The sequence below is a fragment of the Hyphobacterium vulgare genome (genome assembly GCF_042643335.1).
In the GTDB taxonomy this organism is placed as follows: Bacteria; Pseudomonadota; Alphaproteobacteria; order Caulobacterales; family Maricaulaceae; genus Hyphobacterium; species Hyphobacterium vulgare.
This window is the reverse complement of sequence record NZ_JBHRSV010000001.1, coordinates 442,046-550,210: the sequence shown is the minus strand read 5'-3', so window position 1 is coordinate 550,210 and position 108,165 is coordinate 442,046. Positions and strand designations below refer to the sequence as shown.

127 protein-coding genes and 3 tRNA genes (2 of these 130 only partly in view) are annotated in these 108,165 nt (G+C 64.3%); 83 read left to right on the top strand and 47 right to left on the bottom strand.

The window, feature by feature from the left end; genetic code table 11:
* The 3 genes from ACFOOR_RS02990 to ACFOOR_RS02980 all read left to right on the top strand — a co-directional run.
* Positions 1–648 carry the 3' portion of a hypothetical protein gene (locus ACFOOR_RS02990; RefSeq protein WP_343163946.1) on the top strand. 198 nt of this gene lie to the left of the window's left edge, so 648 of the gene's 846 nt are visible here — the last part of the coding sequence; its start codon lies beyond the left edge, outside the window; its stop codon occupies positions 646–648.
* Positions 649–859: 211 nt separating this feature from the next.
* A complete protein-coding gene (locus ACFOOR_RS02985) occupies positions 860–1,918 on the top strand; it encodes a hypothetical protein (protein WP_343163945.1) in 1,059 nt (352 codons plus the stop codon).
* 19 nt (positions 1,919–1,937) lie between these two features.
* Entirely contained in the window at positions 1,938–2,834 is an 897-nt protein-coding gene (locus ACFOOR_RS02980) for a hypothetical protein (protein WP_343163944.1), read from the top strand.
* Positions 2,835–2,848: 14 nt separating this feature from the next.
* On the opposite strand, the gene ACFOOR_RS02975 is transcribed toward ACFOOR_RS02980, so the two are convergent.
* A complete protein-coding gene (locus ACFOOR_RS02975) occupies positions 2,849–3,346 on the bottom strand; it encodes a helix-turn-helix transcriptional regulator (protein WP_343163943.1) in 498 nt (165 codons plus the stop codon).
* A 98-nt stretch (positions 3,347–3,444) separates the two neighbouring features.
* On the opposite strand from ACFOOR_RS02975, the gene ACFOOR_RS02970 reads away from it, so the two are divergent.
* The gene (locus ACFOOR_RS02970; RefSeq protein ID WP_343163942.1) at positions 3,445–4,155 is read left to right on the top strand and encodes a cytochrome b/b6 domain-containing protein; all 711 of its coding nucleotides are present in this window, start codon (positions 3,445–3,447) and stop codon (positions 4,153–4,155) included.
* A gap of 34 nt (positions 4,156–4,189) precedes the next feature.
* Here ACFOOR_RS02970 and uvrA read toward each other — a convergent pair whose 3' ends face one another.
* A complete protein-coding gene (gene uvrA, locus ACFOOR_RS02965) occupies positions 4,190–7,195 on the bottom strand; it encodes an excinuclease ABC subunit UvrA (RefSeq protein WP_343163941.1) in 3,006 nt (1,001 codons plus the stop codon).
* 128 nt (positions 7,196–7,323) lie between these two features.
* Here uvrA and ssb (ACFOOR_RS02960) point away from each other — a divergent pair, with 128 nt between their 5' ends.
* The 7 genes from ssb (ACFOOR_RS02960) to ACFOOR_RS02930 all read left to right on the top strand — a co-directional run bounded on the left by ssb (ACFOOR_RS02960) (position 7,324) and on the right by ACFOOR_RS02930 (position 14,533).
* Positions 7,324–7,818 carry a single-stranded DNA-binding protein gene (gene ssb, locus ACFOOR_RS02960; RefSeq protein WP_343163940.1) on the top strand — a complete coding sequence of 165 codons (495 nt, stop codon included), beginning with the start codon at positions 7,324–7,326 and terminating at the stop codon, positions 7,816–7,818.
* Positions 7,819–7,910: 92 nt separating this feature from the next.
* Complete coding sequence (locus ACFOOR_RS02955) at positions 7,911–8,600, top strand: hypothetical protein (protein ID WP_343163939.1); 690 nt, start codon at positions 7,911–7,913, stop codon at positions 8,598–8,600.
* 173 nt (positions 8,601–8,773) lie between these two features.
* Positions 8,774–11,569: a DNA gyrase subunit A gene (gene gyrA, locus ACFOOR_RS02950; protein ID WP_380213714.1), complete on the top strand. Its 2,796-nt coding sequence runs from the start codon at positions 8,774–8,776 to the stop codon at positions 11,567–11,569.
* A gap of 80 nt (positions 11,570–11,649) precedes the next feature.
* Positions 11,650–12,141 (top strand): pantetheine-phosphate adenylyltransferase, encoded by a 492-nt coding sequence (coaD, locus tag ACFOOR_RS02945; RefSeq protein ID WP_343163938.1) that lies wholly within the window; start codon positions 11,650–11,652, stop codon positions 12,139–12,141.
* A complete protein-coding gene (locus tag ACFOOR_RS02940) occupies positions 12,141–13,154 on the top strand; it encodes a peptidylprolyl isomerase (protein WP_343164145.1) in 1,014 nt (337 codons plus the stop codon). Before coaD ends, ACFOOR_RS02940 begins: the two co-directional genes overlap by 1 nt.
* Positions 13,155–13,161: 7 nt before the next feature.
* Positions 13,162–13,614 (top strand): peptidylprolyl isomerase, encoded by a 453-nt coding sequence (locus ACFOOR_RS02935; protein ID WP_343163937.1) that lies wholly within the window; start codon positions 13,162–13,164, stop codon positions 13,612–13,614.
* A 4-nt stretch (positions 13,615–13,618) separates the two neighbouring features.
* The gene (locus ACFOOR_RS02930; RefSeq protein ID WP_343163936.1) at positions 13,619–14,533 is read left to right on the top strand and encodes a DUF6624 domain-containing protein; all 915 of its coding nucleotides are present in this window, start codon (positions 13,619–13,621) and stop codon (positions 14,531–14,533) included.
* Here ACFOOR_RS02930 and ACFOOR_RS02925 read toward each other — a convergent pair whose 3' ends face one another.
* Complete coding sequence (locus ACFOOR_RS02925) at positions 14,534–15,550, bottom strand: endonuclease/exonuclease/phosphatase family protein (protein WP_343163935.1); 1,017 nt, start codon at positions 15,548–15,550, stop codon at positions 14,534–14,536. It abuts the gene before it with no gap.
* 94 nt (positions 15,551–15,644) lie between these two features.
* On the opposite strand from ACFOOR_RS02925, the gene queA reads away from it, so the two are divergent.
* On the top strand, positions 15,645–16,712 hold the full coding sequence (gene queA, locus ACFOOR_RS02920) for a tRNA preQ1(34) S-adenosylmethionine ribosyltransferase-isomerase QueA (RefSeq protein WP_343163934.1): 1,068 nt from the start codon (positions 15,645–15,647) through the stop codon (positions 16,710–16,712).
* 43 nt (positions 16,713–16,755) lie between these two features.
* Positions 16,756–17,880, top strand: a complete 1,125-nt coding sequence (gene tgt, locus ACFOOR_RS02915; RefSeq protein WP_343163933.1) for a tRNA guanosine(34) transglycosylase Tgt — start codon at positions 16,756–16,758, stop codon at positions 17,878–17,880.
* Between the two features lie 128 nt (positions 17,881–18,008).
* Here tgt and ACFOOR_RS02910 read toward each other — a convergent pair whose 3' ends face one another.
* On the bottom strand, positions 18,009–18,629 hold the full coding sequence (locus ACFOOR_RS02910) for a hypothetical protein (protein WP_343163932.1): 621 nt from the start codon (positions 18,627–18,629) through the stop codon (positions 18,009–18,011).
* Between the two features lie 111 nt (positions 18,630–18,740).
* Here ACFOOR_RS02910 and ACFOOR_RS02905 point away from each other — a divergent pair.
* Positions 18,741–18,816 (top strand) — tRNA-Lys (locus tag ACFOOR_RS02905).
* 151 nt (positions 18,817–18,967) lie between these two features.
* Here ACFOOR_RS02905 and ACFOOR_RS02900 read toward each other — a convergent pair.
* Positions 18,968–20,143, bottom strand: a complete 1,176-nt coding sequence (locus tag ACFOOR_RS02900) for a dipeptidase (RefSeq protein ID WP_343163931.1) — start codon at positions 20,141–20,143, stop codon at positions 18,968–18,970.
* 536 nt (positions 20,144–20,679) lie between these two features.
* Here ACFOOR_RS02900 and ACFOOR_RS02895 point away from each other — a divergent pair.
* The 6 genes from ACFOOR_RS02895 to astB all read left to right on the top strand — a co-directional run bounded on the left by ACFOOR_RS02895 (position 20,680) and on the right by astB (position 28,362).
* Entirely contained in the window at positions 20,680–21,783 is a 1,104-nt protein-coding gene (locus tag ACFOOR_RS02895; RefSeq protein WP_343163930.1) for an OmpA family protein, read from the top strand.
* A gap of 169 nt (positions 21,784–21,952) precedes the next feature.
* On the top strand, positions 21,953–23,245 hold the full coding sequence (locus ACFOOR_RS02890; protein WP_343163929.1) for a cystathionine gamma-synthase family protein: 1,293 nt from the start codon (positions 21,953–21,955) through the stop codon (positions 23,243–23,245).
* 35 nt (positions 23,246–23,280) lie between these two features.
* Positions 23,281–24,540, top strand: coding sequence for a hydrolase (locus ACFOOR_RS02885; RefSeq protein WP_343163928.1), 1,260 nt, complete (start codon positions 23,281–23,283; stop codon positions 24,538–24,540).
* An 11-nt stretch (positions 24,541–24,551) separates the two neighbouring features.
* Positions 24,552–25,568, top strand: a complete 1,017-nt coding sequence (locus ACFOOR_RS02880; protein WP_343163927.1) for an arginine N-succinyltransferase — start codon at positions 24,552–24,554, stop codon at positions 25,566–25,568.
* Between the two features lie 2 nt (positions 25,569–25,570).
* Positions 25,571–27,025: a succinylglutamate-semialdehyde dehydrogenase gene (gene astD / locus ACFOOR_RS02875; protein ID WP_343163926.1), complete on the top strand. Its 1,455-nt coding sequence runs from the start codon at positions 25,571–25,573 to the stop codon at positions 27,023–27,025.
* Positions 27,022–28,362 (top strand): N-succinylarginine dihydrolase, encoded by a 1,341-nt coding sequence (gene astB / locus ACFOOR_RS02870; protein WP_343163925.1) that lies wholly within the window; start codon positions 27,022–27,024, stop codon positions 28,360–28,362. Before astD ends, astB begins: the two co-directional genes overlap by 4 nt.
* Here astB and phhA read toward each other — a convergent pair.
* From phhA to ACFOOR_RS02855, 3 genes are all read right to left on the bottom strand, one after another.
* Entirely contained in the window at positions 28,359–29,240 is an 882-nt protein-coding gene (phhA, locus tag ACFOOR_RS02865; protein ID WP_343163924.1) for a phenylalanine 4-monooxygenase, read from the bottom strand. The two genes, astB and phhA, sit on opposite strands and share 4 nt — an antisense overlap.
* 127 nt (positions 29,241–29,367) lie before the next feature.
* A complete protein-coding gene (locus tag ACFOOR_RS02860; protein ID WP_343163923.1) occupies positions 29,368–30,375 on the bottom strand; it encodes a beta/gamma crystallin-related protein in 1,008 nt (335 codons plus the stop codon).
* A gap of 94 nt (positions 30,376–30,469) precedes the next feature.
* The gene (locus ACFOOR_RS02855) at positions 30,470–32,551 is read right to left on the bottom strand and encodes an AsmA family protein (RefSeq protein WP_343163922.1); all 2,082 of its coding nucleotides are present in this window, start codon (positions 32,549–32,551) and stop codon (positions 30,470–30,472) included.
* A 120-nt stretch (positions 32,552–32,671) separates the two neighbouring features.
* On the opposite strand from ACFOOR_RS02855, the gene ACFOOR_RS02850 reads away from it, so the two are divergent.
* The 3 genes from ACFOOR_RS02850 to ACFOOR_RS02840 all read left to right on the top strand — a co-directional run bounded on the left by ACFOOR_RS02850 (position 32,672) and on the right by ACFOOR_RS02840 (position 34,640).
* The gene (locus tag ACFOOR_RS02850; protein WP_343163921.1) at positions 32,672–33,451 is read left to right on the top strand and encodes a M48 family metallopeptidase; all 780 of its coding nucleotides are present in this window, start codon (positions 32,672–32,674) and stop codon (positions 33,449–33,451) included.
* A 97-nt stretch (positions 33,452–33,548) separates the two neighbouring features.
* Positions 33,549–33,625: transfer RNA gene (locus ACFOOR_RS02845), tRNA-His, on the top strand.
* Between the two features lie 106 nt (positions 33,626–33,731).
* Positions 33,732–34,640 carry a hypothetical protein gene (locus ACFOOR_RS02840; RefSeq protein WP_343163920.1) on the top strand — a complete coding sequence of 303 codons (909 nt, stop codon included), beginning with the start codon at positions 33,732–33,734 and terminating at the stop codon, positions 34,638–34,640.
* Here ACFOOR_RS02840 and ACFOOR_RS02835 read toward each other — a convergent pair.
* The 21 genes from ACFOOR_RS02835 to ACFOOR_RS02735 form a co-directional block, all read right to left on the bottom strand.
* On the bottom strand, positions 34,637–35,836 hold the full coding sequence (locus ACFOOR_RS02835) for a hypothetical protein (RefSeq protein ID WP_343163919.1): 1,200 nt from the start codon (positions 35,834–35,836) through the stop codon (positions 34,637–34,639). The two genes, ACFOOR_RS02840 and ACFOOR_RS02835, sit on opposite strands and share 4 nt — an antisense overlap.
* 5 nt (positions 35,837–35,841) lie before the next feature.
* Complete coding sequence (locus ACFOOR_RS02830) at positions 35,842–36,087, bottom strand: hypothetical protein (RefSeq protein ID WP_343163918.1); 246 nt, start codon at positions 36,085–36,087, stop codon at positions 35,842–35,844.
* On the bottom strand, positions 36,084–36,602 hold the full coding sequence (locus ACFOOR_RS02825; RefSeq protein WP_343163917.1) for a hypothetical protein: 519 nt from the start codon (positions 36,600–36,602) through the stop codon (positions 36,084–36,086). Before ACFOOR_RS02825 ends, ACFOOR_RS02830 begins: the two co-directional genes overlap by 4 nt.
* Positions 36,599–36,823 carry a hypothetical protein gene (locus tag ACFOOR_RS02820; RefSeq protein WP_343163916.1) on the bottom strand — a complete coding sequence of 75 codons (225 nt, stop codon included), beginning with the start codon at positions 36,821–36,823 and terminating at the stop codon, positions 36,599–36,601. The genes ACFOOR_RS02825 and ACFOOR_RS02820 overlap by 4 nt, the downstream gene beginning before the upstream one ends.
* Entirely contained in the window at positions 36,820–37,122 is a 303-nt protein-coding gene (locus tag ACFOOR_RS02815; protein ID WP_343163915.1) for a hypothetical protein, read from the bottom strand. Before ACFOOR_RS02815 ends, ACFOOR_RS02820 begins: the two co-directional genes overlap by 4 nt.
* Positions 37,119–38,873, bottom strand: coding sequence for a DNA cytosine methyltransferase (locus tag ACFOOR_RS02810; RefSeq protein ID WP_343163914.1), 1,755 nt, complete (start codon positions 38,871–38,873; stop codon positions 37,119–37,121). The genes ACFOOR_RS02815 and ACFOOR_RS02810 overlap by 4 nt, the downstream gene beginning before the upstream one ends.
* 181 nt (positions 38,874–39,054) lie before the next feature.
* Positions 39,055–39,396: a DUF4326 domain-containing protein gene (locus ACFOOR_RS02805; protein WP_343163913.1), complete on the bottom strand. Its 342-nt coding sequence runs from the start codon at positions 39,394–39,396 to the stop codon at positions 39,055–39,057.
* The gene (locus tag ACFOOR_RS02800) at positions 39,389–39,970 is read right to left on the bottom strand and encodes a J domain-containing protein (protein ID WP_343163912.1); all 582 of its coding nucleotides are present in this window, start codon (positions 39,968–39,970) and stop codon (positions 39,389–39,391) included. Before ACFOOR_RS02800 ends, ACFOOR_RS02805 begins: the two co-directional genes overlap by 8 nt.
* The gene (locus ACFOOR_RS02795; RefSeq protein WP_343163911.1) at positions 39,967–40,779 is read right to left on the bottom strand and encodes an N-6 DNA methylase; all 813 of its coding nucleotides are present in this window, start codon (positions 40,777–40,779) and stop codon (positions 39,967–39,969) included. Before ACFOOR_RS02795 ends, ACFOOR_RS02800 begins: the two co-directional genes overlap by 4 nt.
* Complete coding sequence (locus tag ACFOOR_RS02790; RefSeq protein WP_343163910.1) at positions 40,776–41,183, bottom strand: zinc-finger-containing protein; 408 nt, start codon at positions 41,181–41,183, stop codon at positions 40,776–40,778. Before ACFOOR_RS02790 ends, ACFOOR_RS02795 begins: the two co-directional genes overlap by 4 nt.
* A 229-nt stretch (positions 41,184–41,412) precedes the next feature.
* Positions 41,413–41,934: a hypothetical protein gene (locus ACFOOR_RS02785; RefSeq protein ID WP_343163909.1), complete on the bottom strand. Its 522-nt coding sequence runs from the start codon at positions 41,932–41,934 to the stop codon at positions 41,413–41,415.
* Positions 41,931–42,467 (bottom strand): HNH endonuclease, encoded by a 537-nt coding sequence (locus ACFOOR_RS02780; RefSeq protein WP_343163908.1) that lies wholly within the window; start codon positions 42,465–42,467, stop codon positions 41,931–41,933. The genes ACFOOR_RS02785 and ACFOOR_RS02780 overlap by 4 nt, the downstream gene beginning before the upstream one ends.
* Entirely contained in the window at positions 42,467–42,952 is a 486-nt protein-coding gene (ssb, locus tag ACFOOR_RS02775) for a single-stranded DNA-binding protein (RefSeq protein ID WP_343163907.1), read from the bottom strand. Before ssb (ACFOOR_RS02775) ends, ACFOOR_RS02780 begins: the two co-directional genes overlap by 1 nt.
* Positions 42,952–43,581: a lambda exonuclease family protein gene (locus tag ACFOOR_RS02770; RefSeq protein ID WP_343163906.1), complete on the bottom strand. Its 630-nt coding sequence runs from the start codon at positions 43,579–43,581 to the stop codon at positions 42,952–42,954. The genes ssb (ACFOOR_RS02775) and ACFOOR_RS02770 overlap by 1 nt, the downstream gene beginning before the upstream one ends.
* The gene (locus ACFOOR_RS02765) at positions 43,578–44,117 is read right to left on the bottom strand and encodes an NUMOD4 domain-containing protein (RefSeq protein WP_343163905.1); all 540 of its coding nucleotides are present in this window, start codon (positions 44,115–44,117) and stop codon (positions 43,578–43,580) included. Before ACFOOR_RS02765 ends, ACFOOR_RS02770 begins: the two co-directional genes overlap by 4 nt.
* The gene (locus ACFOOR_RS02760; RefSeq protein ID WP_343163904.1) at positions 44,114–44,935 is read right to left on the bottom strand and encodes an ERF family protein; all 822 of its coding nucleotides are present in this window, start codon (positions 44,933–44,935) and stop codon (positions 44,114–44,116) included. The genes ACFOOR_RS02765 and ACFOOR_RS02760 overlap by 4 nt, the downstream gene beginning before the upstream one ends.
* Positions 44,936–44,939: 4 nt before the next feature.
* The gene (locus tag ACFOOR_RS02755) at positions 44,940–45,104 is read right to left on the bottom strand and encodes a hypothetical protein (protein WP_343163903.1); all 165 of its coding nucleotides are present in this window, start codon (positions 45,102–45,104) and stop codon (positions 44,940–44,942) included.
* Entirely contained in the window at positions 45,101–45,256 is a 156-nt protein-coding gene (locus tag ACFOOR_RS02750; RefSeq protein WP_343163902.1) for a hypothetical protein, read from the bottom strand. The genes ACFOOR_RS02755 and ACFOOR_RS02750 overlap by 4 nt, the downstream gene beginning before the upstream one ends.
* Positions 45,253–45,639, bottom strand: coding sequence for a hypothetical protein (locus tag ACFOOR_RS02745; RefSeq protein ID WP_343163901.1), 387 nt, complete (start codon positions 45,637–45,639; stop codon positions 45,253–45,255). Before ACFOOR_RS02745 ends, ACFOOR_RS02750 begins: the two co-directional genes overlap by 4 nt.
* Positions 45,640–45,819: 180 nt before the next feature.
* A complete protein-coding gene (locus tag ACFOOR_RS02740; RefSeq protein ID WP_343163900.1) occupies positions 45,820–46,116 on the bottom strand; it encodes a hypothetical protein in 297 nt (98 codons plus the stop codon).
* A complete protein-coding gene (locus tag ACFOOR_RS02735; protein WP_343163899.1) occupies positions 46,117–46,485 on the bottom strand; it encodes a hypothetical protein in 369 nt (122 codons plus the stop codon). It abuts the gene before it with no gap.
* Between the two features lie 156 nt (positions 46,486–46,641).
* Here ACFOOR_RS02735 and ACFOOR_RS02730 point away from each other — a divergent pair, with 156 nt between their 5' ends.
* The gene (locus ACFOOR_RS02730) at positions 46,642–46,995 is read left to right on the top strand and encodes a thermonuclease family protein (protein ID WP_343163898.1); all 354 of its coding nucleotides are present in this window, start codon (positions 46,642–46,644) and stop codon (positions 46,993–46,995) included.
* On the opposite strand, the gene ACFOOR_RS02725 is transcribed toward ACFOOR_RS02730, so the two are convergent.
* Positions 46,986–48,248, bottom strand: coding sequence for a type VI secretion system-associated protein TagO (locus ACFOOR_RS02725; protein ID WP_343163897.1), 1,263 nt, complete (start codon positions 48,246–48,248; stop codon positions 46,986–46,988). The two genes, ACFOOR_RS02730 and ACFOOR_RS02725, sit on opposite strands and share 10 nt — an antisense overlap.
* 31 nt (positions 48,249–48,279) lie before the next feature.
* On the bottom strand, positions 48,280–49,071 hold the full coding sequence (locus tag ACFOOR_RS02720) for a LexA family transcriptional regulator (protein ID WP_343163896.1): 792 nt from the start codon (positions 49,069–49,071) through the stop codon (positions 48,280–48,282).
* Between the two features lie 23 nt (positions 49,072–49,094).
* Between ACFOOR_RS02720 and ACFOOR_RS02715 the strand changes: the two genes are divergently transcribed.
* Positions 49,095–49,334, top strand: coding sequence for a hypothetical protein (locus tag ACFOOR_RS02715; RefSeq protein ID WP_343163895.1), 240 nt, complete (start codon positions 49,095–49,097; stop codon positions 49,332–49,334).
* A gap of 116 nt (positions 49,335–49,450) precedes the next feature.
* On the opposite strand, the gene ACFOOR_RS02710 is transcribed toward ACFOOR_RS02715, so the two are convergent.
* Positions 49,451–49,615, bottom strand: coding sequence for a hypothetical protein (locus ACFOOR_RS02710; protein ID WP_343163894.1), 165 nt, complete (start codon positions 49,613–49,615; stop codon positions 49,451–49,453).
* A 26-nt stretch (positions 49,616–49,641) separates the two neighbouring features.
* Between ACFOOR_RS02710 and ACFOOR_RS02705 the strand changes: the two genes are divergently transcribed.
* The 13 genes from ACFOOR_RS02705 (at position 49,642) to ACFOOR_RS02645 (ending at position 57,596) form a co-directional block, all read left to right on the top strand.
* On the top strand, positions 49,642–50,184 hold the full coding sequence (locus ACFOOR_RS02705) for an HNH endonuclease (protein ID WP_343163893.1): 543 nt from the start codon (positions 49,642–49,644) through the stop codon (positions 50,182–50,184).
* 30 nt (positions 50,185–50,214) lie between these two features.
* Positions 50,215–50,703, top strand: a complete 489-nt coding sequence (locus ACFOOR_RS02700) for a hypothetical protein (RefSeq protein ID WP_343163892.1) — start codon at positions 50,215–50,217, stop codon at positions 50,701–50,703.
* A 56-nt stretch (positions 50,704–50,759) separates the two neighbouring features.
* Positions 50,760–51,149 (top strand): hypothetical protein, encoded by a 390-nt coding sequence (locus tag ACFOOR_RS02695; protein ID WP_343163891.1) that lies wholly within the window; start codon positions 50,760–50,762, stop codon positions 51,147–51,149.
* Positions 51,146–51,661: a hypothetical protein gene (locus ACFOOR_RS02690; RefSeq protein WP_343163890.1), complete on the top strand. Its 516-nt coding sequence runs from the start codon at positions 51,146–51,148 to the stop codon at positions 51,659–51,661. Before ACFOOR_RS02695 ends, ACFOOR_RS02690 begins: the two co-directional genes overlap by 4 nt.
* Positions 51,658–52,242: a GcrA family cell cycle regulator gene (locus tag ACFOOR_RS02685; RefSeq protein WP_343163889.1), complete on the top strand. Its 585-nt coding sequence runs from the start codon at positions 51,658–51,660 to the stop codon at positions 52,240–52,242. The genes ACFOOR_RS02690 and ACFOOR_RS02685 overlap by 4 nt, the downstream gene beginning before the upstream one ends.
* Complete coding sequence (locus ACFOOR_RS02680) at positions 52,239–52,862, top strand: hypothetical protein (protein ID WP_343163888.1); 624 nt, start codon at positions 52,239–52,241, stop codon at positions 52,860–52,862. Before ACFOOR_RS02685 ends, ACFOOR_RS02680 begins: the two co-directional genes overlap by 4 nt.
* Positions 52,859–53,230 (top strand): hypothetical protein, encoded by a 372-nt coding sequence (locus ACFOOR_RS02675; RefSeq protein ID WP_343163887.1) that lies wholly within the window; start codon positions 52,859–52,861, stop codon positions 53,228–53,230. Before ACFOOR_RS02680 ends, ACFOOR_RS02675 begins: the two co-directional genes overlap by 4 nt.
* The gene (locus tag ACFOOR_RS02670) at positions 53,227–53,436 is read left to right on the top strand and encodes a hypothetical protein (RefSeq protein WP_343163886.1); all 210 of its coding nucleotides are present in this window, start codon (positions 53,227–53,229) and stop codon (positions 53,434–53,436) included. The genes ACFOOR_RS02675 and ACFOOR_RS02670 overlap by 4 nt, the downstream gene beginning before the upstream one ends.
* On the top strand, positions 53,433–54,905 hold the full coding sequence (locus ACFOOR_RS02665) for a DnaB-like helicase C-terminal domain-containing protein (RefSeq protein WP_343163885.1): 1,473 nt from the start codon (positions 53,433–53,435) through the stop codon (positions 54,903–54,905). Before ACFOOR_RS02670 ends, ACFOOR_RS02665 begins: the two co-directional genes overlap by 4 nt.
* Positions 54,902–55,393, top strand: coding sequence for an HNH endonuclease (locus ACFOOR_RS02660; RefSeq protein WP_343163884.1), 492 nt, complete (start codon positions 54,902–54,904; stop codon positions 55,391–55,393). Before ACFOOR_RS02665 ends, ACFOOR_RS02660 begins: the two co-directional genes overlap by 4 nt.
* Positions 55,390–56,295 (top strand): YdaU family protein, encoded by a 906-nt coding sequence (locus tag ACFOOR_RS02655; protein WP_343163883.1) that lies wholly within the window; start codon positions 55,390–55,392, stop codon positions 56,293–56,295. Before ACFOOR_RS02660 ends, ACFOOR_RS02655 begins: the two co-directional genes overlap by 4 nt.
* Positions 56,292–56,855 (top strand): hypothetical protein, encoded by a 564-nt coding sequence (locus ACFOOR_RS02650; protein ID WP_343163882.1) that lies wholly within the window; start codon positions 56,292–56,294, stop codon positions 56,853–56,855. The genes ACFOOR_RS02655 and ACFOOR_RS02650 overlap by 4 nt, the downstream gene beginning before the upstream one ends.
* Positions 56,856–57,230: 375 nt before the next feature.
* The gene (locus tag ACFOOR_RS02645) at positions 57,231–57,596 is read left to right on the top strand and encodes a hypothetical protein (protein WP_343163881.1); all 366 of its coding nucleotides are present in this window, start codon (positions 57,231–57,233) and stop codon (positions 57,594–57,596) included.
* Positions 57,597–57,713: 117 nt separating this feature from the next.
* On the opposite strand, the gene ACFOOR_RS02640 is transcribed toward ACFOOR_RS02645, so the two are convergent.
* Entirely contained in the window at positions 57,714–58,166 is a 453-nt protein-coding gene (locus ACFOOR_RS02640) for a hypothetical protein (RefSeq protein ID WP_343163880.1), read from the bottom strand.
* Between the two features lie 72 nt (positions 58,167–58,238).
* Between ACFOOR_RS02640 and ACFOOR_RS02635 the strand changes: the two genes are divergently transcribed.
* On the top strand, positions 58,239–58,559 hold the full coding sequence (locus ACFOOR_RS02635; protein WP_343163879.1) for a hypothetical protein: 321 nt from the start codon (positions 58,239–58,241) through the stop codon (positions 58,557–58,559).
* A 12-nt stretch (positions 58,560–58,571) separates the two neighbouring features.
* Here the strand turns inward: ACFOOR_RS02635 and ACFOOR_RS02630 are convergent, their stop codons facing one another.
* Positions 58,572–58,772 carry a hypothetical protein gene (locus ACFOOR_RS02630; protein ID WP_343163878.1) on the bottom strand — a complete coding sequence of 67 codons (201 nt, stop codon included), beginning with the start codon at positions 58,770–58,772 and terminating at the stop codon, positions 58,572–58,574.
* On the opposite strand from ACFOOR_RS02630, the gene ACFOOR_RS02625 reads away from it, so the two are divergent.
* The 35 genes from ACFOOR_RS02625 to ACFOOR_RS02460 all read left to right on the top strand — a co-directional run bounded on the left by ACFOOR_RS02625 (position 58,771) and on the right by ACFOOR_RS02460 (position 89,016).
* A complete protein-coding gene (locus ACFOOR_RS02625) occupies positions 58,771–59,397 on the top strand; it encodes a GIY-YIG nuclease family protein (protein ID WP_343163877.1) in 627 nt (208 codons plus the stop codon). The two genes, ACFOOR_RS02630 and ACFOOR_RS02625, sit on opposite strands and share 2 nt — an antisense overlap.
* Positions 59,398–59,429: 32 nt before the next feature.
* Positions 59,430–59,900 carry a terminase small subunit gene (locus ACFOOR_RS02620; RefSeq protein ID WP_343163876.1) on the top strand — a complete coding sequence of 157 codons (471 nt, stop codon included), beginning with the start codon at positions 59,430–59,432 and terminating at the stop codon, positions 59,898–59,900.
* A gap of 130 nt (positions 59,901–60,030) precedes the next feature.
* The gene (locus tag ACFOOR_RS02615; RefSeq protein ID WP_343163875.1) at positions 60,031–61,428 is read left to right on the top strand and encodes a hypothetical protein; all 1,398 of its coding nucleotides are present in this window, start codon (positions 60,031–60,033) and stop codon (positions 61,426–61,428) included.
* Positions 61,429–61,444: 16 nt separating this feature from the next.
* The gene (locus ACFOOR_RS02610) at positions 61,445–62,890 is read left to right on the top strand and encodes a phage portal protein (protein ID WP_343163874.1); all 1,446 of its coding nucleotides are present in this window, start codon (positions 61,445–61,447) and stop codon (positions 62,888–62,890) included.
* Complete coding sequence (locus tag ACFOOR_RS02605) at positions 62,880–63,161, top strand: hypothetical protein (protein ID WP_343163873.1); 282 nt, start codon at positions 62,880–62,882, stop codon at positions 63,159–63,161. Before ACFOOR_RS02610 ends, ACFOOR_RS02605 begins: the two co-directional genes overlap by 11 nt.
* Positions 63,162–63,165: 4 nt before the next feature.
* Positions 63,166–63,846, top strand: a complete 681-nt coding sequence (locus ACFOOR_RS02600) for an HK97 family phage prohead protease (RefSeq protein WP_343163872.1) — start codon at positions 63,166–63,168, stop codon at positions 63,844–63,846.
* 32 nt (positions 63,847–63,878) lie between these two features.
* Positions 63,879–65,246: a phage major capsid protein gene (locus ACFOOR_RS02595; RefSeq protein ID WP_343163871.1), complete on the top strand. Its 1,368-nt coding sequence runs from the start codon at positions 63,879–63,881 to the stop codon at positions 65,244–65,246.
* A gap of 71 nt (positions 65,247–65,317) precedes the next feature.
* A complete protein-coding gene (locus tag ACFOOR_RS02590) occupies positions 65,318–65,752 on the top strand; it encodes a hypothetical protein (RefSeq protein ID WP_343163870.1) in 435 nt (144 codons plus the stop codon).
* Positions 65,753–65,815: 63 nt separating this feature from the next.
* Positions 65,816–66,232 (top strand): hypothetical protein, encoded by a 417-nt coding sequence (locus tag ACFOOR_RS02585; RefSeq protein ID WP_343163869.1) that lies wholly within the window; start codon positions 65,816–65,818, stop codon positions 66,230–66,232.
* Between the two features lie 127 nt (positions 66,233–66,359).
* The gene (locus ACFOOR_RS02580) at positions 66,360–66,953 is read left to right on the top strand and encodes a hypothetical protein (RefSeq protein ID WP_343163868.1); all 594 of its coding nucleotides are present in this window, start codon (positions 66,360–66,362) and stop codon (positions 66,951–66,953) included.
* 3 nt (positions 66,954–66,956) lie between these two features.
* On the top strand, positions 66,957–67,367 hold the full coding sequence (locus tag ACFOOR_RS02575) for a hypothetical protein (protein WP_343163867.1): 411 nt from the start codon (positions 66,957–66,959) through the stop codon (positions 67,365–67,367).
* Positions 67,367–67,888 (top strand): DnaT-like ssDNA-binding protein, encoded by a 522-nt coding sequence (locus ACFOOR_RS02570; protein ID WP_343163866.1) that lies wholly within the window; start codon positions 67,367–67,369, stop codon positions 67,886–67,888. Before ACFOOR_RS02575 ends, ACFOOR_RS02570 begins: the two co-directional genes overlap by 1 nt.
* 3 nt (positions 67,889–67,891) lie before the next feature.
* Positions 67,892–68,266: a hypothetical protein gene (locus ACFOOR_RS02565; protein ID WP_343163865.1), complete on the top strand. Its 375-nt coding sequence runs from the start codon at positions 67,892–67,894 to the stop codon at positions 68,264–68,266.
* An 11-nt stretch (positions 68,267–68,277) separates the two neighbouring features.
* Complete coding sequence (locus ACFOOR_RS02560) at positions 68,278–68,517, top strand: hypothetical protein (protein WP_343163864.1); 240 nt, start codon at positions 68,278–68,280, stop codon at positions 68,515–68,517.
* Positions 68,514–69,548, top strand: a complete 1,035-nt coding sequence (locus tag ACFOOR_RS02555) for a phage minor head protein (protein ID WP_343163863.1) — start codon at positions 68,514–68,516, stop codon at positions 69,546–69,548. Before ACFOOR_RS02560 ends, ACFOOR_RS02555 begins: the two co-directional genes overlap by 4 nt.
* The gene (locus ACFOOR_RS02550; RefSeq protein ID WP_343163862.1) at positions 69,541–69,993 is read left to right on the top strand and encodes a hypothetical protein; all 453 of its coding nucleotides are present in this window, start codon (positions 69,541–69,543) and stop codon (positions 69,991–69,993) included. The genes ACFOOR_RS02555 and ACFOOR_RS02550 overlap by 8 nt, the downstream gene beginning before the upstream one ends.
* Complete coding sequence (locus ACFOOR_RS02545) at positions 69,990–70,409, top strand: phage tail terminator-like protein (RefSeq protein ID WP_343163861.1); 420 nt, start codon at positions 69,990–69,992, stop codon at positions 70,407–70,409. The genes ACFOOR_RS02550 and ACFOOR_RS02545 overlap by 4 nt, the downstream gene beginning before the upstream one ends.
* Before the next feature lie 89 nt (positions 70,410–70,498).
* On the top strand, positions 70,499–70,978 hold the full coding sequence (locus ACFOOR_RS02540) for a hypothetical protein (protein ID WP_343163860.1): 480 nt from the start codon (positions 70,499–70,501) through the stop codon (positions 70,976–70,978).
* An 85-nt stretch (positions 70,979–71,063) separates the two neighbouring features.
* Positions 71,064–71,483, top strand: coding sequence for a hypothetical protein (locus tag ACFOOR_RS02535; RefSeq protein WP_343163859.1), 420 nt, complete (start codon positions 71,064–71,066; stop codon positions 71,481–71,483).
* Positions 71,390–71,833, top strand: coding sequence for a phage tail assembly chaperone (locus ACFOOR_RS15255; RefSeq protein WP_449272386.1), 444 nt, complete (start codon positions 71,390–71,392; stop codon positions 71,831–71,833). The genes ACFOOR_RS02535 and ACFOOR_RS15255 overlap by 94 nt, the downstream gene beginning before the upstream one ends.
* Positions 71,834–72,137: 304 nt before the next feature.
* Positions 72,138–72,455, top strand: a complete 318-nt coding sequence (locus ACFOOR_RS02530; protein ID WP_343163858.1) for a hypothetical protein — start codon at positions 72,138–72,140, stop codon at positions 72,453–72,455.
* A gap of 732 nt (positions 72,456–73,187) precedes the next feature.
* Positions 73,188–73,526 carry a hypothetical protein gene (locus tag ACFOOR_RS02525; protein WP_343163857.1) on the top strand — a complete coding sequence of 113 codons (339 nt, stop codon included), beginning with the start codon at positions 73,188–73,190 and terminating at the stop codon, positions 73,524–73,526.
* The gene (locus tag ACFOOR_RS02520) at positions 73,526–74,155 is read left to right on the top strand and encodes a hypothetical protein (protein ID WP_343163856.1); all 630 of its coding nucleotides are present in this window, start codon (positions 73,526–73,528) and stop codon (positions 74,153–74,155) included. The genes ACFOOR_RS02525 and ACFOOR_RS02520 overlap by 1 nt, the downstream gene beginning before the upstream one ends.
* Positions 74,152–74,631, top strand: coding sequence for a hypothetical protein (locus ACFOOR_RS02515; protein WP_343163855.1), 480 nt, complete (start codon positions 74,152–74,154; stop codon positions 74,629–74,631). The genes ACFOOR_RS02520 and ACFOOR_RS02515 overlap by 4 nt, the downstream gene beginning before the upstream one ends.
* A gap of 286 nt (positions 74,632–74,917) precedes the next feature.
* On the top strand, positions 74,918–78,322 hold the full coding sequence (locus tag ACFOOR_RS02510; protein WP_343163854.1) for a phage tail tape measure protein: 3,405 nt from the start codon (positions 74,918–74,920) through the stop codon (positions 78,320–78,322).
* 3 nt (positions 78,323–78,325) lie between these two features.
* On the top strand, positions 78,326–78,946 hold the full coding sequence (locus ACFOOR_RS02505; RefSeq protein WP_343163853.1) for a hypothetical protein: 621 nt from the start codon (positions 78,326–78,328) through the stop codon (positions 78,944–78,946).
* Positions 78,939–79,598, top strand: a complete 660-nt coding sequence (locus ACFOOR_RS02500) for a hypothetical protein (RefSeq protein WP_343163852.1) — start codon at positions 78,939–78,941, stop codon at positions 79,596–79,598. The genes ACFOOR_RS02505 and ACFOOR_RS02500 overlap by 8 nt, the downstream gene beginning before the upstream one ends.
* Complete coding sequence (locus ACFOOR_RS02495; RefSeq protein ID WP_343163851.1) at positions 79,598–80,032, top strand: DUF6950 family protein; 435 nt, start codon at positions 79,598–79,600, stop codon at positions 80,030–80,032. Before ACFOOR_RS02500 ends, ACFOOR_RS02495 begins: the two co-directional genes overlap by 1 nt.
* Entirely contained in the window at positions 80,025–84,701 is a 4,677-nt protein-coding gene (locus ACFOOR_RS02490) for a hypothetical protein (protein ID WP_343163850.1), read from the top strand. The genes ACFOOR_RS02495 and ACFOOR_RS02490 overlap by 8 nt, the downstream gene beginning before the upstream one ends.
* 15 nt (positions 84,702–84,716) lie before the next feature.
* Entirely contained in the window at positions 84,717–86,843 is a 2,127-nt protein-coding gene (locus ACFOOR_RS02485; RefSeq protein WP_343163849.1) for a hypothetical protein, read from the top strand.
* 20 nt (positions 86,844–86,863) lie between these two features.
* The gene (locus ACFOOR_RS02480; RefSeq protein ID WP_343163848.1) at positions 86,864–87,211 is read left to right on the top strand and encodes a hypothetical protein; all 348 of its coding nucleotides are present in this window, start codon (positions 86,864–86,866) and stop codon (positions 87,209–87,211) included.
* Positions 87,212–87,291: 80 nt separating this feature from the next.
* The gene (locus ACFOOR_RS02475) at positions 87,292–87,798 is read left to right on the top strand and encodes a hypothetical protein (protein ID WP_343163847.1); all 507 of its coding nucleotides are present in this window, start codon (positions 87,292–87,294) and stop codon (positions 87,796–87,798) included.
* Positions 87,795–88,070, top strand: a complete 276-nt coding sequence (locus tag ACFOOR_RS02470; protein ID WP_343163846.1) for a hypothetical protein — start codon at positions 87,795–87,797, stop codon at positions 88,068–88,070. Before ACFOOR_RS02475 ends, ACFOOR_RS02470 begins: the two co-directional genes overlap by 4 nt.
* The gene (locus ACFOOR_RS02465) at positions 88,070–88,630 is read left to right on the top strand and encodes a TIGR02594 family protein (protein WP_343163845.1); all 561 of its coding nucleotides are present in this window, start codon (positions 88,070–88,072) and stop codon (positions 88,628–88,630) included. The genes ACFOOR_RS02470 and ACFOOR_RS02465 overlap by 1 nt, the downstream gene beginning before the upstream one ends.
* A gap of 2 nt (positions 88,631–88,632) precedes the next feature.
* On the top strand, positions 88,633–89,016 hold the full coding sequence (locus ACFOOR_RS02460) for a hypothetical protein (RefSeq protein ID WP_343163844.1): 384 nt from the start codon (positions 88,633–88,635) through the stop codon (positions 89,014–89,016).
* A 253-nt stretch (positions 89,017–89,269) separates the two neighbouring features.
* On the opposite strand, the gene ACFOOR_RS02455 is transcribed toward ACFOOR_RS02460, so the two are convergent.
* Positions 89,270–89,470: a hypothetical protein gene (locus tag ACFOOR_RS02455; protein ID WP_343163843.1), complete on the bottom strand. Its 201-nt coding sequence runs from the start codon at positions 89,468–89,470 to the stop codon at positions 89,270–89,272.
* A gap of 457 nt (positions 89,471–89,927) precedes the next feature.
* Between ACFOOR_RS02455 and ACFOOR_RS02450 the strand changes: the two genes are divergently transcribed.
* Positions 89,928–90,641: a hypothetical protein gene (locus ACFOOR_RS02450; protein ID WP_343163842.1), complete on the top strand. Its 714-nt coding sequence runs from the start codon at positions 89,928–89,930 to the stop codon at positions 90,639–90,641.
* A 69-nt stretch (positions 90,642–90,710) separates the two neighbouring features.
* On the opposite strand, the gene ACFOOR_RS02445 is transcribed toward ACFOOR_RS02450, so the two are convergent.
* The 5 genes from ACFOOR_RS02445 to ACFOOR_RS02425 form a co-directional block, all read right to left on the bottom strand.
* The gene (locus ACFOOR_RS02445; protein ID WP_343164144.1) at positions 90,711–90,851 is read right to left on the bottom strand and encodes a type II toxin-antitoxin system HicB family antitoxin; all 141 of its coding nucleotides are present in this window, start codon (positions 90,849–90,851) and stop codon (positions 90,711–90,713) included.
* Positions 90,852–90,874: 23 nt separating this feature from the next.
* Complete coding sequence (locus ACFOOR_RS02440) at positions 90,875–91,162, bottom strand: hypothetical protein (RefSeq protein WP_343163841.1); 288 nt, start codon at positions 91,160–91,162, stop codon at positions 90,875–90,877.
* A 222-nt stretch (positions 91,163–91,384) separates the two neighbouring features.
* Positions 91,385–92,176 carry a hypothetical protein gene (locus ACFOOR_RS02435; RefSeq protein ID WP_343163840.1) on the bottom strand — a complete coding sequence of 264 codons (792 nt, stop codon included), beginning with the start codon at positions 92,174–92,176 and terminating at the stop codon, positions 91,385–91,387.
* Between the two features lie 190 nt (positions 92,177–92,366).
* Entirely contained in the window at positions 92,367–93,032 is a 666-nt protein-coding gene (locus ACFOOR_RS02430) for an SOS response-associated peptidase (protein ID WP_343163839.1), read from the bottom strand.
* A gap of 60 nt (positions 93,033–93,092) precedes the next feature.
* A complete protein-coding gene (locus tag ACFOOR_RS02425; RefSeq protein WP_343163838.1) occupies positions 93,093–93,491 on the bottom strand; it encodes a DUF6491 family protein in 399 nt (132 codons plus the stop codon).
* Between the two features lie 76 nt (positions 93,492–93,567).
* Here ACFOOR_RS02425 and ACFOOR_RS02420 point away from each other — a divergent pair, with 76 nt between their 5' ends.
* From ACFOOR_RS02420 to ACFOOR_RS02410, 3 genes are all read left to right on the top strand, one after another.
* On the top strand, positions 93,568–94,704 hold the full coding sequence (locus tag ACFOOR_RS02420) for an NAD(P)/FAD-dependent oxidoreductase (protein WP_343163837.1): 1,137 nt from the start codon (positions 93,568–93,570) through the stop codon (positions 94,702–94,704).
* Positions 94,705–94,755: 51 nt separating this feature from the next.
* A complete protein-coding gene (locus ACFOOR_RS02415) occupies positions 94,756–95,571 on the top strand; it encodes a hypothetical protein (RefSeq protein WP_343163836.1) in 816 nt (271 codons plus the stop codon).
* 72 nt (positions 95,572–95,643) lie between these two features.
* Positions 95,644–96,795, top strand: coding sequence for a DUF2336 domain-containing protein (locus tag ACFOOR_RS02410; RefSeq protein ID WP_343163835.1), 1,152 nt, complete (start codon positions 95,644–95,646; stop codon positions 96,793–96,795).
* On the opposite strand, the gene ACFOOR_RS02405 is transcribed toward ACFOOR_RS02410, so the two are convergent.
* From ACFOOR_RS02405 to ACFOOR_RS02390, 4 genes are all read right to left on the bottom strand, one after another.
* Positions 96,765–97,289: an Hpt domain-containing protein gene (locus tag ACFOOR_RS02405; RefSeq protein ID WP_343163834.1), complete on the bottom strand. Its 525-nt coding sequence runs from the start codon at positions 97,287–97,289 to the stop codon at positions 96,765–96,767. The two genes, ACFOOR_RS02410 and ACFOOR_RS02405, sit on opposite strands and share 31 nt — an antisense overlap.
* A gap of 13 nt (positions 97,290–97,302) precedes the next feature.
* The gene (locus ACFOOR_RS02400) at positions 97,303–97,770 is read right to left on the bottom strand and encodes a response regulator (protein WP_343163833.1); all 468 of its coding nucleotides are present in this window, start codon (positions 97,768–97,770) and stop codon (positions 97,303–97,305) included.
* 75 nt (positions 97,771–97,845) lie between these two features.
* Positions 97,846–98,628, bottom strand: a complete 783-nt coding sequence (locus tag ACFOOR_RS02395) for an NAD kinase (protein WP_343163832.1) — start codon at positions 98,626–98,628, stop codon at positions 97,846–97,848.
* A 26-nt stretch (positions 98,629–98,654) separates the two neighbouring features.
* Positions 98,655–99,701, bottom strand: a complete 1,047-nt coding sequence (locus ACFOOR_RS02390) for a DUF2336 domain-containing protein (RefSeq protein ID WP_343164143.1) — start codon at positions 99,699–99,701, stop codon at positions 98,655–98,657.
* A gap of 107 nt (positions 99,702–99,808) precedes the next feature.
* On the opposite strand from ACFOOR_RS02390, the gene egtB reads away from it, so the two are divergent.
* The 5 genes from egtB (at position 99,809) to ACFOOR_RS02365 (ending at position 106,986) form a co-directional block, all read left to right on the top strand.
* The gene (egtB, locus tag ACFOOR_RS02385) at positions 99,809–101,074 is read left to right on the top strand and encodes an ergothioneine biosynthesis protein EgtB (RefSeq protein ID WP_343163831.1); all 1,266 of its coding nucleotides are present in this window, start codon (positions 99,809–99,811) and stop codon (positions 101,072–101,074) included.
* A gap of 73 nt (positions 101,075–101,147) precedes the next feature.
* Positions 101,148–101,915 carry a class II aldolase/adducin family protein gene (locus tag ACFOOR_RS02380; RefSeq protein WP_343163830.1) on the top strand — a complete coding sequence of 256 codons (768 nt, stop codon included), beginning with the start codon at positions 101,148–101,150 and terminating at the stop codon, positions 101,913–101,915.
* Positions 101,916–101,935: 20 nt separating this feature from the next.
* Entirely contained in the window at positions 101,936–102,679 is a 744-nt protein-coding gene (locus ACFOOR_RS02375) for a hypothetical protein (protein ID WP_343163829.1), read from the top strand.
* 90 nt (positions 102,680–102,769) lie between these two features.
* Positions 102,770–103,867 carry an efflux RND transporter periplasmic adaptor subunit gene (locus tag ACFOOR_RS02370; protein ID WP_343163828.1) on the top strand — a complete coding sequence of 366 codons (1,098 nt, stop codon included), beginning with the start codon at positions 102,770–102,772 and terminating at the stop codon, positions 103,865–103,867.
* Positions 103,864–106,986 carry an efflux RND transporter permease subunit gene (locus ACFOOR_RS02365; protein WP_343163827.1) on the top strand — a complete coding sequence of 1,041 codons (3,123 nt, stop codon included), beginning with the start codon at positions 103,864–103,866 and terminating at the stop codon, positions 106,984–106,986. The genes ACFOOR_RS02370 and ACFOOR_RS02365 overlap by 4 nt, the downstream gene beginning before the upstream one ends.
* A 1-nt stretch (position 106,987) precedes the next feature.
* Here the strand turns inward: ACFOOR_RS02365 and ACFOOR_RS02360 are convergent, their stop codons facing one another.
* From ACFOOR_RS02360 to ACFOOR_RS02350, 3 genes are all read right to left on the bottom strand, one after another.
* Positions 106,988–107,578 (bottom strand): c-type cytochrome, encoded by a 591-nt coding sequence (locus ACFOOR_RS02360; protein WP_343163826.1) that lies wholly within the window; start codon positions 107,576–107,578, stop codon positions 106,988–106,990.
* 115 nt (positions 107,579–107,693) lie between these two features.
* Positions 107,694–107,769: transfer RNA gene (locus tag ACFOOR_RS02355), tRNA-Thr, on the bottom strand.
* Positions 107,770–107,841: 72 nt separating this feature from the next.
* Positions 107,842–108,165: the 3' portion of a DUF1761 domain-containing protein gene (locus ACFOOR_RS02350; RefSeq protein WP_343163825.1), read on the bottom strand. The gene runs 81 nt beyond the window's last position; the window shows 324 of its 405 coding nt (coding positions 82–405); its start codon lies off the right edge, out of view — the gene reads right to left on this strand; its stop codon occupies positions 107,842–107,844.

Sequence of the window (108,165 nt, the reverse complement as noted above, 5' to 3'; positions counted from 1 at the left end):
ACGCTCAGCGTGCCCGCTGCCGCCGCGCTTCTGCGCCGCGGGCTGGGGCGGGCGCGGAGTGAATGGTTCGGCCTCGAGCTGGGTCAGGACGAACGCCAACTCGCGCTGTCGCTGGCGCTGACCGGTGTTCTGGCGCTGACGGTGATCGGGGTTGCCTTCCTGTTGTTCGTCGCCTTCCTGTCCGCGCTTGCCCTGGCGTCGCGCGCGGCGGCGAATGCGCCGGAACTCGCGGTCGAGGCAGCCGAGCATGCCCCCGAGATCGGCGCCTATTTCGGCACCGCCGAATGGGTCGCGGTCTGGGTAACCGGCGCGGCTTTCGCGCTGTTCTCGATCTGGTTTCTCACACGACTGCTGCTGGCCTTCCCGGAGACGGTCCGGCTCGGAAAGGTGCAGGCGATGGCCGCGCTCGGCCTGTCGCGCGGCCGCATGTTCGCAGTGACGCTGAGTGGTGCGGTTTTCGTGCTGGCCGCATCGGCGATCGTTTGGGCGCTGCGTCTGATCCCGCATGGCGAGGGACTGGCGGGAACACTCGTCCTGTTCGGCACGAGCTGGGCCGGCCTGACCGTGACCGGCGCATTGGTGAGCGCGTTTCTCACCGCGCTGGACGATGAATTGCAGCCGGGCACTGGCGGCGCGGCGGGAACGTAGCATCCCGGCCATCCGGTGCCGGATCGCGCAGCGATACCGGATCATGTCGAACTCCGTGGTGGATTCCAGCCGGCCGGACGGTCTGGCCGAATTGTTCGAGCGGGCCCTCGACGCCAGTTCAACCGCCCGGGACGATTTCCGGTCAATTCCCCCCTGACGCCGCTGACAAAAACCGCCACTATGGTGAAGAAGCAGGGTCATGGAGGGACACATGCAGCCCGATAAACCGTACGATTTCACCGACGCGGTGTTCTACTTCTTCAAGGTGCTGGCGCGCCGTCCGGGCCGGACGCTCTGGGTCGGGTTGTGGAACGCGCTGCTCTATATCGTGCTCGGCGGGCTCCTCCTGTGGGCTTTCCTGCCCTTCTATCTCACCGTGTTCGAGCTCGCACAGACCGGGGCCGATCCCGATCCGTCGCAAATCATGTCGATGTTCGCGACCATGGCCGGCGCCGGAGTGCTGGCCTTTTTCGGCGGCATCGCCGTTGCGCTCATGGCCCAGGGGGCATGGCTCCGCCTGCTCGCACGCGACGAGGTCGCACCGGGCATTCCGCTGCGTCTCGGCAGTGACGAGTTCCGCCTGCTGGGTGTGAACATCCTGCTGATAATCATCCTGATGGGGACGTATTTCGTCGGCGCGCTGCTCGTCGCGGTACCGGTCGTGATCGGCGCGGCAGGTGGCGGCGAGGGCGCTCCGGTGGCGATCGCCGTGCTGGCCGGAGTGGTTGGTGTCATCGCGCTGATCGTCGCGATGGTCTTCCTGTCGATCCGGCTGTCCCCGGCGCCGGCGCTGACCGTGCTCGACCGGAAGATCCGCCTGTCGGGCGCGTGGCCGGTCACCAAGGGCATCTTCTGGTGGGTGTTCCTGACCTATATCGTGCTGGGGCTGATCGTTGCATTCGCCTCGTCGATGATCTCGTCCTTCGTCCAGCTGATGTTCCTGCCGATCCTGATCCCGGTGCTGACCGAAATCTCGCAGCAGTCGGGCAACATGGATCCCGATCAGGCGATGGACATGCTCCGCGCGGCCTTCACCAGCACCGGGACGATCGCGTTGTTCGCCGTGGCAGTCGTCATCTCCATCGTGGGGCAGATTTTCTACGAGGGCATGTGGCACGCGGTCGGCGCCTACCTGGCGCGTCGTCATCGCGGACTGGAAGGCACGCCGCTGGAAGCGGTACCGGCCGCGCCCACGCCGCCGCCGGCACCGGTTTCGCCCCCCGCGAATACGGGTGACGCGGGCGGCGATTCAGGGTCTTCTCCGGCCTGACTTGAGAGAAGGGACAGTCATGGTCGCACCGAAGCTCGATTCCGGCGCCGCGCTCGGATTCTTCTGGGACGTGTTCAAGGCCCGGCCGACCACCTTCATCGGCCTCGGCATCTGGTGGTTTGCGATCGCGCTCGCGCTGGCCGTCGGGCAAATGGCCTTCCTGGGCGAGGAACTGGTCGCGATGCAGACGGCTTCGACCGACGATCTCGCGGCCTATATGTCCATCTCCGCCAGCTATGGTGCGAAGCTTTCGCTGTTCATGATCGTCAATATCGCGGTCATGGTTCCGCTGGAGTCGGCCTGGCTGCGCCTGTTCATGAGCGGACAGGGCAATCCCATCTTTCCCTTCCGTATCGGCGGCGGGGAGGGAGCCTATCTGCTGACCATGCTCGTCATGCTGGCGATCCTGATCGCGATCGGGGTGGCCGGCGTGATCGCGTTCATCGTGCTGATGGTGGTTGTGGCAACGATCGCAGGCGAGAGCGGGGTGCTGTTCGGCGCCATTGTCGGTTACATCGCCCTGACTGCCGTGATGGCCGCGTTCGGCGTGCGCATATCGCCGGCCTTCGCGCTGGCGGTGCATCGCCGCAAGATCGCGTTCGGCGCGGCCTGGAGCGGCACGAAGGCGATGTTCTGGCCGTTGCTGGGCTGTTTCGTCATCGCCACGATCATCATGGCCGTGGCGTACATGATCGGGATGATCGCCTTCCTGTTCATCGGCGTGGACATGGAGATGCTGGCCTCGGGCCTCGTCGCACAGGACTGGCGTTCGGCCATCCTGCCCTACAGCGTGATCTACATCGCGATGTTCGTTCCCGTCTGCATGATGCGCGGCATCGCCTGCAAGGCGGCGCTGACCATCGAGGAGGCGAATGCCGTTCCGCCCGCACCGCCACAGACAGTCGGTACCGTCTAGCGCGGCGAGCCGGGTCACCGCCCCGGCAGCAGGTCCTCGAGGAAGAAGGCGGACAATTCGGTGCGGCCGGTCAGGCCCGCCTTGCGGTAGAGCGCGCGGGACTGTTCGCGCACCGTGCGTTCGCTGGTGCCGCGCAGCGCCGCGATCTCGGCATGGCTGAAACCCTTCATCAGGAACAGGCCGATCTCGGTCTCGGCCGGTGTGAATCCCCACCGGCCGAATTGGCCGGTGATGGCTGCTCCGAGACCCCGGACGAGGGTCCGGTTCTCGCCTTGCCAGCGCAGCGCCTCGGCCCGCGCGGCGGCGAGGTCGGTCCGCGTGCGCTGGAAATTGACCAGCAGGGCGAAGGCGCCGACGGCCGCCGAGACCAGAGCGACCGATTCCAGGACGAGGTGCAGCCAGCCCACGCCCTCGCCGCCATCGGTCACCAGATCGGTGGCGATGAAGAGGGCAATGAGCGCGAACAGCACGCCTCCGGCGCGCGTTGTCCAGCGCGAGCGGTCTTCCGGCATTGCCCATCCTCCTTCGAAACGGCCGGTTACGTCATATGACAGATGGCGCGCTCGCGCCTGCGGCATGACGTTCCAGCCTTCTGAAACGGAGGCATGCCATGACTGAAACGAGCGACAATTCTTCCCCCGCCGCGCCGCAGGCCTCGGTGAAAGTCTGGGACCCGGTGGTCCGGATCGGTCACTGGGTGATCGTGATCGGGGTTTTCACCGCGTATTTCTCAGGCGACGACTGGCAGGGCATTCACGTCTGGGCCGGTTATGCGGTCGCGGCTGCGGTCCTGATCCGGATCGCCTGGGGCCTGTTCGGCACGCGTCACGCCCGCTTTGCCAGCTTCGTGCGCGGTCCCGGCGCGGCGGCGAGCTATCTGCGCGGGCTGGTCTCCGGCAAGGCCGAGCGCCATGCCGGGCACAATCCGGCCGGCGCGGTGATGATCCTGCTGCTGCTCGCCAGCCTGGCCGGGACGACCGGCACCGGCATGGCGCTCTACGCGGTCGAGGAAGGCCGCGGGCCGTTGGCCGGCTTCATCGCCATGGCGCCGGAAGACGGGGCGCAAGCCAATGCGTCGTCCGAAGCGCCGCGCGCGGCCGATCGCGACGACGATGACGATGAGCATGGCGTGCGCGGGGAGTCGGGCGAACACGAGGAAGGCGGAGAAGGCGGCGAGTGGCTGGAAGGCCTGCACAAATTCTTCGTCTATCTGACGCTGACGCTGGCAGGCCTGCACGTGATCGGCGTGATCGCGTCCAGCCTGGCGCACGGCGAGAATCTCGTCCGGTCGATGGTGACCGGCCGCAAGCGCGCCGAGTAATGCCCTCGCGGAGGGGCGGGCCGGGCCGACAGGCCTAGGCCCGCTTCTTCTTCACCTGCCGGGCGCGGTCGCGTTCGAGCAGCGGGGCGAGATAGCGGCCGGTCCAGCTGCGTTCGACCTTGGCGACATCCTCCGGCGTGCCGGTCGCGACGATCTCGCCGCCGCCATCACCGCCCTCGGGGCCGAGATCGATCAGCCAGTCGGCGGTCTTGATGACGTCGAGATTGTGCTCGATCACCACAACCGAATTGCCCTGCTCGACCAGTTCGTGGAGCACTTCGAGCAGCTTCTTCACGTCCTCGAAATGCAGGCCGGTCGTGGGTTCGTCGAGAATGTAGAGCGTCTTGCCCGTCGCCCGTTTCGACAACTCCTTCGACAGTTTCACGCGCTGCGCCTCGCCGCCGGACAACTGGGTGGCCGGCTGGCCGATCTTCACATAGCCGAGGCCGACGCGTTCGAGCGTGACCATCTTGTCCCGGATCGAGGGGACGGCCTTGAAGAAGTCCGCGCCTTCCTCGACCGTCATGTCGAGCACGTCGGCGATCGACTTGCCCTTGAAGGTGACTTCCAGCGTCTCGCGGTTGAAGCGCTTGCCGTGGCAGACATCGCACGGGACGAAGACGTCGGGCAGGAAGTGCATCTCGATCTTCACGACGCCGTCGCCCTGGCACGCCTCGCAGCGTCCGCCCTTCACATTGAAGCTGAAGCGGCCCGGCTTGTATCCGCGCGCCTGGGATTCCGGCAGGCCGGCGAACCAGTCGCGGATCGGGGTGAAGGCGCCGGTATAGGTCGCCGGGTTGGAGCGCGGGGTGCGGCCGATCGGCGACTGGTCGATGTCGATGATCTTGTCGAGCTGTTCGAGGCCCTCGATCCGGTCGTAATGCGCCGGGACGGTCTGGGTGCCGTTCAGCTGGCGCGTGGCGGCCTTGTAGAGCGTCTCGATCGTCAGGGTCGACTTGCCGCCACCCGACACGCCGGTGATGCAGGTAAAGACGCCGAGCGGGAATTCGGCGGTGACGTCCTTCAGATTGTTGCCGGTGGCACCGGAGACCCGGATCACACGCTTCTTGTCGATCGGGCGTCGCGCTTTCGGCACGTCGATGACACGGGCACCGGACAGGTATTGCCCGGTCAGGCTTTTCGGGTTGGCGGCGATTTCCTCGGGCTTGCCATGGGCGACGATCTCGCCGCCATGCACGCCGGCGGCGGGGCCGAGATCGACGACATAGTCCGCGGTGAGGATGGCTTCCTCGTCATGCTCCACGACGATGACGGTGTTGCCGAGATCGCGCAGCCCGCGCAGCGAATCCAGCAGTCTTGTATTGTCGCGCTGATGCAGGCCGATCGACGGTTCGTCGAGCACGTAGAGCACGCCGGTGAGGCCCGAGCCGATCTGGCTGGCGAGGCGGATGCGCTGGCTTTCCCCGCCTGACAGCGTGCCGGAGGCGCGGTCGAGGGTGAGATAGTCGAGGCCGACATCGACGAGGAATTTCAGCCGCTCGCGGATTTCCTTCAAAATGCGTTCGGCGATCGCCTTCTGCTTCGGGGTGAAGCCCTTCTCGAGACCGCCGAACCAGTCCGCCGCATTGCGGATCGACAGCTCGCTGGCCTGGGAAATGTCCTGACCGGCGATCCGAACCGCCAGGGCTTCGGGGCGCAGGCGCTTGCCGTGGCAGGTCTCGCAGGGCTGGGCCGACTGGAAGCGGCCGAGATCCTCGCGCACCCAGCTGGAATCGGTCTCGCGCCAGCGGCGTTCGAGATTGGGGATCACGCCCTCGAAGGACTTGGTCGTCTCGAAGGTTCTGAGGCCGTCCTCGTAGCGGAATCTGATCTTGTCGGGCGTGCCCTGCAGCACGGTCTGGCGGAAGGCGTCGGGCAGTTCGCGCCAGGGCTTGAACATGTCGGCGCCGAAATGCTTCGCCAGCGCGTCGAGCGTCTGCTGGTAGAGTTTCGACGTGGCGCGGTTCCACGGCGCGATGGCCCCGTCATAGAGGCTCTTTTCGCGATCCGGGACGACGAGGTCCTCGTCGAATTTCAGCGACTGGCCGAGACCGTCACAGGCCGGGCAGGCGCCGAACGGGTTGTTGAAGGAGAACAGGCGCGGTTCGATTTCCGGGATGGTGAAGCCGGAGACCGGGCAGGCGAAATTCTCCGAGAAGATCAGCCGGTCACCGGTCCGGTAGCCGGATTTCTGCCCCCATTGCACATCTGCCGGCGCGGCGGCCTGTTCGGCTTCGGCCGCCGGCGTCAGGAAGGCGGCGGGGGCTTCGCGCATACCGTCCGCCGGTTCGTCCGCCCGCGCCAGGTCAACGTCCGACGCGAATTCCGCCGCGGCCAGACCATCGGCGAGGCGCAGCGCGGCCTCGATCGATTCCGCGAAGCGTTGCTCCATGCCCTCGCGCACGACGACACGGTCCACGACCACGTCGATGTCGTGCTTGAATTTCTTGTCGAGCGTCGGCGCTTCCTCGAGCGGGTAGAACTCGCCATCGACCTTCACGCGCTGGAAGCCGGCCTTCAGCCATTCGGCGAATTCCTTGCGGTATTCGCCCTTGCGGCCGCGCACGACCGGGGCGAGCAGGTAGAGCCGCGTGCCCTCGGGCAATTCCATCAGCCGGTCGACCATCTGGCTGACCGTCTGGCTCTCGATCGGCAGGCCGGTCGCGGGCGAGTAAGGGATGCCGACCCGCGCCCACAGAAGGCGCATGTAGTCGTAGATCTCGGTGACGGTCGCGACGGTCGAGCGCGGATTCTTCGACGTCGTCTTCTGCTCGATCGAGATCGCCGGGGAGAGGCCTTCGATCGAATCCACGTCCGGCTTCGACATCAACTCCAGAAACTGGCGCGCATAGGCCGACAGGCTTTCCACATAGCGGCGCTGACCCTCGGCATAGATGGTGTCGAAGGCGAGGGAGGACTTGCCCGATCCCGACAGGCCGGTGAACACGATCAGCTCGTCGCGCGGCAGCTCGACCGAGACGTTTTTCAGATTGTGTTCGCGCGCGCCCTGCACGCGGATGGATTTCAGCGGTTCGGCCATGTGGACTTCGCTACCCCGGTGGGTTCAACTCCGCCTCGACTCGCGGGCGTTTGACCTGCGGAACATTATGTGAACAAATATCGTGCGTCCATCCAAGAAACGCACGCGAGCATGGAGAAGATGGGGTTATGGCCGGAAGCGTCAACAAAGTCATCCTGGTGGGTAATCTGGGCGCCGACCCGGAAATCCGATCACTGAATTCGGGCGACAAGGTTGCCAATATCCGCGTCGCGACATCGGAGCAGTGGCGCGACAAGACCTCGGGCGAACGCCGCGAGAAGACGGAGTGGCACAATGTCGTCATCTTCGACCAGAACATCGTCAAGGTGGCGGAGAACTATCTGAAGAAGGGCTCCAAGGTTTACGTCGAGGGCCAGCTGCAGACCCGCAAGTGGCAGGATCGCGACGGCAATGACCGTTATACAACGGAAATCGTCCTGCAACGTTTCCGCGGCGAGCTGCACATGATCGACAGCCGCGGCGGCGGTGGCGGCGGAAACTATGAATCCGACGACAGCTTCGGCGGGGGTAGCGGTGGTGGCGGCGGTGGCCGTTCCGGCGGCGGCGGTGGTGGCCGCGAAGACTTCCGCAATGACGACCTCGACGACGAAATTCCGTTCTGATCACCTTCGCGACCACGTCCACTGCAGGCGGGCCGGGCAACCGGCCCGCCTTTTGCTAGACTGTGCCGGACAATCCAGGACGGAGTTCATTCATGTTGCGTCGTTTCGCCCTTGCTTCCCTTGCCGCCGCCGGCCTCGCCGGACCGGCCTTCGCTCAGTCCGATGATGGCAGCCGTACGCCGGGACTGATGCATGCGCCCATCGGCGAGGATGCGGTGAACATCATGATCGTCGGCCAGGACGCGTTCGGCGACGTGTTCATGGAAGTCGCGATGCTGCACGACCTGCCGCGCGACCGCGATGCAGAGATCGCGTCGCGGATCTGGGAAGAACGCAACAACACCGCCCCGATCTTCCTGATGGAGGCCGCACGCCGCTATGCGTCCTACGCACCGGAGCAGGCGCTCTATGCCTATTTCCTGGCGCGTTCGCGGATGATCTATGACGGTCAGCGCTGCCTCGATTCCACGGCACTCGAGGCCGTGGCCCTGGTCGACCAGTTCGCGCAGGAAGACATCGCCCCGCTGATGACCGATGCGGAAATGGTCCGTGCGCAGCTGTCGGACGTCTATTCGTCCGGCGAAGCCTTCACGCATACGACCTCGCCCTGGTGGATCTGTTCCTCGGGCGACAGCGCCTTCTACGCCGCACAGAACGACGCGACCCTGACCCGCGACGAGTGGCTGAAACTGCCGAACCAGTGGCCGTCCATCCAGGACACGATCAGCCAGAACATGCTGGCGAACATCAACGCGCTGGCGACGGCGATCGCCGAGCAGTAACCGGCCGCGTGCGAATGCGGGAATCGTCTGCACACGGGCGGTCTCCCGCGTTTGCTCCGCATGCCCCGAATTGCTAGAAACAAGGCCAGAACAGCGCCGCGCGATTCTGCCCGCGGCGTTCCCGTTTCAGGGCCGGATTCCAGATCCGGCCGCGACCCGGCAAGAGGGCCTCCTTGAGCGACGAGAACGACGATCTGACCCCGGGCGCCATTCCGCCGGGCGGAGACAGCGGACCGAGCATCGCGATCGAAGACGAGATGCGGCGCTCCTATCTCGATTACGCGATGAGCGTGATCGTGAGCCGCGCCATCCCGGACGCGCGCGACGGCCTGAAGCCGGTGCACCGCCGCATCCTGTGGTCGATGCACGAGCAGGGCTATACCCACGACAAGCAGTACCGCAAATCGGCCCGCGTCGTCGGTGACGTGATCGGTAAATACCACCCGCATGGCGATCAGGCGGTCTATGACGCGCTGGCGCGTATGGCGCAGGACTTCTCGATGGGCCTGACGCTGCTCGACGGCCAGGGCAATTTCGGCTCGGTCGACGGCGACCCGCCGGCCGCCATGCGTTACACCGAAGTGCGTATGGACAAGCCGGCCGAGGCGCTGCTGGCTGATATCGACAAGGCGACAGTCGATTTCACCGAAAACTATGACGGTTCGGAAAAGGAGCCGGTGGTCCTGCCGGCGCGCTATCCGAACCTGCTGGTCAATGGTGGTGGCGGTATCGCCGTCGGCATGGCGACCAACATCCCGCCGCACAATCTGGGCGAAGTCGTCGACGCGGCGCTGGCGCTGCTCGACAATCCGGAACTCACCGATATCGAATTGCTGGACATCGTCCCGGCGCCGGACTTTCCGACCGGGGCGCAGATCGTCGGCCGGGCCGGATCGCGCAGCGCGCTGATGACCGGGCGCGGCTCGGTGATCATGCGCGCCAAGACCTCGATCGAGACGGTCCGCAAGGAGCGCGAGGCGATCATCGTTCACGCCATTCCCTATCAGGTGAACAAGGCGTCGATGATCGAGAAGATCGCCGATCTCGTGCGCGAGAAGCGCATCGAGGGTATCGCCGACCTGCGTGACGAATCCGACCGTTCGGGCATGCGCGTCGTCATCGAGATGAAGCGCGACGCCAATCCCGAAGTGATCCTGAACCAGCTTTATCGCTGGTCGCCGATGCAGCAGAGCTTCGGTGTGAACATGCTGTCACTGGTCGGCGGGCGGCCGCAGCTGATGGGCCTGCGCGGCTATCTGGAAACCTTCCTGAAATTCCGCGAACAGGTCGTGGCGCGCCGCGCCAAGTTCGAACTGTCCAAGGCCCGCGACCGCGCCCACGTCCTGATCGGACTGGCGCTGGCGGTGGCGAATATCGACGAAGTCATCGCACTCATTCGCGCCGCGCCGAACCCGGCTACGGCGCGCGAACAGTTGATGGCGCGGCACTGGCCGGCGGCGGACGTCGAACCGCTGGTCAAGCTGGTCGCGGATCCGCGTTCGGTGCTGTCTGACGGCAAGACGCTGAAACTGACCGAGGAGCAGGCCAAGGCGATCCTCGACTTGCGCCTCAACCGCCTGACCGGGCTGGGCCGCGAGGAAATCGGCAATGAGGCCGAGGGCCTGGCCGAACAGATCCGTGATCTCCTGGACATTCTCCGCTCGCGGCCGCGCGTGATCCAGATCATCCGCGACGAGCTGAGCGAAGCGCGGCAGAAATTCGCCGTGCCGCGGCGGACCGAAATCCTCGATGTCGAACTGGAGATCGAGGACGAGGATCTGATCGCCCGCGAGGAAATGGTCGTGACGGTGACGCATGGCGGCTACGTCAAGCGCACGCCGCTGACCGAATATCGGGCGCAGCGCCGCGGCGGCAAGGGCCGCTCCGGCATGTCGATGAAGGACGAGGATTTTGTTGCGACGCTGTTCGTCGCCTCGACCCACGCGCCGCTGCTGTTCTTCTCGTCGAACGGCATGGTCTACAAGACCAAGACCTGGCGCTTGCCGCAGGGCGCGCCGAACACGCGCGGCAAGGCGCTGGTCAACATGTTCCCGCTCGACCAGGGCGAGATCATCACCTCGGTGATGGCGTTGCCCGAGGACGAGGCCGAGTGGGACAAGCTGGACGTCATGTTCGCCACGACGGCGGGCACGGTGCGCCGCAACAAGCTGTCCGATTTCGTGCAGGTGAACCGCAACGGCAAGATCGCCATGAAGCTCGACGAGGGCGATGGCGAGATCGTCGGCGTGCGGTTGTGCACCGCCGATCAGGACGTGCTGCTGGTCACAGCCAAGGGCAAGGCGATCCGCTTCCCCGTCGACGATGTGCGCGTCTTCATGAGCCGCAATTCGACCGGCGTGCGCGGCATCAGGATGGAGAAGGGCGACACGCTCATCTCGATGGCGATCCTCAATGCGCTGGACGTGTCCCGCGCCGAGGTCCGCGCCTATCTCAAGCAGCGCCGCGCCGAATTGCGCAGCGATGACGAGGAGGCCGAGGCGATCGACGAGGTGCTTGAAACCGAGGGCGAAGACGAGGGCGAGGACGGCGAGGACATCACGCTGTCGCCGGTCCGCTACATGGAAATGAAGGGCAATGAGCAGCTGTTGCTGACCGTGGCCCAGTCCGGTCTCGGCAAGCGCGTGATCTCCTACGAATACTTCCGTCAGGGCCGGGGCGGCCAGGGCGTTTGGACCAAGGACAAGCGCTTCCCCGAACCGCTCGCCGCCTGCTTCACCGTGGGCGAAAACGACACCGTGATGGCAGTGACCGATGGCGGTCAGCTGATCCGCTTCCCGGTCGAGACGGTGCGCATCGCCGCGCGGGCCACCAAGGGCGTTCGCCTGATCCGTCTCAACGAGGGCGAGAATGTCGCCTCGGTGATCCGGATCGAGGAGAGCGAGGACGAGGACGCTGCCGAAGCCGCGGGCGAAACCCCGGACGCGGGTGAAACGGGCGGCGAGGAATAGCCGTCCGACCGCCTTGCCGGTTCGCGCCGAGTGCGGCTAGGGTCCGCACCGGCCGGATGCCAGCCTGAAGGAGGCCCGACATGCCCCGCCGCGTCGCGCTCTACCCGGGCACGTTCGACCCGCTGACCAATGGTCATCTCGATATCATGAGACGGGCCGTGAAGCTGGTCGACCATCTCGTGATCGGTGTTGCGATCAACGAAGGCAAGGGACCGCTTTTCTCGCTCGAAGAGCGGGTTGCCATGACCGAGGCCGAAGCGGCGCGCATTCCCGGCGAAACGACGATCGAGGTTCGCCCTTTTTCCTCGTTGCTGATGCATTTCGCGGAAGAGGTGGGGGCGCAGATCATCATTCGCGGGCTTCGGGCCGTGTCCGATTTCGAATACGAATTCCAGATGGTCGGGATGAACCAGCGCCTCAATCCCGACATCGAAACGGTCTTCCTGATGGCCGACCCCCGCCACCAGGCGGTGGCGTCGCGCCTGGTGAAGGAAATTGCCCGCCTCGGCGGGGATACGCGGGCATTCGTTCCGCCCGCCGTGCAAGACAAGCTGATGGAGAAGTTCGCGTGATGAAGACATTCTGGCCGGTCAGCCTGCTCGTGCTGTCCATGTCCGCCACTGCCTGCGGTTCGGAAACCGCGGAATTGACGGAAACCGAATCCGAAGCGGCAAACACGGCCGCCGCGGTCGAGGCCGAAGGCGGTCCGTCCACCCGCATGGCGGCGCTGATGCAGTCGAGCCCGGCCTTTGCGCCGATCAACGAGACGCTGCCGGACTACGACCTGCCGGACGATGCCTGGCGCACGGTCGATCAGGACAATCTGCTCTATATCGACACCGATCACGGCCGGATCATTCTCGAAATGGCGCCGGAATTCGCACCGAACCATGTCGCGCGGATGCGTGAACTGGCCGGTGCCCGCTTCTATGACGGCCTCGTCTTTCACCGGGTGATCGACGGCTTCATGGCGCAGGCCGGCGGGGCGCGGACCAATCCGGCGTGGTCGACCGATCTGCCGGACATGCAGGCCGAATTCACCACCCGCCGCGATCCGAACACCGACCCGGTGGTCGAGATCCAGGACCGCATGGTCAATGACCGCTCCGACCGACGGATCGCCAAGGCCGGCTTCTGGAATGGCTTCCCGATCGGCACCGACCCGTCGGTGCAGGCCGCGATCACCGGCGACGGGCGCGTGAGCAGCTGGCTGCTGCACTGTGAAGGCGCAGCCGCGATGGCGCGGACCTCGAATCCGGACAGCGCGGGCAGCCAGTTCTACATCACGCGCGGCCATGCCGAGCATCTGAACGCGCAATACACGGTCTGGGGCCGGGTGCGCGTTGGTCAGGAAGCGGTCAACGACATCAGTGTCGGCACGATGGGCGAAAATCCGGGCTTCCAGCCGGATTCGATCCGCCTGATCCGCGTCGGCTCCGACCTGCCGGAAGACGAGCAGGTAACCGTCGAGGTCGCCGACACCAATTCGGACGCCTTTGCCGCATGGCTGGACACGCAGCGCGGGTCCAACGGCAATCTGCCCGACATCTGTGAAATCGACATCCCTGTCCGTATCGAGGAGTAGCCCTGAAATGGCTGACGAAAACCTGATCTTCACGCTGGAAAGCGGCGATGTGACCATCCGTCTGCGGCCCGATCTGGCGCCGAAGCATGTCGCGCGCATCACCGAGCTGGCCAATGACGGCTTCTACGACGGACTGAATTTTCACCGCGTGATCGACGGCTTCGTGGCACAGGGCGGCTGCCCGGACGGCAATGGCATGGGCGGCTCCGGCCAACACATCCCCGCCGAGTTCAACGCGGGCAAGCATGTGCGCGGGGCCTGTTCGATGGCCCGGGCCAGCGACCCGAATTCCGCCGACAGCCAGTTCTTCATCTGCCTCGACGCGGTGCCCTATCTCGACCGGCAATACACGGTGTGGGGCGAGGTCGTGGACGGGATGGAACATGTCGACGCGCTGCCCAAGGGCGAGCCGCCGCGCAATCCGGGCAAGATCGTGAAGGCTCGCACGGAAGCGGCCTGAGGCGATGCTCGGGATCGGGGGGCTGATCGCGGCGATGGTATTCCAGATGCCCGAGGGGCTCCCCGCCCATCTCTTGAGCGACCCCGTTGTTGCCGGCACGCATGACTATTGCGAAGAGCCGGTCCCGGACGATGTTCTGGCCCTGGCCCGCGAAGCGCTCACGCGCAACAAGACCGACATCCACCCGCGCGAACGGGCCGCCGCGGCGCTGGTCACGGCCGGCATGGATATCGCGGCAGCGCAGCCTGAAGGCACGAGTGATTGCTATGCTCTCTTCGCGGCGGGCAGCAACCGGCTCGCCGATGCTCTGGAGCCCCATGAAAACCGCATGCGCCGAGAGTCGCGCTTCCGGGAATCCCGTGACCCCGCCATTGCCCGCATTCAGGTGATGTTGCGCGATCTGTGGGTCACCGATCAGGCTGGTCGCCTCGCCTATCTCCAGCTCAACACGGAAGACCGGACGGGTGTGGCCTGGTGGGCGTACCGCCGGGCGACAGCGCACGTCATCGCCAACGACTACAACGCCACGGAGTCCTTGCGCGAGGCACTCGCACTCTACGACTGGATCGACCGGGAGCGTTTCGGCGCCACTGCGTCGAGCCAGGCCTGGCTGATCGCGCAGCATGCCGATCACGATCCGGACTTCCAGCGTGAGGTGCTGACCCGGATGGAGGCCTATCTGGAAAGCGGCGGTGTGCGGCGGCAGGACTATGCCTATCTGTGGGACCGCGTGGCGGTGAATACCGGCCAGCTGCAACGCTACGGCACCCAGCCGATGGATGCCTGCAATGCGGACCGGACGCTGGACCTGAAACCGGTCGAGGACCCGGACAATCTCGATGTCCGCCGCGCAACCATGAATCTCGGCCCGGCGCAGAATGATCTCGACCAGATGGCGGCGCAGCGCTGCGGCGGCTGATCAGTCGGTTGCTTGTCCACGCAAGAGGGGCGTGAAGAAAATCCTCGCCCTGATGGGGCGATGATCGCTGCCGGTGTCGGGCCCGCGATCGACTTCCCAACCGATGATTTCCGCACCGACGAAGACATGATCGATGCCGGTCATCATGGTCGGGACCGGTGACACTACGCCGAACCGGTTCGCCCACAGGCTTTCCGACGGCCACGTCGCCATGCCTGGCGTGATGCGGCGCAAGTCCAGATCGCGTTCGAAGCGCGCCAGTGCGCGTGACGGTGCGGCCGCATTGAAATCGCCCATCACGATCAACCGATCCTGCGCAAAGGCCTGCACCATGTAGGCGAGCCCTTCACGCTGCTCGTCCTGGCGCCGTATCGGGTCGGGCCAGGTCATGTGCACCGAAACGACGGTGATTTCGCTGCCGTCATCCATTCGGATCGTCGCCCAGGAAGCGGGCGGGGCGTGGAAGAAGGGCGTGTCGGTCTGCCCGTCGCGTGTCCGCCACCACCACCAGTCGAGGCAGCCGGACTCGACGATGGGCAGGCGTGTGACGATGACCGACGCATAGCGATCACAGTCGGCGCGATTGGGATAGGCCTCTTCGAGCAATTCGGGGACGACCCAGGCCGTGCCGAAGGCTTCCTGAAGCGCGACAATGTCAGCGTCCGTCTCGATGATGCGCTCGACGGCGGCCTCAGGCGTCGCATTCCTTCCCCAGAGATTGTGGGTGACCACGGTGACCGGCGTTCCCGCTGGCGGTGTCAGTGGAATATCCGACAACGAAACAACGGTCTCAGGCAGTCCCGGCGCCGCGATCAGAAAGGCCAGCAAGGGCGCGCCCCATCGCTGTCGGCCCTTGCCGAACAGGAACACCGCCAGCGCGGCAAGCAGTGCCGCCAGCGTCAGCGGGGCCCAGAACTGGCGGAAGAGGTCGGCGAAATTCCAGACCGGCGCGAGCCACATCAGGGCGGCGAGCACGATGAGGCCGAGCGTTGCCATGAAGGCGAGGAAGCTGCGCACGAACACACCCTTGCGGATAAAAACGGTGGCGGGAAAAATTACACCCGTCCTATGAACAGGATGCTGACACAGAGGCAATTTACGGGCCGCAATCGTGCGACTTTCGGATTTCGACTTTCACCTGCCTGACGAGCGCATTGCGCTGCGCCCCGCGCGGCCACGCGATTCCGCGCGCCTGCTGCACATCCGCAGCGATGGCAGCCTGTCCGACCACGGCGTGCGCGAATTGCCGAAATTGCTGCGTCCCGGCGACCTGTTGGTCTGCAACGACACGCATGTTCTGCCCGCTGCGCTGACGGGGGAGCGCGATGCGCGCGCCGAGGGCGGTGGCGGTCCGGCGCGGATTTCAGTCAATCTCCATACCCGCGACGACGCGAAAAGCTGGCGCGCTTTCGTGAAGCCGGCCAAGCGGCTGAAGGTCGGCGACGTGATCCGCTTCGGCGCACTGAGCGCGACGGTCGAGGCGCGGCGCGAAGGCGGCGAAGTCGTGCTGGAGTTCGACCGCGAAGGTGCAGAGCTCGACCGGGCGATCGAGGCGGCCGGGGCGCCGCCCCTGCCGCCCTATATCGCCTCGAAGCGCGCGCCCGACGCGCAGGACAGGGCGGACTACCAGACGCTGTTCGCCAAGCCCGACAAGACCGGATCAGTCGCCGCGCCGACGGCGGGACTGCACTTCACCGACCGGCTGATGGACGAGCTGCAAGCCGCCGGCATCGGCTTCGTCGACGTGACCCTGCATGTCGGGGCGGGAACCTTCCTGCCGGTCAAGTCCGAAGCCATCGCCGAGCACAAGATGCACGCCGAGTGGTACGAGGTATCCGCCGGGGCGGCGGCAGCCATTTCGCAAGCGAAGGAAGAGGGGCGGCGCGTCATCCCGATCGGAACGACGGCGCTGCGGACGCTGGAAAGCGCGGCCAATGAGGACGGGCGGATTGGCGCGGAGGTCGGCGAGACGGCGATCTTCATCACGCCGGGCTATGAGTTCCGCATTGCCGACGCGCTGATCACCAATTTCCACCTGCCGAAATCGACCCTGCTGATGCTGGTCAGCGCGCTCGCCGGACACGAGACGATCATGCGCGCCTACCGGCACGCGGTGGCGGCCGAATACCGATTCTTCTCCTATGGCGACGCCTGCCTGATCGAGAAGGCCGGCGGATGAGTCGGCTTGCCTTTGCTGCGCCTTTCGGCTTTGACGGCCCGCGATGACCGCCTTTCCCTTCACAATCAGCGCCACCGATGGCGCGGCCCGCACCGGCGCAATCGAGACGCCGCGCGGCGCGATCCGCACGCCCGCCTTCATGCCGGTCGGCACCGCCGGCACGGTCAAGGCGCTCTACATGGATCAGGTAAAGGACGCCGGGGCGGACATCATCCTCGGGAACACCTACCATTTGATGCTGCGCCCGGGTGCGGAGCGGGTCCACAAGCTGGGCGGGTTGCACAGGTTTTCCGGCTGGCCGGGACCGATGCTGACCGACTCTGGCGGCTTCCAGGTCTGGTCGCTCGCCTCCCTGCGGAAGATGAGTGAGGACGGCGTCCAATTCTCCAGCCATATCGACGGCTCGCGGCACATGCTGACGCCGGAACGCTCGATCGAGATCCAGGCAGACCTCTTGGGCGCGGACATCTCGATGCAGCTTGACGAATGCACGCCCTTCCCCTGCGAGAAGGATGAGGCCCGCGCCTCGATGGAGCTTTCGCTGCGCTGGGGCAAGCGCTCGAAGGCCGCCTTCGGCGAGCGCGACGGGCAAAACCTGTTCGGCATCGTGCAGGGCAGCGTCTATGACGACCTCCGCCGGGAGAGCGCCGAACGCCTGATCGAGACCGGGTTCGACGGCTACGCCGTCGGCGGGCTCGCCGTGGGCGAGGGGTTCGAGACGATGTGCTCCGTCCTCGACGCTGTCGTGCCGCACCTGCCGGGCGACCGGCCGCGCTATCTCATGGGCGTTGGCAAGCCGATCGATCTCGTCGAGGCGGTGGCGCGCGGGATCGACATGTTCGACTGCGTGATGCCGACGCGCTCGGGCCGGCACGGCCAGGCCTGGAGCGATTACGGGCCGGTCAATCTCAAGAATGCCCGCTTCGCGGAAGACGTGCAGCCACTCGACGAGAGCCTCGACTGTCCGGCCAGCCGCGATTATTCGCGCGCCTATCTCCACCACCTCGTGCGCTCGGGCGAATATCTCGCCGCCATGCTCTTGAGCTGGCATAATATCGCCTACTACCAGTCGCTGATGGCGCGGATGCGCGCTGCGATCGCGGCGGGGCGGTTCGCTGAATTCCGCCGCGAATTCGGTGCGCGTTGGGAGAGTGGTGAATTTGAGTAAATAGCGATTTCCTCCCCCGTTTACGGGGGAGGGGGACCACGAAGTGGTGGAGGGGGGAATTCCCCCCCACGCCCCGGACCAGGTCCGGGGCACTCCCCCCGCAAGCAGGGGGAGAAAAGAGTGTAGCGCTACTGCGCAGTCGCGGTGTTCAGCCCGTATTCCTCGAACGCCTCGGTCAGATAGCGTTCCTCGCAACCGAAGCCATCGAACAGGCCGCGCAGATAGGCGCGGCGGCTGTCGGCCATTTCGCGGCGTTCGCGGGCCTCGCGCTCGATCTCGCCGGCGCGGCCGACAAAGCGGATCACCGGGCGGGCCGGGTTCAGGCCGACAATGGTGGAGCGGTAAAAGTCGCGCGCGCCAGTCGCCAGGGCACCGCCGCCGCGCTCGGTCCACATCTGCGCGCGCTCACGCCAGTCGCGCTCGTCCGCGGTCTCGTTCTCGTGTTCCTCGGGCACATACATGTTGTCGGGGCCGAGGACGGCGGTGAGCCGCGCGATGTCGCGGGCCGTGGTGGAACACACGCGGCGCGAACCTTCCCCGCCATAGGGTGTCGGGACGGTGTCGTCGCCGGGATCGATCATCACCGGGCCCGGCCGGTCACGCGGCAGGCCGATGGCGTCGGACACGGCCGAGCGGGTTTCGCTCATGCCGATATAGGTGGCCTCGCCCGCGCTTGGGCGCGAACTGGCACAGGCTGTCAGGGCAAGCGCGCCCAGAGCAACAAGCATGATGTTCCGGATCCCGTTCATGGTGTCAGCCTCGCCCGGCAATCGGGCAATTTTCTGACCGGGGGCAGGCCGCGGCGCGGCGCGCGGTTGACCGGGCAGGCGCTTCGCTATAGGCCTCCCCGTCTCCTATTGGAGCCCATAGCTCAGCCGGTAGAGCAACTGACTTTTAATCAGTAGGTCCAGGGTTCGAATCCCTGTGGGCTCACCATTATTCAACGCCCATTTCGTGTCGCGGTTCGGGGCCTTCGTCCGGCCCTGTGCCCTGACGAGTGATGTCCGGTGTTCGGAGCTGCAGCGCAGGTTTGTTGTGGATCGGTGGGACATGCGCCCGCGCCGGCGTGCGCTGGGGTTGGTAGGGCCTAGCCCTCGGGCAGGTTCTCGGTGAAGAAGCGGACGGCATTCCCGCCCATCACGGCGCGAATGTCGTCCGCGCTCATTCCGTTTCCGATCAGCGCGTCGGTGAGGGCGGCCAGTTCCGACGCGTCGAACCGGGTTGTGACCGTTCCGTCGAAATCGGACCCCAGGGCGATGGCCTCGACGCCGAATGTCTCGGCGGCGTAGGCGATGGCGCGGGCAACGCCGGCCGGTGTGTCGTAGCAGATCACGTCTGCCCAGAAGCCGATCCCGATGAGTCCGCCGCGATCGGCGATTTCCTGCATCAGGTCGTCGGGAATGTTGCGCGGGGTCTCGCACAGGCTGCGCACGCCGGTGTGCGACACGACCAGCGGCGCGTCGGTCAGGTCGAGCACATCGCGAACCACCGCTTCGGAGGAGTGCGCGACATCGATGATCAGGCCGCGTTCGACCATCGCGATGACGGCTTCGCGGCCGAATTCGGTCAGGCCCGCCCCGGACGTTCCATGCAGCGAACCGCCCAGCTCGTTGTCGAAGAAGTGCTGCAGGCCGATGACGCGGTACCCCTCGTCATACAGACGCTGGATGTTGGCAAGTTCGCCCTCGAGCGGGTGCGCGCCTTCGGTGGCAAGAATGCCGACCAGCACATCTCCGCCGGCCTCACGCGCCTGAAGGGCCGATCTGAGGTCACCGGAGGTGCGTGCGACGATGAAGCTTCCGCCGGAACGCTCCGCTAGACGATTCAGCCGCCGGGCATGAAAACGGGCGCGATTGTAGAGCGATCCCCAGGTGTCGACCGGCCAGCGTTGAGCGATGGCAAGCAGGGTGATGTCGTCGGAATCGGCGCTGTTTTCGTTGTAGTTGAGATTGGACGGTGTCTTGGTGACCGATGCAAAAACCTGAAGAAAAACACCACCTTCTCGCAAGCGTGGCAGGTCGGTATGACCCCGGTCGTGGCGCTGCGACGGGTTGCGTGCCCAGAGCAGGGTGTCTGCGTGCAGGTCGGCGACCGGTATCTCCGCGTGGAGCGAACGGGCCTCTTGCGAGATCGCGTAGACCGGGTGATCGATCACCACATTCATCTGGTCGTCGACGCGCCCGGGAAGATAGAAAAAGAACACCGCGGCACCAGCCAGGATTGCGAGCCCGGTGATGAGGATGGCAATATGCGCGAGCTTCATTGAACATTCCCCCTTGACGATCACCCTATGCTTCGACTGCCCGCTGCCGCAAGCCGATGCGTCTCGTTTGCGAAACACTTTGTAAAATCACCAAAAATCAGGACGACACGGCGTGTGACCGGCAGGACACACACCGCCGATTTCAAGCGCCTGCGACGCGAGCTGCGCCGCCGAAGACGGCGCTTCCGGGCACGCCGCGCCCGGTTGCCGGACAGCGGCGCCATGGCCGCCAGGTTGTGTCCGGCTTCCGGCGCTCCGCGTCATTGCGAATGGAAAATCAATTATATCAAAGCCTTGAATGGCGCCAGGTTGATTCGGTGCGACCCGGCGAATCCGGCCGTGCGGCAAGGCATTGCACGCTTGCCACAATGGCGCGCCGACCTTCGCGTTCAAGCGCTTTTGGGTGGCACAAGCGTCGAATATCCTGTAGTCATTTCGGCAGAGCACCTGTGCGAGCAGGTGGTCAAAGTGCCGTGGCGCAGGGTCACGGCAGCCAAAACACTCACGCGATGGGGGCTTCCGCCTCCAGAGGGGGAATGATGAAGAAACGGTTTCTGACAGCGGCTGCCATCGGTCTTGCGCTGTCGGTTCCGGCCTGGTCGTCGGCGGGTGCCGATGAAGGCTGGTATGTCAGCGCTTCCGTCGGTTACGGCGGCCCTGGCGATTCGGACGTCGATCTGCAAGCCAGCGGCGCTCGTGAAATCAATGGTGAGTCCGATTGGCGCCAGGCTCTGGCGTTCGGCTACGACTACGCCAATGGCTGGCGTCTCGAAGCCGAAGCGGCCCACCGCTACAACGACACCGGCGCGATTGGTTCGTTCGAAGACTCTTCGAGCGATTTCCATATCTGGTCGGCGATGTTGAACCTGTATCGCGACTTCAATCCGGACGGTTGGTACCACCCGTACCTCGGCGCCGGTGCCGGTTTCGGTCAGGTCAATGGCTCCATGACGGGCTGGACCACTGGTACGGCGCCAATCAACAACTTGGGCGTAGCCGACACACGTTACGTGATTTCGCGTGACGACGATATCGGCTTCATGTGGCAGCTGATCGCCGGCGTGGGCTGGGGTCTGGGCGACAACTGGTATTTCGATACCCAGTATCGCTATTTCTCGACCCTCGATCTCGACTTCGACCCGGGTGTCGACGTCGACGCGCTGCGCGGCCACGAAGTGTGGATGGGCCTGCGGTACGTGTTCGCGGCTCCGCCGCCTCCGCCGCCGCCCCCGCCGCCCCCGCCGCCGCCTCCGCCTCCGCCGCCCCCGCCGCCTCCGCCGCCCCCGCCGCCTCCGGCGTGTGACGACGTTGGCTTCGTGGTCTACTTCGAGTGGGATCGTTCGAACCTCACCGATCAGGCCCGTGCGGTCATCAACCAGGCGGTCCAGCAGGCTTCGACCTGCGGCGTTGCCGCGGTGCAGATCGACGGTCACGCTGACCGTTCGGGTGCTGCCGCCTACAACGTCGGCCTCTCCGAGCGCCGCTCGCGTGCGGTCCGTGACGAGATGGTCCGCCTCGGCGTGCCGGCTTCCGGCATCTCCCTGCAGGCCTTCGGCGAAAGCCGCCCGGCTGTGCAGACGCCGGACGGTGTGCGTGAGCCGCTCAACCGCCGCGCTGAGGTCCTCATCGACCTGCGCTAAGCGATTGATCGCTCAAGCGACGAAATGGAACGGCCCGGGGTTCGCCCCGGGCCGTTTTCTTTGTGCGATTGCAGCATGACTCCGCGCGGCCGCATGGCTTGACCCCCGTCCGTGGCAGGCCCAAAACCGGGCCAATCATCTCCCACCGCCGGACACTCAGGAGCCGCCCATGTCGAAACCCAAGGCGCCATATCGCAAGACCGAAATCGCCGGCCGCAAGCTGTCGCCGGAAACCATGATGATGAGCTATGGCTATTCGCCCCAGCTCTCGGAATGGTCGATCAAGGCTCCGGTCTTCCTGACCTCGACCTTCGCGTTCGAGTCGGCGGAGGCGGGCGCGGCCTTCTTCCGCGTCATGGGCGGACGCCGCCAGGAGGGCGATCCGGAATCGGCGGGCCTGATGTATTCGCGGTTCAACAACCCGAATATCGAGGTTCTCGAGGACCGGCTGACGCTGTTCGATCACGCCGAGGATGCGGCGGTCTTCTCATCGGGCATGGGCGCGATCTCCACCACGCTGATGGCGCTGGCGCCCGCCGGTTCGGTCGTGCTGCACTCGACCCCGCTCTACGGCGGCACCGAGACGCTGATCCGCAAGGTCATGCCGAATTTCGGAATCAGGAATGTCGATTTCTTTGCTGCGGCCGAGGAGGCCGAAGTCTGGACCGCCGCCGAGGAGGCGATGAAGCTCGGTCCCGTCACGGTGATCTATACCGAGACGCCGACGAATCCGACCAATGACCTCGTCGACCTCGCCATGATCCGCAAGATCGCCAACCGGATCGGCGAAAAGCAGGGTGGCAAGTCTCCCGCCGTGGTCGTCGACAACACCTTTCTCGGCCCGGTCAACCAGCAGCCGATCGATCTCGGCGCGGACATCCTCGTCTACTCGCTGACGAAATATGTCGGCGGGCATTCCGATCTCATTGCCGGTGCGGCGATGGGCCGGTCCGACCTGATGGCCAAGATCCGCTCGCTGCGCTCCTCGATCGGCACCAATCTCGACCCGCATACGGCGTGGATGCTGATGCGTTCGCTCGAAACGGTGACACTGCGGATGAACGCCGCGACCGAGAACGCCAAGAAAGTCGCCGAATACCTCGCCAGGCACCCGAAGGTCGAGAAGGTCCGCTATCTCGGCTTCCTCGAGCCGGGTTCGCGGTCGGCGAAGATCCACGAGAACCAGGCCAAGGCCGCGGGCTCGACCTTCTCGTTCGACGTGAAAGGCGGTCAGGCCGGCGCATTCAAATTCCTCAACTCGCTGCAGGTGGTGAAGCTGGCGGTCAGCCTCGGTGGCACCGAAACGCTGATCTGCCATCCGGGTTCGACGACGCACGCCGCGGTCGATCCCGAATTGCAGGAGCGCTGCGGCTATACGCCGGGCATGGTGCGCATCTCCATCGGCATCGAGGATCCCGACGACCTCATCGCCGATATCGGCCAGGCCCTCGACCAGGTCTGATCCGCAATCCTTCGCAGCAACCCCCTCGCTCCGCCATGGCGAAACCGATCGACATCTCCCCCGACGAACGGGCCGCGCTCGACTGGATCGACACGCGCGCCGACGGCATGATCGCAACGCTGAAGGACTGGGTGCGCATCAATTCCGGCAGCCGCAACGCGGACGGGCTGGAGCGGATGCGCGGCGAGCTGGAGCGGGTGTTCGCCGAGACCGGCGGACGCATCGAGGCGGTCGAACTGCCGCCTAGCGAGGCGGTGGGACCGGACGGCAGCGTCATGCAGCAGGCCTATACGCCGAGCTTTCACCTCTCCGTCCGTCCGGACGCGGAGGTGAAGATCGTCCTGACCGGGCACCACGACACCGTGTTTCCGAAGGAGGACAGCTTCCAGGACTGGAAGATGCTCGACGCGGAGACGATGAACGGTCCCGGCGCGGCGGACATGAAGGGCGGCATCCTGGTGATGTTGCACGGACTCCTGGCGCTGGAGCGCAGTCCGCATGCGAAGCGCATCGGCTATGACGTGCTGATCAGCCCGGACGAGGAGATCGGCTCGCTCGGTTCGGCGGGCAAGATCCACGAACTGGGCGCGAAAGCGCAAGTCGGCATGACCTATGAGCCGGCGCTGGCCGACGGCTCTCTGGCTGGCGGACGCAAGGGCTCGGGGAACTGGGCGCTCAAGGTCTCGGGCAAGTCGGCTCATGCCGGGCGCGAACATCATGTCGGGCGCAATGCGGTGATTGCGGCGGCCGAGTTCGCCACGCGGCTCGATGCCCTGAACGGTCAGCGCGAAGGCGTGACGTTCAATCTCTCCCGCATTGATGGCGGCGGGCCGACGAATGTGGTTCCGGCCAGTGCCGTCGCCCGGTTCAATGTGCGCGTGAAGGATGCCGACGACGAGCAATGGGTGCTGGGCGAAATCGCGAAGCTGGAAGTGCTGATAAACCAGCGCGACGGGATCACGGCGGCGCTACATGGCGGCTTCACCCGGCCGGCCAAACCGATGACACCGGCCAATGCGCGCATGTTCGATTGGACGAAGACGGCCGGTGCGGCGCTCGGGCTCGACATTCGCTGGAATGACACGGGCGGGGTGTGCGAAGGCAATAATCTGTGGGCGGCGGGCTGTCCGAATGTCGACACGCTCGGCGTCCGCGGTGCCAATATCCATTCCTATGACGAGATTGCCATTTTGCCGAGCCTGCCCGAACGGGCACGGTTGTCGGCCCTGATGCTGATGAAATTTGCCTCTGGCGAGTTCGACGCGCGCGAAGCCCGCGCGCTCGCCGGTTCCTGACGGAGATTCGCATGCTGGTAGTGCGCGCGGCGCGCCGCGACGATATCGACGCCTTCGTGGCGCTCGCAAAGGGCGCGGGGACCGGTTTCACCAGCCTGGCGCTGGAGCGCGATGACCTGGCCGAACGACTGGACAAGTCCGTGGCGGCCTATGAACGCGAGGCCGAAGAGCCGGGCGAGGAAGTCTATCAGCTCATGCTGGAAGACACCGAAAGCGGGGCCGTGCTCGGCTGCGCAGCGGTGAAGGCAGCGGTCGGTCTGTCGAAACCCTATTACGACTTCAAGATCGTCACGCTGGCGCAGTCCTCGCGCACCGCGCAACGCCGTTTCGACATGGACGTGATGCTGCTCGTCAACGATTTCGCGGGCTGCACCGAGGTCGGTTCGCTGTTCGTCAGCGATGCGGCGCGGGGCACCGGAGCCGGGCGGCTGATCGCGCAGACCCGCTACCTCTTGATGGCGGCGGACTTCCGCCGCTTCGGCGAACGGGTCCTGGCGGAATTGCGCGGCGTGGTGCGCGAGGACGGGTCTTCTCCCTTCTTCGACGCCGTGACGCGGCATTTCTTCCGCATGACATTCGACGAGGCCGACCGGATGAGCGCGGCCAGCGATAACCAGTTCATCCTGGACCTGATGCCGAAGCATCCGATCTATGTCGACCTCCTGTCGCCCGAGGCGAAGAAGGTGATCGGCGTGACTCATGAGCTCGGGGTCGGTGCGCGCCGCCTGCTGGAGTGGGAAGGGTTCACCTATGACCGGTATATCGACATTTTCGATGGCGGCCCGCTGATGTCGGTGCCGACGCGGCAGGCCCGCTCGGCGCGGGAAAGCCGGCAGGTCACGGTGCGCGGTGCGCGAGCGTTCGACGATCCGAAACCCGTGATCGTCACCACCGACCGGTTCAGCGATTTCCGCTCGATCCAGACCCAGGCCGATGTCGGCGCCGACGCCGTGGCGCTGGGGCCGGACGATTTGCGGGCACTCAATCTCACCGAAGGCGAAAGGGCGCGCATCTGGGTGCGCGATTAGTCATGCAAGGTCAGTGCTTTATTGACGGCGAATGGCGTACCGGGCGCGGCGACACCTTCACGTCGACCGATCCGGCAAGCGGCGAGACGGTCTGGCAGGGCGCCGCGGCCAACGCGGGTGATGTCGATGCGGCCTTCACGGCAGCGCGCAAGGCTTTTCCGGGCTGGGCGCAGACGCCGCTGAAGGACCGGATCGCGATCGTCGAGCATTTCGGCGCGCTGCTGGCGAACAACAAGGACAGGCTGGCCGAGCTGATCGCCCGTGAGACCGGCAAGGTGTTGTGGGACAGCCAGGGCGAAGCTGCGGCCATGGCCGGCAAGATCGCGATCTCGGTCAAGGCCTATCACGAAAGGACCGGCGAGCAGGCGCATGCGACCGAGTTCGGAGAGGCGGTGCTCAAGCACAAGCCGCTGGGCGTCATGTTCGTGCTCGGCCCGTACAACTTCCCCGGCCACCTGCCCAATGGACACATCGTCCCGGCCCTGATTTCCGGCAATACCGCAGTGTTCAAGCCGTCCGAACTGACCCCGGCGGTGGGTCAGTACATGGTTTCGCTGTGGGAAGAGGCGGGCCTGCCGGCGGGCGTGCTCAACTTCGTTCCCGGCGCGCGGGAAACCGGCGCGGCCGCGCTCGACCACGACCAGCTCGACGGCGTGCTGTTCACCGGTTCGCACACGACCGGTCAGTTCATTCACCGCAAGTTCGCGGGCCGCACAGGCGTGCAACTGGCGCTGGAAATGGGCGGAAACAATCCGCTTGTGGTCTGGGACGCGGCGGATGCCGAGGCCGCGGCGCGGATCGCGGTCCATTCCGCCTACATTACCACAGGTCAACGCTGTTCCTGCGCGCGGCGGCTGATCCTGCCCGACGGCGCTGTGGGGCAGGCGGTGATCGACGCGATCGCGGACCTCGCCGGACGCCTGGCGATCGGGGCGTGGAACGACTCCGAAGAGGCCTTCATGGGCCCGCTCGTCTCCGGTCATGCGGCTGGCGCGGTGCTGCAGGCGCAGGAAAAGCTCGTGTCCGGCGGCGGCAAGGCCATCGTCAGCGCGGCGCGGCTTGATCGCGGCGCGGCCTTCGTCTCGCCCGCCCTGATCGACGTCACGGTCGTAACCACGCCGGATGACGAGGTGTTCGGCCCGATGCTGCAGGTCCGGCGCGTGAAGTCCTTCGACGCCGCAATGGCCGAAGCCAACAATACGGCCTACGGCCTGTCCGCGGGCCTCGTCAGTGACGATGAAGCGCTGTGGAACCGGTTCTGGACCGAAAGCCGGGCCGGGATCGTCAATCGCAACCGGCCGACGCCGGGCGCGGCCAGCTCGATGCCGTTCGGCGGTCCGGGGCAGTCCGGCAATCTGCGTCCGAGCGCCTACTACGCGGCGGACTATTGCGCCTATCCGGTCGCCAGCCAGAACGCGGCGAAGCCGGAGCGGCTGGCCATCAAGGGGCTGAAGTGAGCGCGGTCGAAGCCAATTTCGACGGCATTGTCGGGCCGACGCACAATTATGGCGGGCTGTCGGAAGGTAATCTCGCCAGCGCGAAGAATCGTAACCTGACCAGCGAACCGCGCGCCGGCGTGCTGCAAGGCTTGGCCAAGATGAAGCGTCTGCACGAAGCTGGCCTGGTGCAGGGCTGGCTGCCGCCGCACGACCGGCCCTTCCTTCCCTTCCTGCGGGCCGCCGGGTTTTCCGGTTCGGACAAGCAAGTGCTGGAGCGCGCGTGGAAGGCTGCCCCGGATCTGGTGCGCAACGCCTATGCCGCTGCGCCGATGTGGGCGGCCAATGCGGCGACCGTGTCGCCGTCCGCCGAAACGGGGGACGGGCGGGTGCATTTCACCCCGGCCAATCTGCTGACCACGCTGCACCGCTCGCTGGAAGGCCCGCAGACCAGGCGGGCGCTCGACTGGGCGTTCGGTGATCACGAGCGCTTTTGCGTGCATCCGCTTTTGCCGATGCAGCCGGCCTTTGCCGATGAGGGCGCGGCCAATCATGTCCGCCTCAGCGACGGACAGGGCCGTCCGGGCGTCTCCATCCTGATCTATGGCCGCGAGGCAAGCGAAGCCTGGAGTGCGAAGTTTCCGGCGCGACAGACCAAGGAGGCCTGCGAAGCCATCGCTCGGGCGCACGGGCTCGACCCGAAGCGCACGGTTATCGCGCGGCAGGGACGGGCGGCGATCGAGGCCGGCGCCTTCCACAATGACGTGGTGTGCGTGGGGACGAACAGGACGTTGTTCTTCCACGAGCTGGCGTTCGAGGACCGCGCAGGCACGCTCGACGCGATCCGCCGGGCCGCCGACGGACTGTTCGAGCCGCAATTCGTCGAGGTGAAGGACAGCGAAGTGGCAATCGCCGATGCGATCACCAGCTATCTTTTCAACTCGCAGCTTCTGGAATGGCCCGGCGAGGACCGTCTTGTCCTGTCCGCACCGGTCGAGACCGAGGAAACCGAAACCACGCGCGCCTATTGCGCCGCGATGGCGGCAGGAAACGGTCCGATCGGCCGGGTCGATTTCGTGGATGTGCGCCAGTCGATGCGCAATGGCGGCGGACCGGCCTGCCTCAGGCTGCGCGTCGTGCTGACGGACGAGGAACGCCAGGCGGTGACGCCGACGGCGTTGTTCAGCGATGCGGTCTACGACCAGCTGATCGCCTGGGCGAAGACGCACTACCGCGAGACGCTGGCGCCCGACGATCTGCGCGATCCGTTGCTGATGGACGAGGGCCGTGCCGCGCTTGATGCGCTGACGCAAATCCTGGGCCTGGGTTCGGACTTCTATCCGTTCCAGCAGACCTAGACCGCTATCGCGTCGCCCTTGAGGCCGCCGGACATGGCGTATTCCTGCGTACCCTTCTGATAGACGGTGTCACCCGGCTGGACGTCTGACGGCTTGAACTCCGGCAGGGTGGGCAGGCGCTCATAGAGCGGCGCGAAGTCGACCGCGGTCGCTTCCATCAGCTCGTCATAGCTGTCGATGACGAAATAGGTCTGCTGATAGTCGTCATACCGGTAGTCGGTGCGCATGACGCGTTCGAGATCGAAATGGATGCGGTTCGGCGACCGCGCTTCGAGCGAGAAGATCGACTCGCCCCTGGATGACACGATGCCGGCGCCATAGATGCGCAGTCCCTCGTCGGAGCGGATCAGGCCGAACTCGACCGTATACCAGTAGAGCCGCGCCATTCTCTTGATCGCGTCGAACTGGAGCGAGCGCAGCCCGCCCTCGCCATAAGCCTGCATGTAGTCGGCGAAGACCGGCTGGGTCAGAAGCGGCACATGGCCGAACACGTCGTGGAAAATGTCGGGCTCGGGCAGGTAGTCGAGCCGGTCTCCGTCGCGGATGAAGCGCCCGGACACGAAGCGGCGGTTGGCGAGGTGGTCGTAGAATTCCTTTTCGGGGATCAGGCCGGGTACGGTCACGACCTGCCAGCCGGTCAGCTTCATCAGCTTCTCGTTGACGCGGCGGAAATCCGGAATGCCGCCCTCGTTGAGATTGAGAAGCTCCAGACCCCGGAAGTGTTCCGGCGCGGCGCGGCCCTTCAGCACGCCCATCTGGCGGTCGTAGAGCGTGTTCCAGATCTCGTGCTCCTCGCGCGAGTACAGATCCCATTTCTGGTCGATCGTCAGATCGGCGCGCGGGGTCTGTTCGGCGACGATGGGGTCATTCACAGGCATGGTTGACCTCCCGGAGTTAGTTTCATTTGTAACTATTATAGACCTGAATCGTTCCGGTTTCGAGAGGCAAGATGCGAACGCCGCCCCGGTCACCCGGAGCGGCGCTCACCCTGTCAGCCGGCTTTGCCTAGCGCTCGGAAATGCAGAGCACGTTCAGCATCGCCTCACAGCGACCGGTCCGGCATTCCTGACCGGAACCGAGATGGAGGGTGCGATAGCGGCGTCCGCGATCGACCGAGAAATAGGCCGCTTCGAGGAAGCCGGCTTCGCGGCAGATGGCGTCGGCGACGGCGGTGTCGCAGTCGCGGCCACCCGAGGCCATGCAACGGTCGATCGAACGGCCGTTGATCTCGGGCACCGGGAAGAACATCGTGCCAATACCTTCGATCCCGCCGTCAATGTCGGTGTACCAATTGCCCGGACCACCGGGACCGCCCGGATATCCCGGACCGCCAGGGCCGCCAGGACCACCCGGCCAGCCACCGCCGCCCACGCGGCGGACCGACGAGATGGAGTTGTTGAAATAGCCGTACTGGGCGAGGTCACGGACATTGTCCGAGAAGACTTGGCACTGGCTGCGGAAGTTGGAGTCGAGGCAGACTTCCCAGCTCTCGCCGACCGCGATCGCGATCGAGGAGGTGCGGTCGTTGAAGCCGGTCCGGTTGAGGTCGTAAATCTCGGACTGGGTGTCGAAACGCTGGCCGGTATAGTTCGGGCCGTCAAACAGGCGGATGCCGCTCAGCGGCCTATCAACGAAACCGCCGCCACCGCCGGGACCGGTTCCGTTGCGGACAAGCCGCACAGAGGAGACCCAGTTGGCCGGCGTGAAGCTGGCCACGTCGCCGTTCACGCGGATGCAACGGCCACCGAAATTGATGTTCTCGCAGACTTCCCAGTCGCCGGCTTCGACCTGGATCGACCAAGTGCGATCGTTGAAGTTCTGGCGGCGCAGATCAGCCGCGTCGTCACTCAGGGTAACGCGCTGACCTCCGAAGTTCGGCTGCGAATAGAGAATGATTTCCGGTGTGCCGGGATAGAATTCCGCGATCGGCGGTTCCTGCGCCTGGAGCGCGCCGGCCGGGGCAAGCAGGAACAGCGCCCCGCAAATGAGGCCGAGCCTTGATTTCAGTGACATGTCTTCTCCTCCCTATGGGGTATCGAACCTTAGCCTAACCGGTTCGACATTAACCGCGATAACGCACCGGCTTCAGCTTGGGTTCACGGAAAACCTATCGTCCACCGTCTTCGGGTTGTTCTTCCTCTTGCTGGCGGTTCCGGTTGCCGCCGAGACCGAGCAGGCCGCGAAGGAGCTGTTCCTCGGTCGAGGTTTCGTCCTCGCCTTCACCATTGCCAGTGTCCTCACCGTCATCCTGGCCGCCCAGTCCGAGCGCGTTTCCGATCGCGCCGCGGATGGCGTCTTCGGGATCCTGGCCGCTGATCGCGCCGGTCACCGCACCCTGAAGCAGGGCTCGGCTGATTGCCTCGAAGTCGATCGAGACGGACGGGCTGGCAAAGCTGCCGCGGATCCGGATCGGGATTTCGATTCCGCGCAGATCGGTGTTCCCGCCCTGGCCCTGGAGCGACGCGACGGCGCGCGGGCGCAGGCTGTAGTCGAGGCTCTGCCCGCCGATATCGACCGTGCCGGCCCCGGCGACGCGGACCAGCGGCGACAGCATCAGCAGGTCATTGTTGGTCGCCACGCCGTTGGCCAGGGTGAAGGTGCCGTTGAGCGATGAGAAGTCTGTCTCCTCCTGTTCGCCGAACCCCTCCGGCATCGAACCCGAGGTGATCGCGGACTGAATGTTGCGCAGCACCTGGGCAAGATTGACGCCGCGGATGGCGCCATCGGCGAACTGGAAGCGGCCATTGCCGCCGAGCCCGTTCATCAGTGCGGCCGTCGTGTTGCCGGTGGTCAGGATATCGAGATTGAGCGCCCCGGTGCCCGACAGTCGGTCGAAGCCCGCCGCCGCTTCAAGGAAGGGCAGGGCGTCGAGCCGTTCGAGATTGGCATTGAGCGAGAAGGACGGTGTGCCGCGACCGTTCGCGACAAGGCCGATCCGCCCGCGGCCTTCGTAAAGGACGAAATTCGTCACCGCCGCCTGCAGCCGGCTGTTCACGATGTCGAGGTCGAGCTGGATCGGGCTGTCACCGCTTTCGATCACGATATCGCCGAACAGGATCCGCCCGGTGGTCAGCGTGAAATCGGCGTCGACCAGTCCGAGCGGCGAGAGGTCGACCGGGGTTTCCGGCCAAGGCTGGATCGCGCCGCCGCCGGTGCTTTCCCCGCCTTCGGGCAGGTAGGGATTCACGTCGATCTCCGGGATGTGGAGATCGCCCGACACGGCCGGACGGGCACCGCCCAGCGTCAGGATGAAATTGCCGGTTGCGGCGAGATCGTCGAGCGACAGGGACGCGTTTCGCAGCGCGATGCGCTCGAGACTGCCGGAGATGTCGCCGGAGGCGGCGAACCGGTTGAAACTGTCCCCCTCGGGCATGGGCGAGCCGAGGAAATCGGCAAGGCCCCGCAGCGAGGGGATGGTGGTATCCATCGACCCGGAATAGGCGATCGCCTCGCCCTCCAGCACGGCGCCGTCGAGCGTCAGGGTCACCAGCCGGCCACCAAGCGACAGGTCCAGATCGGTGCGTGCGCCTTCAAAAAAGGCGCGCAGCGAACCCAGCGTGATGTCGAAGCTGATGCTCTCGCCCTCGGTGGTCAGCGCACCTTCGATCTCGACCGGCTCGTCGACACCCGGCATTTTCAGGCCGAGATCGAGTCCCTCGATCGTGCGGGTCTCGCCGCCACTGGTGTAGACGATCAGGCCGTTCTCGATGCGGACGTCGGAGATGGTGCCATCGAAGGGCAGGGCGCCGGGGCCCTGGCGGAAGCCGGTACCGGACGCGGCCGGTGCATCGGTCTGGTCGCCGCGCGGCTCGAACGTCCAGTTGTTGCGGCCGCCCTGTTCGGTCAGGCGGATGACCGGATCGATCAGCGCGAACTCGTCGATCTCGACCCGGCGATTGATCAGCGGCCACAGCTGGACCGCCAGGCGCATCTCGCCAGCCTCGGCGAACGGCTCGTCACCGAAGCCTTCCGCATTGCCGATCGTCACGTCATGCGCGCGGATTTCGAGACGCGGCAGGATGGAGAGCGAGACATCGCCGGCGAGCACGACTTCGCGGCCGAGCGAGTCGCTGGCGGCGATCTGGGCGCGGTCGCGATAGACCGATTCCGGGATCAGGAAGGGCAGGGCGATCGCGGCTCCGAGAACCAGGACGATCAGGAGTCCGAGGATGGTCAGAATGCGGCGCACGGGCAGACCTCCGTTCAGATTCAGGCACTTCTTCTGGCAGTTCCGGAGCCAATGGCGACCGGACTTTTCTCGCGCTAGTATAGCAGGGGGAATGTGACCGGATCAGGGGGGTGAAGGCTCATGTCGAAAAAATTCCTGTTGGATCGCCGCGAACTGGTGATCGGTCTGGCGGCCGGGACGATCGTCCCGCTTGCCGGCTGCGCCGACAATGCGGCGCTGGGCCGCAACCAGCTGATGCTGGTGTCGCAGGCCGAGATCGAACGCCTTTCGGCGACCGCCTGGCGTGACACGCTGCAGCGCCAGCGTGTCCTCAACGACCCGGCCTATACGCGCCGGCTTGAACGCGTCGGCACACGCATGGCCGAGACGTCCGGCCTCAGCCATCTCGACTGGGAATTCGCGGTGATCGATTCGGACCTGGTGAATGCCTGGGTGCTGCCGAACGGCAAGGTCGCCTTCTACAAGGGGCTGATGGATATCGTCGAAACCGACGGCCATATCGCCACGATCATGGGTCATGAAATGGGCCATGTCGCGGGCCGCCACGCCGCCGAGCGGGCGAGCCAGCAGCGCGCCGCGCAGATGGGGATGCAGATCGTCGGCATGGCGCTGCAGACCCAGGGCGTCGACTATGACGCCGACATGGCCGCGGCACTGGGCGCGGGCATCCAGTACGGCGTGATCCTGCCCTATTCGCGCGAGCACGAATTCGAGGCCGACCGGCTCGGCATCGATTACATGGTCGGCGCGGGATACGCCGCACGCGACGCGATGGATGTGTGGCTGGCGATGTCGACCCTGCACCAGGACCGTGCGCTGGAATTCACCTCGACGCATCCCTCGGACGACGCCCGGATCGCGGCCATGCGCGCGCATATCGAAGCGATGGGCTATATCTGACGGGACGCGATCGCGGGCGCGTGGGACCGCACTGCAGCAGGCCTTCCCGGGTGCTTGAAACGCGCGCGGACCGGGTATAGGTTCCGCCGCCTTCCGTGCCGCCTTAGCTCAGTTGGTTAGAGCGCTAGATTGTGGATCTAGAGGTCCCCCGTTCGATCCGGGGAGGCGGTACCATTTTCCTTTCAATGCTTTAGCGGTGTTCCGTCAAGCGTCATTCCGACGCGCATTCTGACGCTCATTCCGACAAGCGTTCTCCATTCGGTCTTACATCCGATAAATCGTGTTCGAATCGCATATTCTCATTTGCGTGATTAGTTGCGCGGGAATTTCGATGGATGCACCAGATTGGGCGAGCCTAGCGCCGCTGTTCGGCCTATTGAAGCGAGTGCCCACGCCGGTCGAAGTTGTCTCCATGCCGTTGGACGTAGCTGGGATCGTTGTCGCGGTGATTTCGATCCTCATTGCGGTGGTCGCTGCGTTCGGTGGCGCATTCTTCGGTGCCAAGGTCTCTGCTCAACACAGTAAAGAGATCGCGCTGGAAACCCAGGACCGCCAACACCGCGCAGTTTGTCGGTACCGATTTTATCGCCTCGTCGATGAGTGCTTGGATGCCGTGAATTACCTCGGTCAATTGAAAACGTACATCGATCAGGAAACTAAGGGCTGCACGCGAGACGACGTCGTTCGGGGCGCTTGGAAAGCGATCCCGGTAATGGCTTGGAAGCCTTCGGTGCCGCACCGGCTTTCACAGGAGGCTGCTCTTCTTCTGTATGAATACCGGGAGCATGAAGCGCTTCAGGAATGCAAAGACATAATTTCGCTGACTGCTTCGCTTGCCGGAAATTATGACCGATTTGAGCGGACAAAAGAACGGTTCACCGACGAGGCTGACGCGATTCCTCGAGCGCCTTCGCTGAGTGACGAAAACATCGGAACCCGTAGCTTCCACATTGACGCTGCGAAATATCCGAAAGCACATCGGCTCGCGGTGACGGCGGGAATGATGGTGCCTGAGATTCTGAAACGTCTCGATCGATTTGACGAGTTCAAGAACGCGGTTGAAACGCTGCTTGTTTCTCTTAGTGAACGACACGTCGACGATTGGGGTTTGGGAGCCCCATTTCCCGGTTTCTCTCTTACTCAGGAATCTGAAATGAAAGGGCCTTTTTCTGCTCCGTCGGCGAGCTAGCTTGCGGAAGCATCCCCCCGGCGATGGGCCACACGAAGCCGAGTCGCCGCCAGCTGCTGGACATTTGTCCGGTGGATATATCGGTCGAGGGACGACCGCTGGCGATGCCGTGAGAGCGCCTGAGCATAGGTGTCCGGCAGTCCCGCATCCCCCACCTCAGTCAAACCACCGTGGCGAAACGCCCGCATAGAGACGTGCTTCGGCAGTCCGGCCGCGTCCGCGATCTGCCGTGCGAGCTTCTCGTAGAAGCGCTTCGGCATCGGATCATGCACCGTCGTCGATTTCTGGCGTCCGCGGAGCCGCGGCCGCGTGATCATCAGCGTGCCCTTGCGCTCGAGCAGCGCGGCCAGGTCCTCGAGTTCGGGGTAGAACAGGACCGTCTCGCCGCTCTCCTGATCGGTCTCCTCGAGGATGGCCCAATCGTCCGACCGGTTCTTGTGGTGAACGACGAAAACGCTGTCAGGCTTCTCCGCTGGGCGCCAGTGCGCCCACGACAGCCGGCCGAACACGTCGACGGGCCGTTGCAGGAGGTCCCAGCAAGCGCGTGCGGCGAAGGCCATCTGCGGCCAGCCCATCTCAACCGCCTTCTCACAGAACGCGTCCAGCTCGTCGCTCGTCGCGGGCTTCGTCTCCACACTCGAACGATCGATGTCCATGTTCTCGAACGGATTAAGCGCGGGGACGATCAGCGGCTTCTTGCGCTGACCGACCGACCAGGCGAGGCGGCAGATGTCCATGCATAGCGCTGCCTGCCGCGTCAGGCCCTGCTCAACGAGCTTGTCGTACACGGCGTCGGCGACCTCGGGCAGGATCGATTGAAGGCGCTGGGGGCCCATTCTCTGGCCGTTCTTGAGCACATAGCTCGCGAAGCGATGCAGCGCGATGTCATAGCCCTGCCGCGTGGCGGGCTGGAGCGATCGATACCGGCGGTCCTTTTTGTAGATCGTGCACAGCCAGTCGAACGTGCCTTCGTTCGCCGGGATCGCGCCAGGTGCCTTCCCCTGCCGCCACTCCTCGAGGGCTTCATTGAGCTCGGTCGCCCGGGTCGATGCCTCCGCGAATGTCGTGCCGAGCGCGACAGGTGTCAGCGGGCATCCAGCCTTCCGGTCGCGCGTCGGCGGCGACCAGTACCAGGCCAGCTTACCGCTCGCGAGCTTCTTCGGGGTCATCAGCGGGGGGATATCGTCGGCGTTCATCTCGATCAGACGAGCCCGGAGAGGCTTTCCGCCCCCTTGCCGTGGATGCGGTCCAGAGCCGCGTCGAGATCCTCCCGCAGCCATCGCTTACCCTTCCCGACGATAATCCGGGGTTCGGGGTAGAGCTTCTTCCGTCCCGTGCCAACGGCGGCGAGGAAGCTTTCCACGCTTTTTTCGTCGACATAGGCGGCCGCTGTCTCCGCGCGCATCTGGCGCGGCCAGTCGTGGTAGGAGAGGGCGCGGGCGGTCATCGCATCAGGTCCAGCAGGGGCGCAGGTTCAGGCAATTCACCGTCAGGGCTGGCGCTGCGCTTCGTGTCGTCAGGCCATGACTTCATCCACGGCTTAGGTTCGTCGACCGCTCCGCTCTCGGTCCAAGCGAAGTATCCGAGCTGGCCAACGGCAGGACGCGGGGTGCCGAGGGTGAGAGGTTTTTCAAGCACGAGGCCACGCGGTCCGAAGAACCAAGGGCTGGTGTGCTCGGCTACGATAGCCGTGACGGTGACCGCACCGATTATCGCCCCTCGAACGAGGGCGTCTGGTCGGGGGCATTCGACGCCGATCGACGCCATAAAGTCCCGAGCGTCCTCGTACTCGCACCGGGTCATTCCCTTGGCCGCGTGGATCGCAATCCGCCGCGGCGTCATGCCGTGACGAACCGCCGCCGCCGACCGGTTCTCGATGTCCTTGTCAGCGCGGCAGATCGCCCAGGCCCACGGTTGGCGAACTGAGAGGGCAATCGGGGGAAGTTCGAACAGACTGGTCACAGCACGAATCCTCCAGCGTTCCGGATTTCGGTCTCGAGCCGGTCGCACTCCTCGCGAAGGCGCTTCGCGGTGTCGCTCATCTTGACGAGCGGAAAAGTGCGAATTGTCGGATCGAGACCCAGCATCACCTGTTGCAGCGATCGGACACGGGCATAGAGCGCCTGCCGTTCGGCCTCCCGTTCACGCCGGCGTGCGGCCTTGTCTTTCTGTGAGAGGGTCATGCGGCATCCTCCGCACTGGGTGGTCTCTGGCCCTTCACTGTTTCGCGCTCGAGCAGTTCTTCGATCACCCGCCTGTTCCACATCGTCGCTTCGTCGACCGATCGGATCGGCCCCGACGTGAATGCGCCGATGGCGGTGATACCCTGTGCGGCTAGCCGTTGGCATATGCACGACGGGCACAACAGACCGCCATCGTCGCCGGTCGGCGAGATTGATCGCCAGGCCCAGCTCTCAATGACGAGATCGGGAAATCCGTGTTCCGTGCCGTAGGGGCGCTGACAGTCGTAGCACTGAGTCATGCCGCCTTCCTCTTCGCGGCAGGCTTGGCGGCTTCCTTCGGCGCAGCGTCGGCGCACAGGGCACCGACACAGGCCTTCATCTTCGCGACCGATACGGCGTTCCCGATCTGCTTGACCTTCTCGGTCTTCGTGCCGGCGAACTCGTATGCGTACTCGTCCGAGGTGAAGCCCATCGCGGCGGCGAGCTCGTGCGGCTCGAGCATCCGGAACAGGATGTCGTACTGCCGCTCGCCCTGCTCGACGCCTTCGACCAGGTTGACGTGACCGGTCGCGGCGATGGTCGGTGTGGGGTTCTCGATGTCGTGGACTCGAGGGGCCTGACCGTCCCGTTCACCGAACTGAGCGGCGATGAAGGCCAGCTCGCCCCGGTTCGCTCCTGTGACGGTCGGGAGCGGGTCGGTGCTGGGATCCTGCACACGGTCGTGGCCGCCGGCATGGGTGACCGGCATCACGACCGCGAACTCACCGCCCTTGGCCGTGGTGACGGTCGGAATCGGGTCCGCCACGTTTCGCGCCCCGTTCATGGCCTGCGAGTGCGTGACCGGAACGATCAGGCTGTGGCGCTCCTTCGATGTGATCGTGTCGAGCGGCACGTCGGCCGACTTGCACGTCTCCCCCGAGCCTGAGCCGTAGTAGGGCGCGATCAGCGCGTGGGAGCCGCCAGCGCCGCCAGTCGTCTGCGTGGGAATCGGATCGCCAACCGAACGCGGTGCGCCGCCGGAAGCCTGGGACAGGACGAAGGGCTCGACCAGCATCGGTCGGGCGCAACCGACGCGCTTCTCCGCGGCCGCGCCGCCGGTCGTGATCGTCGGTAGTGGATCGTGAGTGCCGCGTGGAGCGCCAGAGCTGTGCTGCGACAGGACGACCGGCTCAGCGAGGCCGACATGCTGCCCGCCCGCAGTCAGGGCCGGGAGCGGCACGTCGAGGCCCTGAGCGGCCATATGGTTGCGCAGGACGACGAGGAAGGGTTCGGGCCAGCCGAACTTCATCGCGCCCGCGTGGATCCGTGCCAGCGTCTTCGGAGCGAGGGGCTTCTTTCGGTCGAAGATGCTCTTGCCGCGCTGTGACCAGTCGATGATCTCGCGCGCCGGCCGCCACGGCTTCACGCCCGGGAACAGATCGAGATTGCCTTCGGCGCGCTTCTGGTGCGTCGGCACTGGCCACGAGACGGCCTTCCGGTCCTTCCGCGCCATCAGGATGAAGCGTTTGCGCGTGGTGGCGTCGCCATAATCCGCGGCGTTCAGCTTGCGGTACTCGGGCGTATAGCCGAGCCGCCGGATCGTATCGATCCAGAGATTGAAGTACTCGCCCTTGCGGCTCTTGATCGGCTTGCCGGTGCGCCCATCGACCGGACCCCACGACGTGAATTCCCAGACGTTTTCGATAATGATCCGCTTGACGTTCAGCTCGACCAGCCAGGTGATGATGTGCCACGGGTCCGACCGCTGCTGATCGGACGTCGGCTTGCCTCCGCGCGCGACCGAGTGGTGCGTACAGGACGGCGACGCCATCAGGAGGTCGAGACGGCCTTCCGGCACGATCAGGTGAGGGCGCACCGCCGCGATGTCCTCGCAGTAGTGCCGCGCCTCGGGGTGGTTCTTCTTGTGCGTCTCGATCGCCACGCCCCAGTGATTGACGCAGACGAGCTCCATCTCGAGGCCGAGTTCGGCCAGAGCGCGCTGGGCGCCCGTCGAAGAACCGCCGGCACCGCAGAGCAGGTCCGCGACGAGGAATTTCCTGCGGCGGGGCATCAGGACTTCGCTTCGCGCGCTTCGTTCTGGCAATTGGAGCACTGATCCCCCGGGTTCGCTGGGGTGACAGCCGTATGTCCGCCCAAAAAGCTTCCGAGTCCGACTAATTGAGCAGCGTGCTTCTCGCAGCAGGGCACCGGCCCGGTCGGCCAGTGGACAATCTTCGTAGCGGGATATTCAGTCATTTTGTCGTCCTCCGGTTCGCCAGCTTCAGCAGCACGTCCGCGTGGCAGGGATGATCGAGCGGGCACCAGCAGGCGAGGTTCTTGCCGCGCAGCTCCTCGATGTTCGCACGATGGAAAGAGACGCAGTCGAAACCCTTCTCCAGGGCATTGGCAAAAAAGCCGGTGACGAGCTGGCGTAGCGACTTGTCGGTGCCGGTGAAGCCGAGGGCCTTCGCGGCAGCGACCGTATACGGATTGCCGAACGAGCGGTGTGGCCGCCGCGCGACCGAGACAGTGTTCAACGGCATGCGCCAGCCCTTCTTGCGCGACAGCTGGATGCGCTGGGGGCGGTCACTCATGATACTGACCCACTGCGTTGAGCGCGGCGTCACGTGCAGCCGTCAGGCGCGCCATCGCGGCTTCGCTGCCGCCGCTGTCGGGATGCGCCGACTTCGCCAGCTGCCGGTAGACGCGCTTGATCTCATCGGGTGTGACGCTCTGGCCCGTCAGGCCTAGCACCGATTGCCAGTCCTCTGGCGCGGGCAGGGCGGTGAAGCCCTTGAACGCGGCCCGTACGATGGTCAGCCCGCCGTGGCGCATTTCGGTGCGCCTGGCCTCGAGAACGTAGTAGATCGCCCGGACGTTATCCTCGACCTTCGTGTACCGGTCGACGGCGATGCAGCGCTGCTCGTCATCCCATGTGAAATAGACCGCGACGCCAGGATCGGGCGGACGGCTCTGACCGAGCGTCACGTTCGACGAGATGATGACGTCGCTCACCTTCTTGCCGGTGTCAGAGCCGAACAGGCGAAGCGCGCCTTCGAGGTCGGTCATCGCCTTGTGCAGCGTGACATTAAACTTCGAGGATTGCGGCCGCTCGGTTCGGGGGTAGCCACCCGGCCAGGCCAGAGGATATGCGCTCGGGGCGTTCATGCAGCGTCTCCAAGATCGAAAGTGAATTGAGTGCCAGCAGGCGGGAGCGCCGGTGTCGGTTCGGGGGCGGGCATCATTTTACCGGCCTCGGGAACTTGATCGGCGAACGGGTGGCCGTGGCGCGCGAAGAAGGCGAGGGTGCCGAGCGTCGGCACGACCTCCATTTCGTATTCCTCGCGCTTTCCAGAAAGCGTGTTGCCGCGCACGACGTGTGCCGCGACGCCTCGCGCCTGCAGCTGGATGAAGCACATCTTGAACGCCAGGTCGGACAGGTCGCAGGCCTCGACGAACATTGAGGTCGTGACCGGAAGGCCTTTCGACTCGAGCAGATCGGCCGCGGCGAGAACCATCGCACCGGCACCGGCTGCGGGCTCGGACACGGTGATGAAGCCGCGTTCGCGGACCATCCCCTCGGCATCGCCGAAGGTGATCTCTGCCATCATCCGGCAGACGTCATAGGGAGTGAAGAACTGGCCAGCGTGAGCGTTGAGCGCCTCGAGCTCGCTCGCGATGGCGCCGAGATAGTCGCAATGGCCTTTGCCGACTTCGACCATCACGGCCGCCATCAGCTCGGGCATATCGTTCCTGAGGACATCCAGCTGATCGCGCGACCGATACCGCTCCACGATCCGCATGTATTCGGCCTCGTGATAGGTCGGCTTCTCAGAATCCTGCGCCTGTCCCCAGCCCATCCACGACGCCTTCGCGAGCGTGTGGAAAGCCAGATCCACGAAGTCGCCGAAGTTCTGGCTCGGGTGCTGGTCGTGGCGCGCGTACGAGATGCGCTTGATGAACTCCTTCGGGGTCATGGTGCGACCCCAATCGAGTGGCGCAGATCGAGCACGGCGCGATAAACGTCGCGAGCTTGGTCAACGCTGCGGAGCTCAGCCGTGTGGTATTCGAAGCCAAGCTTTCGCGAGAGGGTCTCATAGACCACCCGCCGCTTCATGAATCCGCGCTTCCACAATGGGTCGAGGATCTGATGAATCCGCCTACGCGCATATTTGATTTCGGGAGTGGGGATCACGCCGAGCGGACGAGTTCGGTCAGCTGTTTTGTGGTGACACCCGACGAAGTTGCCGCACGCGAAGCACTTCCAGAATGGAAGCGAATGCAGATCACTGCGGTGCGGATAGACATCTCGTCCGGTGACGAGAGACGCCTTCACGTCGGACTCACAGCCGCAGCAGTAGATGGAGCGCTGTTCGGTCATCACGCGGTCTCGTCATCCTCCGCGTGGACCTGGTCGGCGCGGTCGTCCATCGACTTAGAGAACCCCGGGCCGTCCCCGGTTCCGCCGCAGTAGGTGCATTGCTCTTGGACCGGCTCAGGCACGGCGCAGTGACCGCGGCACTCCCCGTTGTCGTGGAAGTTGCCGCAGCATGTGGGCCGGCAACCGGTGGTGAAGCCTTGGCCGTCGCACGTGGCGCAGGGTTGGCGGTTCATGCTGCCTCCGACTGTCTGGCGAGGGTTTCGGGGGTGACGCCGATGCGTTGGGCGATCCAGTTCAGGACGGCCTCTTTCGACGCTTGGAACTCGTCCTTCGGCATTGCCCGATTGGATTGGCTGCGGGCGCGCCATACGCGCACAGCAGAGCCGGACACCTGAACCACCGCGTATTGGTCGAGAGCGCGCGCCATTGCAGCGACACGAAGGGCGGCCGCGTTGGAGCCGCAGTCAGATTCAACGCACGTGGCGAAGCCGGTCTGGATCAGCGCGTAGGCGCGGAGATGTTCAGCGGACTGTGCCCAAGGCTCTCCAGCGTCCTTCTCCGGCAGTGACTTCCAAGCTTCATTGATGCAAGCGAAATAGTGCCGATGCGAGGACATCGACCGCTCCTCGACCGGAGCTAACCGATAGAGCGCGCCGTCCTCATAGTCGGTCGCGGCATTGCGCAGGTGATAGTTCCCCTCGGGAACGAATTGATGGCCGTCAAAGCGGCAGACGATTGGGCGACGGGTCATTCGATATGCCCCCACGTCTTGCCAGAAACGATTGAGCTGACGTTCGACTGAGCGATGCCGTAGGTCTCTGCGATGTCTCTCTGCTTCTGACCGTCCGCAGCCCTGCGCCGGATATCCCGAACGACTTCCGGTGTGATCTTCGCGCTGCGAACGGCCTCACCACGTGCTTGGCGAGCCTTCGAAACCATGTCCGCGGAATTGTCCTGGCGCGTGCCCCATCGAAGATTTTCGGGACGATTGTTGGCCGGGTCGTCGTCGCGGTGGAGCACGCAGTCCTGACCGGGCTGCGGCGCCGGAAGGAACGCCTCAGCAACAAGGCGGTGCACTAGGGCTGTAATCCGCTTGTTCCCGATCGACAGGGTGACTTGCAAATGCCCCAACGGCAGGGGCCGGGCAGTCAAAACGCCACGAGGCTTCCGAACGGAACCCTGCCCGCCATAAATGATGGCTTCGCGGCGCACTCGCCCGAATGAGGACACGCTGTATTCCGGATAACTCGGAACCGTGCGCCAGATTTCTTCCGCGCCGGCCATCAGAACGGAATCTCGTCGTCGAGATTGTCGTTGCGGAAGCCGCGCTCGTCCTGCCGCTTCTGCTCGTCGGTGCGGTTGTCATGGCGGTCGTCGTCGCGATCATCCCGGCCGCCGCTATTCCCGCCACCGTTGCCGCGCGTATCGAGCATGTGCAGCTCGCTGCGGAAGCGCTGGAGAACGACTTCGGTCGTGTAGCGGTCGTTACCGTCGCGGTCCTGCCATTTTCGGGTCTGCAGCTGACCCTCGACGTAAACCTTGGAGCCCTTCTTCAGATAGTTCTCCGCGACCTTCACGATGTTCTGGTCGAAGATGACGACGTTGTGCCACTCGGTTTTTTCGCGCCTTTCGCCCGAGTTCTTGTCGCGCCACGTCTCGGACGTAGCGATCGAGAAGCTGGCGACCTTGTCGCCTGAGTTCATCGCGCGAACTTCCGGATCCTTGCCGAGATTCCCGACGAGGATGACCTTGTTGACGGAGCCGGCCATTACGCTGCCTCCCTCGGTGCATCCATCGCCCGGATTTGATCGACCAGGGCGGCGAGTTCTTCATTGAAGTCGGCGACAGCCTGACCGAGGACGGCGATGTACTTCTCGTCGCGGGTCACGCGCTTGCGGAACATCGGCAAGCCCGGCCAATAGGCGACGAAGTCGATCCATTCGCGCTCGGAGACCCACAGCCCGCCTTGCAGCTGAGCCTTGTGCTCAGGCGGAACCTCGTCACGCACGAGTGCATCGATCAGCAGGTGCGGGAGTTTCGTCTTGATCTCGGCTGCGCCTTCGGTGCCGATCAGCCCGTCAGGCGAATAGCCCTTGTCGCCGTTCCGGATGAACCCGACCTCTTGGACCTCGACGCCGTGGACGATCGAGTAATAGCTGCGGGCCTCGGACTCCATTTCCTTCCCGCGCTCCATGTGCGCGTTCGAGAACGAGTCCATCGGCTGACCGGTGAGGATCTCGCCGGCGAGCTTCATCATGTATTTGCGTCGAGTTAGGGAATCGCCTCCGCCGCGACCTTTGGCGAGAACCGACGAAAACTCGGAGGCGGTTGGTATGCCGAGACGCGCTGCGAACCATTCAGGCTCGCCTTGGACGCAGTCGATTATTTGAACAGTCATTGCAGATGACCCCATGTCTTGCCGCGCTTGATTCTGGAGATGCACCGATCGGAGACCGGGAAGTCGCGAGCGATCGCGGCGCAGGTCTCGCCTGCGGACAGCCGCGTCCGAATGGTCCGAACGTCCGTCTCGGTGAGCTTTGCTCTGGAGGAGCCTTCGCCTTGGTTGGAGCGCAGCCCGGCAGAGAAGGCGTGCGACAGGTTCCCGCCGTGCGTCGTCCACTCAAGATTTGATGCGCGGTTGTTTGCCTTCTCCCCGTCGAGATGATTGACGACAGGGAGACGGTCCGGGTTCGGGACGAACACTTCGGCTACCAGGCGATGGATCGAGCGCTGCTCCGCGCGCCCGTCCTGCTGGAGCGTCACGTGGCTATAGCCCTTGACGACGCGTGGTGTGAGGAGGCGTTCGGGAATGGTTCGGGTGCCACCGCGACCGCTACGAACGGAGCGCGCCCGGCTTTTCACCCGGCCAGCGTTCGAGACAAGGTAGGCACCCTCGAAGCCCGGAACGTCGCGCCAGACTTCGGCGGCGCTCATTGGACCGTCTCCGACGCATCGGCGCCCTCGGCGGCCTTGTCCTTGGCCTTCTGCTGTTGAGCGGCCTTCGCGCGGAGCATGTGCTTGGCCCGGCCGTATTCGGTGACCGGAAGCGCGGCGAGGGAGTCGATGCCGAAGTGTTCGCAGAACTGGCGAACGTCGGTATCGGTGTCGTCGATCAGGCCCTTGAGTTCGCTGACCTGCTTATCGTCGATCGACTTCGGCGCGTCCGCGCCCTTGGCGTCGTCGTCATGGGTGGCAGCGAGACCGAGCGCAGCCTTCAGCGTGTAGCGCTGCAGGTAGGTGACAGTCGAACCGACGGCCTGAATGTTGTTCTTGTTCCCGGACTCGTCGCGGCCAGCGCAAAGGCTGTTTTCGACCGAATGACCGGCCTCGTGCGAGATCACGCACGTCACCTCGATCATCCCGCCTTCGCGTTGTTCGGTGCGGAAGCGATAGGACAGGCCGTGTTCCGACAGGACCGGATCGACCTGGCGCGCGATCTGGCCGAAGTCCTCGTGGCGATAGTTCGTGCGGCCCTTGCCGGTCGTGAAGTCGACCTCCCGGTTCCGCACGATAGCCGGTAGTGCAGCCTTCGCCGCAGCGATGGCGTGATTGAACGCCTTGCGTGCTTGGTTCTGCTCCCACCGCTCGTTCAGGTCGACGAGCTTCCCGAGGGATTCGACATCGACACCCTTCTCGATGGCGCGGGAGAGCATTTCGGCAGGGGTCAGCGCGCGGAATTCCGAGGGGTCTGCCCGCATCAGAGAATGGGCGGTTTCCTCGGTCGACGCCGTGGTGGCGACTTGCTGGGTCATGGGTTCACTCCTCAGTGAGGTTTTCGAAAAAGATGCGGGATGCCCGTTGCCCTTGGCGGTCGGCGTTCTGGAAGCCGAGCCAGCTCGTGAAGGCGACGAGAGCGAGCGCTGTGACGATTACGGCGTAGCGGCGGCCACGCGGCGTTAGCAGGGGGCCGCGGCGCTTCATGACTTGTCCTTGCGCGCGGACGAGCTCGTCACGGAGAAGCCTGTCCCCGCCATAAAAAGCAGGAGCGCAAAGCCCCATTCGCCGCTCGCGAGCAGGAAGGTCATGCCCGTGAGCGTGCAGGCCACAACGACCATCTGGTAAAGTGCGATCATGCTGCCCTCGGGGGTTCGGGGCTGTCCGGCTTGCCGCTGGAGACGATGCCGAGGACACCAGGGCGGACCGGCTTCACGTTCGAGGGTTCCTTGCGGGCCTCGAGCGTGCTCGTGCCTTCCGACAGCGCTTTCTCGACATCAGCGACGATCTGCTCGCCGGCGACGGCGCGGAGTTCGTCCATCGCCTTGTCGAACTCTCCCTTCGCGTTGACCGCGAACCGATAGGCGCTGACGAGCGCGCTATCCTGACCGCGCCTGGCATCGTTTCCGGCGACTGCGGCGAGGCCTTCTGCCCGGTCAAGCCGCGACACGGCGTGAGCGGTCAGCTGCGCAGCTCCCTGCATCTTCTGCAGGGCGCGCGAGATCGTGGAGACATTACCCATTGGGCACTCCCTTGCTGGTGGCCTGTTCGCGCTTCTTGAGGTCGTCCAAGCTGGACTGCTCGTTGTACGGACCTATCGGCGTGCCGTCGGACCGCTGGCCTTGCCATTCGTGGTCGTCTGAGCGCTTCCAGTCCGTGCGCGCTGGCGGTTGATGGGCGAGAGGGTTCAACTGCTCTCGGGTCATGCGGCCTTCCCTTCTGCATGGGCGAGGCGGCGCGCGACCGAGATGTCGTCGGCGATGGCGTCGTTCTCGCGTTGAACGGTGATGCGGTAGACCTGCCCGTCCTCGGGGTCGGTCACGGAGAGTTCCCAAACGCCGGTGGACACGTTGCGCGTCTCGGCGGTGAACAGCTGGCCGGTGTCGGCCCGCGAACCTTTGCCGGTGAGCCGGGCGCGGATGATCGAGATCAGCCGCATCGCGAAGGACGGGGTGAGGTCAGCCGGGTCGGCGAGGCGGAGGATGGAGGAGGGGAGCATCTACGCGGCCTCCTCTTCGGAGACCCGGAAGTCGATCTTGTCGGCTTCCTTGCAGGCCTGCTCGTACGCCCGGCGACGCTGCGCGCCTTCGTCGATGGTCCAAAGCCGGTCACGCTGCGAGAGCGCGTATTCGCGGCCGACCTCACGGTCGCCCATCAGGTCGCCGATGGCCTCGGTAATGCGCGTCTGAACCGCGACCACGCGGTCGTGACGGAGCGGCTCGGCTTCCTTCTCCAGTTCAGCGGCGCGGGCTTCGATCCACGCCTGCTTGCGGCGGATGGCCTCGGCGGTGCCGTCCTGTTCGGCGACGATATCGCGGGCGCGGTCGATGGCGCTCCAGGTGGTCTGATCTCGAAAACGGTAGCCCATGTGACTGCCTCCTTGATATGAGCCAGTGTAGGAAACCTACAATTTAACGACAAGCAAAAAATGTAGGAAAGCTACAATTTATTCCTGAGCGCTCGGAAATCTCGCGAATCTCTCCGGCCGTCGGTATCGTTGGGTGACCGCTGCCGGAGAGCCGTGATGGTCGAGATATTTGTCCTGATCTTGCTTGCTCAGGATGTTCGGATCATCGACGGGGATACCGTTGAAATCGACGCTGAGATAATTCGGCTGGAGAACATTGACACGCCCGAAAGGGGAGGGCGGGCCGAGTGCGATGCGGAGCGCATGCTCGCCGAGACCGCGACACGACAGTTGACGCAGATCCTCGCCATTGGGGAGGTGACGATCGAGCGTTCGGGCGAAGATCGGTATGGCCGCACGCTTGCGCGTGTTTTCGTTGATGGTTTAGATGCCGGCGAACTTCTTGTCGAACGGGGTGTAGCTGTCCGCTGGGAAGGTCGACGGCACGACTGGTGCGGCGATCACCAGTGACAGGCCTCGCGCAGCTGCACGATCCGCACATCGAGCCCCGAAATGTCGAAGGTGACCGTCTGGGGGCTCTCGCTATACGGGGTGTAGCGAAACACCATTCGGTCGGCGTCCTCGGCCATCATCATGCGTATGATTGGAATGCTCTGGCCTCCATTCCAAAATCCGAAGCTTTCGCGATCTGTTGAAATCGCGGCGCGACGAGTGAATGCGTCACCGTCGCCGATCCGCATCTGGACCGAAATCGTATCGAGGCCGAGATAGTCGCCGGCGTCGACGTACATTGCCGTTGTGTTTTCCATGCACCGCAAAATGAGGCGCACGTCGTATCGTCGACCGTAGCGATCATAAACCGGCGCAGCTGAAGTCAGTGAAAGGCTGTAGTTCTGGAAGTCGTTCAATTCAGAGCGCCAGGTCGAGCTCTGCCACTGTCGTCCGCGGTTCGCACGCTCGCGCGCCAGACGTTCCTCTTCGCGTCTTGCATCCTCGGCCGTCCGTTCCGCTTCTCGCTGTTCGATCAATTCGCCAAATCGCGCCGCAGCTTCTTCTGTGGGGCCATTCCTCGGGTCCGCCAGAAGGGTTCCGTCTTCAAGTTCAATGCGAAGGTAACCAGGTGCGTCCTCGACCTCCGTTGTCTCGAACGCCGCAACGACCCTCAGTATCGATGCGTTGCCCATTGCACTTACGAACGGAGTGCACGTGATTTCTCCTTCTTCGATTTCGACCGTCACCGGCTCCGATGACCAAGCCTCCCCAAAGGCGCTAGCGACCTCGCTGGCCGCTTCAAATGCTTCGCGACATCGGCTACGCGCTGCCCGCGTTTCCGGGTTGTAATTGCTGCGTGCCGATTGCCCGGTCGATGGCGTTGCGGAATAGATCGCCCAGCCGACCAAGCCTCCAATCAAGATGGCTACTGCGATCAGCCAAGTCGCCGGTTTGGTGGCGAGTGAACGGAGCTGTTCACGCTCCTCGTGGGTGAGAAAGTGAGGACGCTCTGGCGATTCCTGCGGCGGGTGATGTAGCGAAGTCTTTTCGGGTGAGGCAGTGGAGGGAGCGGGGGGCGCATAATATCTGGTGGCGGTGGCAGACCAGACTAATGCAATGACCCAACCGAGGAAGGTCCAACCGAGCAAGAGGTTGAGCAGGAAGATCGCGCCCGCGTTGTGGTGCCGTCTCGCTGAGGCAACGATTGCCGGTAGCAAGTAAAGGCAAAGAAGTAGCAGGAGCGTAATTATTCCGGTGCCCGATGAACTCATCGCGTCCCCCACGCGTCAAAGGTGCAGCAGTTTAGAACCGGATCAACGCGTGTGTCACGACAGCCTGGATCTGCACCTCGCTGCCGTCGAGATCGGCCCCTAGGTCAATCGGCCCGTTGTGCCGGGGATTGTGCGAGGCGGGCCAGAGCTCCGCCTTCTCCCCCATCACCTTCAACTGTTTGATCGTGGTTTCGTATAGACCGTGGCGCACGCGGCGGCACAGGACCAGCTTTGCATCGGCTCGCGCCATGAAGTCCTCGGCATCGCGCGCCCAGCTCCACACATCGGTGCACAAGGCCAGAGAGCCTTCCGGCATGAAGCGATCGACGCTGTCGCCGACGACCCGAATCCAATATTGCCGCGCACCCGGTATGCGGTGTTCAGCCGGGACCGGTATGCGCTCGGCGTCCGCCTCCTCGATAGCTGCCACCTCCTTCCATGCCCCCGCCTGTGCCTCTCCGATTAGGGGGAGGGTCACAGTGACAGGTTCAACATGGCTGGAGTCAGGTATCGGAACGACATCGCCGTCGGCCATCGGGCCCTGACCGCTGTAAAGCCATTCGGGCTTTACTCCAAAAAGCAGACCATACAGCTGGGCATATTTGAATGAGAAAGGAGCCGATCCTTTTTCGTGCTGATAGTAGCTTGTCTTCACGCCCCGCCGAGAAAACCGGTCGATCACGTCTTTAGGGCGCTCGAAACCCGCCCGTTCTCGGGCTTGCCGCAAGCGTTTTCCGCGTTCGACTGCATCACTTTCGCTCATGAAGGAAACGCTAGCCGAAACAAATTGTAGGTTCCCTACAAAATTCTCTTGCGTGGTCATTGTAGCTTTCCTACACTCTGCGCATGAATATCACGGACCATTTCCGCTCGATCGTCGAAGAATATCTGACAGCGCGAGACGATCTCAGTGCGACCGCGTTGGGCGTTGCGGCGCTCAATGACCCTCGGTTCGTTCATGATCTTCTCAAGGGAAGGCGCTCCCCGTCGGCCAAGACGATGGACAGAGTGTTGGCTTTCATAGACTCCAATCCCGCGCCCACACCGGAGGCGTCGGCCAAAGCGACGGTCGATGAGGCCGCCTGATGCGCGGCTCCAACTCCTACCCGAATCCTCAGTTTCGCGTGGCGCACCTGTCCAACGCGAACGACGCTCGTCCCTGGCTGCGATGGCCTCGGGGGCGGGGGCGAGCGTCACCTTCTTCACGACGCCTGCTTGCTGCGGAACATGACCGCGCGCGCGTCGTAAAGGTCGGACGCTGCGAGCAGCGCTTCCCGGCCTTCCGCCGTCAGCCACGGGTGGGCGGCAAGTTGCCTAAGTGCCTCCGCTCGCCGTTCCATCTTCTGAGCCAGATCGTCGATTTTCATGACCAGTCCTCCGTGTCGGAGGCTGCATGACGGATGTCATCCATATCGCGCTGACGAAGGGCTATTCGGCAACGATCGACGCTGATGATGCCGAGCGCGTGCTGTCTCACCGTTGGTACGCGAACGAAACCGGCTACGGCGTCTATGCCGCAGCGTACATTCGACCCGCGCCTGATGCCCGTGCTTCGCGTGTCTACCTGCACCGCTTCCTCGTGGGTGCCCGCAAGGGAATGACGGTCGATCACGTCAATCGCGACACGCTGGACAATCGCCGCGCAAATCTTCGCTTTGCGACACCGCTGCGCCAGACGCTCAACCGAGTGACTCCGACGGGGAATGCAGGTTTCAAGGGCGTCTATTTCGACAAGCGGCGCGGAAATTTCCGAGCTTCGATCAAGTTCGAATATCGCGCCCGGCACATCGGTGTTTTCGACACCGCCGAAGCTGCGGCACGCGCATACGACGCCGAGGCCGTGAGGCTCTTCGGCGCCGACGCTCTGCTCAATTTCCCCCCTCATTTAGTCCCCCCTCCCACGGGCTGCCTGCACAGAAGGGCAATCTGCACCTGACTTCCATTCGAACGACCGAGGCCAATTCCAATGACATGTTTCAAGACCCGACCCGCCGACAGCTTCCCGGACGCGGTCACGCGCATCATGGGCGAGCTGACTGCTGAGGGTGCCGGCGAGATCATCGGCACTCGCGGCGGCCGCGTCCGCGCGGCCAGCGACCCCGACCAGGTGAACTACTCGCCGCTCAGCATCGAACAGGCGCTTTTGCTCGACATTGCCTTTGCGAAGGCGACCGGTCGGGAGGGTCCGATGCTCCGCGCCTTCCGGATCCAGTACTGCGCCGAGGTCGGTGACGCCTGCGAGCACCTGCCGATCGTCACGCGCATCGGCTCGATCGCGCGTGAGTCCGGTGAAGCGCTCCACGCGATGAGCGCGATGGTCCACCCCGACAGCCCCGGCGGTGCCGAAACGACACCGAGCGAAGCCCGGGCAGCGATCAAGGAACTCGACGAGATGATCCGCGAAGCCGAGGCGGCGAAGGCCGACCTCATTCGCAAGGCGGGTCTCTCTCGATAGGCCATCCGCCGCGGGCCTCGGTTCCAAGCGCGGCGATATTGCGAAGGAGATCGCCGATGGCGAAGAACGCAAAGCACAAGGGTAACGGGTACGACCTGTCCGTCGTCTCCGAGATTGTCGGACGGCACGAAGAACTCGATGCTGAGTGCGAATCCATCATGGGCAAGGCTCGCCGCGAGTGTCAGTCGCGCCGGGCCGATCAGAAGGAACTTCTGCAGGACGCCGAGGACGCTCATGGCATCCCGAAGAAGGTCCTGCGCGCCGAGCTGCGCATCCGCAAGCAGGAGCGCAAGCTGCAGAAGACCAAGGACGAGATTGACGACGAGATCGTCGACGACGTTCTGAACCTGCACGACCAGCTGGGCGAGTACGCATCCACGCCTCTGGGCGCGGCGGCGGTCAAGAAGGCCGAAGCCGGCGAAGCCGCGACGCAGGAAGCGGCATGAGCGGCGGGCCCGTCATTCTCGCGCTCGATCAGTCGAGCACCCGGACGGGCTATGTCCGGGGGCGACCGGAAGGCCCGGTCGTCCTCGGATCCTATTCAAACGGGGCCTGCAACGAACAATACGGCAAGGCGCTGCTCCGCTACGAGGCCTGGCTCGAGTCAATGCTCGACGGCGTCGACCTGCTGGCCTTCGAGCAGCCTGTCCGACCGTTCCAGAGCCTCAACCTTCACACCGCGCGCCTGCTCTACGGAATCGCCGGTGTCATCGAAATGGTTTCTGAGCGCCGGCGTATCGACTGCTTCGAAGTCGATACCGGCGAGATGAAGAAGCTGATTTTCGGGAAGGGCGGAAAGAAGCCCGACGAAAGCGTCGCCAAGCGCCACGCGAGGCGCTGGGGCTTCGATGCCTCGAACGGCGATGAAGCCGACGCGGCCGGCGTCTTCCTCTTCACCATCCAGCATCAATACCCGGACGCCTTCGACCGGTGGCTCGATCGGAGGGCCGCAGCATGACCACATGGACCGAACAACGAATTGAAACCCTGAAGTCGATGTGGGCGAACGGCGAAAGCGCCGCAGCGATTGCCCGCGCGCTCGGCGGCGTGACGCGAAACGCCGTCATCGGGAAACTTCATCGCCTCGGGATCGGCGGACGTGCTCCGACAGCGATGAAGACAGCGCGCCTCGCCAAGCCCGCGCCTTCAATCGCTGCGGCCGCTGCGAAGGACCGGGGAGGCGCACCGGTTGGCCGACCCCGACAAGCGCGAACGCGCCAGAACGCACCCGCCGAGGATCCGAAGCTCGGTACGAGCAAGCCCAATAACTCGGATCCGAGAAGCGCTAAGCCAGTGCACGTCCTCGACGTTCGCAGCGGGCAGTGCCGCTTTCCGACCTGGAGCGGAACGCCGGAGTTCTCCCAGCTCGTCTATTGCGGCGCCCCTGTGCGTGAGGGGTCCAGCTATTGTGACTGCCATCACAAGCGCACCCGCCAGCAATATCCGACGCGCCAACGGAGCAAGACCGAAAGGTCGGTCGAGCGTGATCTTGATCTGATCGCGGACGCCCGTGCGCGCGGTGGGATGGTGTTCCGATGAGCGGGGCGCCGGCCGGAACGCTAAGCGCGAAGCAGGCGCATGTCTGGGAGCGCGATGAACTGGACTGGTACGTCGAGCCGAAAGCCGCGACGGAGGCACTGTTGACCGTTGAGCGGTTCGTCGGCCCGATCGTGGACCCCAGCTGCGGGCAGGGGAACATCGTCGAGACACTTCGGAGCGCCGGATACGACGCACTGGGAAGCGACATCAAGCGCCGGACAGATGCCACCTGGTTCGCGGGCGAGATCGACTTTCTCGCCGACAGCCCCGCATCGGACCTGTTGAGGCAGGTTCCGAACTTCGCGATGAACCCGCCCTTCTTCAAAGCGAAGGGGGCTGAGGCCTTCATTCGCCGCGCGCTCGGGTTTGCGACCGGGAAGGTCTGTGCGTTTGTCGACATCAAGTTCCTCGCCGGCGCGAAGCGCGCGGAAGGACTGTTCACCGAATTCCCGCCTTCGCGGATCTGGATCATCACCCCGCGTGTCTCGTGCCCTCCGGGGCATGTCCTCGTCGACGGCGGAAAGGCGTCCGGCGGTACGGCGGACTGGTGCTGGCTCGTCTGGGATCGGACCGCCCCCGCAAATGGCACGTCACTGGATTGGCTGAGGAAAGAGTCATGAGCAATCGATCTGCTGACGAAATTCGCCGGGACGCCCTGCGCGTGTCCCTTTCCGTCTCGGAAGCCGTCCGCCGGCTCAATCGCATGGGCCACAAGATCAGCGATAGCGGCCTGCACACGTGGGCTGAGCGGCGGGGTTACGCGATCGACACGCTGCTATTGCGTGCACCTGGCGCCGACGTGCCTGGCGACCCATGCAGCCGCTCAGGGGCGGAACGGCTAGCGGTGGCGATCAAAGCCTACTGGCGCTCGCGCGGCCATGAAGTCGCGGTTCGCATTGAGTCCGGTGGCTGGACCAAGAAGCTTCGCTCCGAGCGCTTCGATGTGCGCAGCGAGCTCGTGAACGGCCTGCCACCGAGGCAGCCATGACGGGCCTTGAACCCCTTGTCGAACCGAAACCCGAGGGACGCCCGCTCGACGGCGCTGTGGGACGTATTCGCGTGAAAATTCCCTACCGGGTCGCTTGCCAGATCGCGGCGGTCCGGTTGACCGAGAACGGCGGGCTTGAGGGCCAGTCGGTCCGCACGGGCCAGTGGGGAGACATTATCGCGCTCGGCGCGGAGAGGTTCGGATGATGGAACTGGAAGAAGAAACCGCGCGGAAGAACCCGCACAATCTGGACGCCGAACAGGCGTTCCTTGGGGCGCTGTTCTACGACAACTCGCTCCTCGAGCAGGTCTCTGCCTGGCTGAAGCCCGAACACTTCTACGACCCGGTGCACGGGCGGATCTATGAGCGCGCGGTCGACATGATCACGCACGGTCAGCTCGCCGATTCCGTAACGCTGAAACAGAGCTTCGAGGCCGACGACGGCATCGCCGAGATTGGCGGGACGCGTTATCTCGCTGTACTGCTCGAAGCTGCTGCGGACAGTGCCGCTGCGGTCGAATACGCGCGCATGGTCCAAGACCTGTCGGTCCGCCGGGCATTGTTGAAGCTGTCTCGTGACATCACGGCCAGCGCTGAGCGTTCATGGACGGCCATGCCGACGACCGAACTCGTCGAGCGCGCGGAGACCGAGCTGGTCGAACTCGCACGCGGCGGCATTGAGCACGAGAAGCGCGTTTCCTCGCTTTACGGTGCAGCGGGCCGCGTCCTGAGTGACGTCTCGGGCGAAACCCGAACCGCCGCCGTCACGACCGGGATCTCCGATCTCGACAGGGCTCTGGCTGGGGGGCTTCGCCGGTCAAAGCTCTACATCGTCGCCGGTCGCCCCGGAATGGCGAAGACCGTCCTCGGGCTGGCCATCCAGCATGGCGGCGCTTCGGCTGGTTTCTTCTCGCCGATGGTTCAGAACGAGATGGACGCGGACGAGGTCGCCGAGCGGTACATGTCGATGCTGGCCGCGACCGATACCGAACTGTCGTCCTTCGACCGCATCACCTATGAGGACATCGCGCGTTGGCGCACCGGTGAGAGCGATGAACCGAACCGCGCTCAGCGTGCCGCAATGGAGCGTGCACGAGAACGCATGCGTGATCTGCCGATGCCAATCATTGATGGCGCCGGCATGACCGTTCCCGGTATCCGGAGCCGACTGCGCCGCATGTACCGTGATGCCGAGCGTGACGGCTTCCAGCCAGGTCCGTTGATCATCGACTACCTGCAGCTGATCGAAGCTCACACGCAGCGCGGGAACAGCCTGACCGCTGAGGTCACTGACATTGCGAACGGGCTGAAGCAGCTCGCCAAGGAACTGAAGGTACCTGTCGTTGCCCTGTCGCAGCTGTCGCGTGCGTGCGAGCAGCGGCAGGACAAGCGACCGCACCTCGGTGACCTGCGCGAATCCGGGGCGATCGAGCAGAACGCCGACGCCGTTCTGATGCTGTACCGCGAAGCCTATTACGCCGAACAGGAGGAGGCTCCTGTCGGCGTCGACGCCGCGGCCGAGTGGGCTGACAGGTGCAATGACCGCACGCTCGAGGTGCTGATCCGGAAGCTTCGCGGCGGCAAGACCGGCGTCGTCCGGCTTCATGCTGATGTCGCGCGCAACCTCGTCACCAACAAAGCGGCCGATTGGGTCGAACAGGGGAGGGCGGCTTGACCGATCCCTATTACCGCATGTTCCCGCGCGAGTGGGACGATCTGACGTCCTGTCTCTCGCTTCGTGAGGAGGCCGGCCTGCTTCAGCTGTGCAACGCGGCTTTCATCGCCGGCGGGAAGCTGATCGACGAGGCTGAAACCGACCGGGCATTGGCTGCTCGCTGCCGTGTCAGTCCGCGGCGGTGGCAAGCGATCAAGGCGCGCCTGTTCGACACGGGGTTGATTGAGATCATCGACGGTCAGCTTCAGCCAGGGGCCATTCTTGGGCCTCGTGGGAGAAGACCCATCTCGGCCGAAGAGCGCGCGGCTGTCGAGGCTGAGTGCGGGGGCGCGTGCGTCTACTGCGGCACGACTGAGGGACCGTTCGAAATCGATCACGTCATTCCGGTCGCGCGCGGAGGCCGTCATCACCGGCGAAACTTCGCTCTCGCCTGCCAACCCTGCAATCGACGCAAGGGGGCCAAGACCCCCGAGGAGTGGCTTCAATGAACGGTCTTCCGTATTACCGAGCCTTTCCCCGAGACTTCATCGAAGGCACCGTCGGCATGAGCTTCGAGGAGAAGGCGGCATACCGCCTCGTGCTCGATCTCATCTACCTGCAGAACGGCCGTCTGCCGGACGATGCCCGGTACATTTCGGGGCTGCTCGGATGCTCCGTTCGGAAGTGGAACGCACTTCGGGAAACGCTCATCGAGAAGGGCAAGATCTACGCTAAAGACGGGATTATCTCGAACTTACGCGCCGATAAAGAGCTCGAAACAACGGAAACACTGCGAGAAAAAAAGCGCGAAAATGCGTCCGGCCCTAGGAAAAACAGGGACTTAAAAAAGCGACCGCTAAGCGATACAGATACAGATACAAATAACCCCCCTAACCCCCCTGACGGGGGGAACGTCCCCCCGCGTGATGGCAAGCCAGTCGCACCGAGCGATCCGCCAGAAGAAGACCCACCTGTCGAGGACCCGTGGAAGTTCTTCACCCGCTTCTGGGAAGCGTACCCATCCGAAGGCAAGGTCAGCGCCAGCGAAGACCGAGCTCGGTTTGCGTTCGGACCGGCCGCGGTGAAGCTTGGGGCCGAGCGCGTCGCCCGGTCCGCCGAGAACTATGCCCGGGCTGTGAAGGACGCGAATACCAAGCCCGTCAGCATCTTCCGCTTCCTGACCGTTTCGGAGGGCCTGATCGAGCGCTATGGCGCTGCGGCAGGTGGCGGTGGCCGGTCGGCGGAGAGCTGGCGCGCCGTGGTGCGGCTGTACGCCGACAAGGGCCTGTGGTCTGTGCCTGGCTCAGGCCCGCCCGGCGCTCGGGACTGCCGCGTTCCGCCCGAGATCCTCGCTGAATTCGGCTATGGCGACGCCAAGCCGCCGCTCAAGGTCGTCGGGGGTGCTGCATGAACCGGAGGCTGCCTCTTCCCGAGCCGGGCCGCGACGGGAACCCGCTCGAGCTGGCCGCCCGTGCCCGGGTCAACCAGAACCCGAAGGAGCCTGACCAGTGGGCCCCATTCGACGTGTCGCACCCGATCGAGAAGATGCGGCTGCGCGGTTCTCTCGGGGCAGACGCCCTTCAGATCGACCTGCGCTATCGTGCAGCTCGTGTCTGGTTCGTGTTTTGGAACCGGGCATTCGGGTACGGCCATGACACGACGCTGAGGGAATCGGTCGACGGGGGAGGTGACGGAACCGGGTCAGCGAACGCGCGCGCTCAGGCCGTGATCGATCGCACAAAGATCCTCGGTCAGCCGGGTATGACGCGCCGGCGCTTCTACGACCTCGATGCGATCTGCGGAGGGGGAAGCCGGATCAGCGAATTGGCCCAGGCGACCCATCGCGACCAGAAAACCGTGCGGGAATCGCTCCTGACCGGCCTCGACGTGGTGGCCGGATTTCAACCTTGGGACCGCTACATACAAGGGATTCCGACGCTCTCAGTACAATTTGTTGCGAAAGCATCTTGACCAGACCCCCCGTTTTCGACCCATAAATCGTCATGTTCGAGATCCACGCCCGGTGCCAAGCGGCCCGGGCGTTTCGATTCCCGAGAGGGAGTGCAGGCGGCGTGGAAAGCAGACACGCAGGCTGACGAGTTGAGGGGGACGCCTTGGTAGGGGCGACCTTTGCGAGAGTGGGCGCGGCCATCGAAACCCGCCTGTGCAACGTGGATGATGGGAGTTCGAATCTCTCCACGCTCCGCCGGAGTAGCGCCCGGCCCTGCACAATCATTCAGCTCCGCCCTAACCCGACGGGGTTTTTCTATTCGGCATGGTGCCGGATGCCCGTCCGTTGTGGCGGGCTTTTTCATGCCCGGTCGAGGCCGGGGCTTGGAGAGTGAGATGGCGAAGGAAATTTCGCAAGAATACACCAAGATTGAGTATCGCATCCGCCCGGTTACGCGCTGGTATGTGAGCCGGTTCCACCAACAGACCGACGGCGGCGGGGCCGAGGCGAAGGGCGAGTTTGACAGCGCGCAGGTCGCCTATGAGGTTGGCTACGCGCTTTGCAAGGCTGAACACGACGCGCTTGGGTGGCCTCCGGGTGACGAGCGCATTCAATACCCGCGCCAGCCAGACGAGAACATGGCGGCATTCGTCGCGTGGCTGTCCAATCGGACGCCCGAGGAGCTGTTTCAGGCAGAAGACCCAAAGGCATTTTGGGCTGATATCGTGTATAAGGCCCAACGCTGCGCAGGAGCAGCCTAGCCAAGTTTTCCCGTCCCTGCACAACAATTCAAAGCTCCCTGTGCGGGGAGTGGTGGAGGCGGAGGATACCCATCCTTAGCCCCTCGTGAGCCCCGGCCTCGTGCCGGGGTTCGCGTTTCAGAGCGTCGTTTCGGGTTCTAATGTTCCGCCAGACTCTGCTGGAGGTTCCGTCAAACCCGTTCTCGCGTTCTCCGCAGGCGAAACCATGAGTATCGAGCTCGCGCATCCCGCCAAAAATAATGTCGCGGCAAAACGGGGAAGCCAGGCGATCCCCAAGATGACTAATCGGTATTCCGGCTGTTCTGAGGGTTTGGCGTCATACGTTTGGCAGCGTTTCAGCATTTGGTCTGCTTCAACCAAGACGTATTGGCTCAGCCCACCGATTGCTGCTCCGGCAAGGAAAATCCAAGCCGGCCATGTCGCCAGTGACCCATGCTCAATCACGTTCACGTTTGCATAAATCGCGAGGCACGTGCTGAGCGCGGCGCCGTTTGCGATCGTAAGACCCAAATTTAGTTTTCCGTGCTCGTTGCGGATGTGATGATCAACGGGGTCTTTATCGTAGGGCATTTAGCCTTCTCCAGTAAATCGAGCCGATCTTTAGTACTTGCGCCAGAACTATATTTGTTCTGAGGAGGTCCAATGCAAGGGGAGCCTATCAGCTGCAGCCTCGTGCACGGCGGCCAGACCTTCGGCATCACCGGCTGGGCGCGAGCAGGGCGATGGACGGTGATCGCTGGCGTGGCAACCATTGCGCCGTTTCAAACGGACGCCGGGCATAAGGCCTGCGCCATCACCCAGGCGGTCGCAGAGGTGGCGCGCTTCATCGCTGAACCCGATGGCCAGACGCTCCACGATTTCGCAAGCACGGTACACGCCGGCAATGGAAAGGGGAGCGCCCTTGATGTCGTTCTCGCCGCCATGAAAGCCGCGGAAATTGCGATAGCCGCAAACGCTGCATAACGGGTTGAGAGTTCAGCTTTTGACCGAATGCGCCACGACACTCGCGAGACGACGGCGGTTGTCCATCACACCGAGCACCGCGCGGCATCCTTCGTTCGGACACGTCACGGTGTTCAGCTTCACGGTTCGCTTGGTCCCGGAATAGTTCGCTGGCAGGGTGGTGATCGACAGCTGGTCGATCTCGGATTCGCAGTAAGGGCAGACGGGAAGCATGTCGATCTCCAACGAGTCAGTCCCTGAACCGAAACCTGTCTCTGGCCCGAGCGCAATCGCTCGCGAGAACATTTCCCCAACTCTCTCGTTGAAAGCCGCGTCGCGGATCACCGATTCCATCATCTACGGACTGTGTGGACCCGACGGTGCGGTCTTCTACGTCGGGCAGACTCGAAGCGCCCGTTCCCGTATGGCGAGCCACCGGAACGTCAGAACGAAGAACGCTGCACTACGTGAACGCCTCGACGCACTGCGCGGAAAGGTCCGGGTGGTCATCCTTCAACGGAACCCGACCGACCTGAACGCCGCTGAGCGCCGGCACATCGCGCGGTATGGCGATCAGCTCGTGAACCTTGTCGGTGCGGATCATTGGTCTTGGTCGACCAATAGCGACGTGCCGTGGGCTGCAGGAACGGGAATCCTCTGCCCGAGCGCGTTCGCCCTCCAGCGCACGCCAGAGCACATGAAGCCAGCAATACGCGAGGCCATGTCCCGGATGAGCGTGAAGGAGCGGTGCGCGTTTGAACTGCGCGTCCTCATGGACCTGCCGATCGGGTTTCGCCTGCGCTTCGATCGCTGGTGTGAGATCGCCGGTCCGAAGATGCTCGCCGTCCTCGAGGCGTAGCGGGCGAAAACATCACCAATCGGAGAGGCGCAATGGCCGCTCTCAAGAATGCGCGCCACGAAGCGTTCGCTCGGGCGCTCGCAAAAGGAATGGGCGTCACCGAGGCGTATGTCGCAGCGGGCTATCGATCCAGCCCCGCGGCCGCCACCCGGTTGTCAAAGACTGTCAAAGTCTCGGCGAGACTCACGGAACTCCAGAACAAGGGGGCCGAACGCGCCGCTGTGACCGCTGAATCGCTCAGTGCCGAACTCGAAGAGGCTCGCTCGATCGCCCTTGCGGAAAAGCAGGTATCGGCAGCGGTGTCCGCCACGATGGGGAAGGCGAAGCTCTTCGGGATCGGCGTTGAGCACCGCCGGGTCAGCGGAACAATCGGCCTCGTGACGGTCACGCCCAAGGATCTGGAAGGGTTGACCGAAGATGAGCTTGCCAGCCTTGAACGAGCCTACCCCGTTCTCGAAAAGCTCGGGCTTGTTGGGGGCAATCAGAGCGGAGAGGGCGCGTAGGGAGACCGCTGCGCAGGCAGGGGGCTGGGAGAAGGAACGCGCGCGCTGCGCAGCGGACATCATCTACTGGACGGAAAAGTGGGTCTGGACCTACGACCCGCGCCTCGTCGGGAAGCCAGGCGGGGCCTTCGTGCCCTTCAAACTCTGGCCGAAGCAGAAAGAGTTCCTGCGCTGGCTCGAGCAGCGCGTCGAGGCGAATGAGGAAGGCCTGCTCGAGAAGAGCCGGGACGTAGGCGCGACCTATCTGTGCGCCCTGTTCGCACTCCACCGCTGGATGTTTCATCCGGGATTCAAGACAACGTTCGGCTCGCGCAAGGTCGATTACGTGGACAAGAAGGACAACCCGGACAGCATCTTCGCAAAGCTGCGGATCATGCTCCGGCGCCAGCCGCCCGAGCTGCTCCCGAAGGGCTTCAACCCGGCGCAGCACGACAACTACATGCGCCTCGTGAACCCGGAAACGGAGACGGTGATTTCCGGCGAGGGCGGCGAGGACATGGGCCGGGGCGGCCGATCCTCGCTCTACGTGATGGACGAGGCGGCTTTCGTGCCGAACGCCGAGACGGTCGAGAAGGCGCTGTCGGGCAATACCGATTGCGTCCTCTGGGTGTCCTCGGTCAACGGCATGGGGAACCTCTTCGCGCGGAAGCGGCACAGGATCCTCGCCAGCCGGCAGGTCTTCCGCCTGCACTGGCGCGACGACCCGCGGAAGACCGAGGAGTGGGCCCGGGCAAAGGAGGCGAGCTTCTCCGACCCCACGACCTGGGCCAGCGAGTACGACATCGATTATTCGGCGTCGGTCGAGGGAATCTGTATTCCGGCGGCATGGGTAGAGAGCGCCAAGCGCCTAGCCGTGCTCGAACCCGGGCTGAAGGCCTCGGCCAAAACCGTCCTCGGTCTCGACGTGGGCGCAGGGAAGGCGAAATCGGTCGCGATTCCGAGAAGCGGTCCGGTCGTGAATGTTCCTCGCTCACGTCGAGACCCGGACACGACAGAGACCGCTCATTGGGCGCTCGAGATCGCCAAGGAATTGAACGCAGGGCAACTCAGTTTCGATGCGCCAGGCGTCGGAGCGGGCGTGTCGTCCACGCTGACCAAGAATCCCGCGGACGGCCTCACGGTCGTACCGGTTAATACCGGTGTACCGCCGAGCGATCGCAAATGGCCCGATGGCCGGACCTCCGAGGAGACGTTCGGCAATCTGAAGGCCGAGATCTGGTGGCTCTGCCGGACCGCGCTGCAACGAACACACGAACACGTCCAGTTCCTCGAGGGGAAGGAGACCGGCCGGAAGCATCCGCTTTCGGACCTCCTCGCCCTGCCGTCTGGAGACAGGGAGAGCGACGAGCTCTGCCTTCAGCTCTCGCTGGTGAAATGGGAACGCAATGAGCGAGGCAAGATCATGATTGAGAAGAAGTCCTCGCTCGAACGGCGCGGGATTGCCAGTCCGGACTACGCGGACTCGCTGATGCTCACCTTTGTTGATCCGCCAGCGGAGCCAGAACCATTCCGCTGGCACGTGGCATGATCGGCGAGGGCGAGGCATGAACGTCCTGAGGCATCTGTCGCGCTTGATCCCGGGAACGAAGGCGAGCGCCGCCTCCGGCATGATCGCGGCGCGCTCGCTCGGCCAGCCGGTTTGGACGCCGCGGCGCTTCGACAAGATCGCGGAGGAATCCTACAAGCGGAACGCCATCGCGTTCGCATGCGTCAAGCGGATCGCTTCCGGCTGTGCGTCCGTTCGGTGGCTTCTTCATCGCCGTGGCGGAGAGGAAGTAGAACAGCACCCTCTGCTCGACCTCCTCGAAAACCCGTCCCCGTGCGTCGGCGGGCGGCAATTCCTCGAGGCGGTGTATGCGTACCTGCTTCTCGCGGGAAACACCTACATCGAAGCCGTCGGCCCGAAGCGGGCAAGCGCCCCGCCGCGCGAACTTTGGCCGCTGCGACCCGACCGGATGAAGGTCGTTCCTGGCCCGGCTTCGCTGCCAAAGGCGTTCGAGTACGAGGTTGGTGGGTTGAAGACCCGCTGGGAGATGGACCCGCTCAAAGGCACCGGGCCCATTCTTCACCTGCGGGACTTCAATCCGCTCGATGACTGGTACGGCATGAGCCGCATCGAAGCGGCCGCATACGGTGTCGATCGCCACAATGCCGCTGGCGCCCATAACAAGGCGCTCCTCGACAACCAGTGCCGGCCCTCCGGCGCGCTCGTCTTCAAGCCGATCAAGAATCCGGACGGCTCCTACCAGTCGGCACCGGAGGAGGTGATCGAAAAGGCCAAGAAGCGCCTCGACGAGACGCATGGCGGCAGCTCGAACGCGGGTCGGCCGATGGTCCTCGGCGGCGATGTCGCGTGGGAGGAAATGGGCCTCAGCCCGAAGGATATGGACTTCGCGGCGGGCAAGGACGACGCGGCCTGGGATATCTGCGTCGCGCTCGGCTTTCCGCCTGTCCTGATGGTCAAGGGGCAGGCGACCTATAACAACGTCAAGGAAGCCAAGCTCGAGCTGTGGGAGGAGACCAACCTTCCGCTGATCGCTCACCTCTGCGCTGGCCTGAATTCCTGGCTCGTTCCGCAGTTCGGCGACGATCTGGTGCTCAGCCCTGATCTCGACGGAATCAGCGCGCTCGAGCCGCGCCGTGAGAGCAAGCGCAAGTCGACACTGGAACTCGTCGAAGCGGGGATTATCGACGCCGACGAGGCGCGCGAGAGCCTGCAGTTCGGCAAGCGGCCCGCCAATGCTGTCGAAAAGGTCGACGCGGCGGTCCTGAACGCGCTCGTGAACGCCGTTGCGGACGCCGGCACCCTGCCGCTCGTGCGCTATTTGCGCAGCGTGGGCCTGTACGACGCGTCCATGACCGACGAGCAGCTGATCGCGTTCGCTGAGGCAGAAACGGCGCGCCTGACCGGGGCTAACCCCGATGAAGCGGGCGAAACGACCGACGAGAGCACGGATCCTGACGAAGAGGACGAAGCCGATGCAGATTGACACCATTCCCGGCGCGACGGTCATGCTCGGCGCGCCTGAAGGCTGGGACCCGCGCGTCGACGGTGTCGAGTGCCACGTCCTCCCGGCGATCTACGACGGCCAGCGCTTCGTGAGCCAGTGGAAGCCAACACCCGACGAAGTCGCCGCGATCTTCGCCGGCGCTCCCATTCATCTCCACGTCTACGGCGAAGGGCATCCGCCCGTCGCCCTCAGCGTCGGCCCGGTCCCAGGCCGGGAGCGGCGCACCACCCCTGCGGCTGAGGAGGGTTAGCCGGATGAGAATGCTTGAATTGAAAGACGGGCAGTTCCGGGGCGATCTCGGAGCGGCCATCCCGCTCGAACTCGACAGCAAGGCCGTGACCGAGGAGGGCGAGTTCGAGGGATATGCAGCCATCTACGGCAACCGCGACCTGGGCGACGACATCGTTCAGGCCGGTGCCTTTGACGAAAGCCTGCGCGAGCGGCCCGCCGGGCGCGTGAAGATGCTCTGGCAGCACGACACGCGGAAACCGATCGGTGTCTGGCGCGAGTTCGTTTCGGACTCGAAGGGTCTGTTCTGCCGGGGCAAGCTTCTGCTGACCACGGTCGGCGGCAAGGAAGCCCACGAGTTCATGAAGGCCGGCGCGATCGATAGCCTTTCGATCGGCTACCGAACCCGCGAATACCGGATCGACCGCGAGAACGGTGTTCGCATCATCGAAAAGGCCGAGCTCATGGAGGTCTCGGCCGTCACCTTCCCCATGAACCCCGAAGCGCGCATTGCCGGGGTGAAGGGTGAGGTGCCTGATATCCGCACTTTGGAACGGGTGCTCAAGCGTGACGCTGGGCTATCCGCTTCTCAGGCCAAGGCGCTTCTCGCGTCTGGCTACTCCGCCATCCATGACGAGCGTGACGCCGGAACGGATGGAGACGAGGCCGAGGGCCTCAAACGGCTCGCGGAACTGTTCCGCAGCTGATCTTCATCGAAAACGAAAACAGGAGACCGTCCATGAACACCCACATGGCGACCCGTTCGCGCGTCCCGGCTTCTATCGGGATGGCGATCGAGACGAAAAAGGATGGCGAAGGCAACAAGGCCGAAACGCCGTCCGAAACCAAGAAGGCCATCACCGAAGTGATGACCGCGTTCGAGGAGTTCAAAACCGCGAACGATGCCCGCCTCAAGGAGCTGGAGGCCAAGGGCGCGGCCGACCCGATCTCTGTCGACAAGCTCGACAAGATCAACAAGCACCTCGACAAATTCGAGGATCTCAACAAGCGCGTCGCGACCGCTGAAGGCGTGAAGAAGGCGCTCGACGATCTGCAGGAGCAGTTCGACGAGATGGAAACCGCGCTCGCGCGCCGTTCCACCGCTGACACTCCGGAGGCGAAGGCCGCCGAGCTGAAGCAGCGGGTGAATGACTGGGGCCGTGGCGTCGTTGACGCCTATGCCAAGGGTGAAGCCAACCTCACCGAGGACCAGCGCAAGGCCCTTCAGGACGTGCGCGACGAGTACAAGGCGCTCTCGGTCGGCCAGGACACGACCGGCGGCTATCTCGCCCCCGTCGATTACGTCCGCGAGATCATCAAGTCGGTCACGGAAATGAGCCCGGCGCGTTCGCTGGCTCGTGTCCGCCCGACCGGCATGAAGTCGATCTCGCAGCCGAAGCGTACCGGCCAGTTCTCCGCGGTCCGCGTGGCCGAGCAGGGACCGCGTTCGGAAACCGACGGCCTGCGCTGGGGCAATGTCGAGATCCCGGCGCCGGAAGCCTACGCGCTGATCGACATCTCAGAGCAGAACCTCGAGGACTCGTTCTGGGACCTCGAAGCCGAGCTGCGCGAAGAGGCGAGCGAACAGTTCGCCGTCCTCGAAGGCGCGGAATTCGTCTCGGGCTCGGGCGTCGGCGAGGCTCAGGGCATCCTGATCCACGATGATGTGGCGGAGACCAACTCCGGTGCCGCCGCAGACATCACGGCGGACGGCCTGCTCAGCCTGAAATACGGCATCAAGACCGCTTACGCCCGCAACGCTTCCTTCGCGCTCAATCGCAGCACGATGGGCGCGGTTCGCCGGCTGAAAGACGGCAACGGTCAGTACCTCTGGATGCCCGGCATCGCGATGGGCCGCCCGAACACGATTGACGGCGACCCGTACGTCGAGTGCCCGGACATGCCGAACGTGCAGGCCGGTGCCTTCCCCGTGGCCTACGGCGACTTCCGCAAGGCCTACACGATGGCCGATCGGGTGCAGATGACGCTCCTGCGTGATCCGTACACCCAGGCCACCTCCGGCAACGTCCGCTTCCTGTTCCGCCGGCGTTTCGGCGGCCAGGTCGTTCTGGCCGAGGCCATCCGCAAGATGAAGATCGCGGCCTAGGCGCTCTCATCGGAATGGCGGGCCGCTTCGGCGGCCCGCTTCTTCAACTCGCAAGCGAAAAGGAGAGCCCGATGGCTTCCCGCGACCTTCATAACAACATCCATCCCGTGCCGCTGATCGCTCCGGCGGCGGCGCGCACGGACAACACGCCGATCGTCTCGGCAATCATCGACACGCGGGACTTCGAGTCCTGTGAACTCGTCCTGATCACGGGGGCGAACACCGACGCCAACGCGACCTTCGCGGTGCTCGTCGAGGACGGCGATGACGCCGCGCTCGCCGACAACGCGGCCGTCGCCGACGCTCAACTCCTCGGTACCGAAGCGGAGGCGGGCTTCGGCTTCGCCGACGATGTCGAATGCCGGAAGATCGGCTATCGCGGCAACAAGCGGTACGTCCGCTTGACCGTCACGCCGGCCGGCAACGATGCCGGAAACATCTTCATCGCCGGTGTGGCCCTCCTCGGTCACCCTCGCGAGGCGCCGACGGCGAACCCGCCGCAATAGTCGTGAACTGAGAGGCGGGGCTTCGGCCCCGCCTTTCGGCACTTCCCGAACAAGGAGGACGTCATGTCCAACACCCAGAACTACATGGAGCAGGGTGGGGCTGTCTGGAGGGTCGGCGGCTCGCTCGTCCTCGAGGCGGGAGCAACCCTCACCGACGAGCGTTTTCTCGGTTCCGTCGCAGTCGCGGCGGACGAACTGGTTATCCCGCTGACAGCCCGTTACGTGTCCAAGACGACCGGTGCTGACGCAGAGGCACTGACCCTGGCTGACGGAACGCCAGGCCAGGTCATCACGATCTCGCTGGATGCCGATGGCGGCGGTACCGGCACGCTCACACCGGCTACCGCGACCGGGTTCGTGTCCATCGCCTTCGCCGATGCCGGTGACAACGCCACGCTCGAGTACATCGACGACACGGTCGGCTGGATCATTCTCGGTACGGCGGGTGTTGCTGCGCCGCCGGCCGTGGCGCTCGCGTAACGTATCAACTGCACAAGACCAATGACGAATGCGGGGTCGCCGCCGGTCAAATCCCGGTCGCGGCCCCGCTTTTCATCTCAACGAGTCCGGCGACGCGATCGCCATTTCACCCGAGAGGAGGCACACCATGCTGTGCGACATCCTGAAGACCTTCCCGTTCAGCCGCGATGGCGTCGACAGCCACATGGCCAAGGCGGGCGAACAGGTCGACATCCCTGACGCGCTGGTGCCCGGCCTGCAACGCGACCGCTACGTGAAGCCGGTCGGCGAGCAGGGCGATGAATTGAAATCCCAGCCCGCTGCTCCTGAGAACAAGGCGCTCGGTAATGCGCCGGAGAACAAGGACGACGACACCGAAGTTGTCGCCGAGGACGCTGCCGATAATGAGTCCGGCGAGGACTCGAGCGCGGAAGATACCTCTACCACCGGCGCAGAGCCGGGCGGCGATCCTGTGGATGGGTCCACCGAGGACGATGCGGCCGAGGATGCTGACGACTCCGAAGACGACGCCACCGACGAACCCGGCGAGGAAGATGCCAGCTCGGACGATGGCGAGACTGTCGGCGTTCCCGACGAAGGGGACGCTGAGAGCGCCGCTGAGCCGGCTCAGGAAGAAGACCGGGCCGCGCTCCGTGCGGAATACACGGAAAAGTTCGGCACGAAGCCCTACAACGGTTGGGACGCCGCGACGCTTCGCCAGAAGATCGCCGAGGCGAAGTAGGTCATGGTCCGCCAGGATCTCCACATCAATCAGGGTGAGACGTGGCAACACGTCTTCACCCACCGGGATCCGGCGGGCGCAGCTGTTGACCTGACCGGCTTCAGCGCGCGCATGGCCGTGCGCGACCGTGTCGGCGGGACTCTTGAAGCCTATCTGTCGACCGAGGCAGGCGAGCAGAGCGGCGGGAGCATCACGCTCGGCGGCGGGGAAGGCACCGTCACGCTCGACATGAGCGCCGAACAGAGCCGACGTCTCGCCAGCAACCTGGCCAGCTTCTCGGTTCTCGTCGCGCCGATAGAGAAGCAGCCGGCCGAAGTGACCTTCTTCTACGACCTCGAGCTCGTGAGCGCGTCGGGCGCCGTGGTGCGCGCGTTTGCTGGCCGCGTGATCGTCAACCGGGAGGTGACCGAATAATGGCTCTCAATCCGGAAACCGGCGCCGGCGTCTACGGCGCCGACAGTTATGCGACGCGGGCCTTCATCCTCGCGTACTGGACCGCACGCCCGCACGACGCGCTGGCCGCGACTGTCGCCGCCGCTGACGTGGACGACCTGGACGGCGCGGCGCGCGAAGCCAGCGCCTATCTCGATGCCGAGTTCGGCGCGCACTACCGGGGCGACCGGAAGGGATATGTGCAGGGCCTTCTCTGGCCTCGCTCAGGGGCCAAGGACGACGCGGGCTATGACCTGCCCGCCATCCCCGAGGAACTGAAGCGGGCGGTCGCTGAGCTGGCCGCTCGTGCACTTTCCGCGCGGCTTGCGCCCGACCTCGAGCGCGGCGGGATGATCAAGCGCGAGAAGATCGGGCCGATCGAGCAGGAGTTCGCCGAGGGGGCGAGCGCTGACACTCGGTACGGCTTCGTGGCGAAGATGCTCGCTCCGGTCCTCGACGGAACCCAGACCGGCGCACCCCGCGCCCAGTGGAACTGGGGCTGATCGATGACGCGGGATTATTCTCCGCTGGCTGCGACCGCTGCACGGCTGATCAAGAAGTTCGGCGGGAGCGCGTTCCTCGTCACGACGACGCAGGCCGGCACAGCCTCCAATCCCGGAGCGCCGTCCGAAGCCGAGACTGGCGTAAGCGCTGTCATTGTCGACTACAGCGCGCGCGAGCGGGAAGGAACGTCGATCGAGATCGGTGACCGGCGGGCCTATGTCAGCGCACCGGTTGGAGCAGCGATCCCAGACCTCTCAACCCTCCTGCGTTTCAAGACGCCGGAGAATGTCGACTACCAGATCATGGAAGTGCGTCCCATCCAGCCGGCCGGGCCGGGCAGTGTGGCTGTCCTGTTTGAGTGCCGGGTGAGAACCTGAAGGAGAAACACATGAAAACGCTGATCAAGAACGGCTCGAACGAGCGCCGGGCCTTCAAGACCGCCAAGGGCATGGTTATCCCCGAGCCGGGTGAAAGCCGTGAGGTCGACGGGCTGTCGCTCACGGCACCCACCCGCAAGGAACTCGAGTCGATCGGCTACGAATTCGTGACCGCCAGCACTGCCGAACCGACCGACACCGCCGCCCCCGCCTCCGACCCCGCGAAGAAGGCCGGTAAGGCCGAAAAATGAGCCCGAGGGCGCAAGCCCGCCTGCTCGACCGCCTCGAACGCCAGCACGGGCGCGCGGTCCGCAAGGCGTTCGAGAAAGCCATCCGGGAGCTGCGAGGCAATGCCAGCGTCGCTGAACTCGCTCGCCTGATCGCCGCGCGCGACACCGCCGGCGTTCTTGCGGCGATCGGAGTAGGAACCGCGGTCTTCCGCGATTTCGAGACCGAGGTGAGCCGGGCGTTCGAAGGGGCGGGCCGCGCCTTCACGGCGATGTTCCCGAAGCGGCTCCGTGACCCGCGCGGTATTCGGGTCCAATTCCGCTTCGATATGCGCCATGCGGGCGCTGAGGCGTGGATCCGGCACGAAGCCGCAGGCCGCGTTACCCGCATTGCCGACGACCAAGCGGCGGCGATCCGCAGCGTGCTCGAGGAGAATCTTGCTCGAGGTGTTAGCCCGCGCACCTCGGCAACCCGCCTGGTCGGCAGGATTGACCCTCAGACCGGTCGCCGCAGTGGCGGGATCATCGGTCTCTCCGGCCCTCAGACGCGCTACCTTGATAACGCCAGGCGCTATCTCGAGAGCGGCGACAACCGGTATTTCGGGTTGGAGCTGCGCGACCAACGTCTTGACGACGACGTGCGTGCGGCCTTTTCGAGCGGGCGACCGATTGCAGGTGAACTGAGGGAGACGGCGCTCGATCGGTACTCGAACCGGATGCTTCGGCATCGAGGCGAAACCGTCTCACGCACCGAGACCCTGAACGCGCTTCGCGCCGGAAAGCACGAGGCGTTCGTACAAGGTGCGGAGACGGCTGGGGTCGATGCCCGGCATATCGAACGCGAGTGGGACGCCTCACGCGATTCCGCAACCCGTGAGACGCACAAGGCCGCGGACGGTCAGAAGGTGACGGGAGACGCGCCGTTCATCGTCGGCGGGTTCCAGATGCGCTATCCCGGCGACTCGAGCCTCGGGGCTCCGGTCAAAGAGATCGCCCGTTGCCGCTGCCATGAGATCCACCGCGTCGACTGGATCGGGCAGCTCGCCGATGGGTAAAAAGTTCAGCGCGGCGGTGTCTGATTGGGTGCGGAAGTCCGAGGCAATAGCGGACGTTGTCGTCAAAACGTCCGTACAGCGCCTGGCCGAGCGAGCGAACCTCGATGGCCCGAGCGTCGGGCGGGGGGCCAGCGCCGGCAAAGGCGGACGCATGCCGCGCGTGACCGGGTTTTTGAAGAACACCATGCGCGCCGAAATCGGCTCATTGCCGGTCGGTCCAAAGCAAAACGCTGAAAAGAAGGTCTTCGACGATGACGAGTGGAGCAGGGGTGTCTCGCTCGTGATCGACCAGATGAAGCCCGGAGATGTCATCTACGTCGGGTGGTCCGCTGTCTACGCGAGAAAAATGGAATTGAAGTACGCGTTCATGAAGGGCGCTGCGATGGAGTGGCAGGGCATCGTGAATGACGTCGTAGCCGAAGCACGGGCGAGGATTGGCGGATGAGCAATGCAGCGATCCGAGCGGCGTTGAACGCGCGCATGGAAGCCTTCCCGGCAGGAACACTGGCTCAGGACCGGATCTCATATCAGGGCTGGAAGGACTTCACGCGGCCCAAGGACGGTCTGTGGATTGAAGTTGCGCACTTCCCGTCCGAGCCTCGCCGGGAGTTCTTCGCCGACGGTGCGACCCGTCGATACGCCGGCTACATGCAGGCGACCGTCTGCACGCGGCGCGGCCTCGGAACGAAGGCGATCGACACGCTTGCCGATGCGGTCGCGACGCACTTCCCGGAAGGGCAGAGGATGACGGATTCGGGCGTGACCGTGCGCGTAATCGCCAAACCGGCTCCTCTCACCGTCGTCGAGGACGACGGCATTCTCATGCTGCCGGTTCCGATCCGGTACGAAGCCATCATCTGATCGCCGCGAAGGCGTGACGGCGCGGTCCCGACTGACCGCAACCCGCCCCGGCTCACGGGGCTTTTTTCATGACAGAAGGAGCCCTGACGATGGGTACCAAAGCTGGCGCCAAACTCTATGTCGCCGAAGAACTGCAAGACGATACCGACCTCAACCAGGCGGGGTTCGAAGCTCTGACCTGGGTGCTGGTCAAGGATGTCGGAACCTTCCCCGAATACGGCCGGAACGAAGCGACGGCGACGTATGACGCCTTCAGCGGAATCGTGAAGGGCAAGGGGTCGAACAACGCGGGCGACGGCGATTTCATCATGGCCTACGACCCGACCGATGCCGGACAGGTCCAGATGCGCTCACACGGCGCACAGCGCCGGAACGTGTGCTTCAAGATCGAGCACGCCGACGCCACCGGGACGGCCAACGGCGACAAGACCGCGACGATGGACTACCTGCGCGGCGTCCTGAGCGGTCCGCGAAGCCCGTCGGGCGGTACGAGCGACTTCGAACGCGAAGCCTATTCGTTCGGCAACAATCAGCACCTGCGCGTCCTGCCGGCGACGATCTCGATCTGAGCCATCCCGCCCGGCGCATGGAACCGCGCCGGGCGGACTTCCTTCCAACTGAACAGAAAGGGCGCGGCCTCCGCGCTGATCACGCATGACCGACGTGTTTGAAATCAAGGCGAACGACACCGCCGCTCTCGATGTGGTGAACCCCGAAACCGGTGAGAAGATCGGGCTGACCCTGCACCTGGTCTATCCTCGCCACCCGAGGATTACCGCTGCCGAGAAAGTTCACGGCAAGCGAGTGCAGAAACGGAACGGAGACCGGGACGTAGACGCTGCAATGACGATGGAGCGGCACATGGCCGCTGCAGCCGTGGAGTCCATGTCGTTCGAGGGCAAGACGACGTGGAAAGGCGAACAGAAATCGGCGGTAGATCGCGCGGAACTGGCTGAGGACTTCGCCGATCCTCGCCGCTACTGGCTCGTGAAGCAGATCCTCGAAAAGTACGGGGACGAATCCGATTTTTTCCAGAAAGCGCCGGGCGGCTCGAAGCGCTCTGCAAAGCCGTAGCGTACCACGCGGAATGGGAAGTCGCCCTCGACTTTGAGGGCGACGGTACCTTTGAGACAAAGGCGGATTACTTCGAGCGGTTCGGCCAAGAGGATAAAATTCCGGACGCTCCGGAAATTCCGCATGACGCGTTTGAGGTCTATGGGGCGTTCTGGCAGTTCGGCCAGTTCCGGAAGATCGGAGAGGGTGGGCCGCAGCCCTTGCAGCCGTCCGAGGTTGAAGCCTGGCTAAGACTGACCGGCAGGACGCTCTCTACGACCGATATCAGCACAATCTTTGCAATGGATTCAGAATATCTCGACGGCATCTACAGAGGGATGGCTGAGAGGCGAACGAAATCGAGTGAATAGGGAGGGCGCGTAGACTAAGCTCTAACCGGTTGCAGCGAGCTCTACACCGGATGGAGTGCCGAATATGGGGTTTTGGAGCGCGATATTTGGGCGGCGACCGACGCCGAGCCGTCAACCGGCGCCGCCAGAAAAGCAACGTTGCGAGTCCTGCGGAATCGCCCACACCGGACGCCAGTATGGTGGTCGCCTTTGCGGAGTGTGCATTCCTCACAAAGTCGCGGAGGCGCAAAGGCTGGTTCAGGTGGCGAACGAGTCAATTCAGATCGCCAATCAAACCAAGAACATTGCGACGAGACTGAGCCGTATGCGTGTCGCGATCGCAAATGCCGAGCGCCTTCAGCCCTATGTTTCGTGGGGAATAGCCAAGGGCGATGCCACGATCGATGGTGAAATCCTTCGGCTTCGGGAAGCGGCCGAGAGAGCTGTTGCCGATCATGTGTCGGAGACGGTCGCGAAGGTTCGAGAGCAGGCCGCAAGCGCTAAGAGCTCAAAAGGCGTTCTCGCGGCCTATGATCGAGCAATCGTCAAGCTGTCAGCGTTAAGAGAAGAACGCGTAGCCACCCAACTACTCAGCGATGCGTTGGATGATCTCAACGCTGAGCGGCAGCGGTTCGCGGAATAATGCGCCGGTGTGATGCAGACCGCGAACGAGGCATGGGAGGCTGCGAAGTCATTGAAACAGTGATTGGGTCAGCCTGTGACTTGAACGTTCGAAACCACACACGTCCGGTTGTGAAGCGTCCCCGTGGCGACGCCTTGTGACATTCCGCCGAATCCGTTCTCGGCGCGGAACGTCATTAGGATTGACTGCTGGCCCCCAGAGGGGACGGATACTCTCGTCTCAATATGTTCAAAACTCGAAGGATTCCGCATTCGATCGCGAACCTGGCGCTTGAATTCCCTATGGGAACCGTCCCAAGCGCTGAGGCAACGAAATTGGGGATCTTCTGAAGCCGCCGAACGGCCAGAGTCGCCACACCCAGACAATGCGGCGACAAAAACCAGTAAAGCCACAAATCGCATTTCATCCCCCACAGGTTGTGAGGGAGAAAGCTAGTCACTGGGTTTTGAGAGAGCAAGTTCGACCAATCGCCGGATCGCCTCAGCCCGCGAGGGCGTGTCGGGCTGGCGAAGACGCCATCGGTCGATAGCGTCAAGAAAAGCGGCGTCCACCCGCATCTGGAAGGGGTGATCGTACTTTCTTCCGGGTGGCCGTCCGACATTAGTCATGCCGGTCCTATAATTTATGTATTGACCGGATGCAACAAAATAGGTAAATACAAAAACGAACCGGCCGGGCGCTACCAACACCCGACCGGCTCTAACCGATAGCTGATCCCAAGGAGATCGAGCCATGGCTGAGAGCCAGATTAACACACAGCGTAATGTGCCGACAGAGGCACCATTTTTTATGGCCGTTGCGTCGAATGAACTTTCTACGCAGATGGCCATTGGTGACCAGGCTCGGGCCAAAGCAGTCGATGGATATGAGGGGCGCGGATTGTACGCCCTGCGTCTCGATGGCCAGCTCACCATCCGACGTGTCGTCCGACAGGCAGGCGGCGTCATGTTGGTGTCGCGCGACCACGAAGGCGCTCCGGTCACACAGATGCACTGGAACGATTTCGAGGAAGCCGTTGTCGGTCGCATCGTTGCGGTCGTGAGGGATGTCTATTCGGGAGGGCTGCACTGATGGCCGGCTCGAAGAGTGTCGCGATCGAACTGCCGCGTCTGGCAATCGAGACGATCGAAATACCGATTGAGGGTGATAGCCCCCTGATCGTCCACGCCTTCTCGAAGAAAGCGCGGGAAGCGATGCTGGCCAAGCAGACGAAGAAAGCGTCGGCAGGCCGGGCAGCGAAGAACCCGTGGATGGACTTTTGCGAGAGCCTCTACTGGCTCGACGGGATGCCTGACGAACCGACCGAGGCCGATGTCGAAAAGGGCCGCTTCGGATTTCCGTCTGTGGCGTTCAAATCGGCGATGGTGACCGCTTGCACTTCTATCGGCGGCATCACGAAGGTCGCGGCCCGGCAGGCGTTCCATGTCGAGGGCGAGTATGTCGAGCTGACCGGCCCGGCTCCGGCCATGCGCGAGGATGTCGCTCGCGTCGGCATGGGTACGGCAGACCTCAGGTATCGCGGCGAGTTCGATCCGTGGTCGGCGGTTCTGACCGTGAAGTTCAATGCGAACGTCATGTCCGCAGCGCAGGTCGTGAACCTCTGCCAAACGGCTGGGTTCGCGGTTGGGGTCGGAGATTGGCGTCCGGAGCGTGATGGCGTCTACGGGCGCTTCCACGTCGCTACCGAGGTGAAGTCATGACCCGGTATGCATGGAAGCCCGAAAGCCGGATCACGCTTGATGCACAGGCGGCTGGTGAGGAAATCGAGCGCATTCGGGTTGCCCGAAATGGACGGCTCACCAGTGAGGCAGTCGTCGAAGAGGCCAAGGACGAGGCGAGCCCGCTTCATCCGGCGTTCGAGTGGGACAATGACAGGGCCGCTCACCAATACCGGGTGACGCAGGCGGCGCACCTGATCCGGTCGATCACGCTGGTCGCGGATTCGAGACCCGGACAGCCGGAGAAGCCCGTGCGGGCCTTCGTAAACGTGACAGTCGACGAGGACCGATCCTATACTTCTGTTGCCCATGCCCTCAGTGACGAGGCGCTCAGAGCGCAGGTTCTGAGCCAGGCATGGAAAGAAATCGAGGCATGGAAGCGCAAGTATTCCGACCTCGTGGAGTTCGCCCGACTCTTCGGAGTGATCGAAGAGCTCAAGGACGAAAACGCAGCATAGCTGCGGGTGTTACGGCGGGAGTTCACCACTCAACCCCGCGACCCGAACGGGTTTACTGGCAGGCAAGGTATGGCGAGTCCAGGCAGGTTTAGGCGGGGCTTGGCATGGCAGGGCTGGCAAGGCACGGCAAGTCGAGGTCTGGCCAGGCATGGCACGGCAGGCAAGGCGGGTCCTGGCGAGGTCAGGCGAGGCATGTCTAGTCGCGGCAACGCAAGGCTGATTGGGGCCGTCTCCGAAAGGGGGCGGCCCTTTCCTATGGATCGATGGACGGAAATGGAGGGCGTCAATGTCGGGCACTGATGTCGCTGAGCTTGCATTCCGCTTTGATAGCTCGGATGCGCCCCGCGCGACCCGCGATCTCCAAGGAGTTGAGCGCCAGTCTGAACGCACTGAGCGCTCTGCTGAACGACTCGGCAAGGAGGCGGACGAAACAGGCCGTAAGCTCCGAAACATGGGCTCGGCCGTCGCGTTTCTGGACGGGCCGCTCGGTGGGGTCGCTTCGCGCTTTCGCAGTCTCGGAACCCTGATCGGACAGGTCGGTGTCGCTGCGGCGGGTGCTCTGGTCTTGTTCGGATCGTTGTCTCTGGCCGCTCGGCATCTGGGCAGCGGCGTCGATGCGGCGGTGCAGCTCGACTCCCGCATTGGCGAGCTTTCTACGCTCTTGCCGGGTGCTGCGGACCAAGTCGATGAAATGACCGAGGCTGGACGACGGATGGGCGTCCAGTTCGGGACGGGTACGCAGGCGCAGATCGAGGCCTACTACGCGGCGGTCTCGGCTGGCGCGACGAATGCGGCGGAAGCGACGGCGCGTGTCGAGGCTGCGAACCGGCTGGCGATCGGTGGCGCCGCCAACCTTGAGGGTGCGGTCTCAATTCTGAATGCCTCGGTCAACGCCTACGCAGCCTCGGGACTCACAGCGGCTGACGCCTCGGACGTGCTGTTCACGGGCGTCAGGACGGGCGTCACGACGATCGACGAGCTCGCGGCAGGCCTGGGCCGCGCCATTCCAATCGCGTCGTCGCTGGGCATTGGTTTTGACGAGCTGGTTGGCGGTGTCGCAGCGCTGACGACCCAGGGGCAGAACACGAACCTGGCCGTCACCGGCCTCCGTGCCGCCCTGAATGCGACCCTGCAGCCATCCCAACAGGCGGCAGAGCTGGCCGAACAACTCGGCATTTCTTTCAACTCCGCCACGGTCCAGTCGATGGGGTTCCTGAACTTCATGCAGATGGTCGCTGAGCGCACAGGCGGGGATCAGCAGGCCCTGACTACGCTGTTCGGATCGATCGAAGCCGGAACCGCAGTCCTGTCGCTCGCCGGAGAAGGTGGCACCCGCTTTGCGCAGATCATGGCGGAAATGGCCGACCGAGCCGGCGCCACTCAACAGGCTATGGACCAAATGTCCAATCGGATCAGTGAGGGATATGGGCGCGTCCTCGCCTTCGTCGGGCAGAAGCAGGAGGAGGTCGGTAACGCTATGCTTCACCTGTTCGTCCCCGCGGCGGAAACGGTCATTGCCACGATGACTGGCGCCGAGGGGGCGAGCGAAACTCTTGAGGCCGTATTCAAGGTGCTCGCCGTTACCGTCGGCGTGCTGATGGTCAGGTCTCTCGCAATGATGACGGTGAGCATCGCCACAACAACCGTCACCGCGATCACCGGCTCCGCCGCGTTCCAGGCCTACGCTCTGTCGGTTTCACTGGTCGGCCCCGTTTCAGCAACAGCGACCGTCGCCACGACTGCATTGGGGGCCGCAATTCGGTTCGCGCTCGGGCCCGTCGGTTTGATGATCACCGCGATCGGGCTGATCTCCGGCGCTTGGCTCCTGCATGATGAGCGGCTTCGCACTGTTCGCGAAAGCTATGTCGAATTGAACGCTTCGATCGATCGCGCCGAGGTGACGCTGCAGCGCTGGTTTGATGCGACGGAAAGCGAACGGACCTCGCTGGAACAGAGCAATCGAGCGCTCCTCGCCAATGCAGAAGCGCGTCTCGCCAACGCCTCAGCCATTCTGGAGCAGAAGCGGGCGCTGTATCAGAATCTTGGCGGGGGAGCGCCCGGACCGCAGCGAGCAATCGCATTCTTCGTCACCGGCATCGACGCGGCTCTCGAAGATGTCCGGCTCGCGACAGAAGCTGTCGAACGAGCACGTTCCTCGCTGACGACGATTGATAATGCGCGGGGCGAAGTCCTGAGCAATATCGGGCAGAATCTTGAGCACCTGCGTTCGCTGCAAACCGACATTGTGAACCTTACCGACCAGGAGCTTCGGCAGCGCCGCGCAATCTTGATGGAACGAGAATCTCAGCTGCGAACGGATATTGCCGGCGCGCTGTTTCAGGACGCGATCCTTGAGGGATTGGAGATCGAACTATCCCGCGTCGAAGAGGTTATGGGGGCGATCGACTCCGCGCTCCAGTCTCGAGGACGGCGAGCTGCGACGCAGGCATCCGAAGACTATGAGAACGTCATCGAGTCACTGACGCGTTCAATCGCCCTTCTTCGCATAGCGCGCGGGGAGGAACGCGCTGTTGCGGAACAGTTCATCGCAGCTGGGCTGGCCGCTGACGCCACAGGGGAACAGGCCGACAGAATTCGCGAGCTGGTCGGAACCTACCGGCAGCTTCAGATGGACGAGCGCATCGCCGATCTTCGCGAGGAGGCGGCCACGATCAGCATGACGAGCCGCGAAGTCGAGCTCTATCGGATGGCCCTTGAGGGCGCGACGCCGCAACAGCTCCTGATGGCCGATGCGATTCTCCGGACGACCGAGGAGTGGGAAAAACAGCAGGACATCATGGCAGCCGCCGCCGAGACCGTCAGCCGGCTCACCGACCAGAACATGACGGCCTTGCAGCGCTACCAGGTCGAGATCCGCACGCTCAACGAGGCGCTGAATTCGGGCTTGGATCACGAGGTTTATGCCCGAGCGGTCGAGCGGGCGCAGGACGCCTTCGTGAAGGCCGACGAGCGACTGAGCACGCTCCGCAGTACGGCGTCGGGCTTTCTACGCGACATTCGCAATGGAACTTCATTGCTGGACGCGTTCGCCAACGCGCTGAATTCCATGCTCGACCGAGCAGCCGAAAGCTCTCTCGACGCTCTGTTTCGTCGCTTTGCCCCGGACCTGGCCGGGGAGGCGGCAGATATGGGCGTTGAGGCCGCGAAGGGCCAAGCCCACGGCGCGGCCTCAGGGTTAGCAATCGGCACCGCGATGGTCGGTGCTGCCCAAGCCTCCGCGCTCCAGATCGCTGGCGCGATGACGACTGCAGGCGGTCTCGTCGCGGCTCAGATAGCCAGTGCGATGGCTCTGAGCAGCCTCGGCGGTCCGGGAGGTCTGACGACGCTCGGCCAAGGTGTTCTGTCCTTCATCGGCTTTGGCGGGTTCTTCGCGGATGGCGGCGACCTGGCAGCGGGGCAATGGGGCATCGTCGGCGAGCGCGGTCCGGAGCGGATCGATGCGCGTCCCGGTGGCGGCGCACGGATCACACCGCTGTCTCAGGGGCGCGATTCCAGCGGCGGACTGACGGTCAACATCGGTCAGATCAATGCGGGCGGCCTGTCGAAAGAGGAAGCGAAGGAAATGGTACGCGAGGGCTCGAGGCAGGCGGTCAAAAAGGCCACTGAAAACGCGGCGGGGATGGTCGGCAGTCTTGCGGCCGGAACGCAGCGCCCGAAGATGAACGGCTAAGCGATGGCTCTCGTTACGGTTCCCGCGCTCATCAAGGCCCGGTTCGTCGAAGATGCGAAGATCACACCGGGCTTCATGGATCTGGAGCATCGCGGACTCTACCAGCCAACGGCCCGCCAGGTCGCCAGCCTGCCCGGCGGCTTCGAATGGGTCATGGAGTGTCCGTTCGTTTCCGTCACCGACGCGGAGGGGGCGGAGCTGCGGGCGTTCCTGATGAAGCTCCGGGGCCGGGTGAACACGTTTCGGTTCCCGGTGCCGGGCTGGAATGGCCTTCTGTCGGGCTATGCCGGAACGGCGGGTCTCGTGAAAGGCGCCGATCAGCTCGGCACCTCACTTGAGAGTGATGGCTGGGACCCGAGCGAACTCCTGCTCAAAGAGGGCGACTGGTTCACCGTCAATGACGAGCTGAAAGTCTGCGCAGCTGACGTGTCCTCGAATGGCTCGGGTGAGGCAGAGATCACATTCGAGCCGCCGCTTCGCCGTGCGCCGGCTGACAACGCACCTTTCGTCATCTCGGAACCCTACGCGCTGATGGCCCAGATCAGCCCGGCGGAGCCGTGGAGCGTGAAGCCGTCACAGCAGGGCCGGTACATGCTGCGAGGACGGGAGTCGCTCAATGGCTGACACCTACGAGACCGAAAACGAGAAGGTGAATCCGAACCCGCCCGTCTGGTTCGTCTATCTCGACATCGAGGGCGATCCGGTTCGCGCATGGACCGCCCCTTGGGACAAGACGTTCGCCGCCGACGAGACCGGCGACCCGCTTCTCGACGGGTTCACATTCCTTGGCGTCGGAGCGATCGGCCAGGTTGGCGAGATTGCTGACGGGCTGAGCGGCGGCGGTCCGGTAACCCTGACCCTTCCGGCCGTGGACCCTGCAGAGACTGCGTTCAACGAGATCGTCGCCGAGGCGCGCAATTGGCAATGGCGTCGCGGTGTCATCTGGCACTCGTACGTCAACGGAGAGACCGGTCAGCTGCTTTATGCGCCGAAGCGCCGGCGGTCCGGCCGCATGGACAATCTTAAGGCGCTCGACGGCGAAGAAGACGCGGTCATCACCGTCGACATCGAATCCCACGCCGCTCACGCGAGCGTCCCGCTCGAGAGCCGGTACGCCGAGCAGCCGGAAGTCGATCCGACCGACATCTCGCAGAGCTGGGTTCATGACCTCGCGAACAAGAAAATCACGGTCGGCGGAACGACCACGACACCGGGCGGGCGCGGCGGCGGCGGAAGCGGTCCGGGCGGCAACGGCGGTATCGTCGACCGGCTCTGATGCAGCGGCTTCCGGACTGGCGGCGACGCCTCACCGAATTCATCACTGAAAACCGCAATACCCCGCACGAGCCGGGCGTGTGGGATTGCGCGCTCGGCGTGGCCAACGGCGCGCTCATGGCCGTTCGGGGCGAAGATTTCGGCGCGGCCTATCGCGGCCGTTACACGACGATCAAGGAAGGCTACGCGCTCCTCCGCGAGATCGACGGCGTCGCCACTCCGCGCGGTCTCGCGTCGAAACGGCTCGGGCGGTCCAAACCGCCTGCCTTCGCGCGCGCCGGCGACATCGTCTGCGACGCCCAAGGTGCGCTTGGCGTCTTCTACGCAGGTGAGGGGTGGTTCGCCGGAGAGGAGCAGTCCTCGGATGGCGCACTCGTCTCCGCCGGCTTCATCACCATCCCTCGCAATCAGCTGAAGGCCTGCTGGCATGTCTAAGGTCGTCAAGATCATCGTTGGCGCCGTGCTGGTGGTCGGCAGCTTCTTCATGGGGGGCACGACCTGGCCGGCTGTCGTGCGACTCCTCGGCACGGGGCTGCTGAGCTCCGCCACCAAGCCGAAAATCCCCCCAACGACACAATCGATCGAACAGCGCCTGAACATCTCGATGGAGCCGGAAGCGTTCGGCTCCATCGTCTTCGGCGAGACTGCTGTCGATACGCAGCTGCGATATTGGGAGGTGTGGAGCAACCAGACGAAGGTTGACTACGTCCTTGCAGCCGCCGTGCACGAGATCGAGAGTTTCGGCGATCTGTACATCGAAGATGATCTCGTCTCATTCAGCGGCAACGACGCGACCGGGAAGTATGCCGGTGTCCTGACCCGGCGCACGCGCACGGTCGGCGTCACCGGGACGTATCTGACGGCTGGTGCCGGCGGAATCTGGAAGGCCGCACTTGGCAAAGGCCCGTGGATGACGGGTCTGGCGCATTTCGTCCTCTCGTGGACTGTCACACCAGAAAAACTGCCCGGCGGCATCCCCACGCGCATCACGCAGAAAGGGAAGGGCGCGAAGCTCTATGACCCGCGCCGGGATTCCACGCGCGGCGGGTCGGGTTCGCACCGCGCCGACGATCAGTCGACGTGGGAATATTCACCGCTCGACAGCAACGGCGTTCCGATCGGCCGCAATGCTGCGCTTCAGATCCTCTGGTATCGGATCGGCTGGCGCGTCCAGAACCCCGATACGGGAGAATTGATCCTGCGCGCGGGCGAGGGTGTGCCGCTCGACGACATCGATTTCGCCTCGTTCATTGAAGCGGCGAACCGTTGTGAGGAGGAGGAGTATTACTCCGATTGCCTGCTCTCGACGGGCACGGACCACAATTCGAACCTTGCCGTCCTCGAGGCGGCCTGCGCCGGCACGAGCAGCGACGCCGGTGGCCTCTACTCGCTTCACATCTGGACCGATGACACCGCGAGCGTCGCTCAGCATTTCGAAGCTGAGGACATCGTCGGTGAGGCCGAGTGGCATCCGAAAGTCTCGCTGGTTAATCACTTCAACCAGGGCCACGGGACCTTCATTGACCCCGACGCGCTCTACCAGCGCCGCGACTATCCGGTCGTGCGCGACGAGGCCTATGAAGCGGAGGACGGCCGGAAGCGACGCAAGGCCTTCCACTATGAGGCCGTCACCAATCCGGACCAGGCGCAAAAGCTGACGCGCCTCGAGCTGAACCGGTCGCGTTTGCAGGGTGTGTATCAGGCGCCGTTCAACTGGAAGGCTAACAACGTCCAGATGTTCAGCGTCGTCACGCTGACCGTTCCGCGCCGCGGCTGGACCGAGAAAATCTTCCGCGTGATCGATATTCGTATCGATCCGCTGGGTCCGATATACCTCGTGCTCCGGGAGGACGGGCCGTCGGTGTATGAGGGCGGAACGGTCCTACCGCTCGATCCACCGGGCACAGGCTCTGTGTATGACCCGCGAGACGTTCCAACGCCCTCAGTTGATGACTGGAGCGCGGCAGGAATTAGCGTCACGACCGGTAGCGGCGAAAGCCTGGTCGGACACCCAGCACTGCGAATTGTGGGAGATTTCACCGAGCCGAACGTGATCAGCGCGGTGATCGATTACCGACTTGCAATAGAGACAAACTGGACTGGGCTCGGAGAATTCGCCTCCACCGTCGACTTTTCGACGCTTGTGCAGCCGCTCTCGCCTGACACGCTCTACGATGTGTCGATCCGATACCGGAACGCTCACCGAATTCTTGGTAGCCGGCTGGTCATCGAAGACGTCCAGGCCCCGCCATTCTTCACTTCGGACGACAGCGTCAATCTGGGCGGCGTGCCGGCACAGACGGTATTCCGCGAGATCGAGTCGATCCGGGCGCAGCAGGCCGCGTCGTTCGCCAGCATCGAGACCGAGCGGCTTCTGCGCGTCACCGAGAACGAAGCCTTCGCGCAGCAGGTCTTCACTCTGCGCACGGACGTCGACGGCAACACCGCGCAGATCCAGACGAACTTCACGACGCTGTCCACGTCGATCAGCGCGAACGCGAGTGCCATCACCTCCCTCGATGCGCGAGTGACGACTGCAGAAGGCGATATCGTCACCAATGCCGCGGCGATTTCGACGGAGGCCACGGCGCGGGCAACCGAGGATGCCGCGCTCGCTGCGCTGATCACCGCCCTTGAGGCGGAGGTCGATACCAATGCGGATGGCATCGCCGACAACGCCGCTGCAATCGTCACCGAACAGACGGCCCGTGCGGACGGCGACAGCGCGCTTTCCAGCCAGATCACCAGCCTGACCGCGACCGTTGACGACAACGCTGCGGCAATTTCCGCAGAGGCCACCGCCCGCGCGACGGCCGACGAGACACTGGCCCGGCGCGCCGACACGCAGGAAGCGCGCCTGGCGGGCGCTCTGGCCGCCATTCAGGTGGAAACCGAAACCCGTGCCACGCGCGACGAGTCGTTCGCGACCCGGTTCTATTCGGTCGAGGCCGGGATCGCAGGGAATGCCGCCGCGATCCTCGTCGAGCAAACGGCACGCGCGGACGGGGACAGCGCCAACGCCTCGCTGATTACCGCCTTGACCGCACGGGTGGACACGAACGAAGACGATATCGCCGACAATGCAGCAGCGATCACGACCGAAGCGACGGCACGCGCGGACGGGGATTCCGCCCTTGCGAGCCAGATCACGACCCTTGAAGCGGAGGTCGATGCGAACGCTGCGGCCATTACGACCGAGCAGACCGCACGGGCTGATGGGGATAGCGCGCTGGCCTCGCAGATCACCTCGCTTGAAGCCGAGGTCGATGCAAACGCCGCCGCAATCACCAACGAGGCGACGGCACGGGCCACCGGCGACAGCGCCAATGCGTCCGCCATCACCGCGCTCGACGCCCGCGTCACCACGAATGAAGGCGATATCGACGCCAACGCCGCGAACATCACGACCGAGCAGGGCGTTCGGGCGACCCAGAGCAGCGCCATTGCGCAGCGTCTGGACCGGCTGAGCGCGCAGATCGCCGGTGTGGCGGCAGGCATCACGACCGAAACCGAAGCGCGCGCGACAGACACCGAGGCGCTGGCCCGCCGCGAGCAAATTCTGTCGGCCAGGCTCGGCACCGCCGAGGCGCTTGTCTCGACGCTGGAAGAAGTCTTTATCGACGAGAACGGCGCGGTCGCGGCATGGATCAACCGGGTGGTCGCAGGCGATGCGACGGCGACGGTGGAGATCACCGCCCGCGATGAGAACGGGGACGCCGTCAGCCATATTCGCCTCAAGGCCGACAGTATCGGTTTCGGTGAGGACGGCTTCTTCGAATACGTTGACGAAGACCCGGCCTATGCGAACCAGCCGAACATCTACCTGCGCGACAAGGACGGCACGGTTGTTCTCGATGGCCGCGACCTGTCGGTGGCAGACTGGCGCAGGCCGGACGTTCTGACGCGCGCCATGAAGGTGCAGACCGTGCCTTATTGGCAATCGCTGATCGACGAGGAGGCGTCGCTGGTCGCGCGGGCGGCGCTCCTGTCGATTTCCTCGACGGCATACGAAGCCGCGATGGACGCCTTTATCGCGGAACTCGACAGCTATGACGCCGGGCAGCCCGATTGGGATGACATGACCGGCGACACGGTGATCGACAACGCCACCCTGACGCCGCTGATCAATACGGTCGAGACGACGCGGAACGCGCTGCGCGCCGCGATCCGCGCGGCGTTGCGGTGGGGCGACCTGCTTGAGCGCCCGACATGGGTAACGGATGACCGGGTGCCTAACGGGCTAAACGGTTCGGGCGACCTGATCCGCGCGCTGACCAGCGATAGCCTTGTGCCATCGCTTCCGGCCTCAAAGATCGGATCCGGCACCTTTGCCAATGCCCGGATCGCGCAAGCGTCTGTCACGCAACATCAGGCCGCTCTGGCCCTTGCCGCATCGCAGGTGACGACCGGCACCTTTGCCAACGCGCGCATCGCACAAGCCTCGGTAACGCAGCATCAGGCGGCGCTCGCGCTCGCCGCGTCTCAGGTCACATCCGGCACGTTCGCAGATGCCCGCATTGCCCAGTCCAGCGTGACGCAGCACCAGGGCGCGCTGGCCATCGGCTCGGGGCAGGTGTCGGGGCTCGGAAGCCTGGCGGCTCTGAACAACATTTCCGATGCACAGATCGACGCCTCGGCCGCGATCAAGCTCACAAAGATCGACCGATTGACGGGCGAGGACGCCTACAACAATGCGCCGTCGGCTCCGCCAGCGACCGTCAATTTCACGGCGACGACATTCACCGAAATTGCGACGGTCACGCTGAACAACGTGCCGGCCAACCCGATCATCATTCTGAACAACACGCAGGAATTCTGGCCGGTCGGCAGCGATGCCGCGAACTCGGCCGCGACAAAATTGGAGTGGCGTATCCGGGAATGGGATGGCGCGGCAGGTGCCGACATCGCTGCTGGAGAAATCACCTTCCGCGACGACTTCGGCACCATCGTCTACGACTCCGGCGGCCCTCTGGAAACTGTAGGTGGCCGGATCTACAGCGCGTTCCGCAACGGCACCGTCGACTACATTCTCGAGTTCCGCGTGAGCGCCGGAACTCAGGTCAATTTTCTCGAAACCACGAAACTGCAAATCCGCGCTATCTAAGCAGGAGCATCCCACATGCCGCTTGACCTCAACGCCGGGACGCAGACCGCGTCCGGGCCGTCCCGCTTTTCCGCGCTTGAGCGCACCGCGCAGATCGCCCGCGAACTGGCGGGCCGTTCCGGGCTGACGGACCTGTCCGCCCCGGCCTCGCTCGACCTGCGCTTTGCCGACCAGTTCGGCTATCGCAAGAACGCGGTCACCGACGGCGCGGAGACGTTCGAAGGGCGGCTGGACATGCTGGCAACGATCAGCCGGTCGAGCCTGGCCTACAATCCGAACTGGTCGTTCCGGTCGGGCGATGCGGTCGGGCGGCTGGAAGAAGTCGCGACGAACGTGTTGCGCTATAACGCCCCGCCGAACACGGCGGGCGGGCGCTTGGTCGAGACTTCGGCGGCGACGAACAAGATCAGGAATCCGCGCGGGGAGGGCGATGACGCGGCGCTGCCGTCTGAATACGTCAGCGTGCCAAGCGGCACGACGGTTACGGTTATCGGGCGAGGGGTCGAGAATGGCTGGCCCTATCTGGAAGTGCGGTGGAGCGGCACGCCGAGCGGCGATCCGGCGCTTTATTTTGAAGGCTCAACGCAAGTTCCGGCTTCAACCGGGCAGGCGTGGGCGCTTGCTTTCGGCCTGAAAATCGTCGGCGGCGACCTGTCCAATCTCACCAATATCCAAGCGCGAATGCTGATGCGGGACAGTGGCGGGGTCTATCTCGGCCTCGCGCATTCGAGCAGCTTCACGCCGGACGCCACGCACCGCCGGTATTTCACCGCCGGGACGGCGACACATGCCTCGCTCGCCTATGTCCAGCCCTCGCTTTACCTCGATTGGGACGGGTCCGGCGCGATCAATATCACGCTTCGCATTTACCTCCCGCAACTGGAACAGGCGAGCGCGCCGACCTCCCCGATCATGCCGCCCGTCGATAGCCCGGCGGAATCGACCTGCGCGGCGGAAAGCGTGACCGAGGGCGTGACGTTCACGCGGGCCTCGCGCGCTTACGCGATGGACTGGAACGGGCAGAGCGGGGGCCGGGTCGGGCCGCTGAAAGAGTTTTTGCAGAACACCGCCTGCCAAGGCGAGTGGGGGCTGTGGCAGACGCCGTTCGCGGTCACGAACAAGATCAGGAATCCGCGCGGGGTGGGGGCGAGCGGGTCAACGGCGCCGACGAATTGGACAAATATCGGCACCGGCGGGCTGTCGCGCACTTATACGCGCGGCACGGAAAACGGCATGGATTATGTCGATATCGCGTTTTCGGGGACTCAATCTAGTGACAGTATTCTCGCCTTAGAGCAAACCACCCACATCGCCGCCCTGACGGGAGACAAGTTCACGACGTCTTTCGGGGCGAAGCTGATTGCGGGAAGCTACGCCGGAAACATCCAAATCGGCCACCGTGAGGTAACATCCGGGGCGGTTCTCGTTGTTTTGCGGACTTCTGACCCGCTTGTAGTCGACCGACAAGTGCGCTGGTTCAGTTTTTCCGACACTTTAGCGGGCGGCGGGACTACGGCCTACCTTACGCCGACTATTTACCTGAAAGGCTACTCGGGCTCGGTCAGCTTCACGCTGCGGGTCTATATCCCGCAATGCACGAAAACCGCCTTCCCCTGCCTGCCGGTCCTGCCCGAGCCGGGCGTCGTCGCGGAATCGACGCAGGCGGCGGAGGTCTGCGAAATCTCGAATGGCGGGTGGTCGAACGACAACGGGGCGGGGACGTTGTTTGCTGATTTTATCTCGCTTGGCGGTGTCGCGGGAACATTCGGGCGGGTGCTCGCCTATGGATCGGGGGCAAGCGATTACTCTGCCATTTCACTCGATCAGGCGACGAGCGCGATCCGGGTTGTCGGCGTTGACGGCGCGGTGACGCAATGGGGCTTGGCGGGGCCGAGTTGGGTTGCCGGAAGTCGCTATCGCGCGGCTTTCTCGTTTGCGTCGAATGATATTCATAGTGCCGTGAACGCCGTAGCGGCTGACGACACAAGCGCGACAATCGGGTTCGGCACTTCAAAGCTACGAATTGGGGAACAGGTGGGGGCGCTCTACCCGTCCCCTGTCCCCCTCCTGTTCAAGTCCATCCGCTACTTCCCCGCCGCCCTGCCCGACGCCGAGGTCGATATCCTCGGCGCGGCGTCCTGATCTCACGAAAGGAAACCCGCATGACCGACTATTGCCTCCGCGCCGAGACCGAGGCGGCGCTGAAAGGCGCGCTCCCCTTCGCCGTCCTCGCCGAGGACGAGACGAGCGAGGGCGTGGTGATCCGCCCCGCCGGTTCGTGGATCGCGCACAAGCCCGGCCTCTACGCGCTCGACCTGATCGGTCCGCTGATCGTCGAGGATGCGACGTTCGGCGAGCCCGACCCCGAAACCGGCGAGGCGGAAATGCTGACCCCGCCGGTCGTCGACGAGGGGTTTCACGCAAACCTCCGCACGATTGGCGATTTCGCGCCGGAGATCGACCCGGCCTTGATCGTCACACCGTCCAATCCCCGCCGGGTGTGGGCGTAAGCGCCGCGCCACATACGGGATAGCCCCGCAATTCAGCCCGCCGCCTGGCGGGTTTTTTCATGCCCTGATGGGAGCGCCTTATGCCTCAGACTGACGACCCCATGCCGATGACGAATGCGGGGCATGACCGCCGCGTGGATCACGTTGAACGCCGGATGGACCGGGTGGAAAGCGACCTGTCGCACCTGACCCGTTCCATGGAAGCGCTCGGCGGGCAGATCGGTGGGCTGAATGACAAGCTGTCCAGCTTCATGCGGGAGTTCAACCAGGCGGCCCGGACGGACTGGAAAACCCTTCTGTCCGCGCTCGGCGTGCTGGTCACCGTCGGGGTTGCGGCCATCGGCGGGGCGGCTTGGATCATCACCACGCTCGAGACCAGCCGCGAAGAACGCACCACGGGCATGATCGAAGCGCAGGCGGAAATGCACGCGCAGTCCATGGCCGTCATTGCCGGCGCGCTGGAAACGCAGGCCGCCCGCCGCGACCAGATCGACGAACGCATCATCGAGAATTATCGCCGCGCCGACGACGATCTGGCGCGCCGCTTGGACCGGCTGGAAAGCCTTCACCTTGGAGAACCGGAATGATCCCGCAGATCGACCACAGGAATTGGACCTACCGGCGCCTCGCCGTCTATGGCTCGCTGCTCGCGGCCTTCTTCGGCATCGGCATCGCCGCGGCGCTCGGCGGTGATGGCGAGGTCCGGGTGCAGGCGGTCAAGACGCTCGGCTGGGTGATCGCGCTCGTCCTCGTCTTCTACGTCATCACGCCGACTCTCGAAGCAGGCTGGTCTGTCCTCTCCGCGCTGATCGGGCGCTGGAACGGCCCGGATCGCGGCGCAAGCGGCGAGGGCGCGTGATGCAGCTGCACGTCCTGCCCCCGAAATATGCCTGGCTGCGGCGCGAGCCGGGGCCGCGCATGCTGGTCGAGGCGCTGAAGCTTTACGGTGTGCTCGAGGCGAAGGGGACGGCCGACAACCCTCAGATCATGGAATGGGCGAAAGAGGTGGCGAAGGCCCCCGGCCTGGGCTGGATCGGCAGCTGGTATGACAAGGATTCCATTCCCTGGTGCGGCCTGTTCGTCGGTGTCGTGGCGGCGCGGGCGGGCAAGCCAATTCGGTCGAAGCTGCTGTCGGCGCGTGACTGGCTGAACTGGGGCAGCCCGGTCATCGGTGCGCCCGTGCTGGGCGACGTGCTGGTCTTCGCGCGCGGCAGCGGCGGGCATGTCGGCCTCTATGTCGCGGAAGACCGCGATGCGTATCACGTCCTGGGCGGGAACCAGGGCGATGCCGTGTCGATCGACCGGGTGTCGAAGGACCGCTTTCTGGGTGCCCGGAACCACTACGCCACCGCCCAGCCCGACAACTGCCGGCGGATCCAGATGGGTGCCGACGGCCCCCTCAGCATGAACGAGGCTTAGCCATGTATCGACTTCTGGCCGGCGCTGCTGCCGGCTTTGTCCTGGGCGTCTTCGCCCTGCTCTTCGTCGGTGTGCCGTTCTTTGTGCCGAGTTGGCTGACCCTGCGCGACCGGGTCCAGACCCGCGAAGCGGCCGCCGCCGGCCATGCCGAAGCCTTCGATGAATCAGAAGGCCTGCGATCGGACGAGGGCCGCGAGGCGATCGGCAATGTCGAGGGCGAACGTGGCGCGTGCACCGAGCGCCTGACGGAAATGCGGCGCGTCTATGAGCGCCAGATCGACCGACTTCTTGAAAGGAGTGACGATGCGTCTTGCCCTGATCCTCGCGGCGTGCGCCGCATTGAGCGCGTGCCAGACAACACTGCCGCGGTGGGTGCGCCCGAGTGACCCGGCCCCGCCCGCTCTGCCCCCTGCGGTGTGTGCCGAGCCGGAAGCGGAACCAGACTTGCCGGACGGGGCGGGCTATCCCGAACCCGTCACGCCCGAACAGCAGCGCGCGGCCGCACAACTCGAGTCATATCTTGCGGAGGTGACCCTCTGGGGCCGCCGCGGCTGGGCCGTTGTGGGCCTGGCGCAGAAGCGGTGTCCGAACGACGGTGCATAAAATCTGCATAATCGGCGTGCGTTTTGGAAAACCGGATCAGCGCGCCAGCGGGTTCGTCCAGAGCGGTTCGACCGTGATCCGCTTGCGGTCGCGTTCACCGCACTGGCCGCACACGGCGCGCCGTCTCAGTCGCGCGGCCTCGGCGACGGTATCTGCGCCGGGCGTCACGTCGCGCCGGGATCGATGCCGGCAGGTGTGGCAGTGGATCCGGAACGCATAGACGGTCGGCTCGATCATCCCAGTAGCCAGGGCAACGCCATCGCGGCGAGGCTAAATGCGACGAAAACTGACAGCCAGATGATCAGCCGGCGACGTTCTCGCGGGGTGAGGGGCGGGTCGTTATCGTTCACCCTGAAAGACCACCTCATTCCGACAGGCTTCGCAAGCCATTGAATTGTTTCCCCGTGAACGCATAGGGAACCGTCGGAACGGGCATTGATTCCACACTAGAATTTCGTGATTGTGGATCTAGAGGTCCCCCGTTCAATCCGGGGAGGCGGTACCATTTTTCCAGATATTTTACATGGCGTTATGCGAGCCGCATTTTCGAGCTGTCAGGCGCCCCGGCTCTGGTTTCCACTTTGGTTTCCAGTTCCGTTCTTGTTCCGTGCGGATTTAGGATATCTTGAGACGATTATCTGATCGGAAAGTCGACGACTTAGACTTTTTGAGTCTGAGCGGAAGAAGGATGCTCATGCCCACAATAACAGTCTTCATTCCTGAGTCGGCTGCACCACCTACACCGAGGGAGTACAGCAGGTTTGAACCCGATGTCGAAAGTAGGGATACAGAGGATGCGATAGCTTGGGCGGTGGGGCAGGCGTTAAACGAATGGGAAGGAATGGAAAGCGCATTTGCGGCTTGCTACGGTCGCTTCTGTCAAGACTCGAGCGGCATCGCTTATGCTTCCTATGGAACGGTTACGTCGAGTCGCGCTCGCGGCATGATGATCGGCCAAGCAATCGAGCGATGCCCTCCGTGGCTGGAGCAATGTGCGACAAATCTTCGCCCGCTCCTGGATCTCGCGGGAAAATTCGCCGAACGACGGAATGAATTGGCGCACGGTTACATTGTTGGATTCGATTCGGGTGATGCACACAGCTATTTTCTTGTTCCTGCGGCATATGCGACGCGGTACCAGCTAAGCCGCACAAAACTTGAGCAAGTTGTGAAAGAGCAACTCACATCGCCTGCTGACCTACTTGGTCGGATCAAATTGGCAGCGGGTGAATATGCATACAGCGCCGCCCAAATCCTCTACTATCGAGACAGATTTCGTGACCTTTGGAATAAGGCCATCATTATTGCGTCGGAATGCTGGGCCGCGACGGTAGATGCTCGCAGAATGGGCCATGCGCCATTGGCATACGCTTTAAACGGAATGGTTTCAGACCAGACCGAAGACTAACTGGAGAATCTGCTGAGGAGTTGCCGAGCCTAACCCCGTTCAATCCGGGGAGGCGGTACCATTTTCTTCTCAATCCGAGACGGCTTCGGTTGCGCTGCGCGCAATGAAGGCGGAACGCGTCAGGCCCAGCCGGCGAGCCTGCCAGTCGATGGCCTTGAGCACGCCTTCATCAAGCGTGATGTTGATGCGCCGGACCTGACCGGTCCGCAGCTGAGGCGCGACCGCTGCCGAGCCTAGGTCGTCGTTGCCCAGAAAATCACAGCGTTCACGGCGGTCGCGATCCAGAATGTTATGATGAACATCCGGTGGAGTATCGGACGGTCCGTGCGCGACATATCGGTTGGGCCCGCCTCACCCCGCCTGATCCAGCTGGCGACATTCACCAACGCGCCGATCACGGCCATTCCGAATATCCAGAAAAGATAGATTCCCAGATACAGAAACTCACTTGTTGTCCAATACCATGCGAAGGCGGCACCAAAGGCGATGACGCCAGCAATCAATGACAGACGACCGAACATGAATCACTCCGACTGGCGCAGCCTGCAATCTATTGGTTTTGCGTCAGCGGTTCAGTGAATTTTTTTCAGCCCCTGACACTTCAAAACAACTCGCTCTTTCTCGGCTCGAACAGTTCCGGACCGCTGTCCGCCAGATGAACATTCCTGCCAAAATCACAAACTGATTGGGCCGATCCGATTTTCGAATCTGTCAGATGCCCTCTCTGCAGTCGTCTGGATAACCTAAAGGGTGTCCAGCCAATGGCTCACCGGATCGATAACCCAAATTATTCGATCGACTAAAAGAGCGGCCATTGCAAACGCAACGGCGCGTGTAAGGGCTGATGGTGTAACTCTCGCCACGACAAGGCCTGAAAGCAATAAAAAAATTGCGATTATGGCTGATGTTGCAAACATTCCAATATTTGTATACCCTTCGAATCCTAGAAGTGCTGCTATAGTATAACAAGAACAAAAAATAATAAAAAATAAATACATTTTTTTAAATATATGCACTTTTTCTTTTGTTGAATCGAAAGAAATTATCGTTGTCACGGAAAGTGCGGTAATAAATATGAATACGCCAATCCGGCCGATCAATTCGAAGTTTTCTCGGTTTTGTTCGAACATACTAAAAACTACATGAATAAGCGGAGCCCAAATGAACACCATTCCGAGAATCAACATAGACACGCCGTACCCAATCGTTTCCGTCCGCCGATGTACCGGATCAATCCCAGACTCAATTCGGGGCAATCTACGAACAAAAAGGGACGAAATAGACGCACCGGCTAGTAAGGCTGAGAATGTGAGCAAGTCCTGCTGCTCGGGGGTTGGCGGTGGCAGATCAATCGAAAGCTGAAGAAACGAAAACACGTGACCCCAAAACGCTCGCGTGATTTCTCGCCAATGGCCCAAAAATTCCGCCAAGCGACCTGTCAGATCTAGCTCATCACCTATTCGTGCGAGCAGCGCCGATGCTGGCATTGAAGCGGCAACCCACAAAGCGGATCTGGACCATCTCGATTGTGCCATTCCCCATCCCCAATTTCGCGCCGATCCAAATCATGTCGTTCGCTCGAAATTTGGGGCAGTGTTATCCTCGGCCCCTGGCGCGTCCAGACTGAAAAATGGTCAGCTTGGTGACTGGGATGCAAGAGCGACCGCCGTCTCGATGCCGTGAGTCCAAGGTGATCCGTTTCCAGTCCACAACCGCCCCTGACACTCAAAACAACTCGCTCTTTCTCGGCTCGAACAGTTCCGGACCGCGGCCCTGGCGGGCGACCTCGTAGACCTCGATCGCGGCGTCGGGGGCGGCGGTGCAGAGCGGTGCGGAGTCGGCGTCCGGATCGAGCCAGCGTTCGCGGTCGGCCTCATCCAGAATGACCGGCATGCGGGTGTGATACTGGCCGGCCTTGTCGCCCGGCGGGCAGGTCAGGATGGTGAAGCTGGTGATGGCCTCGCCCTCAAGCGTGACCTGGTCCCAGAGACCCGCGAAGGTGAAGAGCGGGCCGTCGGTCGGGCGGAAGCAGAAGCGGCGCTTCGATCCCTTCGGCCCGTTCCACTCAAAATAGCCTTCCGCCACGACGAGGCAGCGGCGCTTTTTCCACGGTTCGCGGAAGCTGGCGGCGCTGGCGGCGGTCTCACAGCGCGCATTGAAGGTGGAGAATTTCATCTCCTTGAGCGGTTTCTGCCAGAAGAAGGGGACGAGCCCCCACCGCGCCAGGCTCATCTCACGGCCCTCGCCGGTGAGGCGTACGATGGGCGCGTCCTGCGTCGGTGCGCAGTCGTAATTCGGGTTGAGGTTGAAGTGCGGCTGCGACGGGGTCAGCCGCAGGCGCTCGTGATATTCGCGCCAGCTCAGCGTCTGAATGCCCATCCGTCCGCACATGCGCGCCTCCCTGTTCCGTGCGAGGGGATCAGGAAAGCGCGCAGGCGGTCAATGGTGCGATCAGTCTTCGGCTTCGGCCTCTGCCGCAGCCTCCGCATCGGCGCGGGCTTCGACGAGGGCGCGAGCGGTCTCGAGATCCTCGACCTCCTCGATCGTCTCGATCGGGCAGCGCCAGCCGTCCTCGGACACGAGGTATTCGCCGACCGGCGAACACACCGTGCCGGTGCGCGGCAGCGTCGTGCCGATCTGCATGCCCCAGCGCAAGTCCGGGCAGCGCGAGCGGGTGGTGACGAGATAGTGGTGGCGGGTTCCGCCATTGAGGACGACATGGGTGTCGTCGATCACGGTGAAGCCGTGGACATTCGTCATCCTGATGCAGTCGGCCGAGGCAGCCGCGCCGGATGCGGCAGCGAGGGCGGAACCGAGGATGACGGCTTTAATGATTGCAGCGGGTTGCATGACAACGCCTTGTGTCTGGTGGATAGAGTCCTGTCCTGTCAGGACTCGTAACACGATCAGGATGATCCCGGGCTGAATGGATTCCAAGCGTTTCTCCACGCCCCGCGTCGCCATCATCGGCGGCGGGGCCATCGGCCTCGCTTCGGCGTGGGCGCTGGCGCGCGCCGGTGCTTCGGTCACGGTTCTGGAAGTCGGGCCGGAAGCCGGGCAGGGGGCGCTGGCCGCGTCGGGCGGCATGCTGGCGCAGGGTTTCGAGGGCGCGAACGAGGACGCCGGACGCGCCTTCGTCGCGCTGGCGGCGCGTTCGCTGTCGCTCTGGGACGACTGGGCCGAGCGCCTGATACCGCATGCGGCATCGCCGCTGGGCTATCGGCGCAGCGGTTCGCTGTCGCCCGGCTTCGGTGCGCGCGGCGAGGCCTGGCTCGACCGCCTGGCGGCCAATGCGGCGCTTTACGAAATCCCGTTCGAACGGCTCGATGCCGCGTCTGCGCGCGAAATTCAGTCCGGACTCGGCAAGGGTCTGACCGGGGGGATCCGCTTTCCGGGCGATGGCGAGGTCGACAATCGCGCGCTTGGCCCGGCGCTCGTCAACGCGATCCGCGCCGCAGGCGGCGCGATACGCACGGATTGGCCGGTCACGCGGATCGAGTCGCACGCGGGCGGTGTCGCCGTGTCCGGCCCGGCCGGTCAGGTTGAGGTCGACCGGGTTGTGCTGGCGGCGGGCTGGCAGTCACTGACCCTCAGCGCGTTTGTGCCCGAGGCCCGCTTCCTGGTGCCGGTGAAGGGCCAGATGCTGAGCGTCGAACCGGTCGCCGGACTGACGGGCTGCATCCGCGCCGCCGATGCCTATCTCAGCGCCAAGCCGGGGCGGATCGTGATCGGCGCGACGAGCGAGGTCGGCGCAAGCGATGACGCGATCCAGCCCGAACTTACCCCGATCCTGCGAGAAGCCGCCGAAACCGTGCTGCCGGCGCTCGAGCATGCGAAAACCGCCGCGGTCTGGACCGGTGTCCGTCCGGGCACATCCGACGGTTTGCCGATCCTCGGCCAGTCGGCCTGCGCGGGCGTTGTGCTGGCGCTGGGGGCATATCGCAATGGCGTGCTGCTTGCCCCGGCGATGGCGGAGGTCGTCCGCCACCTCGTGATGGGCGGCAGCGAGGCGGATCCGGCTTTCGCCCCGGACCGCCCGCTCGGAGCGTTAACGCGAGGTTAGCCCTGCGGAGCGAGTGTCCGGGGAATCGCCGCATTGCCCGGCAGGAGCGCCATGACCACGATTGCCCCGGCTTCGGACCGCCCCGAAACGCTGATCGCCCGTGCGGCGCAGGCGACGGGCGCGGATTTCGACTTCCTCGTCCGCACCGCGGAGCGGGAAAGCGGCTTCGATGCGCGCGCCCAAGCCCGCACATCGAGCGCAGCCGGCATGTTCCAGTTTCTGGAGCAGACCTGGCTCGGGATGATGCACACGCGCGGCGCGGCGCACGGCTTTGCCGGCGAAGCCAATGCCATCGAGCGCGGCTCGGACGGGCGCTACACGGTTCGCGATCCCGCGCGGCGCCAGGAAATTCTCGACATGCGCTTCGATGCGCAAACCTCTGCCCTGATGGCTGGTGAGCTGGCGGCCGCAAACGCCGAAGTGCTGCGCACGCGTATCGGGCGCGAACCGACGAGCGGCGAGCTTTATGCCGCGCACTTCCTCGGCGCGAGTGGCGCGGCCGAACTGATCCAGACCGCGCGCGCGGAACCCGATACGCCGGCGGCACAGCTTTTCCCGGCCGCGGCCGCGGCCAACCGGCCGATCTTTTATGCCGACGGACAGGCCCGGTCCGCCCGCGACGTCCTCGCCAACATCACGCGCCTGCCGGGCGGGGAGCGCGCCACGCCGCATCCCATAGACGATCAACCGCTGCCGGAAGGGCGCAGCTGGACGATCCGCGACAGTGAAGTGCGAAGCGGCGGTATCGGCGGTGGTTTCGGTGCTGCCCAGAGTTTCGCGGCGATCCCGCGCGGAGCGGTCCTGTCACCGGCGGTCGTGGAAATCCTGGCCTCGCTCGATGCCCCGCGCGGAGCAAGCCGGGCCTGATTTCTCAACGCTTCGTTAAAGGCCGCGGGCCGAGAGTTAACCCGGCAATTGATTCGATCCGGGAGCGCCTCGATGAGCCTCGTCACAATGCGCGCCAATCTGACCCAAGACGATATTCGCCGTCTGGTGAAGGGCGAGAGCCCCGAAGAGCGGGCGATGGCGGCGCGGAAGATATGTCAGCGCGTCGATGCTCCGGACCTGACCGAGGAAGAGCGCATTGCCGCCAATTCGATCATCGAGATGATCGCCCAGGACGCCGTTGTGCTCGTGCGCCGCGCGCTGGCGGTGACGCTACGCTCGTCGCCGAATCTGCCCAAGTCGGTGGCGATAAAGCTGGCGGCGGACATCGATTCCATCGCCGTTCCCGTCCTGGCCGGCAGCCCGGTTTTCAGCGACGCCGAACTGGTCGAGATCATCCAGTCACAGGGAGAGGCCAAGCAGGCCGCCATCGGCGCGCGCCAGTCCGTTTCTGCCGAAGTCGTCGGTGCGATCGTCGAATTCGGCACAGAGCGGGCCGTGTCGATCACGGCAGCCAATGACGGGGCGCAATTCGGTGACGAGTCCTACGAGAAGGCGTTCGCGCGCTTCTGCGAGTCGAAAATCGTCATGGATTCCTTCGTGTCGCGCTCTGCGCTGCCGCTGGCTTTCACCGAAAAGCTGATTTCCCGCGTCAGTGACGAAGCGCTCGAGCGGCTGGTCAAGCGTCATGCCTTGCCGCCGCAGCTGGCCGTGGAACTGGCTGAGGCGACACGGGAGCGCGCGACGGTCGACCTCGTCGACCAGGCCGGCATCGCGCCCGACATGCGCCATTTCGTCCAGCAATTGCAGATGAATGGGCGGCTGACGCCGTCGCTGATCCTGCGCGCCGCCTTCCGCGGTCATATCAGCTTCGTCGAGCATGCCTTCGCCGAACTTGGCAGCGTGCCCCACGCCAAGGCGTGGCTGTTGATCCATGATGCCGGGCCGCTTGGCATGAAGGCGATCTTCGACCGCACGGGTCTGCCGGCACGGCTCTTCCCGGCGATCCGGGCGGCGATCGACACATTGCATTCGATCGAAATGGAAGACAGCCCGGAAGGACGCGTTCGGTTCAGGAAAATCCTTGCCGAGCGGGCTTTCACGCGGTTTCAGGGCGTGCCGGACGAGGATGTGGAATACATCCTCGCGCGGCTCGATGAAGACCAGATCGGGGTTCAGCCCGCCGCGGCGCGTCTCGCAGGCTGATCCGGCTCCCAGGGCATCACGAAATCCGAGACCTGTGATTCCAGTTCGTGGATCAGCATGGCACCGACCTTGTCGGTGTCGGACTTGATGCCCTGACGCAGGGCGGCGCGGATGCCGTGCGCATGCGCCAAGGCGAGCGCGGCAGGGGCCTGCGCCCGCTTGTCTTCGGTTTCGATCATCCGGCACAGCGATGCGGCCATGCGCGTGATGATCGGGTAGTCATAGGTCGTTCCGAGGCCGCGCAAGTCATGCGCGCACCCGAACAGTGCTTCGCCGGCTTCACCGTCAACGCCTTCGGCCATGACGCGCCGGGCGGCCTTTTCAAGTTTCGTGACTTCGTCCTCGAGCCAGAGCTTGAAGTCGTCCTTCATGTCTTCCAGCGCCGCTTCGGCACGCGCGATCGCCGCCTCGTCGATCGGACCGACGCGGCCGCCTACCTTCACGCGGAGCATGTTCGGCGGCGTAATGACTTCGATCGGTTGTTCGCGTTTCATCAGGTCTCTCCGCTCAGGCTTCGGCGGTCATGGCCAGGTCGGCCGGGGATTGTTCGGAGGCGGCATTCTCGCCGGCCAGGACTGTGGTCAGGCTTTCCAGCAGCGATCGTGCAGTGAAGGGTTTCGGCATGAAGCAGGTCACGCCGGCCTGCATCGCCTCGGCTTCGTAGCGGGCGTCGGTGTAGGACGTCAGCATCACGATCGGAATGTCGCGCGCCGCGGCCGACTTGCCGGCGCGGATCGCACGCACGAGCGCCAGCCCGTCGAGCGGTTCCATCTTCCAGTCGGTGATGAGGAGGTCGATGCCTTCGCATGACAGGGCGCCGAGCGCTTCGCCCGCATCGCCTGCTTCGGTCAGCCGTTCGGCTCCGAGCGCGGAGAGGATGGAACGCAATGCGCCGCGCAGGGCGGCGCTGTCGTCGACCAGCATGATCTTGCGGTCGCGCAGCATGTCGCACGTATCAGACTGAAGATTGCCCACGGTGCACCCCAGCAGTTTCTCGATCTTCTTGCCGGGACCATATTCGAGGATGCTTAACGGGCGGCTAAACCGGAGTCAGGTCTGGAATTGCTCGATCAGGATGCGTTCGCCGAGCGGCCGGCCGGGATCGAAAAGCATGGTCAGCGTGTGATCCCGGTCAGTTTCGATCTCGACCCAGGCAATCTCGCGGAACTCGCGGGAGTCGGCCACGGCGGAGACCGGCCGCAGTTCGGGGTCGATCACATCGAAGCGGACCCGGCTATCATTGCCGATCAGAGCGCCGCGCCAGCGCCGGGGACGGAAGGCGCTGATCGGGGTCAGGGCCAGGACGCTGGAACTCAGCGGCAGGATCGGTCCATGGGCCGAGGCGTTGTACGCCGTCGATCCCGCCGGGGTGGCGACCATCACGCCATCGGCGGCCAATTCCTCCAGGCGAACGCGGCCATCGACCGAGATACGGATTTTCGCCGTGTGGCGCTTCTCGCGAAGAAGCGAAACCTCATTGATGGCAAGCGCTTCGAAGCTGTGTCCGTCAATGCGTTCGCCGCGCGCTTTCAGCGGATGAATATGCGCCGGTTCCGCCGCCCGCAGGCGCGACTGAAGATCGTCTTCGGCGAAGTCGTTCATCAGGAAGCCGACCGAGCCGAAATTCATCCCGAAGACCGGCAGGCTGCGCTTCATCGAGAGGTGCAGGGCGTCGAGCATCGTGCCGTCGCCGCCGAGGGCGACGATCATGTCGGCCTCGTCGAGACCGGTCTGACCGTAACGCGCGGTGAGCGCCTCGCAGGCCGCCTGCGCGGCCGGGCGCGGGCTGGCGATGAAGGTCAGCTTGAGTGTCGTTTCGGGGGAGGAGGTCATTGCGGCCGCCGTTGACAGGCCGTCATTCAAACGCTGTCGGCGAGCCGGCGCAAGGCGTCGTGTGCGCTGCCAACCGTATAGTTGGCAAAGACTTTGGCCGCACCTGTCATCGCGTCTTCGCCGAGCTCGCTTTGAATGCGGCCGGACCTTTGCAGTCCGCGCAAAATGGTCGGGAAGACGCTGCGGTCAATCCGGGCTGAGCGGCAGGCAAGCGCTGCGGCGCGAACACTGCCGGCGGCGAGCGCCTTGCGCCACTGCGTCGCGGAGATCGTGCACAGCGACGCGATCGCATAGTCGAATAGGGCGTCATTGCCTTCGGTCAGCGCGCGCAGGGCGAAGGTGCCGTTCAGCGTTCCGGCGGCTTCGAGTTTCTCGACCAGCTTGCGCGCGAGCGTGTCATCATCGTCTGCAAGGGCCGAAGAAACCGTCTCCTGTCGGGCTGCGTTATCGAGTTGGGTGCCGGGTCCGAACGTATCGATGAGCGTGTCCTGGTAGGCGTCGGCGATGTGTATGGCGATCTCGCCGGCCAGGATTTCGGGCAGGTCGGGGCGCGCACTGAGGGTGCGGGCGAGTATGCCGTCATTGCGGGCGCAGGCCGCCAGCGTTTCGCAGGCCAGTTCAGACAGGGAGGCGGTTGTATTGGCGGCCAGGGCACGCATGACGATGATCTCGGAGTGCCGCGCCAACGCCGAGGTGATGGCGATCGAAATGTTCGGCCGACCCGCAATCAACACCCGGTGGTCGCGGGTGCCCTCGTCGGAGAGCCGGACGAGGTCGCCTTCCGTCAGCCGGACCGAACGTGCAATGATGGGTTCGGCGATGGCAGGAGCATCGAAAGCGAGAAAACGAACCACTTCATGGGGCGCCCAGGCGCAGTCGGCGAGGCGTGCGGCCATTGCCATGCGAACGCGATGTTCGGCCTTTCGGGCGAGCGAGAGCAGGAGTTCGTCGGCAATCGGTTCGGCGCGGCGTGACAGCGGAGAGGCAGCGCAGATGTCGGTCACACCCAATGCGAGTTGCGCACGGCTTGCCGGATCCTTGACCCGAGCCAGACTGGACAGCGCGCTCATCATGCCGCTCACGACAGACCCCCGAATGAACCCTCTCGTGCCGAAACGCACGAATCATTCGTGAATCCTTATGGTTTCCCACTGATTAACGCGATAGCTGGACGGGAAGAATGGCGAAAGATTTCAACGACGCACGCACGGCACTGCTGAGCGCCTTCGAACAGACCCGGCACGCCACCGAGGCCCTGTCGGCGCCGCTGAGCGCCGAAGACCAGTGTGTCCAGACCATGCCGGACGTCAGCCCGACCAAGTGGCACCGGGCGCATACGACCTGGTTCTGGGAAACCTTTCTGCTGGGTCCGAACCAGCCGGACTATCGCCCGTTCAACGACCGCTTCTGCTACCTGTTCAATTCCTATTACGAGCAGGTCGGGGAACGGCATCCCAGACCCGAGCGGGGCTTCCTGACCCGCCCGTCCTGCGACGAGATCGGCGCTTACCGGCGGCATGTCGATGCGGCGGTCGCGGACTTCCTTGCGTCGGCCAGCGACGCGGCGCTTTCCCACACGACCGGGATCATCGAGCTCGGCATCGCTCACGAGCAGCAACATCAGGAATTGCTGGTCACCGACATCAAGCATGTCCTGTCGCGTCACCCCTTCGCACCTGCCGCCTATGCGGCGCCCGCTGTGCCGCCGCGCGGGATCGCGCCGGCGGCGTTCGTCGACTTCGAAGGCGGGCTGAACGAGATCGGTCATGCCGGTTCCGGCTTCGCCTTCGACAATGAGGGGCCACGCCACAGGATCTGGCTGGACCCGTTCGGCCTGGCCGATCACCCGGTCACCAACCGGGAGTACGCGGAATTCATCTGTGAGGGCGGTTATGAGACAGCCACGCTGTGGCTGTCCGACGGGTGGGCCCGAATCCAGCAGGACGGTCGCCGCGCGCCGCTCTACTGGCGTGAGGCAGACGGCGAATGGTTCGAGTTCACCCTGCATGGTGCAGTGCCGCTCGATCCCGACGCTCCGGTCTGCCATCTCGACTTCTACGAAGCGAACGCCTTTGCCGAATGGACCGGTTACCGGCTGCCGACCGAAGCGGAATGGGAACATGCCGCCGTGCGGGCAGGGCTGGAGGGACGCTTTCTTCAGCCCGGCGTGTCGGCACAACCGGCGGGCGTTGGGGGAGAGGGGCTGCGCCAGATGTTCGGGGGGGTCTGGGAATGGACCCGGTCGGACTACGCGCCCTATCCGGGCTTCCGTGCGCCGGAGGGCGTGGTCGGGGAATACAATGGCAAGTTCATGTGCGGCCAGTATGTCCTGCGGGGAGGCAGTTGTGCCACGCCGGAAGGCCATGTGCGGTCCAGCTACCGCAACTTCTTTCCGCCCCACGCGCAGTGGCAGTTTTCCGGGCTCAGACTGGCGCGCGACGTTTGACGGGCGGCGCCGAGTTGCGCAATCCTGCGCGGTGAACAGCGTTCAATAAACGCGATGCTCCGGGGAGACGGTGATGGACGATCAACAGGCTTCGGTGAAATCCCTCGTCACGGAGGAGGAATGGAAGACGCGCTGCGATCTCGCGGCGCTCTACCGTCTCGTGCGCATGCACGGTTGGGATGATCTGTTCTTTACCCATATCTCGATGCGCGTGCCTGGTCCCGAGGAGCATTTCCTGCTCAATCCGTTCGGACTTCTGTACGAGGACGTGACCGCCTCGAACCTCGTGAAGGTCGATCTCAAGGGCAATGTTCTGCCGCCGTCACGCTACGGCATCAATCCGGCCGGCTTCACCATCCACTCGACCATCCATGCGGCGCGGCCCGACATGACGGTGGCCATGCACCTTCATACCGATGCGGGCGTGGCCGTCGCTGCACAGAAGGACGGCGTGCTGCCGATCTCGCAACTCGCGATGAACATCATGAGCGACGTGGCCTATCACGACTATGAAGGCCTCGCCCTGGTCGAGGACGAGAAGCCCCGGATCGTGAAGGATATGGGTGACAAGCACCTGATGATCCTGCGCAATCACGGCACGCTGTCGGTCGGCGCGCACCCGTTCCAGGCGTATCTGCGAATTTATCTACTTGAACGTGCGTGCAAGATACAGACAATGGCTCAATCGGGCGGCGCGGAGCTGATCCATTGGGACAAGGCGATGCAGGATCGTGTGTTCAAGCAGGGCGAGGAAGGCATTCTCAACGAATTCTTCCTCGAGATTGCCTGGGCAGCCCTGCTCGACCGGGTCCGCCGCGAGTCTCCGGGCTTCGATACCTAGCTGCATTGTGTGCGGCACTGTTGAGCAGCGCCCCGGCCCTGGCCGGGGCGTGGCCGCTCGACAAGGGCGAAGGCCTGATCATCACGACTGCGCTGCTGGACCGGGCGACATCCTGGTATGACGACGCCTCCGACCGCCGTGATGGCGGCGATTACCGGAAGCTCGAAAGCGCCGTTTTCTTCGAGTACGGGCTGACCGGCCGCTTCACCCTGGTCGGCCGGGTAGCCTGGCAGGACGTGACACGGATCGATGCCGGGCTGGTCGACAGCGCAAGCGGCTTCGCATCGAGCGAGGCGGGTTTGCGCTATGCGGCCCTGCGGCGCGGTGGTGCCGTCCTCTCGGTGCAGGGCGTCGTCCTTCTGCCGGGCGAGGCGGAGAATATCGCCGACCTTCCGCTGGGCGAGGGCGGGCCGGGCGGCGAACTGCGCATGCTCGCCGGCTATTCCGCGAGCCGGAACGGCTTTCTGGACGCACAACTGGCATATCGCTGGCGCGAAACGCCCGATCCCGACGAGGTCCGGCTGGACCTGACGGCCGGATGGCGGCCGCGTCCGCAATTATTGCTCATGGCGCAATCCTTCTCGACCTGGAGCACGGGCGACATCGTCCCGGGGCGGCGCGACTTCGCCCAACACAAGCTGCAGGTTTCCGCAGCGTGGGAGTTCGAGACCGGCACGTTGCAGGCGGGACTGATCGCGACCCCGGCGGGCCGCAATGCCATTGCCGAAGAGGCGGTCCTTGTGTCGTGGTGGCGCCGGTTCTGAGCACCGGAAATGCACTTGTTCCTGAAATGACTTTGCCGAACGGGACGCGGGGTCTAAATGCTGCGCCAACGCGAAGGGTAGAATTCTGTGATGCGCAAAGCTGCATTCCTCATCGTTGCTGTGGCCGTATTCGCCTTGATGGCGGGCGCGGTCGCCGTACGCGAATTGTTGCGTGAGCCCGAACAGGCCTTTGCCGGGGGCGGGGTGCAGCCCGTGGAAGTGGCCGACGTCACGACGGCGACCTTTGCCGACACGATCGAGGCGATCGGGACCGCGCGCGCGAACGAACAGGTCACGATCTCCGCTCAGGTCAGCGAAATCATCGGGCGCATCGCATTTGAATCGGGCGACCGCGTCACGGCGGGGCAGATCCTCGTCGAACAGGCCGGTGGCGAGGAATACGCGGCGCTGAACGAAGCACGCGCGACCGAGCGCGAGGCCCGACAGGAACAGGAGCGTTTCCGGGACCTGGCCGAACGCGGTATCGCGCCGACGCAGCGCGTTCAGGAAACCCAGGCGGCGCTCGACCGGGCGACGGCACGTGTGCGCGCGGTCGAGGCGCGCCTGGCCAACCGGATCATCCGTGCGCCCTTCGACGGGGTTGTCGGACTGAGGAATGTGTCGGCCGGCGAACTGGTGGGCCCCGGGGACATCATCGCGACACTCGACGATGTCTCGCGGATCAAGCTCGACTTCACCGTGCCGGAACGTTTCCTGTCGGTCGTGTCGGCCGGTCAGGTCATCGTGGCCCGGTCCGATGCCTTTCAGGGCGAGACGTTCGACGGCGAAATCACCAATGTGGACTCGCGCGTCGATCCGGTGACGCGTGCCGTGACCGTGCGCGCCGAAATCGACAATTCCGATGGCCGTCTTCTGCCGGGCATGTTGCTGACAATCGAGGTGCGCCGCGATGTGCGCGAGCGGCCCGCGATTCCGGAAACCGCAGTCATGCGGCGTAACGAGCAGGCCTTCGTCTATGTCGTGCCGACCGGCGACAATCCGGTGATCGAGGCGCGAAACGTCGATCTCGGCGTCCGTTCTGGCGCGATGATCGAGGTCGTATCCGGCCTGCAGCCCGGTGAACGTGTCGTGTCGGAAGGCACGCACCGCTTGCGCCCCGGTGCACCGGTTCAGGTCACGCGCCAGTGGCACTCCACGGGCGCCACCGCCGTGGGAACTGCGCCATGACGCTTTCCGATGTCGCCGTCAAACGCCCGGTCCTCGCGGGCGTGGTCAGTGCGCTGATCGTCGTGTTCGGCCTTCTGGGCTACCGCAATCTGCCGCTTCGCGAACTGCCCGATGTCGACCGGCCCGTCGTATCGGTCGATGTGCAATATCCCGGGGCCAATGCCGAAGTGGTCGAGAACCGCGTGACGCAGGTGATCGAGGACCAGCTGTCCGGCATCGAGGGGGTCGAGCTGATCACCTCGTCGAGCCAGGACGGGGAAGCCGACATCGACGTGACGTTCACGCTCGACCGCGACATCGAGGCGGCCGCCAACGACGTACGCGACGCCGTGTCCCGCGCGCAGGGCCGCCTGCCGCTCGAAATTGACCCTCCGCGGGTGCGCAAGCAGGACGCCGACGCGCGCCCGATCATCTGGTACAGCCTCGCCTCCGAGCGGATGTCGGTTGAAGAACTGACCGACTACGCGCAGCGCTACATTGTCGACCGCTTCTCCGTGCTGGACGGGGTATCGCAGGTAATGATCGGCGGTGACCGCCGCTATGCCATCCGTGTCTGGCTGGACCCGCAGCAGCTTGCCGCGCGCGGCCTGACCGTCGAAGACATCGAGAGTGCGCTGCGCGCGCAGAATGTCGAGCTGCCCGGCGGGTCTCTGGAGGCCGCGGAAGTCGATCTGACCGTGCGCGTGGAACGCAGCTACACGTCACCCGAGGATTTCCGCCGGCTGCCGATCGGATCGTCCAGCCAGGGACATGTGATCCGCCTTGGCGAGGTCGCCGATGTCGAGCTGACGGCCGCGGAGACCCGGTCGCTGTTCCGGGGCAATGGCGTGACCCAGGTCGGGATCGGGATCATCCGGCAGAGCCAGGCCAACGACATCGCCGTAGCGGCTGCTGTCCGGGGCGAAGTCGAAGCGCTGACACCGGGTTTGCCCGAGGGCATGTCGATGGTTTCGGCCTTCGATTCCACCGTCTTCATCGAGGAATCGATCGCCGAGGTGTGGCGTACGCTGATCGTCGCCGCCCTGCTCGTGATCGCGGTGATCTATCTGTTTCTGGGATCCTTCCGCGCCGCGCTGATCCCGGCACTGGTCGTGCCGGTCTGCCTGATCGGCACGTTCGGCATTCTCGCCGCCTTCGGATTTTCCATCAACACGCTGACCCTGCTCGCACTGGTGCTGTCCATTGGTCTGGTGGTCGACGATTCCATTGTTGTGCTGGAGAACATCCAGCGCCGCGCCGACCTGGGCGAACCGCGCCAGCTTGCGGCGCTGCTCGGCGGACGGCAGGTTTTCTTTGCCGTGATCGCCACGACCGCCGTGGTTGTTGCCGTCTTTGTGCCGTTGATCTTCCTGCCCGGACTGATCGGGCGGATCTTCGTGGAATTGGCGATCACCGTCTCCGGCGCCGTGATCCTGTCCAGCTTCGTCGCCCTCACGCTGTCGCCGATGATGGCCTCCAAGCTGGTCGTTCCGGCGACCAAGACGCGGGGGATCGCCAAATGGACCGATGATGCGGTTCAGTCGATGCGGCGGTCCTACCGCAATTCATTGGGTATCGTGATGAGCCGGCCCTGGACAGTGGTGCCGATCCTGCTCGTGGCCATCGCGGGGTCAGGCTTCTTCCTGACCAAGATTCCGGGCGAGCTGGTTCCGACCGAGGACCGCGGCGCCTTCTTCGCCTTCTTTTCCGGTCCGGAGGGGGCGGGATTCGACTACACCGCCGAAGAGGCCGGCGAGATCGAGGACATCCTGCTCGACTATGTCGAGAGCGGTGAAATCACGCGCGCCATGATCCGGGTGCCAGGCTGGGGCGGTGGCGGCTATTCGACCGGTATCATGTTCGCATCGCTGGCGCCGTGGGACGAGCGCGAGCGCGACGGCCAGGCGATCGTCGGCGAGCTGAATGGCCGGCTGGGCCAGCTTACCGGCGTGCGCGCCTTCGCCTCGATGCGGTCCGCGCTGGGCGGCGGCGGCGGCAATTCGGACATCGAATTCGTGCTTGGCGGCGGGGATTATGAGGAACTGGCCGCGTGGGCGGATGACATTATCGCCGCGGCACGCGAGTCCAATCCCAACCTCTTGCGCATGTCGAGCGACTATGAGCCGACGGCGCCGCGTGTGCTCGTCGATATCGACCGGGAGCGCGCTGCCGATCTCGGCGTGTCGGTCGCGGCAATCGGCCGGACGCTGGAATCGCATCTCGGCTCGCGCCGGGTCGGCTTCTTCGTCGACCGGGGCGAAAACTACGACATCATCCTGCAAAACCGCCGGGAGGCGCGTTCCGACCGCAGCGATCTGGAAACGCTCTACGTCCGCTCCTCCTCCGGCGAGCTGATCCCGTTGTCAAACCTGGTGAATCTGCGCGAAGCGGGCGAACCCTCAGAGCGTCCGCGTGTGAACCGGCTGCGCTCCGTCACGATTTCCGCCACGCTGGAGGAAGGCTATACGCTGGGCGAGGCCGTGGAATGGTTCGAGGACTATGCCAGTGACAATCTGCCGGCGAATGTCCAGACCAGCTTCCTCGGCAATGCGCGCGAATTCCTCGACGCCAACCAGGCCGCTCTGTTCGCCTTCGCCATGGCGCTGCTGATCGTCTTCCTGGTGCTGGCGGCACAGTTCGAGAGCCTGATCCAGCCCTTCGTCATCATGCTGACCGTTCCGCTGGCCATCGCCGGCGGCCTGTTCGGCCTCTACATGGCCGGCTCGTCGCTGAATATCTACAGCCAGATCGGTCTGGTCGTCCTGATCGGCCTCGCCGCCAAGAACGGCATCCTGATCGTGGAGTTCGCGAACCAGCTGCGCGACGAAGGTCAGGAGCTTGCCGAGGCGACGATCAACGCGGCAGAAACCCGCCTGCGCCCGATCCTGATGACCGGTATTTCGACGGCGATCGGGGCGCTGCCGCTGATGCTGGCCAGCGGAGCAGGCGCGGAAAGCCGGGCGACGATCGGCGTGGTGATCTTCACCGGCGTGCTGGTCGCGACGCTGTTCACCCTGTTCATCGTGCCGGCCGTGTACGGCGTCCTCGGGCGTTACACGAAGACGCCGAACTGGGTGGCGAAACAGCTCGAGAAGCAGTCGGACCAGCAGGTGGGTGCTGCCGACATGCCCGCCGAATAGGCTATTCGGCGGCCGTCTCGATCATCAGATAGGCAATGACGTCGCGGCGGTCGTTGGCTTCGCGCAGGCCGACGAAGCTCATCCGGTTGCCCGGAATGTAGCCGCGCGGGTCCTGCAGCCAGCTGTCGAGGTGTTCCGGCGACCAGTCGATGCCGGAGTCGCGAACCGCGGCGGAATAGCTGAAGCCTTCGACCTCGCCGGCATTGCGCGAGAACAGGCCGTGCAGGTTCGGGCCGACCAGGTTGCGCGCGCCTTCGGCGATCGTATGGCACGAGGCGCAGCGGCGGAACTGGCGGTTGCCATTGGCGAGGTCCGCTTCGTTGTAGGGGGCGGGCAGGGCGGCGAGCGCTGCCGTCATGTCGGTCTCGGCTTCGTCGGCCGCCGCCTCGATGGCCTCTTCGGTCGCGGACGGCGCCTCCTCGGTCGGTGTTTCGGTCATTGCTGCGTCATCCACCGCCGCGGCCGGCTCCTCGATCGGTGCGGACTGCTGCGCAGGCGCGGGCGCGTTCGACGCGTCCGGTTCGCTGTCACCCGACCCGCCGCAGGCGGCGATCACAAGGGCGGCGGCGGAAAGAAGCAGAATGTGACGCATGACGGAGTCTCCCTGGTCCCGGTAATCGCCGCAGACCATAAAAGTTTCCCGGAGACGCGCCAGAGGCTTGGATGTCGCAGGAAACACCCGTCCCCATGGGGACCGAATACGGACCTGGTGCCGGCTGAGGGACTTGAACCCCCGACCTTCGGTTTACAAAACCGCTGCTCTACCAGCTGAGCTAAGCCGGCCCCGGTGTCAGGCTGGCGGAATAGACCGAAGGCGCTGCCGCCCGCAAGCGGCAAGCGCCTCCGGCATGCGGTCTAGAACAGCGCCAGGATGACGGCGGCGAGCAGGAAGCCGACGAGCTGATTGCCGAAATGGATCAGCGTGAGGCCCAGCTTCTGGCGTTCGTAGATGAAGGCCAGCGCCTGTGTGGTCGCGGAGAAGGCGATCCACAGGACGAAGGCGATGTGCAGCGCGTCAAGAATCGAATCGACGCTGGTCCAGTGAAAGACCAGCGCCATGCCGATGGCGGTGATCAGCGCATTGATCACGCCCTGGACGAGGACCGGGGCCATGTTCTGGCCCTTGAAGTCGTCCTCGGTCCAGCCGTGCAGCTTCATCCACGTCTTGCCGAAGAGTGG

Bases quoted from the DNA above. Each gene is read 5' to 3' on its own strand.
- ACFOOR_RS02450 (WP_343163842.1), top strand. From the start codon at position 89,928: ATGCCCACAATAACAGTCTTCATTCCTGAGTCGGCTGCACCACCTACA.
- ACFOOR_RS02705 (WP_343163893.1), top strand. From the start codon at position 49,642: ATGACGGATGTCATCCATATCGCGCTGACGAAGGGCTATTCGGCAACG.
- ACFOOR_RS02440 (WP_343163841.1), bottom strand. From the start codon at position 91,162: ATGTTCGGTCGTCTGTCATTGATTGCTGGCGTCATCGCCTTTGGTGCC.
- ACFOOR_RS02795 (WP_343163911.1), bottom strand. From the start codon at position 40,779: ATGACCCCGAAGGAGTTCATCAAGCGCATCTCGTACGCGCGCCACGAC.
- ACFOOR_RS02800 (WP_343163912.1), bottom strand. From the start codon at position 39,970: ATGAACGCCCCGAGCGCATATCCTCTGGCCTGGCCGGGTGGCTACCCC.
- ACFOOR_RS02850 (WP_343163921.1), top strand. From the start codon at position 32,672: ATGTCGAAAAAATTCCTGTTGGATCGCCGCGAACTGGTGATCGGTCTG.
- ACFOOR_RS02585 (WP_343163869.1), top strand. From the start codon at position 65,816: ATGTCCAACACCCAGAACTACATGGAGCAGGGTGGGGCTGTCTGGAGG.
- ACFOOR_RS02820 (WP_343163916.1), bottom strand. From the start codon at position 36,823: ATGACCCTCTCACAGAAAGACAAGGCCGCACGCCGGCGTGAACGGGAG.
- ACFOOR_RS02815 (WP_343163915.1), bottom strand. From the start codon at position 37,122: ATGACTCAGTGCTACGACTGTCAGCGCCCCTACGGCACGGAACACGGA.
- ACFOOR_RS02675 (WP_343163887.1), top strand. From the start codon at position 52,859: ATGAGCAATCGATCTGCTGACGAAATTCGCCGGGACGCCCTGCGCGTG.
- egtB (WP_343163831.1), top strand. From the start codon at position 99,809: ATGGCGAAAGATTTCAACGACGCACGCACGGCACTGCTGAGCGCCTTC.
- ACFOOR_RS02435 (WP_343163840.1), bottom strand. From the start codon at position 92,176: ATGGCACAATCGAGATGGTCCAGATCCGCTTTGTGGGTTGCCGCTTCA.
- ACFOOR_RS02985 (WP_343163945.1), top strand. From the start codon at position 860: ATGCAGCCCGATAAACCGTACGATTTCACCGACGCGGTGTTCTACTTC.
- ACFOOR_RS02395 (WP_343163832.1), bottom strand. From the start codon at position 98,628: ATGACCTCCTCCCCCGAAACGACACTCAAGCTGACCTTCATCGCCAGC.
- ACFOOR_RS02670 (WP_343163886.1), top strand. From the start codon at position 53,227: ATGACGGGCCTTGAACCCCTTGTCGAACCGAAACCCGAGGGACGCCCG.
- ACFOOR_RS02420 (WP_343163837.1), top strand. From the start codon at position 93,568: ATGGATTCCAAGCGTTTCTCCACGCCCCGCGTCGCCATCATCGGCGGC.
- ACFOOR_RS02530 (WP_343163858.1), top strand. From the start codon at position 72,138: ATGCGTGTCGCGATCGCAAATGCCGAGCGCCTTCAGCCCTATGTTTCG.
- ACFOOR_RS02545 (WP_343163861.1), top strand. From the start codon at position 69,990: ATGAGCAATGCAGCGATCCGAGCGGCGTTGAACGCGCGCATGGAAGCC.
- ACFOOR_RS02760 (WP_343163904.1), bottom strand. From the start codon at position 44,935: ATGACCCAGCAAGTCGCCACCACGGCGTCGACCGAGGAAACCGCCCAT.
- ACFOOR_RS02955 (WP_343163939.1), top strand. From the start codon at position 7,911: ATGTTGCGTCGTTTCGCCCTTGCTTCCCTTGCCGCCGCCGGCCTCGCC.
- ACFOOR_RS02935 (WP_343163937.1), top strand. From the start codon at position 13,162: ATGGCTGACGAAAACCTGATCTTCACGCTGGAAAGCGGCGATGTGACC.
- ACFOOR_RS02625 (WP_343163877.1), top strand. From the start codon at position 58,771: ATGTCGATCTCCAACGAGTCAGTCCCTGAACCGAAACCTGTCTCTGGC.
- ACFOOR_RS02755 (WP_343163903.1), bottom strand. From the start codon at position 45,104: ATGAAGCGCCGCGGCCCCCTGCTAACGCCGCGTGGCCGCCGCTACGCC.
- ACFOOR_RS02720 (WP_343163896.1), bottom strand. From the start codon at position 49,071: ATGACCACGCAAGAGAATTTTGTAGGGAACCTACAATTTGTTTCGGCT.
- ACFOOR_RS02380 (WP_343163830.1), top strand. From the start codon at position 101,148: ATGGACGATCAACAGGCTTCGGTGAAATCCCTCGTCACGGAGGAGGAA.
- ACFOOR_RS02510 (WP_343163854.1), top strand. From the start codon at position 74,918: ATGTCGGGCACTGATGTCGCTGAGCTTGCATTCCGCTTTGATAGCTCG.
- ACFOOR_RS02520 (WP_343163856.1), top strand. From the start codon at position 73,526: ATGGCCGGCTCGAAGAGTGTCGCGATCGAACTGCCGCGTCTGGCAATC.
- ACFOOR_RS02980 (WP_343163944.1), top strand. From the start codon at position 1,938: ATGGTCGCACCGAAGCTCGATTCCGGCGCCGCGCTCGGATTCTTCTGG.
- ACFOOR_RS02495 (WP_343163851.1), top strand. From the start codon at position 79,598: ATGCAGCGGCTTCCGGACTGGCGGCGACGCCTCACCGAATTCATCACT.
- ACFOOR_RS02785 (WP_343163909.1), bottom strand. From the start codon at position 41,934: ATGACCCGTCGCCCAATCGTCTGCCGCTTTGACGGCCATCAATTCGTT.
- ACFOOR_RS02490 (WP_343163850.1), top strand. From the start codon at position 80,025: ATGTCTAAGGTCGTCAAGATCATCGTTGGCGCCGTGCTGGTGGTCGGC.
- ACFOOR_RS02590 (WP_343163870.1), top strand. From the start codon at position 65,318: ATGGCTTCCCGCGACCTTCATAACAACATCCATCCCGTGCCGCTGATC.
- ACFOOR_RS02535 (WP_343163859.1), top strand. From the start codon at position 71,064: ATGACCGACGTGTTTGAAATCAAGGCGAACGACACCGCCGCTCTCGAT.
- tgt (WP_343163933.1), top strand. From the start codon at position 16,756: ATGACCGCCTTTCCCTTCACAATCAGCGCCACCGATGGCGCGGCCCGC.
- ACFOOR_RS02835 (WP_343163919.1), bottom strand. From the start codon at position 35,836: ATGAACGCCGACGATATCCCCCCGCTGATGACCCCGAAGAAGCTCGCG.
- ACFOOR_RS02890 (WP_343163929.1), top strand. From the start codon at position 21,953: ATGTCGAAACCCAAGGCGCCATATCGCAAGACCGAAATCGCCGGCCGC.
- ACFOOR_RS02895 (WP_343163930.1), top strand. From the start codon at position 20,680: ATGATGAAGAAACGGTTTCTGACAGCGGCTGCCATCGGTCTTGCGCTG.
- ACFOOR_RS02645 (WP_343163881.1), top strand. From the start codon at position 57,231: ATGGCGAAGGAAATTTCGCAAGAATACACCAAGATTGAGTATCGCATC.
- ACFOOR_RS02695 (WP_343163891.1), top strand. From the start codon at position 50,760: ATGGCGAAGAACGCAAAGCACAAGGGTAACGGGTACGACCTGTCCGTC.
- ACFOOR_RS02410 (WP_343163835.1), top strand. From the start codon at position 95,644: ATGAGCCTCGTCACAATGCGCGCCAATCTGACCCAAGACGATATTCGC.
- ACFOOR_RS02455 (WP_343163843.1), bottom strand. From the start codon at position 89,470: ATGATCGAGCCGACCGTCTATGCGTTCCGGATCCACTGCCACACCTGC.
- ACFOOR_RS02610 (WP_343163874.1), top strand. From the start codon at position 61,445: ATGAACGTCCTGAGGCATCTGTCGCGCTTGATCCCGGGAACGAAGGCG.
- ACFOOR_RS02470 (WP_343163846.1), top strand. From the start codon at position 87,795: ATGATCCCGCAGATCGACCACAGGAATTGGACCTACCGGCGCCTCGCC.
- ACFOOR_RS02605 (WP_343163873.1), top strand. From the start codon at position 62,880: ATGCAGATTGACACCATTCCCGGCGCGACGGTCATGCTCGGCGCGCCT.
- ACFOOR_RS02515 (WP_343163855.1), top strand. From the start codon at position 74,152: ATGACCCGGTATGCATGGAAGCCCGAAAGCCGGATCACGCTTGATGCA.
- ACFOOR_RS02830 (WP_343163918.1), bottom strand. From the start codon at position 36,087: ATGACCGCCCGCGCCCTCTCCTACCACGACTGGCCGCGCCAGATGCGC.
- ACFOOR_RS02600 (WP_343163872.1), top strand. From the start codon at position 63,166: ATGAGAATGCTTGAATTGAAAGACGGGCAGTTCCGGGGCGATCTCGGA.
- ACFOOR_RS02560 (WP_343163864.1), top strand. From the start codon at position 68,278: ATGAAAACGCTGATCAAGAACGGCTCGAACGAGCGCCGGGCCTTCAAG.
- ACFOOR_RS02690 (WP_343163890.1), top strand. From the start codon at position 51,146: ATGAGCGGCGGGCCCGTCATTCTCGCGCTCGATCAGTCGAGCACCCGG.
- ACFOOR_RS02500 (WP_343163852.1), top strand. From the start codon at position 78,939: ATGGCTGACACCTACGAGACCGAAAACGAGAAGGTGAATCCGAACCCG.
- ACFOOR_RS02790 (WP_343163910.1), bottom strand. From the start codon at position 41,183: ATGACCGAACAGCGCTCCATCTACTGCTGCGGCTGTGAGTCCGACGTG.
- ACFOOR_RS02390 (WP_343164143.1), bottom strand. From the start codon at position 99,701: ATGATGAGCGCGCTGTCCAGTCTGGCTCGGGTCAAGGATCCGGCAAGC.
- ACFOOR_RS02365 (WP_343163827.1), top strand. From the start codon at position 103,864: ATGACGCTTTCCGATGTCGCCGTCAAACGCCCGGTCCTCGCGGGCGTG.
- ACFOOR_RS02740 (WP_343163900.1), bottom strand. From the start codon at position 46,116: ATGCTCCCCTCCTCCATCCTCCGCCTCGCCGACCCGGCTGACCTCACC.
- ACFOOR_RS02665 (WP_343163885.1), top strand. From the start codon at position 53,433: ATGATGGAACTGGAAGAAGAAACCGCGCGGAAGAACCCGCACAATCTG.
- ACFOOR_RS02685 (WP_343163889.1), top strand. From the start codon at position 51,658: ATGACCACATGGACCGAACAACGAATTGAAACCCTGAAGTCGATGTGG.
- ACFOOR_RS02735 (WP_343163899.1), bottom strand. From the start codon at position 46,485: ATGGGCTACCGTTTTCGAGATCAGACCACCTGGAGCGCCATCGACCGC.
- astD (WP_343163926.1), top strand. From the start codon at position 25,571: ATGCAAGGTCAGTGCTTTATTGACGGCGAATGGCGTACCGGGCGCGGC.
- ACFOOR_RS02860 (WP_343163923.1), bottom strand. From the start codon at position 30,375: ATGTCACTGAAATCAAGGCTCGGCCTCATTTGCGGGGCGCTGTTCCTG.
- ACFOOR_RS02940 (WP_343164145.1), top strand. From the start codon at position 12,141: ATGAAGACATTCTGGCCGGTCAGCCTGCTCGTGCTGTCCATGTCCGCC.
- ACFOOR_RS02725 (WP_343163897.1), bottom strand. From the start codon at position 48,248: ATGAGTTCATCGGGCACCGGAATAATTACGCTCCTGCTACTTCTTTGC.
- ACFOOR_RS02620 (WP_343163876.1), top strand. From the start codon at position 59,430: ATGGCCGCTCTCAAGAATGCGCGCCACGAAGCGTTCGCTCGGGCGCTC.
- ACFOOR_RS02485 (WP_343163849.1), top strand. From the start codon at position 84,717: ATGCCGCTTGACCTCAACGCCGGGACGCAGACCGCGTCCGGGCCGTCC.
- ACFOOR_RS02370 (WP_343163828.1), top strand. From the start codon at position 102,770: ATGCGCAAAGCTGCATTCCTCATCGTTGCTGTGGCCGTATTCGCCTTG.
- ACFOOR_RS02570 (WP_343163866.1), top strand. From the start codon at position 67,367: ATGGCTCTCAATCCGGAAACCGGCGCCGGCGTCTACGGCGCCGACAGT.
- ACFOOR_RS02655 (WP_343163883.1), top strand. From the start codon at position 55,390: ATGAACGGTCTTCCGTATTACCGAGCCTTTCCCCGAGACTTCATCGAA.
- ACFOOR_RS02885 (WP_343163928.1), top strand. From the start codon at position 23,281: ATGGCGAAACCGATCGACATCTCCCCCGACGAACGGGCCGCGCTCGAC.
- ACFOOR_RS02460 (WP_343163844.1), top strand. From the start codon at position 88,633: ATGTATCGACTTCTGGCCGGCGCTGCTGCCGGCTTTGTCCTGGGCGTC.
- ACFOOR_RS02910 (WP_343163932.1), bottom strand. From the start codon at position 18,629: ATGAACGGGATCCGGAACATCATGCTTGTTGCTCTGGGCGCGCTTGCC.
- ACFOOR_RS02525 (WP_343163857.1), top strand. From the start codon at position 73,188: ATGGCTGAGAGCCAGATTAACACACAGCGTAATGTGCCGACAGAGGCA.
- ACFOOR_RS02975 (WP_343163943.1), bottom strand. From the start codon at position 3,346: ATGCCGGAAGACCGCTCGCGCTGGACAACGCGCGCCGGAGGCGTGCTG.
- ACFOOR_RS02595 (WP_343163871.1), top strand. From the start codon at position 63,879: ATGAACACCCACATGGCGACCCGTTCGCGCGTCCCGGCTTCTATCGGG.
- ACFOOR_RS02555 (WP_343163863.1), top strand. From the start codon at position 68,514: ATGAGCCCGAGGGCGCAAGCCCGCCTGCTCGACCGCCTCGAACGCCAG.
- ACFOOR_RS02650 (WP_343163882.1), top strand. From the start codon at position 56,292: ATGAACCGGAGGCTGCCTCTTCCCGAGCCGGGCCGCGACGGGAACCCG.
- phhA (WP_343163924.1), bottom strand. From the start codon at position 29,240: ATGCCTGTGAATGACCCCATCGTCGCCGAACAGACCCCGCGCGCCGAT.
- ACFOOR_RS02580 (WP_343163868.1), top strand. From the start codon at position 66,360: ATGCTGTGCGACATCCTGAAGACCTTCCCGTTCAGCCGCGATGGCGTC.
- ACFOOR_RS02750 (WP_343163902.1), bottom strand. From the start codon at position 45,256: ATGATCGCACTTTACCAGATGGTCGTTGTGGCCTGCACGCTCACGGGC.
- ssb (WP_343163907.1), bottom strand. From the start codon at position 42,952: ATGGCCGGCTCCGTCAACAAGGTCATCCTCGTCGGGAATCTCGGCAAG.
- ACFOOR_RS02430 (WP_343163839.1), bottom strand. From the start codon at position 93,032: ATGTGCGGACGGATGGGCATTCAGACGCTGAGCTGGCGCGAATATCAC.
- ACFOOR_RS02930 (WP_343163936.1), top strand. From the start codon at position 13,619: ATGCTCGGGATCGGGGGGCTGATCGCGGCGATGGTATTCCAGATGCCC.
- ACFOOR_RS02425 (WP_343163838.1), bottom strand. From the start codon at position 93,491: ATGCAACCCGCTGCAATCATTAAAGCCGTCATCCTCGGTTCCGCCCTC.
- ACFOOR_RS02810 (WP_343163914.1), bottom strand. From the start codon at position 38,873: ATGCCCCGCCGCAGGAAATTCCTCGTCGCGGACCTGCTCTGCGGTGCC.
- ACFOOR_RS02700 (WP_343163892.1), top strand. From the start codon at position 50,215: ATGACATGTTTCAAGACCCGACCCGCCGACAGCTTCCCGGACGCGGTC.
- ACFOOR_RS02415 (WP_343163836.1), top strand. From the start codon at position 94,756: ATGACCACGATTGCCCCGGCTTCGGACCGCCCCGAAACGCTGATCGCC.
- ACFOOR_RS02640 (WP_343163880.1), bottom strand. From the start codon at position 58,166: ATGCCCTACGATAAAGACCCCGTTGATCATCACATCCGCAACGAGCAC.
- ACFOOR_RS02765 (WP_343163905.1), bottom strand. From the start codon at position 44,117: ATGAGCGCCGCCGAAGTCTGGCGCGACGTTCCGGGCTTCGAGGGTGCC.
- ACFOOR_RS02780 (WP_343163908.1), bottom strand. From the start codon at position 42,467: ATGGCCGGCGCGGAAGAAATCTGGCGCACGGTTCCGAGTTATCCGGAA.
- coaD (WP_343163938.1), top strand. From the start codon at position 11,650: ATGCCCCGCCGCGTCGCGCTCTACCCGGGCACGTTCGACCCGCTGACC.
- ACFOOR_RS02770 (WP_343163906.1), bottom strand. From the start codon at position 43,581: ATGACTGTTCAAATAATCGACTGCGTCCAAGGCGAGCCTGAATGGTTC.
- ACFOOR_RS02730 (WP_343163898.1), top strand. From the start codon at position 46,642: ATGGTCGAGATATTTGTCCTGATCTTGCTTGCTCAGGATGTTCGGATC.
- ACFOOR_RS02630 (WP_343163878.1), bottom strand. From the start codon at position 58,772: ATGCTTCCCGTCTGCCCTTACTGCGAATCCGAGATCGACCAGCTGTCG.
- ACFOOR_RS02565 (WP_343163865.1), top strand. From the start codon at position 67,892: ATGACGCGGGATTATTCTCCGCTGGCTGCGACCGCTGCACGGCTGATC.
- ACFOOR_RS02405 (WP_343163834.1), bottom strand. From the start codon at position 97,289: ATGAAACGCGAACAACCGATCGAAGTCATTACGCCGCCGAACATGCTC.
- ACFOOR_RS02710 (WP_343163894.1), bottom strand. From the start codon at position 49,615: ATGAAAATCGACGATCTGGCTCAGAAGATGGAACGGCGAGCGGAGGCA.
- ACFOOR_RS02475 (WP_343163847.1), top strand. From the start codon at position 87,292: ATGCCTCAGACTGACGACCCCATGCCGATGACGAATGCGGGGCATGAC.
- ACFOOR_RS02805 (WP_343163913.1), bottom strand. From the start codon at position 39,396: ATGAGTGACCGCCCCCAGCGCATCCAGCTGTCGCGCAAGAAGGGCTGG.
- ACFOOR_RS02745 (WP_343163901.1), bottom strand. From the start codon at position 45,639: ATGGGTAATGTCTCCACGATCTCGCGCGCCCTGCAGAAGATGCAGGGA.
- ACFOOR_RS02575 (WP_343163867.1), top strand. From the start codon at position 66,957: ATGGTCCGCCAGGATCTCCACATCAATCAGGGTGAGACGTGGCAACAC.
- ACFOOR_RS02465 (WP_343163845.1), top strand. From the start codon at position 88,070: ATGCAGCTGCACGTCCTGCCCCCGAAATATGCCTGGCTGCGGCGCGAG.
- ACFOOR_RS02550 (WP_343163862.1), top strand. From the start codon at position 69,541: ATGGGTAAAAAGTTCAGCGCGGCGGTGTCTGATTGGGTGCGGAAGTCC.
- ssb (WP_343163940.1), top strand. From the start codon at position 7,324: ATGGCCGGAAGCGTCAACAAAGTCATCCTGGTGGGTAATCTGGGCGCC.
- ACFOOR_RS02970 (WP_343163942.1), top strand. From the start codon at position 3,445: ATGACTGAAACGAGCGACAATTCTTCCCCCGCCGCGCCGCAGGCCTCG.
- ACFOOR_RS02680 (WP_343163888.1), top strand. From the start codon at position 52,239: ATGAGCGGGGCGCCGGCCGGAACGCTAAGCGCGAAGCAGGCGCATGTC.
- ACFOOR_RS02900 (WP_343163931.1), bottom strand. From the start codon at position 20,143: ATGAAGCTCGCGCATATTGCCATCCTCATCACCGGGCTCGCAATCCTG.
- ACFOOR_RS02360 (WP_343163826.1), bottom strand. From the start codon at position 107,578: ATGCGTCACATTCTGCTTCTTTCCGCCGCCGCCCTTGTGATCGCCGCC.
- uvrA (WP_343163941.1), bottom strand. From the start codon at position 7,195: ATGGCCGAACCGCTGAAATCCATCCGCGTGCAGGGCGCGCGCGAACAC.
- ACFOOR_RS02635 (WP_343163879.1), top strand. From the start codon at position 58,239: ATGCAAGGGGAGCCTATCAGCTGCAGCCTCGTGCACGGCGGCCAGACC.
- ACFOOR_RS02715 (WP_343163895.1), top strand. From the start codon at position 49,095: ATGAATATCACGGACCATTTCCGCTCGATCGTCGAAGAATATCTGACA.
- ACFOOR_RS02480 (WP_343163848.1), top strand. From the start codon at position 86,864: ATGACCGACTATTGCCTCCGCGCCGAGACCGAGGCGGCGCTGAAAGGC.
- ACFOOR_RS02505 (WP_343163853.1), top strand. From the start codon at position 78,326: ATGGCTCTCGTTACGGTTCCCGCGCTCATCAAGGCCCGGTTCGTCGAA.
- ACFOOR_RS02880 (WP_343163927.1), top strand. From the start codon at position 24,552: ATGCTGGTAGTGCGCGCGGCGCGCCGCGACGATATCGACGCCTTCGTG.
- ACFOOR_RS02540 (WP_343163860.1), top strand. From the start codon at position 70,499: ATGGGTACCAAAGCTGGCGCCAAACTCTATGTCGCCGAAGAACTGCAA.